Source organism: Providencia sp. PROV048 (assembly GCF_033688165.1).
Taxonomy (GTDB): Bacteria; Pseudomonadota; Gammaproteobacteria; order Enterobacterales; family Enterobacteriaceae; genus Providencia; species Providencia hangzhouensis.
The window spans coordinates 1-89,183 of sequence record NZ_CP096361.1 but is presented as its reverse complement, the minus strand read 5'-3'; the positions used below and the strand labels follow the sequence as shown (position 1 = coordinate 89,183).

Genomic DNA, 89,183 nt, shown 5'->3' with positions numbered 1-89,183 from the left:
ACAACTCCTATAAGTGATATTCTGCTCCTCAAATGATGTTATAAACATCAATATATGGAGTATTTTATGGCACGTAGACCAAGAAGAAATCATTCAAATGATTTTAAAGCTAAGGTAGCACTTGCTGCGATTAAAGCAGAAAAAACACTTGCTGAATTGAGTGCTGAGTTTGATGTTCATCAAAACCAAATTATTGACTGGAAAAATCAATTGATCTCAGCTTCCTCGCAAGCTTTCGATCAATCAAAAGCTCCAACAGAACCACCCATCGATCTAAAAAAACTACATGCAAAAATCGGTGAGCAGGCATTAGAAATTGATTTTTTAGAAGGTGTGTTGAAGAAACTGGGCCGCTTCAACCACAAAAGTTAATCGACGACTCACTTCAGATTTCAGTATCTAAGCAAGCTAAGCTGCTGAAAGTCTCCCGTGGTTGTTATTACTATCGCCCAAAACCTGTGAGTGCATCAGATCTGAAGCTGATGCGATGTATTGATGAATTACATATGCAATATCCTTTTGCAGGCAGTCGTATGATGCGTGATTTGTTGAATCGTCAAGGACATCATATAGGACGACGTCATACACGTACTTTAATGAAGAAAATGGGTATTCAGGCGTTATATTGCAAACCAAATTTAAGCCAGGCTAATCAAGCTCACCGTAAATATCCATATCTGCTCAAAGGATTGGCTATTCAGCGCAGTAATCAAGTGTGGTCTACGGATATAACGTATATCCCTATGGCAAAAGGCTTTGTTTATTTATGTGCTGTGATTGATTGGCATAGCCGCAAGGTACTTGCGCATAGAGTATCGATTAGTATGGAGGTGGATTTTTGTATTTCGGCTTTAAATGAAGCGATTGAAAAATATGGTCGACCTGAAATATTTAATACAGACCAAGGCAGCCAGTTTACCAGTGATGCATTTATTGATGTATTGAAATCAAATGGCATTCAAATCAGTATGGATGGTAAAGGTCGATGGGTAGATAATGTGATGGTTGAACGATTATGGCGGAGCGTTAAATATGAAGAGGTGTATCTCAAAGCTTATAGCAGTGTCACAGATGCGAAAAAGCAATTAAGTGCATATTTTGAGTTTTATAATTTGAAACGACCTCATTCGAGTCTAGACAAAATGACACCAAATGAGTTTTACTATGATCAGCTACCCCAACAAAACAAGGTGGCTTAACTAGAGCGGAATATCACTTATAAATACGCTTTTAGTTGTTCAAACAAGTGGGACCACCTCTCTCGCATTTGCGGGGTTTTTAATGCTGAATAAAAGGAAAACTTGATGGAATTGCCCAATATTATTCAACAATTTATTGGAAACAGCGTTTTAGAGCCAAATAAAATTGGTCAGTCGCCATCGGATGTTTATTCTTTTAATCGAAATAATGAAACTTTTTTTCTTAAGCGATCTAGCACTTTATATACAGAGACCACATACAGTGTCTCTCGCGAAGCGAAAATGTTGAGTTGGCTCTCTGAGAAATTAAAGGTGCCTGAACTCATCATGACTTTTCAGGATGAGCAGTTTGAATTAATGATCACTAAAGCGATCAATGCAAAACCAATTTCAGCGCTTTTTTTAACAGACCAAGAATTGCTTGCTATCTATAAGGAGGCACTCAATCTGTTAAATTCAGTTGCTATTATTGATTGTCCATTTATTTCAAACATTGATCATCGGTTAAAAGAGTCAAAATTTTTTATTGATAACCAACTCCTTGACGATATAGATCAAGATGATTTTGACGCTGAATTATGGGGAGACCATAGAACTTACCTAAGTCTATGGAATGAGTTAACTGAGACTCGTGTTGAAGAAAGATTGGTTTTTTCTCATGGCGATATCACGGATAGTAATATTTTTATAGATAAATTCAATGAAATTTACTTTTTAGATCTTGGCCGTGCTGGGTTAGCTGATGAATTTGTAGATATATCCTTTGTTGAACGTTGCCTAAGAGAGGATGCCTCGGAGGAAACTGCTAAAATATTTTTAAAGCATTTAAAAAATGATAGACCTGACAAAAGGAATTATTTTTTAAAACTTGATGAATTGAATTGATTCTAAGCATTATCTAAAAATACTTAATTGTCTTTTAACGTCGCTAAATTTTAAATAAATAAGTGAAGAGTGTTAGTGGAGCCACTGATTTAAAGTTGGCAGAGTAAAACTTGAAGTGCGACATAAACCACCTAATTAATTTAAAGGGTTTATGGAGTATATAAAATTGTCATACCATCATCTTAACTTTGAAGATCGTACTGCATTAATGCTTGAGTCAAGAAAAGAAGGCTTTTCAGCCAGAAAATTTGCTGAACTCATTAAAAGACATCCTAGTACGATCTATCGTGAGCTTAAAAGAAATAGCATCAATGACGTTTATCAAGCTCGATATGCTTCTGATAACACCTTCGCTAGACGTAGACGTGGTCACAGAAAACTCAAAATCGATTCAATCCTCTGGAAATTTATTGTTGAAGCGATCCGTTGTTTATGGTCTCCTCAGCAAATAGCAAAGCGTTTAAAGACATTTCCTGATTTGGATCAAACAATGAATGTAAGCCATACAACGATTTATTCAACGATACGAGCATTACCAAAGGGTGAGTTGAAAAAAGACTTATTATCCTGTCTACGTCATGAAAATAAAAAGCGAAAAGCTAACGGTGAACCTAAAAAAGATTCTATATTACAGGATATTAAAACTATTCATGAGCGCCCAGCCGAAGTTCAAGAAAGAAAAATACCGGGTCATTGGGAAGCTGATTTAATTAAAGGTAAAGACAATAAAAGTTCGATAGCAACACTTATTGAACGAAATACACGGCTCTGTATCTTGGCAACATTACCTGATGCAAAGGCAGAATCAGTGCGCAAGGCTTTAACTGAAGCTCTGAAATATTTACCTGCAGAACTGCGTAAAACGTTGACCTATGACCGTGGACGTGAGATGTCAGAACATAAAATACTCGAAGAAGATTTAGGCATAGATGTATATTTCTGTGACCCACATTCACCCTGGCAAAAAGGCACATGCGAAAATATGAATGGTTTAATTAGGCAATATTTACCTAAAGGGATTGATTTAAATCAGGCAGATCAGCATTATTTAAATCAAGTTGCCATGTCACTGAATACTCGTCCTAGAAAGGCGTTAGATTGGCTTACACCATTAGAGAAATTTGCTCAGCTTGTTGATTATCATATGGCTTTTGAAACTGTCGCACCTCATGTTTGAATTCGCCCCATATTTTTGCTACAGTGAACCAAATTAAGATCATCTATTTACTAGGCCTCGCATTTGCGGGGTTTTTAATGCTGAATAAAAGGAAAACTTGATGGAATTGCCCAATATTATGCACCCGGTCGCGAAGCTGAGCACCGCATTAGCCGCTGCATTGATGCTGAGCGGGTGCATGCCCGGTGAAATCCGCCCGACGATTGGCCAGCAAATGGAAACTGGCGACCAACGGTTTGGCGATCTGGTTTTCCGCCAGCTCGCACCGAATGTCTGGCAGCACACTTCCTATCTCGACATGCCGGGTTTCGGGGCAGTCGCTTCCAACGGTTTGATCGTCAGGGATGGCGGCCGCGTGCTGGTGGTCGATACCGCCTGGACCGATGACCAGACCGCCCAGATCCTCAACTGGATCAAGCAGGAGATCAACCTGCCGGTCGCGCTGGCGGTGGTGACTCACGCGCATCAGGACAAGATGGGCGGTATGGACGCGCTGCATGCGGCGGGGATTGCGACTTATGCCAATGCGTTGTCGAACCAGCTTGCCCCGCAAGAGGGGATGGTTGCGGCGCAACACAGCCTGACTTTCGCCGCCAATGGCTGGGTCGAACCAGCAACCGCGCCCAACTTTGGCCCGCTCAAGGTATTTTACCCCGGCCCCGGCCACACCAGTGACAATATCACCGTTGGGATCGACGGCACCGACATCGCTTTTGGTGGCTGCCTGATCAAGGACAGCAAGGCCAAGTCGCTCGGCAATCTCGGTGATGCCGACACTGAGCACTACGCCGCGTCAGCGCGCGCGTTTGGTGCGGCGTTCCCCAAGGCCAGCATGATCGTGATGAGCCATTCCGCCCCCGATAGCCGCGCCGCAATCACTCATACGGCCCGCATGGCCGACAAGCTGCGCTGAGCCATGGCTGACCACGTCACCCCCAATCTGCCATCGCGCGATTTCGATGTGACAGAGGCGTTTTATGCGAAGCTGGGCTTTGCGACGAGTTGGAAGGATCGCGGCTGGATGATCCTGCAGCGCGGCGGTTTGCAGCTCGAATTCTTCCCCTATCCTGACCTCGACCCAGCTACGAGCTCGTTCGGCTGTTGCCTGCGGTTGGATGATCTCGATGCCATGGTGGCATTGGTGAACGCGGCGGGAGCCGAGGAAAAAAGCACCGGCTGGCCGCGCTTCAAAGCTCCGCAACTGGAGGCGAGCGGCCTGAGGATCGGCTACCTGATCGATCCCGACTGCACGCTGGTGCGGCTGATCCAGAACCCCGACTGACCGCATGCCCGCGAAAATCAAGATTTGCGGGATCAGCACACCCGAGGCGCTCGATGCGACCATCGCGGCGCGGGCGGACTATGCCGGGTTGGTGTTCTATCCAGCGTCGCCCCGTGCGGTTACGTCGAATGTCGCGGGCGCTTTGACATCGCGCGCAGCTGGCCAGATCGCCATGGTCGGTTTGTTCGTCGATGCGGATGATGCTGTCATCGCCGACGCACTGGTGGCAGCCAAGCTGAACGCGCTGCAGCTGCACGGTTCGGAATCGCCCGAACGCGTGGCCCAGTTGCGCGCGCGGTTTGGCAAGCCGGTGTGGAAGGCGCTGCCCGTCGCCAGCGCCAGCGATGTCGCACGCGCCGCAGCCTATGCCGGGGCGGCGGACTTGATCTTGTTCGACGCCAAGACCCCCAAAGGCGCGCTGCCCGGCGGCATGGGGTTGGCGTTCGACTGGTCGCTGCTGGCCGGATATCGCGGTGCCTTGCCGTGGGGGCTGGCAGGCGGGCTAAATCCGACGAATGTTGCCGAGGCGATTGCGCGCACCGGAGCGCCGCTGGTCGATACCTCCAGCGGCGTCGAAAGCGCGCCGGGCGTCAAGGATACCGACAAGATTACCAATTTCGCCTTTGCGGTGCGCTTGGCCTAAATCGCGTCGATCAATAGGCGTCGTTCAGCGCAAAGATCGGCTTGCGGGTGCGCCACTGCCCTCGGGTGAAGTCGGGAAAATCTAACGTGCGATTGCCCTCAGCAATCGATTGTTCCGACAGAGGCGTGATCGCGCTCCAGGCCAGCGCGTCGTAAATGTCGATTGGCATCGGGGCCTTGGCCTTCAGCGCCTCGACAAAAGCGTGGATCACGAACCAGTCCATCCCGCCATGCCCGGCCCCTGCCGCCAGATCGGCGTAGCGTTTCCATAGCGGGTGATCGTATTTCGCAAACCAGCCCTCGGCAGGCTCCCAGCGGTGCGGCTGTGGGCTCTTGCCCTCCAGATAGATCGACTTGTTGACGTCCATCCACAGCCCCTCGGTGCCTTGCACCCGAAAGCCGAGAGAATAGGGGCGCGGCAGCGAGGTGTCGTGGCACAGCATGATCGTTTCACCATTAGTGCAGCCGATCATGGTGTTGACCACATCACCCAGTGCGAATTTCACCTCGGCGTTGGGATGATCGGCAGAGCCGTTCTTGACGACATAATCATGCAGCCCGCGCGCCTTACAGCCGAAGCCGCCAGCGCCCGCTTCGCCCGGCAACGCGACCTTCAGGGTGCGGGTCTGCGGCGGGTAGCACACGCCGGCATCGGCGCAGCCCTGGTACTTCACGGTCAGGGTGGTCGCGCTCGCGCCGGCCGCGGGCGTGCCGGTGAGGGTGCCGAGCAATTCCTTGCGGTAGGTTTCGACGTCGCCGAAGAATTCGTCGCGGTAGGCCTTGCCCTTCGGCAGCGCCATGGTCGCGCCGGTGAAGGCGGCATCGGCCTTGACCGAGGTGCGGTGCCGGTACAGGTAATAGCCGTCGGCGATCCGCCAGCGCACCTCGATGCGGTCCGGCGCGGTGGCCTGCGCGGACAGGACGAAGACCTCGTCGACCGGCGGCAGTTCGAAGTCCTGGGCGACGGCCGAGGTCGCGGGCAGCGCAAGCAGCAGGGCGAGCCCGGCCAGCCAGCGGCGCAGGCGGATCGTGGATGCGGTCATTGGCTCAGTTTACCGGTCGGCTCTCGGCGGCCAGCCATTGCAGGTATTCGGGCAGGCCGGACGCGGCTTCGACCGCGAGCAGCTCCGGGAGTTCGTAGGGATGCAGTTGGCGCAGGCGTTCCTGCAGGGCGGGGTAGGCCTCGGCACTGGTCTTGACCAGCAGCAGGACCTCGGCCGCGGCCTCGACCTTGCGTTGCCAGCGATAGACCGAACGCAGGCCGGGCAGGAGGTTGACGCAGGCGGCCAGGCGCTCGGCCACCAGCGCGGTGGCGATGCGCTCGGCGCTGTCGGCGTCGGGACAGGTGCAGAAGCAGATCAGGGCGCTCACCGGCATAGGGTAGCGGCTGCCCCGATCCGGCGGGCCTGGCGGACATCCGCGTGCGGCCCTTGAAAGTCGGCGGGCCCGCCCCATCTCGGTGGCATGCCGGGTTCGCCCGGTTCTGTTGTCCGCGGTTTGGCACTCGCTTCGCGCGACTGCTAAAATCGCCGGGTTTTTCCACGTCAATCAACCATTTACCGAGGTTGCCATGTCCAATATCAAGCCGCTGCACGACCGCGTGGTCATCAAGCGCATGGAAGAAGAGAAGCTGTCCGCCGGCGGGATCGTGATCCCGGATTCGGCCACCGAGAAGCCGATCAAGGGCGAAGTCGTCGCCGTCGGCACCGGCAAGGTGCTGGACAACGGCCAGGTCCGCGCGCCGCAGGTCAAGGTCGGCGACAAGGTGCTGTTCGGCAAGTACAGCGGCACCGAAGTGAAGCTGGACGGCGTCGAGCTGCTGGTGGTGAAGGAAGACGACCTGTTCGCGATCCTCGGCTGATCGCGCGTCGCTCCCACACATTTCTCATCCGAATAATTTTTCGAGGTAATTCGCAATGGCTGCCAAGGACATTCGTTTCGGCGAAGACGCGCGCTCCAAGATGGTGCGCGGCGTCAACGTGCTCGCCAACGCCGTGAAGGCGACCCTCGGCCCGAAGGGCCGCAACGTCGTGCTGCAGAAGAGCTACGGCGCGCCGACCATCACCAAGGACGGCGTCTCCGTCGCCAAGGAAATCGAACTGGCTGACGCGTTCGAGAACATGGGCGCGCAGATGGTGAAGGAAGTCGCTTCCAAGACCTCCGACAACGCCGGCGACGGCACCACCACCGCCACCGTGCTGGCGCAGGCGTTCATCCGCGAGGGCATGAAGGCGGTCGCCGCCGGCATGAACCCGATGGACCTGAAGCGCGGCATCGACCAGGCGGTGAAGGCCGCGGTCGGCGAACTGAAGTCGCTGTCCAAGCCGTCGTCGACCAGCAAGGAAATCGCCCAGGTCGGCGCGATCTCCGCGAACTCGGATGCCAACATCGGCGACCTGATCGCGCAGGCGATGGACAAGGTCGGCAAGGAAGGCGTGATCACGGTCGAGGAAGGCAGCGGCCTGGACAACGAACTCGACGTGGTCGAGGGCATGCAGTTCGACCGCGGCTACCTGAGCCCGTACTTCGTCAACAACCAGCAGTCGATGTCGGCCGACCTGGATGATCCCTTCATCCTGCTGTACGACAAGAAGATCTCCAACGTGCGCGACCTGCTGCCCGTCCTCGAGGGCGTGGCCAAGGCCGGCAAGCCGCTGCTGATCGTGGCGGAGGAAGTCGAAGGCGAAGCGCTGGCGACCCTGGTGGTCAACACCATCCGCGGCATCGTCAAGGTCTGCGCGGTGAAGGCCCCGGGCTTCGGCGACCGTCGCAAGGCGATGCTGGAAGACATGGCGATCCTGACCGGCGGCGTGGTGATTTCCGAGGAAGTCGGCCTGTCGCTGGAGAAGGCCACCATCAAGGACCTCGGCCGCGCCAAGAAGATCCAGGTGTCGAAGGAAAACACCACCATCATCGATGGCGCCGGCGAAGGCGCGGGCATCGAGGCGCGCATCAAGCAGATCAAGGCGCAGATCGAGGAGACCTCCTCCGACTACGACCGCGAGAAGCTGCAGGAGCGCGTGGCCAAGCTGGCCGGCGGCGTTGCGGTGATCAAGGTCGGTGCCGCCACCGAAGTCGAGATGAAGGAAAAGAAGGCGCGCGTCGAAGACGCCCTGCACGCGACCCGTGCGGCCGTCGAGGAAGGCATCGTCCCGGGCGGCGGCGTCGCCCTGATCCGTGCCAAGGCGGCGATCGCCGGCATCAAGGGCGTGAACGAAGACCAGAACCACGGCATCCAGATCGCCCTGCGCGCGATGGAAGCCCCGCTGCGCGAGATCGTGACCAATGCCGGCGATGAGCCGTCGGTCATCCTCAACCGCGTGGTCGAAGGTTCGGGTGCGTTCGGCTACAACGCCGCCAACGGCGAGTTCGGCGACATGATCGAGTTCGGCATCCTGGACCCGACCAAGGTCACCCGCACCGCGCTGCAGAACGCCGCGTCGATCGCGGGCCTGATGATCACCACCGAAGCGATGGTGGCCGAGGCCCCGAAGAAGGACGAGCCGGCGATGCCGGCCGGCGGCGGCATGGGCGGCATGGATTTCTAAGCCCCGCGATCCATCAAGCAAGACCACAAAGCCCGGCCTCGTGCCGGGCTTTGTGCGTTCTGGCGTCCGAGGCGGGAGACTTCCTACCCGCCCCGCGGCAATGTCTGACGCGAAGATCAGAAAACGCCGATATGAACGCGTGCTCGCGGGCGCAACCCTGAGCAGCCGTCCCTGCAACGGAGCGCTGCGTGCCGCGCCTGACCGCACCCCGGCGGCAGGCCGAGGTGTGCGCGCCACTGCCGGCCGCCCACGCCGCTGCGCGTTACGCGCGCCACCTGCCCGAGCGCACGCTGCTGTACGCGCTAGTGCAGGCGCACTACCCGGACTTCATCGCGCGTCTTGAGGCCGAAGACCGCCCGCTGCCCGAGTATGTGCGCGAGGAGTTCGAGACCTACCTGCGCTGCGGCGTGCTCGAGCACGGCTTCCTGCGCGTGGTCTGCGAGCACTGTCGTGCCGAGAGGCTGGTGGCGTATTCCTGCAAGAAGCGCGGGCTGTGCCCGAGCTGCGGCGCACGGCGCATGGCCGAGTCGGCGCGGCATCTGGTGGACGAGGTGTTCGGCCCGCGGCCGGTGCGGCAATGGGTGCTGAGTTTCCCGTACCCGTTGCGCTTCCTGTTCGCCAGCAAGCCTGAGGCGATCGGCCCGGTGCTGGGCATCGTGCATCGTGTGATCGCCGGTTGGCTTGCCGATCAGGCCGGCGTGCCGCGGGATACGGCGCAATGCGGCGTGGTGACCCTGATCCAGCGCTTCGGCAGCGCGCTGAATCTCAACATCCACTTCCACATGCTGTGGCTCGACGGCGTGTACGAGGACACCACCGAGCGTCCGCAGCGCAAGCCGCGCCTGCACCGCACCCGTGCGCCCACATCGGCGCAACTGACGGAACTGGCCAACACCATCGCGCATCGCGTGTGCCGGCACCTGTCGCGCCGCGGCTGGCTCGAAGGCGAAGACGAATCCGTGTTCCTGTCCGACAGCGCGGGTAGCGACGACGGCATGGATGGGCTGCGGATGAGTTCGATGACCTACCGCATCGCCACCGGTCGCGACGCTGGCCGCAAGGTCGTCACGCTGCAAACGCTGCCTGGCGACGCCGGTCCGCTGGAGGGCGACGCCGGCAAGGTCGGCGGCTTCTCGCTGCATGCCGGCGTGGCCGCGGAAGCACACGAAAGCCACAAGCTCGAAAAGCTGTGCCGCTACATCACGCGCCCGGCGATCAGCGAGCAGCGGCTATCGATCTCGCCACAGGGCAGGGTGCGTTACCAGCTCAAGACGCCGTGGCGCAATGGCACCACGCATGTCGAATGGGATGCGGTGGACTTCATCGCCAAGCTGGCGGCACTGGTCCCGCCGCCACGCGCGCATCTCACCCGCTTCCACGGCGTATTCGCCCCGAATGCAAACCTGCGCGCGCAGCTGACGCCCTCGGGGCGCGGCAGGCGGCCTGCGGGCGATGCGGCGCCAGTGGACGTCAGCGCCCACGACGAGCCGCGCAGCCCCGAGCAGAAGCGCCGTGCGATGAGCTGGGCGCAACGGCTCAAGCGGGTCTTTTCCATCGACATCACCACCTGCGCCCACTGCGGCGGCGCGGTGCGGATCGTCGCCAGCATCGAAGACCCCAAGGCCATTCGCGCCATCCTCGCCCACTTCGAGAAACACGGCGCGCTGGAGCAAGCGCACTACCGGCCCGCAGCGCGCGCCCCGCCGCCCGCCGCGTGATGAGGCGCCGGCCACACAGCCGGCAGCCAAGCCAGAGTCCGATCCGATGCGGCCACGACCCCGCAGGGCTGCGCTCGGCCCTGTGCCGGGATTCGGTGAGAAATGGCTACGCACTGAGCCGCTGCGTGGCCCCGCGATGTCGAAAACCCACGCATGAACCCCCGATCTGTGCCCGATCTGTGCCCAAAGCGGCGCTTGCGCGGCCGCTTCCTACCCGCCAGACTCGCCAAAAAGGGCGGTTGAACTTCCTATACCCATATCCCACTTTAGGTTTGGCAGCACCTTTTCAATCAGGTGGTTGTTTACACCAATCCAGCTATTGGCCAATTGAATATTGGTTTCGTCTACTTTTTTTGATTTTTTAAACAGCTTGGTAAAACCGAGTGCCAAAACAGGGGGACCATGTAAAAACGTGCTTCCTGTAATGACTGAACCAACTGTGAGTCCTTTACTGACTTTTTGCAATAAGGATGCTTTTTTATGAGCAGTAGACATAAATCTAACCTTGAGTGTAGAGATTTAAAAAAATGTTCCAACTATAAACAACGGAAATTGAAATACAATTGTATATTTGAAGATGTTGACATTTTTTATGGATTTACCCATTTTCTGCAATTTTAATCCACTTTATCATAAGTGAAGCATTGGTATTTGGTGTATAAAGTTCTTAAAAACTTTTATTGAAACATATATCTCATGTTTGAATTCGCCGTTTTATATCACCAATAAATCTAAATTTTGGTTTTTAAAATGAACTTATTTAAAATATCTAAAACTGTTTATTAGCTTAACTTGTGATTTAAGTTTTTATGAATATAAAATTGTTAATTTATAGGACTTACGCACTATTATTTATAGATTCTCTGTGGTAGCAGATGATTTTTATCGAGAATAAAGTCATCAATGAAGTTTTTGATAACTGGTCTAAATAATTTCTTCTGCCAACGATATACATTTTCAAAGATCCGCTCAAACTGGTTCTTTTGTATCTCGACGTAGGCCATCAAGGCTGAAAAAATATGATTCAAAATCAGTTTAGATCGTCTTACTTGAAACTTTTCAATATGACAAACCTGTTTAATCACCCGGTGATATTGCTCTATTTTCCAATGACTTGAATGTAATTCATGAAAACCCTCAAAGGACAATAAATCATCTTCATCTTGATGCACAATATAAAACCTCTGCTGTTCTTTTAACTGAGTCTTAAATAATTGTACAAAGCCAAAATCTTTGAGCCAGACCACTTGACCCTGATGGAAATTTGGCAATAAACGCAGTTGAAACCATTGTCCTTTTTCTGGGGAAACCTTACGGTTACAGTCGATACCAAACATAAATCGAATACCATGTTTTCTTATGGTTTTTAGATTTCCAGTCGATGAATACCAACTATCACCTGTAATAAATTGAATCTTTGCACCCCAACTGAGTACTTCACTTAACATATCCATAAAGTAATCATTCTTGGCTTTACCTTCAGATTTGTCATAAATTCGGAAATTAATTGGAATATTTTGACCATTTTGATCTGTCGCATACAAGGTAATGAGATTAATACCCTTGACGGATCGGTGGTGTTTGCCTGACCAAAAATAGCTAACTAAGTCCATATGCTGACTATATGGTTTATCTAAAACAGTATCATCAATACTGACTATAAGTTTATTATTATCAATATGTTGAATTGCTTCTTGATATAGGTCGTGAGGTGTGTAGTCTTCACGTTCTAGAAAGCGATTTACACTATCATGCGAGATGTTATAAGTCTCGGCAAGTTGTGTGCAGCTAATAGAGTTCGGTTCTGTCATGAGAAAGCCCATATAAATGGGTAATGTACAAGTTGCTGTAGAAGCATGTTTAATTCGTCTGATCACAGATACTTTATAAAGTATTTTAATACTTTTTTGAATCCGTCAATGCGTAAGTCCTAATTTATTAGCTTTACAAGTTTATTTAAATTTCATCGTGCAACATTTTTAACCGATTTTATTATCGATGGTATTTTTTTGTCTGCTTTTCTTTTCCTAGTCTTTTATCTATCTGTCAGCCATATAGTATTTTATTAAATTCTTATGGGAAATGACGAATGTTAAATTATCTTAAGAGCTTTAATAATATCAATACTTATTTGATTTTATCGATAATTCTGCTGTTAATCATAATATCTCTAGATTATTTCTAAACTGAATGAATGTTTATAATGAGTGATTCATATTGCTATTGAAATCGCCTTCTCACTTTGAAAGAAGGCGAGGATGAGGGACTTTTATGTTGAATTATCATTTTAAAAATGCCTTATAAAAGAAGCTTAATGTGTTTTCTTATATAGGTTTAAACATAATTGTTGTATATCTTAAATCCAATTGATCTTAAAATTTTCCTTTATTTTTTGTTATGAGTGCGAGAAAATTGTCAAAAAGGTCAATCAGACTGGGCGTTAATTTGTTTTGCATACTTTTTCCTATATCGAATTAAAGTCATATAACTAACACCATAATCTTTAGCTATTTGAGTGAAAGGGTATGAATCGTCCTTATTTTTAAGGGTATGAATTAACTCTTTTAGTTTTTCTTCTGTAATCGCAGGCGATCTTCCCTTGTATTTACCTTTCTTTTTTTTAGCTAATTTAATTCCCTCTGCTTGATTCTCACTAATAATACCCCTTTCAAGTTCAGCTACAGCGCCTAATACATGGAGTTGAAACTTATCGAACTTGTCATCTGAATTGGGGGTAAAGTTCAGGTTATTTTTGACAATATGAACAGACACTCCTTTTTTATTTAGCTTTTGAACAATGGTTACAAGGTCAATCAAGCTACGTGCCAATCTAAAAACATCATGAGCGTACACAATGTCCCCACTACGGACATAATCGAACATTTCCTGAAGTGCAGGGCGTTTGGCAGTCTTTCCGCTAAAATGATCAATAAAAGTTTTATCTAGCTCAAAGGGTAGATCATGGAGCTGTCTTTCAGGGTTTTGGTCTTTAGTGGATACACGGATATACCCCACTCTTTGAAAGGGTGTGTTTTTAATTTGATCTTCAATATCTAAATTTTCTTTTTCCATAACCAGTATAACAAAATTAGATAACCTCAATGTTATATCACATTAGATTAACAAAACAACCCTATTGTTATAGGGTTTTTAGGGTGTATTATTATATAACAATAGGGTATACCCTATTGTTATATATCTTCAGGTATAAGGAAAAATAACGATGATTAATTTTAATGATCTAAGCGAATCTGAATTATTAAGGATTGCACAGACTGGCATATCAAACCGTATAGGATTGCGTACTTCAGGACATTTGCCTGAAGATGATAGACAGGCTCTTTCAATGGAGCTTCAGGGCTTGTACGAGCAAGATAGAGAACAGTTGATACAATCAATCAAGAAACATAGTGAAGCCTATAAAAGCGAGCAGAGTAATCAGGAATGAAAATTTTTTGCTGAAGCTAATTATAAGTCTAGTCGTGATTTATGGTTGCTTGGGCGTAGTGTTTGTTTCAGAGAACTTATCAGATAACACTGTAGGCATTATTGGATTTTGTGGACTGATATTACTACCTACAGTTTATAAGTTTGTTGGAACATTCTTTAAGGCACAATGAAAGGGTGATCAATGGACAACCAATACAAACTAAGTGACGAAGAACATAGCCTTGTATTTGAGAAAATTAAAGCTGATTTTCTGAATAACTCACTGTCTATAGTCAGCCCTAAAGTCGTCATTACTGGCGGTCAGCCTGCATCGGGTAAAGGCAAGTTGGCAAGAGATTCTATAGATCAGTTCAAAGATAAAGGCGGGAGTGTAATTATTGACCCCGATCAATTAAGAGCCTATCACCCCAAGTATAATGAACTGCAAAAATTGGATGATAAAAAGAGATGGATCCGTAAATTTGAACAACTCCTATAAGTGATATTCTGCTCCTCAAATGATGTTATAAACATCAATATATGGAGTATTTTATGGCACGTAGACCAAGAAGAAATCATTCAAATGATTTTAAAGCTAAGGTAGCACTTGCTGCGATTAAAGCAGAAAAAACACTTGCTGAATTGAGTGCTGAGTTTGATGTTCATCAAAACCAAATTATTGACTGGAAAAATCAATTGATCTCAGCTTCCTCGCAAGCTTTCGATCAATCAAAAGCTCCAACAGAACCACCCATCGATCTAAAAAAACTACATGCAAAAATCGGTGAGCAGGCATTAGAAATTGATTTTTTAGAAGGTGTGTTGAAGAAACTGGGCCGCTTCAACCACAAAAGTTAATCGACGACTCACTTCAGATTTCAGTATCTAAGCAAGCTAAGCTGCTGAAAGTCTCCCGTGGTTGTTATTACTATCGCCCAAAACCTGTGAGTGCATCAGATCTGAAGCTGATGCGATGTATTGATGAATTACATATGCAATATCCTTTTGCAGGCAGTCGTATGATGCGTGATTTGTTGAATCGTCAAGGACATCATATAGGACGACGTCATACACGTACTTTAATGAAGAAAATGGGTATTCAGGCGTTATATTGCAAACCAAATTTAAGCCAGGCTAATCAAGCTCACCGTAAATATCCATATCTGCTCAAAGGATTGGCTATTCAGCGCAGTAATCAAGTGTGGTCTACGGATATAACGTATATCCCTATGGCAAAAGGCTTTGTTTATTTATGTGCTGTGATTGATTGGCATAGCCGCAAGGTACTTGCGCATAGAGTATCGATTAGTATGGAGGTGGATTTTTGTATTTCGGCTTTAAATGAAGCGATTGAAAAATATGGTCGACCTGAAATATTTAATACAGACCAAGGCAGCCAGTTTACCAGTGATGCATTTATTGATGTATTGAAATCAAATGGCATTCAAATCAGTATGGATGGTAAAGGTCGATGGGTAGATAATGTGATGGTTGAACGATTATGGCGGAGCGTTAAATATGAAGAGGTGTATCTCAAAGCTTATAGCAGTGTCACAGATGCGAAAAAGCAATTAAGTGCATATTTTGAGTTTTATAATTTGAAACGACCTCATTCGAGTCTAGACAAAATGACACCAAATGAGTTTTACTATGATCAGCTACCCCAACAAAACAAGGTGGCTTAACTAGAGCGGAATATCACTTATAAATACGCTTTTAGTTGTTCAAACAAGTGGGACCACCTCTTACTATAAAAATCAATGCCTTACCATGATTTCCATCACACTTCCCTAGAGATTCCCATACTTATCTGAACAATAATAACTATCTACTCACTAAGAGTATTGAACTACGATGCGTTACGATCTCATAGTAAGCATGAACGTTCATCCAACCCTTACTTCGGTCTAGTTCTCTGATCAGCATTTATAAGATGAGCTTCCGCTTCTCGCTCATAGCGGACTCAATAGCCAGTTTTGGGTAGAATGATATGTGTTTCACTCAGATGTCTTCATACTGCACGTAAGAAATATTTGAGTCTCTGACATCATAATCTTCTAAGCTGCCTGACTTTTCCTCACCTCTATATAAAGCAACTATCCATCGAGCGTTTTCTTGGATGCATTTATTTATTTCAGCGAAGTATTTACCGTCAACTTCGGCAAGCGAATGGCCTAAGACAATGACCTCATCCACATTTTTAAGCGACGAGAAAAAAACACTCTCTTCTTTAATTATGTCTTCAATTATGTCTTCGCTGGGCTTGAATGTATTTCCGAAGTATTCGTCTATGCTGTCGTACGCCTCTGCTATTCTTGTATCTTGATCCGGTCCTATATATGGATTTAGTGACTTTTCCTCCCTAAAACTGTGACCTAGTATGAGATCGTCATCGTAACTACAATTGCCGTGAATATGTATAATTTGCTCGTCTGGAACGGCATAGATTTGCTGCAAGGTATTTGTATAATTAAATGAAAAATAGAGACTTTCTCTTGGTATGGGGGGGATGTATTGCTCAGAATTGTAAGCATCGGCTATGTTAATCCCTTTAACCCAATCAGCGAATTGCTTCTTCAAGCGAGCTGACAGCATCCGTGTGATTTTATCTACTTCATATTGGTAATCGTGATGGTAGGCATCGCTCCAATCATCGGTATTGTACGAAGCCAAAAACATCTCACTGTTTTGAAGGATAAGCTCATAATCAATTTCACCTAAAGCACTTTCTAACTCGTTCCACTCGTCTCCAGCTGGTATGTATTCTTCTATCGAATCATATAGTTCTTGGTCATTTTTTGCCACATACGACTTAAAGTGCTTGTATCCTGTTGGTAAGCCATGTCGAATGTCAAATCCGTTTCCTATTATGTAAAGCCTCATCGTTTTTCCCATAGTCGAATTGTAAAAAGATATTAATCTGACCTGCTCCCAGTTGACTCCCCCCTTTAAGTAATGCCTTCATCAGATGTAAAACAATCTGCAAATTTCCACAGTTCGCTCAAAGCCAACTGTCAGAATTGATTTTTTTCTGCGAGATAAGTTTGTTTAATAATATCAAATGACGTCAAACTTTATTCATTCTCCCATTCAAGATTCTTCCATTATGACTTAAATAATAATGTATCGTTAAAGGGGTAAATGTAATTCAAATGATATGTAAATTGTAAACTAGGATATACTTATCATTTAGTTATACTTAAATGGTATGTTGAAGGTTCTTAATGTAAGCATAAGATAATTTTTTAGAAAATTTCGCTTGCGAAATTCATTGCATATCAATATTGATATGCAATGAATTTATGATATAATCCCCTCAAGATATGAATTTAGATTCATAGCTTTCAAAGATACATGAAGTTGTGTCTTTTTAGGCGAAACGCCTGACTCATAGGAGTGGATATGAAAATTGATATTAATATAAGTATATTCTTGTCACACCACACCTTTCTCAACATTTCGCATGCGAAATACTAAGGATTCTAATATGGAACTCAAAACAGGAAAAAAACTTGGCAAGCTAATAGTAGTGTGCAGCCAGAAAGGTGGTGTAGTTAAGTCTCAATCTACTAATGAAATATCTTTCAACTTGCAAAAAATGGGGTATTCAGTTCTAGAAATTGATGCGGATTGGACTACAGGGTTAACAGAACGTACCTTTCCGAATGAACTTCCATTGGAAATTGAAAAAGAACCATTAAAGCATGAGTTCACCCCTGGTGAGGCTAATACCTATCAATTGTTTTTTTCTAATACTGACATTAAACCGATAACTCTAGATGATGGACGTGACTTCATAGGCACAACGAGTGAACTTAATGAGGTTAACTATAGACACTCTGATTGTATGTTTGATTTCCGAGATCGTATATTAGAATTGAAGGAAAAATATGATTTTATTTTTATAGACTCAGCCCCTTCATATTCTAATGTAATGGTAGCAAGTCATATGGCTGCTGATTATTTATTAATTCCAACCTTACTAGAAAAACAATCAAGGAATGCTGTAGCTAAACAATTAACTTACATGCAAAAAATAAAGAAAAACTATAATCCATCGTTACAATTTTTGGGAACCTATGTGACTCAAGCTACAGTTGCGAACTATTCAAAACCACTTTTTGATGGTTATTTGGGGGCTGTGGATACTCATAACCTTAATATGCTAGTCGAAATACTTGAAGATAAAGGTTATACCCAAGATTATATCTTAGCTTATATTTCGTTTGCTCAAGCAACAGCAAAAGAAGCTATAGAATTAGGTATGACATTTAAAGAATATGAGCCTAAATCTAAACCAGCAATTCAATATGAAGAATTAGCAAAACGAATTGTGAAACAGGTAGGATAAATTAAATGGCTAAAAAACAATTTTTGAGTCGACTACGTGATCAAAATCGTAAATCGGCAACCGAAGCAATTAACAAAGTTATTGAAACTAAGTCACCTAATGAGGAAATCAGAGATATTGCTGCTCACCAAATTATGACTGATATTGCCCGCCCTGAATTAGAAACGGAAGGGCAAATAATTAGAGTTTCAATAGATGAAGTTTATGCAGAGAGTCAAGTTCGTCCAGAGGAAGATTTTGATGACTCCATAATAGAGGGAATGGCTGATACATTTAACACTGTAGGGATATTAACACCACCGCGTTGTTATCCAAAAGATAGGACTGGTTATAGGATTTGGATGGGTGAAACTCGTTGGCGAACAGCAAAAAAAAGAGGAGATACCTTTATTGATATTTATGTCGGTTCTCCACCCAAAAACGATAAATTTCGAATTATTGGTCAGTTGATAGAAAACCTACAACAATCCGGCCTTAAACCTTTAGCAACAGCAGTAGCATTTAATGAGCTTAAAACAGTTCATGGAATGACTGGAGAAGAAATAGCAAAAACTGTAGGTAAACCTACATCATTTGTGAGTAAACATTTAAAATTAATAAGTGCTCCTGAAAGTGTTACCACATTACTAAAAGATAAAGTAACTTTAGATGTAGACTTAGCATATACACTTACTCAGATAAATGAAATTAACCCCAAAATTGCTGAAAAACTTGTTGAAAAAGCAAGAAAAAATGGTGTTTCTCGTAATGAAGCAAAAGATGAATTAAGTAAAATAAAAAATAGAGATAAAGAAAAAATTTCGCATGCGAAATCAAAACAAGTTTCTCATTCAAAATCTCAAGTTAATACAAATGATGTGTGGCATGTTCAGGTGGAGTTTGATAACAAGATAGGTATTATTCTCACGGATAAAAAGCCTGAAAGTGACGGGGTTGTATGGGTAAAGCTTGAAAATAGCATCAACTCTGTCAATGTTGATAAATTAATAGTAAAAGGGTTAGTACAGATCAAATGATAGGTACGCCATTTTCAACTATGGCCACAGAGTTTCGTGGCCAGATTATTAAAACATGGTTATTGCAAATATCTGGTACAGCAACAGAAAAATCAAAAATATTATGTCAAACAGCTATTGAACTCGGTCTTACTGAAAGGTCTAAATCAATTCCAGGTTCTGCATTAATCCAATGGACAAAAACAACACCGACAAACACGCCACTTTGGGCTGCACAAAGCGCTCTTCTATTATTATTTGCTAATGAATGGAAACCAAGCACACATGTAGAATGGTGCGGAATGGCATCTCTATTACAACGGTTATATAAGAAAAATAGTATAGCTGAGATGTTAAGTTATCTACCTAAACATATAAATAAAGATATTGCAGCAGGCTGGATTACTGCAGCCATAGAGGAAGATGCAAATTTTAGAAGGCATAAAAAAAGAAAATGACTTTTTCGGGACTAGAAAAAATAATTACATCTTCAGGACGTCGTTCAATATCATCATCCTTGCTAGCATATTTACTTGATGCTTTTGATAACGGATTCGATGGTATTGATCTTGATTTGTTCCAATCAAATACTGGTTATGTAAGGACAAATATAACTCAAGTTGCAAACTATCTAAAAGATAAAGGAATCATTTTAATATACTACTATAGAGATCAAGGTGACAAAAATAACCGAGATTATATTGAGGAGAACATTTTTGGACGGTGGGGTAAGCAGCATTATAAATTAACATCTGATGTATTACGTTTGTATAGAAGGAATTAGAAAACCATTTCGCATGCGAAATAGTAGATGTGAATTATAAATTCACATGTTTGTTTTTTAAAATGGAGTAAAGTATACTTATACTGTGTATTTATACAGTATTGGTGCCCTATGCAAATTCCTATTTTCGAGAGTCTAGTTGCCTGTGGTTTTCCCAGTCCCGCTCAAGACTACGTCGAACGTCGTTTATCGCTCGATGCTGAACTTATTCGCTATCCTGAAAGCACCTATTTTCTTCGTGCTTCAGGGGATTCGATGAAGGATGCGGGGATTTTTGACGGTGACTTATTAGTCGTTGAAAGTCACCTTACTGCCAGTCATGGGGAAATTGTAGTCGCCGAATACAATGGTGAATTCACCTGTAAGTACCTGCAAATCACACCGACTAAAGCGCTTATTCCCGCTAACAGCCAATTTCCCTCTATCCCCATCAATGACGATACGGACGTGCAAATTTTCGGTGTCGTTCGTTATGCCGTGCATACCTGTCGGTGAAAGATATGTTTGCGCTCATCGATGTTAATTCCATGTACACCGCCTGTGAATCTGTCTTTAGGCCTGATTTAAAAGGAAAGCCAATTATTTGCCTTTCGAATAACGATGGGTGCGTCATTGCGCGTTCAGCTGAAGCGAAACCTTATATCCGCATGGGAGCGCCTTATTTTGAAATCAAACAGATAATCAAACAAAAGCAAGTAGTTGTATTTTCTTCAAATTATCCACTTACAGTTGGGAAATACTTTAGACATCACATGTTGTAATGTTTCAGGTTGTATAAATTAGACGTCGAGATGAGGGGCGGTTACAATTTTTACTATTGGTTAAGAAATATCTTGAAAAAGTAGATGTATGAACGCGTAACCCCCTGGGGGAAGGCTTAGCAGTGTGAATAACGGATGATTTAGGTGTTAATGTGATTGAACAAAATAGGTCGTTTCCAGATGACTTCGGCTTTGACTATTGTCTTATGTGGATTAGTACGGAGAAATATCCCTCATTTATAAGTAGGCCACACCCTGACAGTGGCGAGGTCATCCTAGTCTGGACTCAACCTGTCAAATTCAAATCACGATGCAATTAGGTCCGACAGGTTGCTCTAACTCACCTCTGCCCCTAAGTGTGTTGTGAGCGTTTAAATACATTTCACCAAAGCACCATTTGACTTACTTTTTGTAATACCAGTAATTTGTCTACACAAACGGGTGACTTAACTTTCAGAATTTAAGACACAAGATGTTGTTCTTGGTATCATAAAAAAAATAAGAAAAAGGACTAAATTGATGACTCAAATTAATAAAATGGCATTCAGCATAGGTAATGATGATATTGATTTATACCTTACGGCAATGAAGGCTAGTGAAATTTTGCAAGTTGCCACAGTTTCTCGAGTAGATGAGGATGCACAAAAGGGGTATCAGCGTCATTTGTCAGAACCACGAGCTAAGCTGATCGCGGAATATTTAGATTCAGGGAATCTAATCCCAGGGGCCGTAATTCTGAGTGCTCAAGAAAACTCAGTTATATCATTCAGTAATTCTGAATTATCGATGGAACTGATTCCTAACTCTTTATTCGTTATTGATGGTCAGCATCGATTATATGGCGCTCATTTGGCAGAGCAAGATATTGAACTACCCGTGTGTATTTTTAAAGGTTTAGAACACACTAACGAAGTTCAATACTTTATAGATATAAACTCTAACCAGAAAGGCGTGCCTAAAACACTTCGTCTTGAGTTGTTAAAGTTTTTGGCTGAAGAGGACTCGCTCGATGCTGTTAGAGCCCGATTATTCGATGAGCTTGGAAATGAGCCTGATTCTCCCCTTTACGGAAAACTCAGTGCAACCTCTAGTTCTAGAGGTAAAATCTCGCATGTTCCATTTCAAGCAGCCTTAGACCCTATATTGAAAGTTCATCCATTATCTAGCTTGGCTTACGATGATAAAAAACGTCTATTATCAAACTATACCTCCGCTGTACAAGGTGTTCTTGAAAGCACATTAGGGAGCAGCGAAAAGCTAACTACAGCAGCATATTTTGAAGCTGTATTTAGCATCTTTGGACAAGTTTGCGGCCTTTCAATGATGTATTCAAAAAGCTACTCTGCCTCCGCACTAAAGGAAGTCTTAGAAGGTTTAAAACCATTCAACTTTGCTATTCATACAGGCACAAACCGTGATGCTATCAAGAAAATGAGTGATGAAATGCAAGAGCTAATTGAAATTCATAGCCACAAACTTGGCTCGGTTCAAGATTTGTTTTAATCATGATCAGTTCTGAAATATCAAAGGAAGTATTAGGCAGGCTTACTTCACTGGGATTCCAAAGAAGTGATAAGCCATCAAGTTATTCGATGGCTAATAGCTTCAAAAAAGCCCTAGTTAGCTCTATTGTCGATATAGATGTTCAAGTGATCAACTCAAGCCGCCTTGAGGTTACCATGCCGAAGAGTGACTATCTAAATGCAATTCTAACGGACTTTCACTTTGGAAAAGTTCGTGTAGAAAACCAAATTAAACACTTAACTGAACAGGTTAATGGTGATCTACAAGCTGCATGGTGTGTTGTTACAACTTATTATGCTTGCTACTTCATGTGCAATGAGATTTCAAGGATTGCAGGAAAATTCATAACCAACCTGACAGAAGAAGATCAAACCCGATTATTAAGTGCAGCTCAAGCAGGTACATCATCGATGTTTAACATTGATGGCCCAAGTAGCTTTGCTGTAATGGCTTCTCAAGGTAATAATTTTAATGAAATTAAACTAGATATCATTAAAACGGGAGCTAGACCTCATCAAGTCGCTTGGACAAATGTAAGTAGCCTAATCAATCCTATAAAAGTATCGGATAAACACAATACAGCATGTCAACTGCTAAAGGATATTGTATCTTCATCTAATGACAGGTGGGCTTTACCTAGCGCAATTAGAAATGAGTGGAACTACAGTGCACCTAGTCTTTATGGAGATTCTGGTACTGATATTGGAAAGAATTTTTTATCCCTTATGAAGCAAGGGTCTTCAGTTAAGTGGGCTTCAAAAATAGGTATTCAACCCCATGAAAATAACCGTGTTGCTGCGTTAGCATATGTATATGATTGCTTAAGTGGTGCGTATCAGTTGATCGATGGGCGCTTAAACAGTTGAAGCAAACCAATATTGGCCATTGAGCGGTTCAGTAGTTTTGAATACCCTATCAGTGAGCACCATCATCAAAGCGAGTGAAATTTCCATACTTTATCTAATTCATGTTTTTCTAAATTAGCTAAAATGCAACTCAGAAATGTCCAGAAGTGAGTTGTGTGGTGTCGAGTGGAGATTGTACGATTAAGCCCCTAAGTAATTAGTCCGTCAGTCTCCCTCGGTAATCAAATTAGTACATCTTAGCGATCAAATTGGTAAAAAATTAGACATGTAGATGAATGCCCACCTTAAAAAATAGACAGCGGGTTGGGCAGGGGGATTTTTCTGGTGTTAGACGCCAGCAACCCATGCGGCAGAATGGTTGCTCACTTACTCGCCTATTTTTAGCGGGAATTCTTAGCCAACTGTACCCGCTTTATGCCGATTTTAGTAACCGGTTTATGGCGGTAGTCGCTCAAATTGTGCCTCAAATTGAGGTTTACAGTATTGACGAATGTTTTTGTAACCTGACAGGCATGGATACGTTGTATTCCTGGCATGAGCTTGGCCATAAATTAAAAGAGGATGTATTCCGGTGTGCTCACTTGCCTGTAGGAGTGGGGATTTCCAGTACCAAAACGCTAGCTAAACTCGCAAATCACGCCGCCAAAACATGGAAAAAAACAGGTGGAGTTGTCGATTTAAGTGCGCCCAGTCGTCAGAAAAAACTCATGGCACTCGTGCCAGTAGGGGATGTTTGGGGAATTGGCCGTAAACTGGCAAAACGCTTAAATCAAAGTGGGATAGAAACTGCCTTGGATTTAAGTCGGCTGCCAACGTCCCAGGCGCGTAGACTGTATTCCGTCGTTTTAGAGCGAACGGTACGAGAGTTGAACGGGGAGTCCTGTCTTCAGCTGGAAGAAATCGCACCCGCCAAGCAACAAATTATTTGCTCTCGTTCGTTTGGCCATAAAGTCATGGACTACGAGTTAGTTCGCCAATCAGTGTGCGCATTTGCCGAACGTGCAGCAGAAAAACTACGTGAAGAAAAACAGTATTGTCGGTTAGTCACATTGTGGGTACAGAGTAGCCACTTTTCCCATCATGACCCGTACTATTATCGACAAGAAACCCAAGCCTTGGTTTATCCTACCCAAGATACGCGCGAGATTATTCAGGCGGCTGTCGCTTTGTTTGACCGACTTTGGCTTCCGAATGTGAAATACAGTAAAAGTGGGATATTGCTCAGTGAGTTTACCCCTTCAGGGCAAGTGCAACTGAATTTGTTTGAAAGTGGCCATAGTTTTCGTAAAAGTGGTGAGTTAATGCGGACAATTGACCGGATTAATCGAGGAAAAGGCGCTATCTGGTTTGCAGGCCAGGGAATACAATCGCAATCCGCTTTATGGAAAATGAAGCAGCAATTTCTATCACCCCGCTGGACAACTCAATTGTCGGATATTCCCATCGTAAAATGCTAATCATCAAGTGATGCTTTTTTAAACAGCTCTGATATTCATTCATTAATCAAACCATTATCCTTGTTATTAACAGGGCTATTTCAAGTTATCCACTGATTTTGTGGATACGCCCATTTTGAGTTTTGGGGCAACGGCTTTATTTTGGCGTTGAGCCAGTATTAAGCCGAACGCCGGATTGACCCCATTTACACACAGTTGGCGCAGGTTCCCCGTACACTCTCGTTCTCGCGCCTGTTTGGGGCGCGCTCACTGGCTCGCCAAATGTGGAAAATGGGGACAACCGGCTTGAAAGGTCAACCGCTGCGCCTTTTACCGTTTTCAACGTGGCGCAAAGGGCAGGGGTGCAGCTCCCTGCGGGACCGCCCCTGGTTCACTGCTTAGCTGCGCTAAGCGTTAATGGCGACTTGCCGTTCGCTTCTCTCGCTGCAAGTCGGGTGCTGCCATTTTCATCACCTGTGTGATTAATCTTTCATCGAGCCCCTCCGCTTGGCCTAAAACATAGCCTCATCTCGTCATACAGCAAGCGTAAAGTGCACTCCACCAAAATTCTTGTCGCTGCGCTTTCCAACAATTTTGTCTCCGCCCTTGCTTCCTTCCTCGTCTCGGCTATGTACGGCCTTTGCAGCGGAGGAACTCGACGAAAGAAATCATTAATACAAAGGAGGATTAAAAAATGTCATCACATCAAAACCTTGCAGCTCCAGAATCTAACGAAAGAAGGGTTAAAACCCCACTGACGCATGAGCAGAAAGCGGATTTATTGCATTACATTGCGCCATTAACACGGTTATTGGAGTTATTCGAGGGGGGTATTTCACCGGAGTTATACGACGAAGAAATCACGCTGCACAGTGATGCGTTCGATTCCAACAGTATTTTTATGAAAGACGGCTATCCGATTGGCTTTAGTGACAATTTAAACAACATGTTCTATCTGCGTCCTGAACTGATTCAGGCTTCTTAGGTACTAAGGGAGTTCATGAGCCTCCCTTAGCAAAGACACATTAAAAACAATAGAGGTATCAATTATGTCTACATTAGAAACTATCATTAACCCGAAACAACGTAAAGCGAAAAAAGGCACAAAATCCGCACAAGCCGACGCAATTTATCAGGCGTTGGACAGCATGGAAGCGCATGTATTGCCGTTATCGGTATTGGTACAGAGTGAACTCAATGTCCGTAAACGCCCAGTCGATGAAAAAGCCTTGTCAGAACTGGCAGACAGTATTCAAGCGGTCGGGGTGTTACAAAACTTGGTGGTTTACCCGATGGACAATGACGTCTACGGGGTTGCAGCGGGTCAACGTCGTTTACTGGCGTTACAACAATTGGTGACAAAAGGGCATTTAGCGTCGAGTTTCCCTGTGCCTGTCAAAGTGGTTTCAGAGTCCGATGCGCTGATTATTTCCCTGACGGAGAACAGCCAACGTGAAGCCATGCATCCAGCCGACCAACTTCATGCGTTTATCGAGCTACAAAAAACAGGAAAAAATGCGTCTGAAATCGGTGACTTATTAGGGTTTAGCACTCACCACGTGAAAAAATGTCTGCGTTTAGCAAACATGGCGCCCGAGCTATTAGCCGAATTGGATGCGGACAATATCACCCTAGACCAGCTGCAAGCGTTAGCCGGAACCCCTGACCATGACCGCCAAGTCATGGTGTGGAACAATGCAATAGGTTGGAAAAAAGAGCCACGTTACTTACGAGAAGCGGTCGAAGAAACCAAAACCCCTGTCGAAAATAATCGATTGGTGAAGTTTGTTGGGTTGGATGCCTACGAGCAAGCAGGGGGAACCCTTGAAATTGACCTCTTTACCGAAGCCGGATTTATTGAAAATGCCCCATTATTAGAAAAATTAGCACTCGATAAACTCACTGTCTGTGCGGAACTGTTAGCGGATATTGAGGGTTGGCAGTTCGGTATTGCACGTTTAGAGCGTCCGAGTTTTTACGGTAATGACGGGGAAACCTTGTCTATTAGTCATGCACCCGAGGCGGTCATTTCCCCTGAATTTGCGGATTTACTGGCTGAATTGCGTGCTCGTGAAACAGATTTACGTCAGCAATCATGGGAAACGAATGATGAAAATGAACAAGCTGACCTTTGCCAAGCCGTGGCAGACTGCGAAAAGCAAATCGAAGACATTAAAGATCGTACCAAAAATCAGGCGTGGACAGCCGATGGAAAAGCAACAAAAGGCGTAGTGGTCTACCTTGACCGTGATGGAGAACCCTGTGTCATCCGTGGCGTCATTGACTTAGCACAGCAAGAGTCACAGTGCAGTGAAGTGGAAAGCGAAACTGAAAGTGTGAGTGAGCAATCAACGACTCTAGTTGAGACGGTTTCTACCTACAGCGCAGCGTTGTGCAAAAGTTTGTCCTCAGAGCGCACCTTAGCGGTTCAAGCGGCATTAACACAGCACCCGAACGTGGCACTGGCGATTTTGGTTCATGATGCGTGCATTCAGGTGTTTGGTTCAGGGTATGCCAAAACCGCGTTTAACATTAAGTTTTCATGTACTCAGGAGGAGTTACTCAAAAATGCCCCGACCGCCCAAGACAGCGAAGCATTGCAATTAATCAATACGCAATTTGAGTCATGGTCAGCCCGTTTCCCCGAAGGGTGGCAATCCGATTTTTCATGGTTGTTGTCATGGGAGCAAGCGGATTTAGTCGCATTACTGGCATTTTGTTCCGCGCAAACCCTAAGTGAAGTGAACCATCATGCTCCGCACGATAACACGTTAGCTAAAGCCTTGCGTCCAATTGAACAGGTGATTGCTTTTGATTTTCGCCAGTGGTGGCAGCCAACCAAAGCCAACTTCTTTGGGCGTATAAGTAAAGACCAAATCAGCGATTGTTTAGCCGAGGCTGGCGCATCAGATAAAGCCCTTGAAGCCGTCAAAATGAAAAAAGGGGATGCCGCTGAGTTAGCTGAAAATACCCTTAAAGAGTCGCATTGGTTGCCGAGCTGTTTTCTCGATGCAAACGCTGACTCTCACCACACCGATAACGCGCAATAATCAACATGGAGACACTGCCCGAAAGGGCAGTGTGAATAATCATGACAACTATTCCAAACCATTTAGCCCTTGTGCCTTTTAATGACCGTCAATATGCCGCTGCAAAAGCCATCCTTTTTGTCGAAGATAAAATGCAAAAAGGGCAATACCAAAAACGATTTCCCTATGCGAGCGCGTTAATTCGCATTTTTACGGGGAATAAAGGGTCAATAACCGCAAAAGATTTGCACTATACATTGGTGTTATCTTTCGATGATAAACGTGAAATGCCGTCAAAAAATCGCTATCTTGCCGCCCTTGATACGTTTATTCAGTCTCGTGGTTATATTTGTCCGTTGCCGTTATGTGATCATCATGTGCGAGATTTTTTTCCTGAGCTGGATTACCGCGACCGTGAACGGCAGGGGCGTAAAATTCAGTCTCAAGTCCAAGTTGTGAGCCGTGCCCGACAAAAAGCCCAAATAAAAGCGCAGCAACAGTATCAAAATCGATTAGCTCAAGCTGAAATTGAGTTAGCCTTTATTACCCCCAGTGAGTTTAAATCGTGGTACAACCGGTTTAATCATGATGGGATTGAAGAGTATGATTTGATTGAATTGCTTGTAAACTGGACGACGCGATTTAACAATTTAAACTTGCGAAAATACCTTGATTTTGCCCCGTTGTGGTCGGCGCTCTTGGATTTCAATGACGATATCGATACCCGATCATACGGTGAGCAATTACTGGATAATTATGCCATTCCCAATAAATTAATCGGTTAAAAGGGTGTTGACGATGAATGAATGGAATGTGGTTTTACTCGAAACTGAAGACAGTTTGGTGCTAATGATGCGCGGTGAGCACACAAAAGAAACGGTCGTTAATTCAGCAATTGCCGCGAATGAAATTTCACAGAGTGACCGCGAAACGTGGTTAGCCTGTGAAGATATCAACGTGGGCTATTACAAGGCGGTGCCTAGAGAAGGGTATGCCACCTATTATTATCCTGTCAGTCAGGACGTTAAAGGGGCGTTTTTAGCAACCAGTCTTGTGCTATTTTAAGGTTGAGAGCCAATTAGTGAGTTGATGATGCAATTAAAAAGCAAACAAACACAATGTGTTCATTGTTATTACAATGGCACCTTTTTATCTGCTGCATAATACTTCGGGTCAGGTGGGTGTTAATGATGCCTTTAATGGCGAGATGACGGATAACAGTACACAGTTGGATGGTATGCGATTAACCTCCCTGAAAACTGTCTATTGTGGGGAGTGTCATCGACCTTTATGAACCGTTGAAGAACGAAAGCAATAAAGGGCTGTTCGGGTAAACCCGAACAGCCCTTTATCTCTCAAAAAACGAGGATAACCCGCTAGTCTTTGCGTTTGAGATCCGTGGGGTTTGTTAAAAAAAATGAGATTTTACTGAGGTTGCGATTGCGTATCGTTATTTTTATTTGTAAAAACAATGAGATGAAGATTTTTGACAAAAATTTAAATCAAAATTCATTTATCAAAAAAATACAATAACCCCTTATGGGTTCCTACGGCAGCTCGACTTCTTCGAGCTGTCGCCTACACTTCAACGCCATTCGTAAAACGAATGGGTTTCCGCAGAGCCGCAAGCGTCTCTGTCCTTCGGATAGCAAGCGAAACCTAACTGCACGGCATTTCGTGCTTCGCACGGCCGTTAAAGACGCCACGCGTTGCGTGTCGGCCGATTGCCTCCTCACCCGACGGTTATTTTCTTACTATCAGCCCATTCGCTAGGGCTATTGATTACGCCCTTAAGCTCAAGAACTTGCAAGGGTTCGCTTCGCCGCGTTGCGCCCCTGCAAAACCTTTCCCTTGAGGGCTTCATCGCCCTTGCCGCGACTGAACTGACAGTAAGATGAATTAACACTTTCAAAGAGAACTACGAGGCCATCGGTAAACGTCAACACCGCCACGCCAAAACCTCCAGAAAGATGAGTTAAAAGCCAAAAACAAGGAGTATCAACATGAATTATCAAATTTTTATTGCGGAAACCCATAAGAAAAATGTGACAGGGCAAACGGATGACGTTTATCACTTCAATTCCATTGCTGAATTCTTCACTTTTCTGAAAAAAACGAAATTCGCGGAAAAAATGAACATGAATTACCAATATGCCTTAACCGATGGAACAAAAAACACCGATTTAACTTACCGCGAAATTGAAAGCGCCAACCACCTTAAACCGTTTAAAAAACAGGTTCGCCAATACCGTTAAAGCGACCTATTGAATAGCGCGAAATCGTAACGCGCTATTCAATATCGAGCCAGTTCGATATTGAACCAACCACTAAATCATAAAAGGAGAAACAGTATGTATCACGCATTAGAGCAGTACGAAACAGACAGTTACCAAGAAACCCAAAGCGCGGAAATGATGTATTGGATAGGACGTGAACAAGCGGCTAAAACTGCCCCGACAGAAATCACCTTAATGCAATTTATGGATGCATTATCCGTTATGCCCCCGTTGGATTGGCAAGGCAATAACAATACTGAGTCCTTTAAATTGCAAGAGATGTTTTTGGGGAACGTGACTGACATTTTTGTCAAAGTGGACGGGCGCTATTTCACGTTTAGGGATGTATCAACGTTATCTCACGCGCAAATTATTTCGCGTGTGCGTTGTGCTGGATTACTAGCGCAACAATGAAAAAAGCAGGCTTGCGCCTGCTTAATCCGTGCCTTGAGCGACTTTAGCGTAGGAACTCAAGGTATTCACCCAATCAAAGGAGTAAATCCGATGAATACAAATATCATGGCATACGCTGCCAACCCTGTAAAGCCCCAAATGCCCGTTGCGTCAAAACGTCGGGTCATGCGTCACGATATCGCGATTAGTGATATTGAGCCTACCTATCGGGCAATGGCGCGACATATCGACAAACAGCTTAAACGCAAACAGCCCGTTCGCATCCCTGCAATGAATAACCATTGTTTGGGGCAACTCTTGCGCTGTTTGGAACTGCGTAAATCGTGGATTTAAGTTAACTCACTGCCCCTTTTCAGGGGCAGTTTTGGAGCGTCGATATGTCACAATTGAGTTTTTTTGATGTAGATTTAAGCCAACCTGTAAAAACCCCCAGTCCTATCATTTCAGGCTCACCCAATAAGATAGACACAAAGACAGACAAAACAGTCGAAAAAGCAACCCTAACAACTAGCACCAAGTCAAAGCGAGATTTTCACACCGAGTTTATTCAATTGTTTAATCAAACGGCACGTTATCACAGTCGCTTAGACGTGTTTCGGGATTTTATTCATGTTGCCGCGATTTCATTAGAAAACAGCGTGAAACAGTGTCCTGAGTTGGAGCAAACTTACTTTAACGTGATTGCGCGTTATGAAAGAGCCGATTTAGATGTGTTCGCCAAATTAATGGCAATTTGTGTTAATGCCTTAGACCAGCAAGCCACCGATTTTTTAGGGGCGGTGTTTATGTCCCTTGAGTTAGGCGAAGGGGCATGGGGGCAATTTTTTACCCCATTTCATATCAGCCAGCTAATGGCAAATCTTATCATCGGTGATTGCAGCACTATAATTGAAAAAAATGGCTATATCAGCGTGTCCGAGCCAACGTGCGGGGCGGGCGGAATGGTGATTGCCTGTGCCAATTCTGTGTTACAACAAGGTTACAACCCACAAATGCAAATGATCGCAGTGTGTACCGATATTGATGAGGTTGCCGCCCGAATGTGCTACGTCCAATTGGCATTATTGGGAATCCCTGCCATTGTGAATATTGGTAACAGTTTAACGCTGGACGTTCGTCAAACGCTATATACCCCGATGTTAATGTTAAATTCATTTCGCTTTAAATCCTTTTTAACAGCCTAATTCACGTTATTTCAAGGGGATTTATTCCCCTTTTTTGCGCATCGGCTTAATCCTGGCATCGAGCCAGGCTCAATCCGACAACGTCAACCCCTGCGCCTTTTTACGCTGACGCGTGGCGCAAAGGACAGGGATGCAAGCTCCCTGCGGGAGCTGCCCCTGATAAACCGCTTAACGTTGTTAAGCTCAAAGGACGCCTTGCGGTTCGATTCTCTCGCCGCAAGTCGGGTTGTGTCATTTTCAGCTACTGTGTTGTTAATCTTTCGCCAAGCCCCTCCGCTCGGGCTTAAACATAGACTCAACTCGTCATCCAGCAAGCGTAAAGTGCACTCCAGCAAAATTCTTGTCGCTGCGCTTTCCAACAATTTTGCTTCCGCCCTTGCTTCCTTCCTCGTTTCGACTATGTACGGCCTTTGCAGCGAAGGAACTCAACGAAAGAAATCATTAACCCAAAGGAGACACTAAAATGACTCAACAACAAAACCTTGCAGCTCAAGAATCTAACGAAAGAAATGGAAAAGACCAAATCGTTATCACGACAATTGAGGTGAAGAATGCTCAAGCTCGTTTAAAATTTTTACCTTCAAAATTAGGGCGGTACTGTATTGCCTTTGAAAATGCAATCTATAACTGGATGACTCGGAACGCCGTAGCCTATAACGGCGGTTATTGGGATTTTTATACGTTGTCGAATGGCGGTTTTTATCTGCAACCGACAAAAGGCTATATGCTCACTTCACCGAATGGATTTATGGACGATGTAAGTGCTCAAGAAGCAGGAATTATTGTCACTTTAATGATGTTAAGTCATTTTTCATTTGTGACCTATGAAAAAGAGCATCACGAAGATTGTGAGCGTATTTCTGCTTATTTTCATCAATTACGGGATTTTATTTTCACATTATCCCCTGAATCACAAACCAAAATATTAAACGCCATTGATTAAGTCTATCACGCGCAAGTCTTAGGCTTGCGCTTAATTGAACACCATCAATCAATAAATCAGAAAAAGGTAAATGAATATGGAACAGCAAACATTATTATCGGTTGGTCAAGTGGTTTACACTAATTTATATAATCTCGGCAAGGGGGTTATTGTTAATATTCATGGCGAGCAAAAACCACAAAGTATAAAGAATATGTATAATGTTATGGTCACAGGGGGCAATGCGGAATTTGATATCGTATTCTTTAATGGGAATAAATCAAATCGTTTACCGGAAAGTATTTTCCACGGCGTACAATGGAAAATTGAAAATGAAACGGTTGAACAAGAAACCATTAAATCATTAATTGAAAAAGCTGAGGCACATGAACAAGCAGAAAAAGCCGAAGAAGAACGAAAGATAAATGAATTTAAACAAGGTGTCGAATTCCAAAAAAACAACACAGAATATTCACACTTAACACAGATAACCTCTAATTCAGATAAGAAAGTCAAAATAGTCGGTAAAAATATCCGTGCTGAGTTAAAAAAACATTTTCCAAAAACAAAATTTTCAGTACGTAAACAGTATTACAGTTCTTATCATGTAAATTGGACAGATGGTCCGACAGTGGAGGAAGTCGAATCTATAATCAATAAATATGAAACATCGCGTTTTGATAGTTATACCGATTATCATTATAGTGAAACATCACCTTTTAACGTAGTTTATGGTGGTGCTGATTATGTTTTTACACATCGGGATTACAGTGATGAAATAATCGCATTGGCTATCAAATCATTGATTGATAAATATGGCGAGTCTTATGAGTTTGATACCGCGCTAATGACGGTTGAAAATTATCATCAAGGAATATTATACAAAATAGGACGAGAACAAATTATTGGGAATGATGGGATAGGTGGAGAAATTGGTCGAGTATTAAGAAAAAACAGTTATTAAAGAAAGCGCGCCTAAAGGCGCGTTTCTCGTTTTAATACTAAACCACATGCATTACTTAATATTAAACGTGATTATAGCGTTAAAAATAGAAAGTAAAAGGAGTAAGTTTAGTTATTTTTTTTAATGTTAAGATAAATGTGATAGACCTCAAGCGCATATTGATTTCTTTTTTGTTCTTGAGCCTCGGATTTTTTTAACCCTGCATTATAAGCCCCCACACCTTTCCAAATATCCCCTTGTATGCGAATAAATTTCGCGAGATAAAATGCACCCGTATAAATATTCATGCATGGGTCTTGCCTTAAATGATTTTCTGTAATGCCATACTGGGCTAATTCATTAAAATTTTGTGAATGAATTTGCATTAATCCAATCGCGTATCGTGTCGATGATGCTTGATTAATTGCATTCGGTTGGAATGAACTTTCACGAAAGGCAACCGCGCGTAATAAATCAGGGTCAATTTGATAATCTTTTCCTGCTTTATCATAGCAATCAAACGAAAATGAAAAAGGTGAGAAAATTAACGCAATGAGAATACAGATCATTCGCATATAAACCCCATAAAATAATAAATACGCTTAACTCAGAATCGCCCATTTTAATTAAAAAATAAAGCACCATTTAAATGCAAGCCAAAAGAAAGGAGGAGCAATAAATACGCTCCTCTGAAAGAAAGACATCACACCCCACGCAAAATTTCATTTTGCAAGAATTTATCATTAAATCAGGGTGTTAATTAAAAATAAAGCGGTGAAAATTTTAAAAATCTTAGTGTTAAGCCCATTACTAGCCCACCAATAGCGTCTATATGTGGGCTAAATAGATGCACTCTGTGTGTATTGCTAATAATATCAAATATATACAATTTTTCACTAAAATTAGTGGGCTAATGGTGGTCTATTGTAATATACTGTTTATATGTCATTTATTTTTCATGATTGTATTTGGTGGGCTATTTGTGGGCTGTGTGTTAATTGACCGTAGCCCACAAATAGAGGCTAGTAAAAACTAAGGAAATAAAAGAATGCCACGTCAACATATATATATGAAGCAAAAAACGTTAGATGGAATTCGTAATATTGTGGATAAACGAAAAAACGATGGTGCTGATGCAAACATTTCCAGTGTTGGCTCTGAATTACTGGATATTGGATTGCGCGTTGTTGAGAACTTAGAAAAAGACAAAGAAGGGGATGATGGTTTATCTTTAGAGGAGCGTTATAAAAAACAATTATTGGAAGAGGTGACTAAATCACGTCAATGTATTCAAATTTTATTCAAAATGATGTTTGATTTAGAAGAAATAAAAAATGATAATCGATATAACTATCGAGAATATATTGAAGATTTTAAAAACAGAACTCAATCAATATTAGATGAGTATTTTCCTGATAGCAATTAAAAAATGGTAATGTAAGAGCGAATATAAGGATAACTTAAAATAGCTTATTTACATTACGTGAATCTAATCAAATAGCGAGTAAAATAGGATATATTTTTATTAAAATAAAAATATATTAATTGATTTAATTATTACTAACATGGTATATTTAGAATAAATAGAATCACCCAATAATCGAGTTACAGCTCGATTATTGGGCTAATCAAATAACCCCACAGTTAAGGACGGTTAAATGACTACCTTCAATAATATTGATCCGCAATGTGGATCTCAAGTGATTTTTGATATCATTTATCAATTTAATGATAAACGTCTCTTTTATATCCGTAATAGCCAACATGATATCACTCATGTCAGTGATGATTTCTGTCAGATGGTTAATATTCCATCAAAATCACCTCTTCTTTTGAAAAACTTTCCCAAATTAAAAAAATTAGAGGCTTTGGAGAAACAAGTGATCACTAACAAAAACAGCAAATCACTTTTTTTCGCCTATAAGCTTAAATCTGAATTTTATTATCTTTTTTATGTTCATATTAAATGTATATCATTTAATGATAAAAACTACACAATAACAACTTTCAGCAAGTTTAGTGATTTCTTTAGCCATGAAACTATTTTTAACACAATTAATATTGCTGATGGTTTTTTTGTTGATGATGGTTTCCCAATTGACAATTATAATAATATTAATCCTGTTTCTTTAACTGTGAATAATGAAACAAAGAAAGAAGAGAGAATATCTTGGCATATTATTTGGCTTTTTTTAACAGGAAAGTCTATTAGATGGATTGCCGAGTTTAGCCATTTAAATAAAAAACAAGTTGAAAACTCATTAAATAAATATTACACCAATTCAGGAGTTTTAAATCAAAAAAATTTGCGAGCAATAGCCAGGAAATATGGATGGTGTAATTATATTGATAAAAATACGGTAGAACTTATTAATTTTCGCTTAAGTGAAGATGGAAAGATTTTAATATAGAAAAAGTTAGATTTAAATATTTTATTTTTAATTATTTATGGTTTTATATGCTTTTTAGGGGTGTTTTTGTGAATATCATCACAATCACCCCCCTTTATTTGGGACAGCTGTCCCAAGACATTGATTTTTATTTGTGTAATATAAATTCAGTCCAAAGGGATGGGTAAGGATATGAATGCAAACAAACATAAAAAGATTAGTGTTGATATTAGTTTAGTAACAGAAGAATGGTTAGTTAAAGCAATTGAATTATCTGGAAGAACTAAAAAAGAAGAAATTAGGATACGTCTTGCTCATAGCTTAAAAAACATTGAAAAAATAGATGATAATTATTGGGAAATAATCTCAGCCTAATTTTTTTTGATTATATAAACTGTTAAATAAAAAGACAGCGGGAAGACTTTGCCATTAAAAATGGATTTGTCGGGCTGGGGCGGTAGCGCATTTAAATTAAATGAATTTTTATCTCGCTTTATTTCTTTGAGATTAACGAAGGAATAAAGCGAGCTAAAAGCTCAGAAGTTATTCGAAACTCTTTAGGAGTTTATTTTGAAAATACTGAAATATCTATTAACAAGGAAAACGTATGAGTCAAATTGCTATTGAATCACCGGTAACAAAAAGAAAAGGTATTTTTGCACGAGCTTGGAATTCACTGAATTCTAAAGTCGCTAAATCGCTGTATAAATATGTTGCTTCACCATTACTCTTATGGATGGCCGCACGTGGCTTCGCACAAGCCGCCGATTTAGCGGCCGCAGGGGCAGAGGATGCAGGCGATACCTTCGGTGAAGGGTCATCGGTGATGTACTACATCATGATCGGTGAAGCGGTGTTGGTATTCTTAGCCTTTATGCGAGCACAAAACCCCGCGTTACTCCTGCTCATTCCTGTTTTCATTGTGGGAACTAAAATCGTCTTTGGTTTAATCGAAGCACCATCAACAGGCGGTTAATGGATTAGGAGTTGGATGATGGAAAACGAACGTGCCCAGCGATTCATTTTCCCTCAGACGTTAACCGAGCAAGGCGGTATTCTTCCATTACCCAATGATGAAACCGCCGTTCTACTAGGCCCCATGTTATGGGGCTTTTATGACGGACATTACATGACTGGCCTTGTGGTTGGTACGTTGCTCTGGTATGCCCTGAGGTACTTCAAAAAAGGGCGGGGAAGTCAGTGGTTACTCAATGCCTGTTATTGGTACTTACCCGCTTACTGCTTTAAAAGCATTTATAAATCTCTCCCTGACTCTGCGTTCAGACTTTATTTAAAATAGGAAGGAGGCTGCCATGAAACTGAGCGCAGCTAAATCCGCCACGAAATACACCTCGTTATTGTTTATTACACTGACCTTTATGTTAGGCCTCAGTTTGACAGGTAATATTTTCGCGTGGCTGAGATTAGATGATTTACTCAATAGTCGACAAGAAACGTATATCCCGATGTTTTTTGATACCCCATTTACCTTAACGCGCTCGCATGCGGATGCGAACTACCTTGAATCCGTCGCACAGTCGTTACTTTTTTTACGCTATAACGTCAGTCCGGAATCAGTGAAAGCAAACCATCAATCGTTATTACGGTATGTAGCCAAAGAGGCGCGACCTGAAATGCAAGATGTGTTGGCGGTCGAAGCCAAAGAAATCATCAATAACAACGTCACCTCGGCATTTTACATGACCAAAATGGAAGTCTATCCCGCTGACGGCATTATTGATATTCAAGGTGAGCTAAAAACGTGGATAGGTAAGCGCGAATCGTTACCTGAACATAAAAAATTACGGTTGCATATCAAGTATGTCAATGGAATTAGTGAAGTGATCAGCTTTGAGGACATTATTGATGAAGAAAAAAAGTAATCCGATAAAGCTTCTCTGTTTAGCGTTAGCATTTTGTGGTTTTGTCTCGACAGTGCGTGCCGAACCAACAGCGCAGTTGCCAACCCAAATTCCGGTGTCTCCGGATTCACAAGTGAAGGTGGCTTTTAGCAACAGTGAACCGAATATGTTGGTTGTGCCAGGTGACAGAATTGTGGCCATCGACAGTGCTCAAGGCATGTTTATCAATGGCAATCAAAAAGGGGCAACAGGTGTTGCGAATGGGGGCGTGGTATTAATGACCGCGCAAACTAAGCCCTTTACGTTTTACGTCAGAACGGCAGGGGGCTTAACGGTGTCGGTTGTGGCTGTTCCGCAAAAGCGTGATGGTCGCGTGTTGCAGTTTATCTCCAATCAACCGGCACAAAGTGCCGTCGCTAAACGTTGGGAGAGGGCTTTACCGTATCCACGTGTCTTGGTTGAAATTCACAAAGCGTTACTGAACCAACAAACGCCGAATGGGTTTATTCCTGCGCCTGTGACGGCTTTACCGTCATTCGCATTACCGTCAGCCTATCGGGTGACAGCAAACAAAATGTGGAATGGGGGAGAGCTACGGGTATACCAACTGGATGTGATGAACACCAGCGCCGTCTCACAACCGCTAAGTGAGCGGTTGTTCAATCAGCACAATGTCCGCTCTGTGGTTATCTATCCCTATAGCGATACTGTGTTGGCGGGTGCCACAGCAACGGTCTGGTTAACCGTTAGTAATGAGGTTGAAAATGGCAAATATTAATGTTCGTGCAAAGCGAAAACAAACGGCTCTGTTTGTGTTATTGGCCTTGGGATTAACGGGGATTGGTGGCGCAGCTTGGTACATGAGCTTACCTTCGAAGCCAAAAGCGGCCGCAAAACAATCGCGGCCTGCCCCCAATATGACAGGCGTCGTGACATCATCCTTTGATAAGAATGTGGGAAAATCGGCGATGGCCGATTTGCAATCCACGGCCTCTCAAATGGATAAGCAAATGAAGCAAGTGAACGCCCGTATTGCGAAACTGGAACAAGAAAACCGTGCGTATCGCGATAAAATTACTGAGCAGGATAAAGAATTAACTGCCTTAGGTGAAGAACTCACGAAAATGGGAAACGATTTCATACACGGTAATAGCAATAACGGTTTGCCACAACCGCAGCAACTGCCCGTAGGAACACTACCCACACCGAATGCACAAGCCAGTCAGCCAATCATTCCGCCGCCAACGGCATTTTATCAAGGGGGGCAATATCCAGTCGGGCAACCACAAATTAATGTGAATCCCGTACTAAAACAAGGTTTATCCTCGATGACGATTGAGTATGAGGATGAGCAGGAAAACACCGATTTACCGGATTTGCCCTACATCCCATCAGGCAGTTTTGCCAAAGCGATGGTGATTGAAGGGGCTGATGCGAATGCGTCTGTGACGGGAAACAGTAATCCCTCTCCAATGCAATTTCGGTTAACGGGTAAACTGATTATGCCGAATAACGAAGAGTATGATTTAAGTGGTTGTGCCGTTACCGCTGGGGTGTATGGCGATATTTCCAGTGAACGCGGATTGGTGCGTACCGACCGACTGTCTTGCAAACTGTTTGGTCATACCATCGATATGCCCTTTAAAGGCCACGTCTCTTTTATGGGGAAAAATGGGATTAAAGGCGAGCCGGTCATCCGAAATGGTGAGTTAGTCGGCTACGCCTTTGGCGGTGGCTTTCTTGAAGCGGTCGGTTCCGGTTTTTCAAAAGTGGGTGATAAAACGGTGGGTATTGGTGCCAGTAGCACAACCACGATGGCCGATGTGGCACGCGGTGGTGTCGGTGGCGGTGTACAGCAATCCGGAAAAATGTTGTCGGAATATTTCATTAAACGTGCTGAGCAATACCATCCGGTTATTCCCATCGGGGCAGGCATTGAAATTACGGTGGTGTTCCAGGAAGGTTTTCAGTTGAAGTTTATTGAACAAATGAAGAAAGCCAAATCGCAAAAACAAGCGGGGAACTCGCTGGAAAACTCCATTAATCAAGGTATCACCGTTTCAAAACAAGCATTAGAGCGGATTTCTTTAGGGGATGCCGTCCCCGCTGAGACTATCCCACAGTAACCGAAGTCCTTTCAGTATTTATTCTTAATTTTCATTGTCATCATTCAGGTACAGCCCAATGCAAAACCGAATTCGTCAGCTAAAAAAGCGGATGCGTTTGAGTTCGTTACTTATGACGCTCATTACGATTTCTCCGGCCGCGTTATTTGTTTCCCATCATGTGAGTTGGGACTCGGTCATCTTTTTAGCGATTTACAGCGGGTTAAGTGTTTGGGTTGTACAAATCCTGAGTGCTGACCATCAACTAAAGTGAGTCATCATGGAAAAGTGGTATTTATTATATTGTAAACGTGACCAGGTTTTACGCGCGATTGAGCACCTTGAGCGTCAAGGGGTGACTGTACATAACCCAACCTACAAAACTGAGAAAATGGTGAGGAATCGCCGTAAGAAAGTGATGGAGCCGTTATTTCCCAATTATTTATTTGTGAAGTTTGATTATGAAGTCATTCACTTTTCGACGATTGGCTCGACACGTGGCGTGAACTACTTTGTCCGCTTTGGTCAGAACCCCGTGGTTGTACCTAATGAAGTGATTGCGACACTGGTTGTACCTGATTTCGTGAAAGAGATGAGTGATAACTTACCGCAAAAAGGGGATGAAGTCGTCATTACGGACGGTATTTTTGTGGGTATTCAAGCGATTTATAACGAACCCGATGGGGAAGCACGTTCGGTATTACTTCTTAAAATCCTCAACAAAGAAGTTCCCAAAGTCGTCGATAACCGCAGCTTTGAAACCATTAAATAACAGGCTAAGGGGGCAGGTAGTAATGGAATCAATGACTTTTCCGATACTTGTGATTGCCATTATATTCTTAGGGTTAGCACTAAATGGGGCTATCCGTGCAGGTGAAGCTAAATTTGGAATACCCCTAAAATCAGTGTAATACCCGAACAATGCGAAGAGAAGGATTAAATTCATTTCAGCCATCGGGTTCGTTTTCTCAAATTATCAACAGGATTAATAATGGATATACAGTTTAAAGATTTTACGATAGATGGGGTTATTATTTCTAATTTAAAAAGTGTTAGGCGTGACCGACGGCTAATGAATGATGAAATGAACCAATGGCTAAATGAAAATAATATAACCGATATCATTAATATCGAATCCTTGGAATATGAGGTCCCTCCAACTATTGGAAGCCTTGGTGGTGTTAAATTTCACGGGTTTAGGCTTTGGTATAAAATCATCAAGTAACGTCTTTCGTTTAAATTCAAATTCCTAGAAACTCACTTGTCTCAAAAAGTACATGATTATCCGTTAATTAACCGTATTTAATTAAATGGTTATGAATAAAAATATTTTTATTCGTCACTGAATAAGCGGCGACACAAATTCATCGTTATTTCTCCACAAAACACTTCTTTTTGTCATTCATTTATAAGGTTCATTTTATGAAAAAATTCCTAATTCTAGGCGCATTAACCTTGCTCGCCGGTTGTACAGCGGGCATGAAAGATTCCTTTGATTGTAATGCCACCGCGCAAGATAGCTGCATGACGATGGAAGAAGCCAATCAAAAGGCAGCACAGCAAAATTTCACGTGGAACCATCCTGCTAATGGGGAGGGCATATCCCAAAAGCGAGTCGAACTGCCGCGGTTAGCACCGTTGGCAACCCCGACTGTGCCAGTTGTGACAACCGCGTCTCCAGCTCAGTCTGTTCGTACTGTGGTGCAGGATAATCGCGCTTCTTCACAAAATGTGGGGGCATTAGGTGCATTCAAGCCTTCATCCGCATCCGTTAAAAAATCCGTGCCATCCAATACACTACCCCCCATTCAACACACGGCACAAGCCTGGGCGAGTTGGAGTGATATTGGTATGGCACCGCCTCAACGATTACCGACCACGACGGCTCGCTTATGGATAGCCCCGTGGATAGATGAACAAGATAACCTGTATCAGCCTGCGGTTGTCTCTTTTGTGGTGAAAGATGGTCAGTGGAGAGTCCAGTAAGATGAACGAAAAACCATCCTTAATCGATAAGCTACTTGCCCCGTTTCTCCCTAAGTCAAAAGACATTGTGTTTGATGACGAGCCCGAACCGGTATCATTGCAAGAAGCGTTATTCAAAAATTTATTTACCGCATGGCGAGAGCCGGATGGAAATAAACGGGCGGCAGAGGCATTGGAGAATATGGATTACCCCTCCTTTTGCAGCCTTTTACCGTATCGCAACTACGATGCCAAATCCGGTCTGTTTATCAATAAAACCACCATTGGTTTTGCGTTAGAGTGCACACCCTTAGTGGGGGCCAATGACAAAATTGTCGATGCACTGGATTATTTTTTGCGTAATAAGCTCCCACGCAAAATCCCCTTAACCTTTATGTTATTGGGCAGTAAGTGCATCAGTGAACAGCTAGGCTATGGTCTGAAAGACTTTGGGTGGCAAGGTGAAGAAGCGGAGAAGTTTAACCATATCACGCGTGCGTTTTACGAGCGCGGTGCCTTGGTGGGGTTAGATAACAAGCTCAATCTGCCGTTATCACTACGCAATTACCGTTTGTTTGTGTGTTATGCCGAAGAGCATAAAAAAGCCGATGCCCTGACGTTACAAAAAGTAAATCAAACCCTCAGTATCGTCATGGAGTCCTTGGCTGGCGCATCCCTGCACTGTGAGCAAATGAACGATAAAGGGTTACTGCAACTGGTACGTGAAATCAGCAACTTTCGGCATGACCAGATTTCATTGCCAAGTAGCAAAGTTGATCCGTATGAATCGCTCAACGACCAATGTGCTGACCGTTCGTTAACGCTAGAAATCCGCCCCGACGCCATTCATCAGTCGTTATCGATGGAAAAAGGTCAAAAAAGCCAAACCCGTATCATGAATTATATGTTGGAGAAAAACCCGACACAGTTTGCCTTGTGGCAAACGGGCGATAACTTGAGTAATTTGCTTGATCCTGCGTCCAGTGTGTCCTGCCCGTTCGCCATTACCATGACCGTGTATGTTGAAGATTTGGTGAAAACCCAAAATGAGGCCAAGCGAAAATTTATTACCAATAACAGTCGGGCTAACTCCAAGTACATCAATTGGGTGCCTGGGGTTAAGCGTAAAGCCGATGAGTGGAAGGGGCTACAGAGTGGGCTGGATACCAATCAAATTGCCCTCGCACGTTTCAGTTACGGTATCACTTTATTTTGCGAAGACGATGATGATAAAGCGTTAAAAGCAGAAATGGCGTTGATGAATACCTACACCACCAATTATTTGAAGCTGTGTCCACCGACCTTTATGCAATTACGCAACTACTTGGCGCTGTTCCCTTTTGTGATGCAAGAAGGGCTGTGGGGGGATATGGTACGTTCTGGCGGCACGCTGAGGGCCAAAACCTTTAATGTCGCCAATTTATTGCCTGTGGTGGCTGATAATCGAATTTGTCAAAAAGGCTTACCTATCCCGTCGTATCGGCATCAACTCTCCTTTCTCGACATTTTTGAGCGGGGTTCAGGTCTCGGTAACGACAACTTTAATGCCGCCGTTTGTGGGACGTCAGGCAGTGGTAAATCGTTCCTCATGCAAGCGCTTATTCGTCAAGTGCTTGATGCAGGCGGTTGGGCGTATGTGTTGGATATGGGGGATTCGTATAAAGAACTGTGTCACAGCCTCGGGGGCGTTTATGTTGATGCCCGTGACCTTAAGTTTAATCCTTTTGCGGGGGTCGTGGACATTAAAGAGGCTGCAGAAAGTATTCGTGACCTGCTCATCGTGTTGGCGAATCCTTCCGGTGATATGGATGACGTGTCCAAATCCATCTTACTTAATGCCGTTCAAGAGGTATGGGAAGGAAAAGGGCCAAATGGACGTAAAGGGAATAAAGTCCTGATTGATGACGTTCATGATTACCTCGAAGCCGAAGTGAAAGCCGCTTATTTTGATCCGCAAAGTACGGTTCAAAATAAGATGCAAGAAATCATTGTGGCATTGAAAAAATACACCACCAAAGGGCTGTACGGGGCGTATTTTAACAGTGACAAACCGGCACTGAATGAGCAGGTGCGTTTTACCGTACTTGAAATGGGTGGACTGCAAAACAAGCCCGACCTGTTAGCGGCGGTCATGTTTTCCATGATGATATTCATCCAACAACGAATGTATTTAACTCCGCGCAGTATCAAAAAACTCGCGGCCATTGATGAAGGTTGGAAACTGCTGGATAACAAGAGCTCCTTTGTCGCCGACTTTATTGAAGGCGGCTATCGAACTGCCCGTAAATACGGTGGCTCTTACATTACCATCTCGCAAGGGATTGACGACTTTGACGGTGATGGCGCCAGCACCGCCGCGAAAGCCGCGTGGAGTAACTCCTCCTTCAAAATTATCTTGCGCCAAAATATGGAAGCGTTCCGTAAATACAATCAGAAGAACCCCGACCAGTTCAATCCTGTTGAACGCACCATTATTGAAGGGTTCCCTGCCGCAGGGGATGCACACTTTAGTGCCTTTATGCTGCGAATTGCGGGGCGCTCCTCATTCCATCGGTTGGTAACCGATCCGATTAGCCGGGCATTGTACTCAACCGATGGGGATGACTTCCAATTTCGTGAAAACCGCATGGCGGAAGGACTGTCACAACAAGCGGCGTTATTGGCACTAGCTCAACGCAAATTCCCACAAGAAATGGAGACCTTATCCCAATGGCAGAGTCAAACACGACATTAGTCGACAAGGCAGTCAAAACGCCTGCACGGGGCATGAACCGTCGCCGCAAACAATGCTTAAAAGCCATGAGCTTTTTTATGGTCATTGCGGTGGTACTGAGTTTCAGTATTTCGGTGTTTGTGGTGCGCTGGCTTGCCCCAGTCACCGTCACTTTCGACATGACAGGCACGGTCAACCAGTATCAGCAACAGATGGCCCTGCAATTTAATGCAGAAAACCCATTGAATGAACAGCAAATCGCGGAAGCCACCCACCGTTTTCAAGTGGCGCTCAGTGACAGTTTATCCGAGTACCAACACACCCATCAGGCCCTGATTTTAGTCACCCCTGCGGTGGTGATGGGCGCAGAAGATATCACTGTCGATATTCAAGCCGCGATCGTCGACAAAATGGCGCAATAAGGAGGGGAAATGAAGCGAATGCGACACGCTACGTTGGCAGTCTTGTTTTGTTTACCTTATCTTGTTACCGCCAAAGATCTCGGTGTCTGGGGGGATGTGTACCCCGTTCAAGAGCAAAGTATGTTGGACTTTATTCAGGGGCGGTTAAAGCAGATGGAGGGTACGGGGGAAATCGCGCAGATGCAGCAGGATTTTAAAGATCGCGTGATTGAAAATACCCTGCGTCCACCGCCTGTGGATTGGCTCAGTACGGATACTGAAGCACACACACTGTGGTACGACCCGACGTTCACGGTTCAAGGGGATTATGCCGATCACAATGGCGTGGTGTTTGCCCGCCAAGGCGACAAAATAAACCCACTCAGTCACGTGGCACTCGGGCAAACCTTGTACTTTTTAGATGCGGATGATCCGCGCCAAATCGCGTGGATGAATGCACAGCAGCCCGCGACCTTGCGTTATAAAGTCATTTTAACCAACGGCAATATCAAGGAGGCCACACAGGCGCTGAATACGCGTGTGTTCTTTGACCAAGGGGGCAGTTTAAGTCGTCAGCTCGGGCTTCAGTATATTCCCGCCGTCGTCACACAAGAGGGCGACAAACTCAAAATCGTCTCAGTAGCAATGCAGGAGGGGCGATGAGTAAATTCATCCGTTGGTTATTGAGTATTTGCGTCCTTGGCTGTGTGAGTGTGACAACGCTAGCCAAAGCCGATGCGATGTGCGAGGGGAATTTTGTCAACCCGATCACCGATATTTGTTGGGATTGCCTGTTTCCAATGACCATTGGTAATGTCCCCGTTTTCCCAGGTGTGGCACCGGATACAGAAAACCCTTCGATGCCGATACAGATTTGCCCGATGGGAATTTTATACCGCATTGGTCTTGCCATTGGCTATTGGGAGCCCTTTGCCCTAACGGATGTGACGCGTTCACCGTATTGCATGGTGAATTTAGGCGGCTTTAACATCAATGTCGGTAAAATGGGCGGGGGCAAAGGTACGCAAAATGACCCTGCCACTCAAGGGGCGTTCTACCATGTGCATTGGTACAAATACCCGCTGACCTATTGGCTCAATATCATTACCTCGGCAGGCTGTTTAGAGCGCGGGGATATGGATATCGCCTATTTGTCGGAGTTAGATCCCTTGTGGAATGACAGTTCGTTGTCGTCGATTATTGCCCCTGAAGCGTTTGTGTTTGCCAATCCTATCGCGCAAGGGGCGTGTGCTGCGGATGCGATTGCCAGTATTGGCAGCAAGCCCTTAAATGCGCTCTTTTGGTGTGCGGGTTCTCAAGGCAGTATGTATCCGTTTACGGGGTATACGGGGAATGAATTTAGCCCACAGGCTTCCTCGGTTCTGCTGTCTGAGCGCATGGCGTTTAAATTACATCGGCAAGGGTTGGTGATGAACAGCGTTGGGAAAAATCAGGAGGTGTGCTACACCTATCCGTCCCCGATTATCCCGAAAGACCGTTATCGCTATCAAATGGTGAATATGTACCCGGATACCGCGCAATGTCATCCTTTTGGTCGGTCCGTGATGCGCTGGCAAACGGGGCATGCCTCACCCAACAGTCGTAAAAACTTCGGTTATCTCATCTGGCGTAAACGTAACTGCGTTTTCCTCTAACACGAGGTCCTCTTCATGAAATCCGTTTTCTTTTTATTCGCAAGCTTGGTGCTTGCGCCAGTTGGTTATGCCTTAACGGATGACCAACAGTTTTTAGAACAGCTACGCGACCAAAGCGCGGCCATGCTCGAACAGTCCTTGCCGACGGATGGTTTTAAACCCCCTGAAATTTCGGCCAAGGATAAAGCCTGGATTGATAGCTTATTAGCCAAACAGCAGCAAGCGCAGCAACAAGTTGCCGATGTGGCTAAAGCTCAAGCAGCTCAGGAAAGTCCGTTTATCTATTTTGTGTCGTTTTCTATTCCTGAAGCGGGACTCAAACAGATGGTGCCGGAGGCCACGCAGCTTGGTATCCCCACCTTGATTAATGGCTTGATTGACAATGACTTTCGCAAAACCGCCACGGCGGTATTTGAATTAACCAAAGATAGCGGGGAGGGGGGCGTACAAATCGACCCGAAAACCTTTACACAATACGGCATTACGCAAGTGCCTGCACTGGTGGTGCGCTGTGAGCAAGGCTTTGATGTGATGTACGGCAATATTCGTTTGGTATCCGCCATTGAACGGATTGCCAGCAGTGGCGATTGTCATCAGGTTGCTCAGGATTGGCTGGTATCGAGGGCACGATAATGAAACGGTTATTGATTGCATTATGTGGCGTGGGGGCTCTGTCACTGGGGTTTGCGGCCAATGATTATAAAGCCGGGTCAGAATTTGCCAGTGGCCTAAAAAACAAAGGCACAGACACGATAAAAAACACCAATCCCGCCAATATCATCCCGAACTATACCGCCAATCCGTCAGAAAGTGGCTATTACGGCGGGGTGACATCAGGCGCAGCCTCGGGGCTGGAAAATGCGGGCATGAAAGCCATGAATGAGACGGATGCGGGGCAAACCACGATGGAGGTGATGAAAAATCGCCCACCGGATAAGTTGGATTTGGATGCCCCGTTCTTAAAAGCGGGCATTGATATGCGAGAAAAGGCGGAGTCGGAAAGCGGGCAAATTACTGTCCCGTGTCAGGATGTGACGCTGGATAAAACTGAAATCACGTCACACCAATGTGAGCGAACGCCCGCCGCCAGTTTAGCCTGTACTCGCACAGCCAAAATCACCTGGGAGGAGGTTGACGGGTGGGAAAACCAAACGATTGTTGTGCCGCCCTCTGATTTTGCTTACCACTGGCATGGTGACCGCTGGTCGTTTTCTTTTAAATCCCCCGTCACGGGCACCATTCAAAGTGCAACCTTAACACTGAACTCGGGATTTTTATTTAATCAGCATGTCATTTTTATGAATACGACGTTTCAAATGTTAAATGCAAGTCGCTATACATTAAATGCACGAAATATGGCGTTGAAAGAGGGAGAAATTATTGCCTCCAATCGGATTTGTGTCGGTAACAATGGCGAGTTGTGCCGGGTGGGTATTCAAGAATTGGTCTATCAAGCTTTTGCGTCGACAAAAACCGCGACCTTAACCTTAAATATGATGGTGACGGTTAACGTTAAAACGCCATCACCGAAAATTGAATGGGTTGAGCACTGTCCGTTTGATAAATCCGAAGAAGTGAAGGTGGAAACCCAATGTACGGAAAAAGGGGGCACGAAAACGGTCACGGTGGGCGGTAAAAAATACGATGTTTATAGCGAGTGTTGGCAGTACACCGATTATTACGCCAAGCAGTCAGCAGACAATGGCAGCTGCGGTGACTACATGAAAAATCCCGCCTGTACCATTGTGAAAACCACTTGCATTGAATCTGTTGGCAGTACGTGTTTGCGTGAGCAAGCGGTGTTTTCCTGTGAAAAAGGGCTGACGGGAGGCGGGAAAATGTGCGGTGTTGAACTGATTTGTGCCAGTGGCGAATGTGACCAAATCAAGAATGACAAAGCGAACAGTTTCCAAAAAGCGGTATCCGCGTTAGCCGCTGTGGCGGCTGCTGGGGAAGATGTGGCAGAGCTCAATGACGTGAATGTCAGGGCCTTTACGGGTCAGCGTTATACCTGTCGTAAAGCCGCAGCAGGGTTTAATAACTGCTGTAAAAGTGGCGGTTGGGGGAGTGATGTGGGGCTGGCGCACTGTGACAGTGAAGAAAAAGCCCTCGGTAAAGCCAAAAATCGTAATCTGACTATTTATGTCGGCTCCTATTGCTCAAATAAAGTCCTCGGGGTGTGTCTTCAGAAGAAAGAAGCCTACTGCGTGTTTGACAGTAAGCTCGCCAAAATCGTGCAAGAGCAAGGGCGTGGCGGGCAGTTACGCATTGGTTTTGGTAGCGCCAAAAACAGTGATTGTCGCGGTATTACCGTCGATGAGTTGCAGGCCATTAACTTTGACCGCTTGAACTTTGCGGATTTCTATTCCGATTTGGAATCAGGCACCGATATTCCGGCTGACCAAGAACTGATTGACCGCGTGAAAAATCAAATCGCCAATGGCCTGCAAGGTCAGGGAGGGCAAGGATGATAAGACGGATTTTAATATTGCTCATCAGTCTGGCGATACCTGGAGCGGGATTGGCCAACAATGAGGAAAGGGTTGAAACACGAACGTATGTGGATGAACCCATCGTCGGTTGGCACTGGTATAACGAGCCGCAACCGGAAGAGGATGAGGAGCCGCCAGAGCCAGAGCAAATTCCGCTTTCGACGTTATCACCGACGGTGCAAAAAAAGGTAATGCAAAAGTTAACGGAAGAAGCGTTAGATGCGGCGATTATGCAGCCGTCTCCACAAAATGCCCTGCGATACATGGCGTATCAGCGCTTTTGGTTGGAGCAGTCCGGTAAATTTGAGCGGTCAGTAAAAAAGGGGTTATTGCTTGACCCTACCCTTGATTACAACTTAGAGCACAGCCATTACAACAGTACCGTGCCACTGCAACTATCCCAGCTACAAGATAAGGAAAAAGCCGCGATTCAATCGTTGTCGTCTCAATACGGTGTGTTTTTCTTTTATCGCGGGCAAGACCCACTGGATAACCAGTTAGCCACCGTAGTTCGGGAATTTGCGCAGTCACACAACATTGCGCTTATTTCCGTATCGATTGATGGCGTTCGCAGTGAAGCCCTGCCAGAGACGCGACCGGATACGGGGCAGGTTGCCAAGATGGGTATCACCCATTTTCCTGCCTTGTTCTTAGTTGACCCAAAAAGTGAACATTACCAACCGCTTGCGTATGGGTTTATGACCCAAGATGCGTTAGCACGCCGCTTTTTAGATGTAGCCACGGATTTTAAGCCTAATTATTAAGGATAAAGACATGACAAAGCCCACGATAAAAGAACGATTAATTGAAAATACCTTGATTTACCTTGGTATGACGTTGATTTTTGCCTCATTGATTTTTTATGGATTGATCCATTACTTAATCGATATACGCCACGGTGTTTTAAGTGAGTCTACAAAGCAAACCCTTCAGATGATACAAGAAACGGGCATGGTGTTTATTTTTGCGTTAGGGGCAGCGACATGTTTAGCGGGCATGTTCTATGCCGTGATTAAAGCCTGGCAGCGCATCAAAGCCCCAACCGTATTTCCGGAGGATGAGGAGAAAACATCGTGAGAATAATGATGCTGGCCATGATGCTATTTTTCAGTGGTTTGGTACAGGCGAGTGTAATGGACGATATTGCGGAACTTGAAGCCCATAAAACAGCCCCTTCAGAACGTGAAACGGTGATTGAAGAAGAAACTCGGACAACTAATATTAATACGGTTGCCGTTAAGCCGTACCGATTACCGAATGGAAAGGTCATCAATTTAAATGATTATACCTTGGTGTTGTTTATGCAAGCTAAGTGCCCGTACTGCCAACAATTTGACCCGCAATTAGCCTTACTGTCAGCGCAAACGGGATTTAAGGTTTTTGCGTACACGCTCGATGGTCAAGGCGATATGGCGTTTCCCAATGCCATTCCTGCCCCCGCTGAGGTGGTGCAGACTTTTTTTGGTGCAGGGATGCAAGTCGTGACACCTTCTGTATTTCTAGTTGAGGTGAACACATTGCGGACATACCCACTGTTACAAGGGCTGACGGATATGCAAGATGTGATGAACCGTATCCACAGTAATTTAATGTTAGCCACACAGTAAAAGTCATGGTGATAGTTGGATAGGATAGGGGTAGTCAAAAGACGCATTTAACCCTGCCCCTATTTTTATCCTTTAAAAATAGAGGTCGTCTGATGAGTGATAATCAAGTAGATACCCAAGCTTAACTGGGGATGGATGATTGACGGCGGGTTTAATGACGCTTATCAATTGTGTTTTGCACTGAGGCTTTGTGGACATCGTCGAGGGTATTATCGCTACTGGCGGCCGTCAATCAACCATGATTTTGCGGTTATTGAGAAGATACTCATTACCGAGTTTGGTTCTCATTCTTCAATGAAATAAAGCTATTTCGTTCGTTATCTCCCTTTAATCTCACGTTTAAATTTAATGCCGACACGCAATGACTTTGCGGGTAATGGCACTCAATAAGGTTTACCCACAATGAATGATTTAATTAACCCTATTCCTTGCTGGAATAAGGCGATAAACCCTGCCTTATTTTCGTGTTGGCCTATTTATCTTCAATTCGGAGGCCTCAATGCGTAAAGGACTCATTGCTGTCATATGTTCGGCATTACTCAGCCAAACGGTGGCAGTTGCCAATGTGAACAGCGACATGAACAACTTCTTCAATAAGTTGGGCTTTGAAGGTAATGCCACCGACGCCCGCGCCTGGGAGGGGCAAGCCGCAGGCTATGCCACAGGCGGTAATTTATTCCTGCGTAGCCAAGTGAAGCAGTTGCAAATTGCGTCATTCACACCGCCATCCATCAATGCAGGGTGTGGGGGAATTGATGCGTACCTTGGGTCATTTTCTTATATGAACAGTGAGCAGCTACAGCAATTTATTAAACAGATGATGACCAATGGTGCAGGGTATTTATTTGATTTGGCGTTGCAAACCACCGTACCTGAACTGAAATCGGCAAAAGACTTTGTGCAAAAAATGGCGTCAGATATCAATAGTATGAATATTTCATCGTGTCAGGCCGCGCAAGGCATTATTGGCGGGCTGTGGCCCACCAATAGCGTGGCTTCGCAAAAAATCTGTCAAGACATTGGTGGAGAAACCAACTTGTTTTCAGACTGGGCGGCTTCCCGTCAAGGGTGTACGGTCGGCGGTCAGATGAATAACGCCTTTAATAAAGCCCCTGAGAACATGAAAGACCAAATCATGCAGAATAAAAACTTGATGTGGGAAATCTTAGCCAAAAGTCAGTTTTTATCCGGTGATAACGAGTTAAAAGAGTTGGTCATGAACCTGACAGGCACACTCATTTTTGATGCCAAGGGGAATGTCAAAAGCACCATTCCCAAAGTGAACCGGCAAGAACTCATTAAAACCTTAATGGAAGGCGGCACCATGACCATTGAAGGGTGCGTCTCTACTGTGGATTGTTTGGAGCTAAAAAGTAAGCAAATCACCATCAGCAGTAAAAATGGACTTATCTCGATGACCAAAACCATGATTGAAGGCATTCAAGGCAAGTTGCGCAGCGATGAGGGGTTAAGTGCCAAAGAAAAAGGCTTCATTCAAAGTACCTCTATCCCGATTTTGAAGTACTTGGTTGACCCGATGCAATTGAATATCCAAGCTAATTTATTACCCGCCCTGGCTGATTATATTGCGTATGACATTTTACTTCAGTACCTGCAGGAGTTGATTGACCAAGCAAAAGGGGCAATGGGAAGCCGAAATTACATGGAAGAAGCGGTGAAACCGCTACGGGAAAATATTGCCGAAGCCTCTCGCCAATTGGAATCCCTGCAACAAATGGTCAACACCAAGGCCAATGTCTTGATTGAACTGGAGCGACAAATGAGTTACTTACGCCAACAAACCTCCAGTCAGCTGCAAGAACGTTTTATGCAAAACACCCGCTTCAATATCGTCAATCCTGAAACACAAAAATAAAGGAGCCGTAATATGGCCGTGATAGATACCGTCTATGTGCTCGGCGGCGGTGAATACATGATGCAAGTATTCAACGGTGTCGCTGCATTGATAGGCTCTGATACATGGGACTCCATGTTCCGCATTGTATTATCGATTTCTGCGGTATCCGTATTTATATCGTTCATGAAAGCGCATGACCCGAAGGAGTTGATTAAATTTACCGCGATGATTGTGTTGGTCTCCAGTGTGTTGTTAGTCCCGAAACGGACAGTGCAAATTATTGACCGCACCAACCCGACAGGCGTCTACTTAGTCGACAATGTCCCGTTAGGGTTAGCGGCCCCCGCTAAATTTATTACCTCGATTGGCACGGGATTGACTGAGTTGTATGACACGATATTCCATACCCCTGACTCATTAACGTACAGTAAAACCGGCATGTTATTTGGGGCAAACCTGGTTGGTAATCTCAGTGATGCTATGATGGTTGATGGTGATTTGGCGGAATTGATGGGTCTTTACACCAAAAACTGTGTCATCGGGGATATTTTAATTAACCACAAATATTCATTCCAAGAGCTGATGAGTAGCCGTGACCCTTACACGCTCATTTTCCAAAAACCAAGCCCTTTACGTGGCATTATTGTGCCCTACGGTAACACTGCCGCGGTGGGTGGGAACGGGGTTGCTCAAAGTGGTTTCTGGACGTGTGCAGATATTGCGAAACATGTCTTAATGCCGAAACTCAATATTGATACACAAACGGGCGGAAAAACCTGGAATTACATGGTGAAACAAATCTTTGGCGGCCGTCCTGATGCCAATGTGTTGTACAGTAATATGATGGGGGATAGTTATAATTTTTATTACCAAGGGGCAGAAACCGCCAGTCAGTTAATGCGAAATTCGGTGGTGATGAATGCGCTGAAAAATGGCATCAGCGCCTACAGCGCACAAAGTGGCGATACCGCCAGTTTAGTGAACTTAGCCTCCACGTCGTCATACAATAAAATGCGATTAAGTTGGGCGACGTCATCCCAAGTGGCGGTTTCTTTTGTGCCGATATTGAATACCATTTTGTTATCCTTAGTGATTGCGTTATTTCCCATTTTTATCTTATTGGCGGTCATTCATTCACTTTCGGTGAAAATGTTATTCAACTACATCATGTCCATCATTTACCTGCAATCCTGGCCGCCGATGTTTGCCATTTTAAATTATGCGACCAGTTTTTACTTACAGGGAAAAACTAACGGCTTAGATTTTAATCTGGCGAATCAAGCCAGTATCCAACAAATGCACAGTGATATCGGGTTAATTGCCGGTTGGTTATCCATATCGATACCCTTTATTGCAGTTGCAATAGTGAAAGGATTAGGTCCTGCAATCGCGCAAGCGGGGAACTATTTAGGCACCGCCATCAACAGTTCGGCGACAGCCACTTCCTCACAAGCGGCGGACGGAACCTGGTCATTTAATAATATGCAAACGGGGAATGTAGCAGGCAATAAATGGGATACCAATGCCAGCTTCCGTGATGGTCAGATGACACGGCAACTGGCCAGTGGGGCAAGCAGCACGGTAACCAGTAGTGGCCAAGAAGTGATGGATATCAGTGGCGCGATGTCGAGATTACCGGTATCCATTAAAGGCAGTGAGGCAGTGGTGAGTTCGTTACAACAAAGTGCGAAGTTCGCTAAAACTCAAGCCGCGCAGTCGCTGAGTGCGTTCCAAAGTTCAGTGAATTCCGCATGGAATCAAGCGTCACAATTTACTAAGCAATTTGGTAACAGTGCAACAGCATCAACCTCTACAGATTCGGGATTGAGTGGCAATCAGGCCGAAGGCTTTAAGAAAGTGATTAACGCCACAGAAACGCGAGCAAAAAATGACAACATTAGCAATGAAGAGGCATTTGCCAAGCTCTTGAGTGAGAGCTTTGATGCGTCTAAAACCATGGGGGCAAAAGCGGAAGGCGGGATATCACTCCCAGTTATTGGGGGAGCTCAAGCATATACCGATGGTAATACCCGAGATACGGACAGTAAGCAAAGCAGCGTACAAGAGCGAAGTTCAAGGCATCAAGATACACGCAGTGAATCTGGTTCACAAACGAACCGCGACTTTACTGAAGGCTTAGATATGCTCAATAGCAGCAAAATCTCGGAAGGAACCAATCGACACGATAATGAGGCGAATTCAGAGATTAATCAAATTGTTGCAACACTGAATGTAGCGAAAAACCAATATGAGCAATACTCAAATAGCTTAACGGAAAGTAAGGAGTTAAGTGATATGGCGAGCTTCGCTCAAAATAACAGTGCGCAGATTGACAGTAATTTAGATCAAGAGTTTGCCAGCTACGTCAGGCAAAAAGCACCAAGTCAAGCAGATGAATTACTCAGTAATACCAGTGATATCCGTGTGGCAAAAGAAAGGGATGCTTTGGCTCAATCGTTTGTCAAAGAGCGGTTACTACCAAAACTGGAGAGTGAATACTCTCAAAATCGTGGAAATATCGAAGCTAAAGGTGCAGCTGCTTCAGGTGGAAATCTACCCTCATCGAGTGATTTAATTGCTGAACATGAATCCAATGACAAACGGATTAAATCGATGAGTGAAGGAGCAGAAATAAAACATGATACAGCTCAAAATGTACTCGCAAAAGAGGCGTCAACAAAAGGAAATATTGCTAATATTAAAAATGATATAGAGAAAGGAAAAAAAGAAATTGACCTACGAAAAAATGAGCTTGAAATTAATCATCAAGTAGAGATAAAAAAACAAGAAACAAAGTTTAAAGAGGAGCAAGATCATAAGAAAAAAGCTGGTTTAATAGTGGATGATCGGCCGATAGAAAAGAAACCAGGCTCTAATGGAATAATGGATCCTGAGGATTTTTACAAAAAAAATAGTGATTGAGTCTGCATTTTAGGTTAAATAGTAGTTATTAGATTAAATTAAGGAATTAAAATGGTAAAAAGAATCAGTGTTTTTATTTTGATTTTTGTTTCATTCTTTTCTTATTCAAAAGTAAGTGTTATAGGATTAATAATAAATCAAGATACTAAAAAAATAGTGGCTGAAAAATACACTATAAAAAATGACAAGTCTCAATGGAGATGGGATTTGCTTCCAATGGAAGTGAAAGTTGATCATATCAAAAAAGCAGACGTTTCATTTGATGGCGATATTTTAAAAGGTGTGTGGCTTACATTACCTAAAGATAATTTTAATTATTTCAATGAAATACTAAAAAACAAATATGCATTGAAAGAAGAAAATACACCATTTTTAGGTGATAAGTATGCTATTTTTGAAAAAGAAAATGTTATTATTTGGATTCAGGCAAAACATATGTCTTTTGATATGAATGTTGTATATATGGATAAAGTATTTAAAGAAAAACTAGAAAAAGATATTAATGAAATAAAACAAGAAAGCAGAGAACGACTCATTGAACAACTATAATCCTAACGCACTTCGTTTGTTAACAGTCTATTCCCCTTAATAATAAATTTTTCAGGGGAATAGACTGTCTCGTCTCAAGAGGTTTCCAATGGCTGATGAAATTGATGTCTCTCAAGCTGAGAGCGATTTTTTGCTGTCTCTAAGATTGAGTCAACGTGCTCAATATCAGGGGCAGAGTGCAAAAGTTTGCGTCGAGTGCGGTGATAATATCCCGCTGGCTCGTCGAATCGCCTTACCTGGTGTTCAGCACTGCGTGGGTTGTGTCGAGCGCCAAGAGTTGTTCCGTTCCAGATAATGATTTTTCACATTCATACCCCGAATTTTTCCAAATATCTATTGAGGTTACAATGAAAAATATAATCCGTAATAAAGCGGTGTTCGCTTTATCGTTACTATTTTTGTCAAATATCACCTATTCATCAGAAGAAAAGAATAAACTTGATGAAGTTATGCTTTATTTTACATTATCTCAATGCAGTGAGTACGTGATTGGTACTCAACATCCCGATAAAACGCTTGATGACAATATAACAACTTATTTGGATTATCTTAGAATAGACAAAAAGGATATTTCGTTTCTCTCACAAGAAATCATTAAATTTAAAGACACCTTACCCACATTAGACCCTGTGTTATTTAAAGATAATGAAAATAGAGATAAAGAAGTTTCATTTTGTGCAATAGCCTCAGCGCATTATATTGAACAGTTAAAGAATAAATTGGGATTAACAAAATAAGTGACCTTCCTTCTCCGACTTTAAATCCTATTTTTTTCCTTATTAATTTAGAGTGATTTCATTATGAGTTCAACCAAGCATATTACGCAGGGTGGACAAGTCTTTAGCTATATGCTCGGCATGTTCATGCAAGTCAATAAGCGAATATCTTTTTGGCTTATTCTATTTTTCTTGATGATCTTCCCGATTATTTTTTATTTTAAAGTGCCACTGCAAGAAATTAAAAATGGCGGATTATATTGGTGGTTATATTTAACCGCAGGCGGTGAAAAAGCCTTATATCGCGTGGCACCCATTTATGAAGTGGATTTTGATGGCCAACTTTATCGGTTTACCTCAGATGCGATATTAAAAGACGATTATATGATCTATGCCGGAAATATCGTGCTACAAGAATTGGGATTATCCTTATTATGGGCATGTATTGTCGTCATTGTGCTGTTTTTTGTCATCTACCGAGTATTTCATGGCTTAGGTAAGCGCCAAGCGAATGATGATGTGATTGGTGGGCGTACACTCACGGAAGATATTAAGCATGTTCGCAATATGCTGCATGCACGACGCGAAGCGTCGCCTATTACTTTTGATGGGTTACCCCTGAAGCTTAACAGTGAAGTGCAAAACATGCTAATGCACGGTACGCCCGGTTCAGGAAAATCAAATACCCTCAATAAATTACTTATCCAGCTTCGCAAACGCGGCGATATGGTGATTGTTTATGATAAAGGGTGTTCCTTAATCAAACAGCATTACAATGAGAACATTGATAAGCTACTGAACCCATTGGATAAACGGTGTGAAAATTGGGATTTGTGGAGTGAATGCGTCACTATCCCTGATTTTGACAGCGCGTCCAATACGCTTATTCCCCAAAGCACTTCAGAAGATCCGTTTTGGACAGGGTCGGCGCGTACCATTTTTACGACTGTCGCGGCTAAACTCGGTAAGGATGATAAGCGAAGCTATAACAAATTATTGCGTACCTTATTGGCCATTGATCTTAAGACGTTGCGTGCGTATGTCGCAGGAACGGAAGCCAGTAACTTGATGGAAGAGAAGGTGGAAAAGACTGCCATTTCAATTCGGGGTGTCTTGACTATCTATGTTAAAGCGCTGCGCTACCTACAAGGGATTGAGCGTAATGGTAAACCGCCATTTGCGATCCGTGAATGGATGAAAACCGTCAACGAGAAAAAAGACCGTCACGGTTGGTTGTGGATCACCAGTAATGAACGTGAACATGAGTCTCTAAAACCGTTAATTTCCATGTGGTTATCGCAAGCGGCGAATACGTTACTGGAAATGGGTGATAACCGCGAGCGCCGAGTGTGGTTTATCTATGACGAATTGATTTCCTTGCACCAGTTACCGAATTTGCCCCTTATTTTGTCACAAGGCCGTAAATTTGGCGGGTGTTTTATTCTTGGTTTTCAAAATAAGGCGCAACTGAATGTGACTTATGGGAATGAAAATGCCGATGCGATGATGGATTTGCTTAATACGCGTTTCTTCTTTCGTTCTCCCGATGAAAGTATCGCCAATTGGGTACGAGGTCAGCTCGGGCAAACCCGTAAAAAAGTGGCCAGTGAGCAATATAGCTTTGGTCCTGAAACGGTACGAGACGGTGTCTCATTCAGTAAGCAGCAAGAGGATGTGGATTTAGTCAACTACTCCGATGTGCAAAAATTGCCGGATTTAACGTGTTATATCACCTTGCCTGGGGAATACCCGGTCATTAAACACGCCATGAAATATGAAAAGCTGAAAGTTGTCGCGGAAGAATTTATCCCCCGACAAGTCAATGACAGCTTAGATCAAGAGATAGAAGCTGAAATTGACGAGCGGTTAAGCATGGGGGCTCTTCCTGACGTGGTTAATCAGGCCATTGATAGCTTAATTAGCGGGAAACCGATTGAAACACCCATTGATACAGCACAAAACAATACCGCTCCGGAAGTGGCTCAGACTCAACCACAGCCTATCGTTGAGCTTGAATCGAAGTCAGTCACACAAAACTCCACGCCGATAACAACGGAAACCGCAGCATCCGATAATCCACCTGAAACCCAAGGCGGTCAAGAGGTCATCATTGATAACGTCAAAGTGAACACCGAAACAGGGGAGATTCTTGGACGCGTTATTGATGAGGAACAAAACCCACAAGACCTGTATGACAGTTACACGCGTATGCGGCAGGACGAAAAGGAAATTTTTAACCGACCCAAACCTTCCCAAGAAAAGCCAAAACACATAAATGATGATCATGATGAACCGGAGATGTGGTGATGCTGACTGTTGCACCGATTGCCAATAATGCGGCAAATTATTATACCCATGAAGACAATTATTATTTCCTCGGTAACCTTGAAGCTCGCTGGATGGGGGAAGGCGCTAAATCGCTCGGGTTAGAGGGGGAAGTCACCAAAGACCAATTAGGGGAAATCCTGGAAGGGCGTTTACCCAATGGCCAAAGTCTTGAGCGGATGGAAAACGGTAAAAATGTGCACCGTGAAGGGCAAGATTTAACCTTTTCAGCCCCGAAAAGTGTCTCTGTATTAGGCCTTGTGCTGGGTGATAAGCGGATGATTGACGCACATAATCATGCGGTCGAGGTCGCCCTGAAAGAGGTGGAGAGCCTCGCGTCAACGCGAGTGATGGTTGACGGCAAAACCTCACTTGAAATGACCAAAAATCTGGTTGTTGCGGCATTTAACCATGATACGTCTCGCGAGCACGACCCCTTAGTCCATACCCATGCGCTTGTGATGAACATGACCGAACACAATGGCGAGTGGCGTACCTTATCCAGTGATACACAACAAAAAAGCGGCTTCAGTGAAGCGGTTTATGCCTTACAAGTGTCATTAGGGCAAATCTACCGCCATGCTTTACGTGAGCGCGTAGAAAGCTTTGGTATGCAAACCCATGAAACAGGGAAGAATGGATTATGGGAGATTGTGGGGGTGCCGGTTGTGCCTTTTTCGCAGCGACATTACCAAATCATGGATGCCGTCGGGCATGAAGCTTCACTCAAATCTCGTGATGTGGCCGCCCTCGATACCCGTCAGGCGAAAACAACCCCTGAAAAAAGCGAATTGCTAACTGACTGGTTTGACCGCTTGGATAAAAATGGCTTTGGCCCTGAAGAACGCAAAGCGTTTTACGCTGAAGCCGAGCAGCGTCTTGCCAAAGGCCAGATGGGTGATACCTCTCGGGATATACAGCCCGATATTACCCGCGCTGTCACTGATGCGATTGCGTTACTCAGCGACAAGCAACTCAGCATGACTTACAGCCAAGTGTTGGCTAAAACGCTTGGGGGATTGGAAGCCCGTGCGGGCATGATAGCGCAGGTGCGTGAAGCGATTGATGTGGCGATTGAACAGCGTCAACTTATTCCACTGGATGAGAAAAAAGGGCTGTTTACCTCGTCCATTCATTTAATGGGCGAGCTGAAGCTGCAACAAATCGCCACCGACATGAAGCAACATAACCGTACCGTCATTTTTCAGGCGCGGACAGAAACCCTCAGCCCCGTGATGGAAAAAGTGGCGGATACGTTACCCAGTATTGCGATTATTGCCAGTCAAGGGCTTGGTAAAGCGCAGCGAGACGGGGTATTAGACGGTGTCACGATGGCACAATCACAAGGGCGTGATGTGGCAGTGATGACCCTTGATGCGACCAGTGCTAAAGCCTTTACCAATGATAATCGTTTTGCTTATGTGCCGAAAATGACTTTGGGTGATGGTCAACCACTTAAACCCAACAGTACCTTAGTGGTGGCTAATGCCGAAAAACTGTCATTAAAATCGGCCTTATCTCTACTGGAAAGTGCTCAATCTGCCAATGTGCAGGTGCTCATGATGGACAGTGGCGGACGCAAAGGCACGGGAAACGTGTTGGCCACCTTACAAGATGCGGGAGTGCCGCGTTTTCAAGGCGAAGCTTCATCTGTCTTGACGGTGAAAACCGCGCATATACCCGATAAAAATCATCGTTATGCGGCACTGGCGGCGGATTATGCACAGCTGCACAGCGACATGAAACCCGTGGTTGCGCAGGTCAGTGGCGTTCGGGAGCAAAAAATCGTGACCGATGCCATTCGCCAAACGCTCACCGAGCGCGGGATGCTCAGTGAAAAAACGGTGACGGTGACCCAACTCAAACCCGTGTGGCTCGATAGCCATTCGCGCAAGCAAATCGACAGTTACCATGAAGGCATGGTCATGGAGCGTTGGAATGCGGACAAAAAAGAGGTTGAACGTTACACCATTGACCGCGTCACCCCTGAAACCCGTTCCGTTACCTTGCTTGACAGTCAGGGGCAAAAACAGGTGATGAAACCGCAGCAGTTTGATGGTCAGTGGAGTGCGTATCTGCGCCAAACGATGGACATCAAACAAGGTGAGCAGTTAACGATATTGGCGAAGCAAAATAAGCTCTCCGCACGTGACAGGGTCACGGTATCGGGATTTATGCCAAACGCCATTATGGTTAATTTCAATGGAAAAACGCACCGTATTGATGTACGGGACGGTGTCAAAGCCGATTATGGTTATGTTACCGCGCCAGGGCAACAAGCTAACGATACGGGTACAGTGTTATTGGCCGCCTCTGCGCGTGATACACAGCCGACCTTACTCAATACTGCTGCACGCAGTGGGGAACATATTACCGTGTATACGCCACTGGATAAGATGGAAACTGAGCGTCGTTTATCGCGTTCGCCAGTCTATCAGCAAGCGCGACAGTTAGCGGGGGTTGAAGGATTAGACAGCAAAGCCATTGAACAAGTGGCCGATAAAGCCACGGAAGCGTTATTGTCTAAGCCCGAAAAAGCCCTGCAACAAGGCATGACATTAGCGCAAGAGAGTCAGGTTTTTTTCTCGCGCCTCGATGCGATTGCCAAAGCGTTACCATTACACAACTCGCTCGACAGTCAATCGCTGGGGAAAGCCTTTGACCGCTTAGTCGCTCAAAAAGCCATTATCCCCGTGACCAGTGGTAAAGGGGCAGCCCAACAACACTACGTGACGGCCAGTACGTGGGAGATGGAAAAACAAATCCTGACCACCATTTTAGCCGGTAAAGGGACGCAAACCCCACTGATGGAGTCTGTCCCCGATGCCGTATTGGCGGGGTTAACGGAGGGGCAAAAGGCAGCCACCACTTTGATTTTAACCACCCGTGACCAATTTGTTGGTATACAAGGCTATGCCGGGGTGGGGAAAACGACCCAGCTGAAGGCTGTTCTCAAGGCACTGGAAACACTCCCTGAGGCACAGCGACCGGAAGTGATAGGTCTTGCGCCTACGCACAGAGCCGTGGGGGAAATGGCGGCAGTGGGAGTGAAATCGCAAACCTTGCATGCCTTTTTGATGGATGCGAACCAACGTCAACAGCAAGGGGAGGTACTGGATTTTAAAAACACCCTCTTTTTAGTCGACGAAGGTTCGATGGTCGGTAACAAAATTATGACTGAAGTGTTAGACGTGATTGGGCGCGGTGGCGGGCGAGCGCCAATTTCAGGGGATAGGGCACAGCTATTGTCGGTGGATAGTGGTACACCGTTTTCCCTCGCGCAAGACCGTTCAGCGCTGACGACTGCGGTTGTGAACGAAATTGTGCGACAAAATCCCGAGCTTCGCCCTGCCATTGAAGCCATCATAGCCGGTAATATTCAAACTGCGATGGATGCGATGAATCGCGTGACGCCCGAGGTGGTTCCACGTCGAGCGGGGGCGGAATTACCCGAACAGTCGGTGATAAATTCAGGCGACAAGGTCATCACACATATTCTCGATGACTATCGCGGGCGAACGGCTGAAGCCCAAAAAGAGACACTGATTGTGGTGCAAACCAACCGCGATAAAGATGAGCTTAATCGCGGTATTCATCAAATCTTAGCTGAGCAAGGACAATTACAAGGGGGAAAAGACGTGCCGGTATTGGTGCGTGAAAGTACGCGCACAGAATCCTTGCTATCAACAGCCGGGATGGCGGTACATGCGGGTAAAATTGCCCTCATTCAAGAGCAGTACTATCGGATTGAGGTAACTCAAAAGGGAGTCAGTGACGGGATTGTGACCCTGGTTGATGAACAAGGTAAAGGGCATTTACTTTCGGCCTTTGAAAGTAGCTTGCGAGATATTGGTATTTACCGCCAAGAAACCCGTCATATCGCCGCAGGGGAAAAAATCAACTTTACTCGCACGGATAAAGAGCGCGGACGCGTGATGAACAGTGACTGGACGGTCAGTGAAGTCAGTGGTAACGGGCAAATCACCATTACTAAGGGCGATGAGTCACGCGTGCTTAGCCCGAATAGCGAATTGACAGACCAACATCTGGATTACGGTTATGCGGGCACGGCACACAAAGCGCAAGGGGCAAGTAGCTTGTATGTGATTGTCCTTGGGGGGGTTGAGTCAGGACGACGTATGCTGGCCACCTTACGTGATGCGTATGTGGCTTTATCTCGTACTAAAGCGCACGTGCAAACCTACAGTGATGATTTGGATAAATGGACAAAAGCCATTGAAAACCCCGGAAACCGGAAGACCGCGCATGATGTGTTGCTGGCTGAGCAAGACCGTGCCGCCAAAGTCGGTAATCAACTGTTTGACCATGCGAAACCCCTTAATGATACGGCGATTGGTCGCGCTTTAAGTCGGCAAATGGGGCTCGGTGAATCCCATGAAGGGAAGTTTGTTTATCCGTCCACCAAGCACCCCGAGCCACATGTGGCGTGGCCCGCATTTAATGAACACGGTAAAGCCCAAGGTACGGTGTTACAAGCGATTGAACTTGAAGAGGATAAATTGAAGGGGCTTCGTGCTGAAGTGCGCTTACTGGGAAGCGAGCAGGCACAATTTATTGTCGTCAAACCCAGTCAAAACGGGCACACCGTGATTGTGAACAGTCTAGAATCCGCTTTTGAGACGATGGCACAGCAACCCGAACAGGGTGTGGTGGTGCAACTCAATCCGGATGAACGTTTACACACGGCCATGATTGAAAAAATCACGCAAGGGGAAGTGGATAACGCCTATTCCAACCCGAATACCGCGCAAACCGATAAAGCAGACAGTGACCCGAAAAACCTGCAAACCCCCGAGGAGCAGGCGATTGATAAAGCCTTAAAAGAGGCTGAAGCTGCCCTGCGTCAGCAAGCGAACAGCGAGCCTAAAGTGCCAGAACTGAGCGAGGACGAACTGAGGCAGGTGATGGCGCAAGAGCGTGATAGCTTACTTAAAGGGGAACATGACTTAATGGAGGCGAAAGAGCGAGTCATTGAAAAGGCCGTTCAGTTTGAGCGTGAACATCAGCAACAACAACGAGACGTTTTGCGTCAACAAGAGCGTGAAATGGTGATGGAAAAATCCCGTGACCGTGAGTTTGGTGATTAACACCCTGTTATTTTAGTTTTAACCCGCATTGTCGGCGATTTCCGCCAGTTTCGTTTAGTTTTCTCTCGCGTCGAACCTCAAGTTTTATCACAAATTTTGTGAATAAATCGCGTCTTTATCGTGAAGACGTTGCTTGAATGCGCATAGAGTGCTAAATTAGCCGACAATTGATGTGAATTTTGTGGTCGCCACGCCGAAAGGTGGCAAGAGATGGGATGTAACACACAAACATGTGCTGTGAACCCAAATAGAAAACCCCTGTAATCTTCTTCTATCTTGGCGGACCGAGGAAAGATTATCAGGGGTCATCAGAGTAATTCCGCTAGGGGTAATGTTGAACTCCTAGCGGGGAGTATAGAATTATGTGCAAAAAAATTCAACTCCTTCCGTACAACATAAGTGCGGAGAGACATGTCTAATGGGATCTCAATTCCTGCAATCCCTTGTTCCGTCGGTAAAATTCATCGGCATTATGCGCCAAAATTTTTAGGGCAATTACCGAAATTAGTGCCTGTGCGTCGCTTTGCAGCCGCATTAAAGCGTCACGATTGGAACCGCAACCCCCATATTTACCAACTGCGATATAGCCGAAAGCAGCGGATATCGGTGCGTTCAGAGCGTCGAGAAACCTTTGATGCATTAGCGATGGCCATGATCGCCTATGCGGATTACAACCCTGAAAGTGATGCGTTGTTCGAAGTAATGTGCTCCGTGGAGAAGTTGGCGGAGTTATGTGGACAGCTGTATCGCTATGACAGTGGTCGTAAAAGTTACGACCCGATACTGCATGCCTTGCGCGACTGGGAACAAGCCAACCTGATTGTCATTGACCGCGATTTTGATGTCGAGGCGAAGCAATACAAAGCGATGCGTATTTGGATACGCCCTGAATTTTTCCATGGACTCGGATTTTCCGCATTAGAGCTGCGGGAAGTGGTCGCCAGCTTTAGCCGTTGGATGGAAAAAAAGGGATTAAAAGAGAGCTACCAAAAACGCTACGCCCAACATGTCTTGCGACTTGCGCGTGCGAATGTGGCGTCACTGGACACTAAGCACAAACTTCGCAACCTGCTCAACAAGCTCAAAACCCTTGTGGTTGGGAAAGATGAAGCCCTGAAACAAGAGAAAAAACATTTAGCCAAAGCGCTGAAGGAAAAGAAAGCCTTAGCCCAAAGTACGCGTGCGCCTGAAAGTCAAGAGCATGCCGCCTGGCGTCGCTTTGAAGCCTGGAAGGTGACGCAGCCTATTGCGGCCGTCATGGCCTTTGAGCGGAAAATGAAAGCCTTGTATCCGAGTGTTCAAGGGCAGGCCATTTACCTGCATTATCTGGAACACCTACCCGACGCCTAATTCCCCCCCCCTAAATTTACCGCCTTGACTGGCGGTGGTTTCGTTCGCCCCAAATCTGGATAGCCTGTTTTTTGAACAGGAAATTCGTTGTTCTAATCTCTCCATTCATCTCAACGATGACACCTCGACTATTTTCGTTGGATATTTACCCCATTAACTTCGAATGGGTTTATTCTCTGCAATTAACTTCGAATCAGTTTGGGGTTTTAAAGTTAAATTCGTTTTTAGGTTCTGAACTAAACGTCCTTTTTAATAAAAGGAGTTGCGGCTCTGCTTTTTCAAGCCGCACACTCTAAAGAGATAAACCCAATAAAGCCTTCGCTTACAAGCCATAAATGGCTGTCGCTCAGATTACGGTGTCAATATCGTGCCATTGCCCCCGTAAAGCTGGCCTTTGGCCACCTTAACGCGCAGCTACAGCCGTTCATCGAGGCTACGCCTCTTGCCCGTCTCACTGCGTTTTTCAAAGGGTCAAATACGCAAAATGACGGTGTTAGTTTCAATCGGCTCAACCAGGACAGGGGGTAGATTGGGGGATTAAACAGCACGTAACCGCTCACGCGGGTCTCGACGGCCCTAACCACTATTCGTTCTTTGTGACTATTTCTGCCGTCTACAGCCCTACGGGCGGGTGATTTCGGTTAAATTTCATGATAATCTGCGATTAATGCATTGATGATAAACACGATTTTGGTGTGAGGTTGGAATGGAACGCAAAACACTGACGTTAAAACGTCCGGCGATAGAAAAAGACTCGGAAAGTACTGAACCGGTTATTCAACGTCGCCGTAAACAGGTGGTGGTTAACACACAGCGTAAACCCCATAAACCCGCCAAAACAGCGCCAACTCAATCGACTAAAAAAGTAACCCCTGCGAAAAAACAGAAAGCGGTTGTCATCCCGTTAGAAAAGAAAGTCATTCCTCCAACGCCACCAAAACAACATCTGCCGTTAGAGGAGGCGATTGCCAATATTTCAGCCTATTGGCCACAACTCTTTCCCGATGGACAACTTCGACCCATGGCAGTGGGGACACGAGAGGCCTTATTTGCGGACAAAAAAGTCCGTGAACTGCCTATTTCATATAAAAAATTGAAACGCAGCCTGGCGGCCATTAGTCACAGTGTCAAATACCGCACGACGATTATGCCTGGTGCAGTACGTTATGATAAAGACGGCCAACCTAACGGGGCTGTCACGGAATCGGATGTGGCCGATACGTTAAAACGCATACAAAGACTCGCTAAACAACAATCACGACACACATGACAAAAGTAATAAATCCCCCGATTTCTGTTGAAGAAAAAAATCATTGGTTAGGTAAATTAGCCTTTTCCGCTTTAGTCGCGCTCAAGCTGGCGCAGTGGGATGGAAAAGCTGCCCGAAACGCCCAGTCCGAAAATCTTTTTCTGCTTCGCTGGCTACAAACGGCCCTGAAACAAAAACGGTTTCATCGTTGTGTCGTTCATGATTTTGAATGGCTCATTCACCTTGGCCAACAATGGCTAATGACCTCAAAATTAAAATCACGGTTAGAATATCTGTGGCGTTCGTGTTGTTGTGATATTACCAGGCAAAGTGATTTGTTTCGTTTAACCTACGCGACCGAGCTGCTTAAAGATTTGGGCTGGGACAGTGTGGTACTCAGTGAAGACCGCTGGCAAAAACTGATTGCGAAAAAGCCGATAGTCACTGCAATTCCCACCTTCTATGTTACTGCCTCTGCTTTAACCACTGGATTCAGTGATGAAGGAAAACAGATAGACTCGGTGGCGTTTTGGGTGCTGGGTGATAAAAAACAATTTAGCGAAGTCTTCAAACAACACCATCTTTGCGGTCAGTTCGATGAAAATTTGCCACACTATACGTTGTTGTTCTTACTGTAGGGTATGGATTTGCAGAGTTTTTCTCAAAAATACACTTAACGCACAGTTTGTGTATAGTTAGGCTTTAGTCCCTATGAGACTCAGTTGTTCGAAATTTAAGCTAAAAAAGGATATACTCCATGAGAAAAATCAACATAAGCTTAAACGACTGTTTTGGTGAAAAAATCAAAATGATTAGAGAGCGAGAAAAAAATTTTTCTCCAGATATTAATTGGTTTTCTAAAATGGATATTGAACGTTTAGATACATATATGACAAAATTTCAATTCAATTCATTTGAAGAAATTCCTCAAGATATGTCTAATTTTTCATACCCACCTTTTGAGGAAATTAATTTCGAATTACCATCGCTACTCAAGCCTGAACATATAGCTAAACTTCCTCTTCAACATCAGAAAAAACCAATAATAATAGAAGTAGACGGGCTTCTTTTTTTAAAAAACCTTGGGAAAGGTGCTTTTTGTATAGACCCTCGCCGTTGGCACAGAATTAAAACTTACATAGCCCAAGGGAATGTAACTTATCCTGAAGGGTTAAATGATGAGTTTGGTGTTTTTGATGGCCGTCACAGAACTCTTCTATTGATGCAATTATATAAGCGCAGATTTGTGCCTGTTGTCGTAGATGAAAAACAGTCTAAAGAATTTATAGCGGCTGCAAAACGATTGAAAGCGCTAAAATTCTAAATTTTGATAGATATGATGTTAGGATTTCCGAGTTTTTAGTTCCACTAATTGGGGCCCGCTTGGAAAACAGAAAATATCCTACGTTAAGGTTATGTTATATACAAATTGATATCAACTCTAGTTCCAACAAGTTTAAAAACTACAGTGGTAAAGAAAAATGCGTTCCCATTTTTAAGAGGCTAAAAGATGTCAGTAATAAGAGCAATAACAATACAGAATTTTAGAAGCATAAAAGAGTTTAAGTGGCATCCAAAACCTGGGCTTAACTGTATAATTGGCCCAGGTGACACGGGAAAATCCACAATTCTAGATGCTATAGACTTAGCGCTCGGAGCGAGACGAAGTTATAATTTTACTGATGCTGATTTTCATGGTCTAAATACTCAAGAGCCTATCGTGATAACAGTCACTATCGGTTGCCTAGATGGTGAGCTCATGAATATTGATAAATACGGCTTTTTTCTTCGTGGTTTTAACCACACATCACTTGAAATACACGATGAACCACAACCGGGTGATGAAACAGTTCTTACCATTAAACTAATAGTTGATCAGGATTTATACCCAGACTGGCGCTTGTACTCAGAAAGAGCAGAAAGTGAAGGTTTAGAGAAGCGTCTGCAATGGAAGCATAAAGAGTTACTAAGCCCAGCTAGACTTGGAACTACTACATATCAACACCTCGCTTGGGGTAACAGCTCTATCCTCAATAAACTCTCAGAAGATACCCTCGATGTTTCAGCAACACTTGCAGAATTAGGAAGACAAACTAGACAACACTTCGCAGATCAGCAAGTTGATGGTGTTAATGATGTTCTATTAAAAGTACAAAAAATCGCAAATGGATTGGGAGTACCAGTCGGTAAACTTAAAGCGCTATTAGATGTCAATGGAGTATCCCTTTCAAACGGCGCTATAAGCCTTCACAATGATGACAATACCCCTTTACGTCAACTAGGCACTGGCTCATCTAGATTGCTTATTAGTGGGTTACAAAAGGCTGCAAGCAAATCAAACATTATTTTAGTTGATGAAGCAGAATATGGGCTAGAACCATATAGAATAACTCGTTTGCTAAATGAGTTAGGTTCCAAAGATACACAGCCAACTCAGCAGGTGTTCATTACTACACATTCACCATATGTTCTCCGAGAGCTACAGGCTCAACAATTAAATGTATTAAGAAAAGTATCTTTAGCTACTCAAGTTTTTGGTAATACCCAAGAATCTCATAAACTTCATAGCCTTGAAGGAAACGATGAGCAACAATCGACTTTGCGTGCTTGCGCTGAATCATTCTTCAGTAAAGCTGTAATCGTTTGTGAAGGTAAAACAGAAATTGGATATGTTCGAGGAATTGATCTTCACAATCAAAGCACGAATTACCGTAGTATTAACGCATGTGGTGTCCATTGTGCCGATGGCGGTGGAGATAGCATGTTCGTAAGAGCGGAAATTTTTGCTCAATTAGGTTATCCCACCGCCATATTTAAAGACTCAGACAAAGCTCAGGAACATGTAGGACCTTCTCAACTGGCTGCGAGTAAAGGCATCGCTATCTATGAGTGGGGTAATAATTCTGCAACTGAAGATGTGCTTTTTATGGCTTGTCCGGCTCAGGTGATTCCTCAATTACTGGCTATTGCAATTCAGCGAAAAGGCCAAGCAGCAATCGAAGACCATATTATTGCTCACTCACAAAACCAAATAACGCTTGATGTTTGTCTAAATCACTTTCAAGAGAGTTATCGAGCGATTTTAGCCAAAGCTGCAAAAAAAAAGTCATGGTTCAAAGATATCGAACCAGCAGAAACGTTTGCACGGAATGTGATTGCTCCCAATTATGCTCAATTTTCAGAAGCTCTCACAACTACGACTAACCAACTGTTTCGATGGGCTCTAGAGCAAGGTGATTGATAATGAGCATAGAAGCAATTTTCGATAATGATGTTGGCTCTATAGTGGCTCCGGCAGGGTGCGGTAAAACCCAGTTGATCACTGATACTCTGGTGATAAAACCAAACAAGCCATATCTTGTCTTAACTCATACGACGGCAGGTGTAGCCGCTCTAAAACTAAGGTTGAAAAAATTATCTGTCCCAACAAAGAACTTCTTTGTTACAACAATAGATGGTTGGGCTTTGAAATTAGCAAAAAACTTTCCTGTTTCATGTCCTATACAAACCTCTCCTGAAAATCCAAAGGCATTCTATCCAGAGTTAAGAAGAAGTGTTCTTGCGTTACTCCAAAATGGGAACGTAAACGACATTCTAAGAGCATCATATTCACGACTACTTGTTGATGAGTACCAAGACTGTAACTTGGTGCAACATCAGGTAGTAACAGAGCTATCGTCATTAATTCCGACGACAGTTTTCGGCGATCCGATGCAGTGTATATTTAACTTCGCAGGAAGGATGCCTGACTGGAACACAGAGGTTCAAGCAAGGTTTCCTCAAATACATGAATTAACAGTACCATGGAGGTGGAATAATGCTGGTTCCCATGGTCTTGGACAGTGGGTACTCGATTGCCGAAATATATTGATCCAAGGTAATAAAATAGATCTTTCGACATGCCCTGGTTATGTTCACCACAAGCCATTGTCCGGTGTTGCAAGCACTGACTTACAAGCTCAACAAGCTGCTCAATATGATATTTTTAATAGAGCTCAAAATGAATCTTTGCTCGTAATCGGTGATTCAATAAATGCAAGATCTAGGCATAAATATGCTCAAAGTAGTAGGAATATTGATGTCGTTGAGCCAGTGCAACTCGACGATGTAGCTAATGCTGCTCGCTCTTTTGATAGTGCGCAAGGCATAGATTTGGTTGATGCCATTCTTACCTACTCGGGTGAGATGATGACCAATGTGCAAAGGCCACAGACCCTACAAAGATTACGCACTATTCAAGCAGGGAGAAGTCGAATACCTATCACTTCACTGGAGACTGCTCTCCTCAATGTTCTCCAGAATAGCTCTCGCAATAATATTCTGACGGCTTTGCTGCAATTAGAGTCTAAACAAGGAGCTAAAGTTTATCGCAAGGCTGCATTTTCAGCGCTGAAAGACACTATTTCACTTTCAAGCTCTATGCCTGACCAGACCATATTGGACGCCGCTTCATCAATTCGTGAGCAACTCAGGCTACATGGCGATCGACGAATATCTCGCCGCGCAATTGGATCGACACTGCTACTGAAAGGGCTAGAGTGTGATCATTCACTAATTCTTAACGCTGATAACATGAATGCACAACATCTATACGTTGCTTTATCAAGAGGGGCAAAATCAACAACTGTTTTTTCTCAAAGCAACCTGATTGGCCCATAACCATTTAATGGGGTGTTTTGACTTAAAGAACGGTTTGTCTGATTGATTCTTAAAACGCTTTTAAAAACATAGCGTTATAATGGTTTGTTAAAATTAAAAACTTAATATTCAACATACTAATCAACTGAATATTAAGCTTATTTTTAATTTCTTTATTTCATAAATTCAATGCTATTAATTTCATCCTCTGTTAAAGGTAGAAATTCTTCCATGCTGTCGGCTACACTGTGTGCATAAGCACTAATATCCTCTTCATCGACTTCACCTAAGCTATTCCTCATGCTCTCTGCAAACTCTTCGATATTATTGATAATATTAGCATGCAAGCTCGGATCTGCTTTAATAGCGGGGTTCAGTGATGAGGGGAAACAGGTTAACTCAGTAGAGTTTTGGGTGCTTGGGGAGAGAAAACAATTTAGTGAAGTAATCAAACAGCACCATCTTTGTGGTCAGTTCGATGAAAATTTGCCACACTATACGTTGTTGCTATCACGTTAGGATGTATCATATCTACAGCGTCATACACTTTAGGTAATAAACGCTCACGTTTGCGATTGGCTAAAAAATCGTAATAGCGGATCATCTTAAAATGCCGTGGTGGGTATAGAATGGGATTCCTGCGTAGAACCCATTCTGATTTATTTATAGCATAGAATAATGTAGAATTTATTGTGTTGTATTCGAAGGTTTTTTACATCCTAGTTCTATAAGTGCATCAGTAATAAATGGAAATGCTGGTTGTTGCCATGGATTAATATAATTTGGTTTTAGGCTTGTTACTTCAAATTTTGTTTTATTTTTATTGTCATAAACCCATCTCTTTGTCGTATTTATTTCTTCATACTTATCAATCTGATATTTGATGTTATCAAGAATATCTTTTAATGAGATGGATGGACAGTTCCCTGTTCCTTTTGTTACGTACTGCTGCGCCGCTTCCAAAAATCCCAAACAGTGAGAGTATTCGTTGCTTGAACCTTTTTGGGCTCCATTATTACAAATTTTGACCAAATCTTGAATTGATGGTGCTGCATAATAGGTGGCTTTTGGTGTATCTATGTACTTGCTGATGTCACCGAATAGTTGAGAGTCAATAATTGATGTGTTTTTACTTAATACTATTGAAGGAAAAAAAAACATCGAAAATAAAATATAACTAATTGATATGTTAGGTTTAAGCATAATTTTATTTATCCCAATAAGTGAGATGGTGTTAGAAAAACTCTTTCTTAACTGAAGGTATACAATGTTAATCTAAAAATGCACAGTATAACATGGAGTTGGATTTTTACCGTACATGGCTAGGAATCTATGGTCACTCCTTTTTTGCAACACAGATTTTGAAGATATTGTTGGCTTGCATGAATCTATACGGCGTCTGAATCCGCACCTAATGAACCTTGTAAAATTGAGCTGCATTGGCTCCTGAGGGCCAATGGAACGAAAACGTACGCTAATTAGTGTACGTTTTCCGAATGGTTGGCAGTTATCGCAGCTACCCTGTCACTGCCCCCTGAATTGTTTGTCACTTAGACATTAATGAGTGTCAATTTTGTTTAATCCCATGCCCGTTTGGTGAATAGGGTTAACATTTTTCGTGATTTGACTGACATGATGACCTGGACGAAAAGGAATGTGATTTTTTATTTATAGTCAATGTGTCCACTAATTCATTGAAATCGTGCGATTAAATACATCTAGATAGAGTGTGAAAATGCAAATTAGACTTCACTCGAACATTGAGAGTCGAAAAACGGACAGAAAATCGATTCTGCGTTATGAGGGGTTTGAAGCCTAACCGTACGAGATCGTACGCTAAGTTTATTTTTTTAGCGGGTTTGGCGAGTAAAGAAAACGAGGGTTTTGTTTACTCTTTTCATTGATGGCAGTATCCATCAGTTTCAGACACTTCCGACGTTAATAAACTCGGTAATCAAAGTAAATCTATTCGACAACATAACGGCTTTATAGACTTAAAATCATATAGTTACTTCCTTAACGTACGTTTCCGCACGGTTAGGCTTCAAACCCCGATTAAGGTCCCATCAATGAGAAATATGCATAAAAAAAACATCAAATTAATGGTGTCGGATTTTTCGGCGGTTCCGGCGTGGAACCCCAATCACTAACCGTATGACAAAGACACCCAATCCCTCAATTACCTTTGAAGAAAAAAATCGTTGGCTGGGTAAATTTACGTTTGCGGCTTTAGTAGCGCTCAAGATGGCGCAATGGGATGGAAAAGCTGCCTGAAACGCCCAGCCTGAAAATCTTTTTCTTCTTCCTTAGTTTTGTTATCTTAGCGTATTCTTACCTTACTTAACTTTTTCATGAGGTTTGTATGCGCTATCTTCTAATTTTTCAGATTTATGATCGTAGTTGTGATATTTACCATGAAGAAATTTTTGAAAGTTTTGAGCCTTTTATGTCATTGCATGTCGGTGATCATGTCAACCCTAATAGCCTTCCCAAATTAGCTTCATTGGCTGAGACGATTATTCATCCTTTAGGCGGTAAATTTAAGCTCCAAGTTTCTGAGATTGAACATATGTTCCATTCTACTAATGATCTCGACAAAGGTGGTTTTGTAGAACATTCTGTTGGAGGGCATACGACTCTAATTACGTTGCAAAAATCGACAGAGGAGTGAAGCACTAAGCAGGGTAAATAAGTAGGGGTTCGCTTGGGAAACGGAAATTATCCTACGTTAAGCTGGTGATGGACAGCACATCAAAGGTACAGATGAACTACTTCTGTCAGCAATATTCAGGATATTTTTGGTTTGCGAAATGGATGGAGCGACTGGCTCAGGGGATTGCTGATGGTGTTATCGAGGTTCCGAAAGACCGCTAAAATAGTAGACCGGAAATTCCGGCGCGGCGTAGAACCCCATAACCATAGTCGAACTACAGTAACTTCCTATACACGAGTGCTTCATGCCCCGTTAAGTAGATTAATATTGGCTAAAAATATCTTGGTGAGAACCCGTTCTCGCTAACTTTAATTCTTGACCAGTAATTTTATAAATTAGTAGCCAATCGCCTTCAATATGAGCATCTCTATATCCTCGCCAATTACCTGTTAAAGGGTGGTCTACATAGTCCGCAGGGATCTGTTCTTCCTTTATTAGTAACTCAATTAATACTTTTAGCTTGTTTAAATCCTTCCCTCTTTTTTTTTGTCGCTTAACATCCGCCTTAAAAGCACTAGAACGAATAGGAGTTAGCATCAGATCCCCAAATCATCGAAAAGTGCATTGGTTGAAGAAAATGCTTTTCCATTCCCTTTTTCTAATTCTTCAATTGCCTCTTTAGTCACAACATTTGGTGTTTTGATATCAAATGGTAGTTTTCCTTCATCGGCAACACGAATCATAACCATACGGATAAGATCAGATGTATTTAAGCCCATCTTTGCAAGTGCAGATACAGCTCGTTCTTTGACATCTTGAGAAATTCTAGCTTTAACAGTCGTATCAGAAATCATATTATTATCCTCATGTGTTATCACTCTTTTATTGTGTGCCTGATGTGCCCACAAATCAAGCTTTTTTGAAGTTTATGTTTACTATGGGCTCTTTTAGGGGGGCTAGCCCACTTCATCGAAAAGCCCAAATTTTGCTCGTAACACATTGATATCATAACTATGGATAAGTCATTTATTTCGCTGCTTTCATCGATTTTGATACCTTTGAAATCGTATGTCTTGAACAACCTATCAGGTTTTCTATCTGACTATAGCTTTTCCCTTCCATCAGCAAGCCTTTAATATTTTGGTGTAATATTTTATTGATCGGGCGACCTTTATATTTTCCTTCTTGTTTGGCTTTTTGCACTCCTTGGGCTTGGCGACGGCGTCTATCCTCATAATCCTTTCTCGCAATTGCAGCCAGCATGTCTAACATCATACCGTTAAGAGCCGCGAGCATTCGTTCTGTAAACGCATCAGTGCTACTCATAAATTGATAACTGGTTGGAAGATCTAAAGACACAATCTTTAGCCCTTTATGTCCAATGAGATATTTTAATTTTTCCCAGTCATCCGTATTCAAGCGGCTAATTCTATCCACTTGTTCAACTAAGATAATATCACCTGCCATGGCCACATTGAGCAAGCGGAAGAGTTCTGGTCGGTGAAGTTGAGCACCCGACTCATTCTCCTCAAACCAGCAGGCAATTTGCAGCCCCATTCCTTCCACAAACCTAAGTAGTTCTTTTTTTGCTCTAGACGCATCTTGCTCATGCGTTGATGCGCGAAGATACCCATAAATTCGTATATTTGTCTTCATCGGTGCACTATACATTGGTGTTGTTATAGTAGTGCATTATACATCTATTTTTTATACTTATTACACTAGAGTTTACCTAGTGTAGTTAAGGTAGACTTAAATTGCACTTTTATATCGATTACGCGCGCGTCCATTATATGATGTTGTTTATTTTTAGAGGATATAACATAACCACAATGAAAGAGATTAAATCAGGCCGTATTCAAATTTTGACAGAACAGGAGATTCATGAGCTCTATTCTCGTCCAATATTTAATCAAATTGAGCGTGAAGAATATTTTTCATTAGATCCGAGTATAAAAAAAATCCTCACTAAAATGGGAAAAATTGAAACGAAAATATATTTAATTCTTCTGATTGGTTATTTTCGCGCGAAGCCTGTTGTCGCTCAATTTAAACTACGAGAGGTTAAACAAGATGTCGACTATATTTATGCGACACATTTTCCAAATAGAAAGCCGAAATACCCCTTTATTGCTAAAAGTACTCGAGCAACATTGATCGCTAAAATGCATGAAATACTGGGTTTTTCGCGGTTATTAAGACAAGATAAACAAGCCTTGATAGAGCGTTTGGGTGATGTCGCAACAATCTGTACATACCCCAAATATATTTTTGATGAATGCCTCGCTTTTTTAGGTCAAAACAGAATTGGATTAGTGGGTTATTCCACTTTGCAAAATATGATCACCACGGTTTTAGCTAATGAGAGGCATCGTACCGAGTTGATCCTTTCAAATAGCGTGCCACCAATAATACATAAAAAATTAAAGAAGATACTGCATACAAAAGGGGTTTTAAATAGTCTATCTGGCCAACAAGGCGCAGCTAAAGATTTTACACCGACAGAGCTCGCAAGTGAAATTGAAACGCATAATGCCATAAAAAGTGTTTATCCCGACGTAAAACGTCTTGTTGGTGAATTGGGATTATCATTAGGTAATTTAAGCTATTATGCATCGATTATTCAACATCAATCGATTTATAAAATTCGTCGATTTCCCGAATGGCAAGGCATGTTATATCTGGTTTGTTATCTATTTTTTCGCTACCAAGAAACTAATGATAAATTGGTAACAGCTTTTTTATATGTGACGAGAAAGCAAAGGGAAGCTGCGAGTGCTTTAGCTAAGTTACGCATTGCAGAAGAACTGGAAATTATTCGTGAAAAGTTAATGCATGCGGGTAATATTTTACACCTCTTTGTTGATGAAAACGTCAGTGACAATACGCAATTTGGTGATATTCGCCAAAATGCATTTGCAATGATGTCTAAAGATGAAATTCAGTTAATAAGTCAACATCTTAATAAGAATAGTTTTGATAAAACCCATTATGAGTGGCTATACATTGATACACAATACAGAAAAATTGCGAATACAATGAGGTCACTCTTTCTCGCGATTGATATCGAGTGCGAACCAGGATTACAACTACTATCTTCCCAATTATTAACAGCAAAATCAGAACTTCAAAAAGATAAGCACATTTCTACCGTCGATCAGCGGTTACTGTTAAAAAACGATAAACCTTTTATCCTGATAGATGAACAGGTTAATACTCAACGATTTGAATACTATTTATACCAAAAAGTGGCTCGGATGATTGAGAGTAACAATATTTACATCAATGAAAGCGCCAGCAACAAGCGTTTAGACGATGATCTGATTTCAGCCACCGAGTGGAAAAAAAGCCATGTCATCATTCAAAAAACAGGATTAACTCGGCTCAATACACCGATACAACAAACGCTTTCGGAATTAACGCAAAAACTGAGAGACCAAATGGAGCGAATTGGTCGCAATATCCATGATGGAGCCAATGATTTCGTGACACTTCAACCGCGTTCAAATCAGTTAACATGGAAACTGGCGAATAAACGCTGGAAAGATGACATTGATAATCCCATATATAACCAGCTCCAACATATGGGGATCATTGAAATTATGGACTATGTTCATCAAAAAACGGGTTACTTAGATGCATTTAAAAATATCGCATCAAAAAAGAAAAACACTAAGGCCAAAGAGGGCGATTTACTCGCTTGCATATTTGGAAATGGCTCAAACTATGGTGTTCATCATATGTCATCAATATCAGATAGAGCCATCGGTGTGCTTAGAGCCGTCAATGATGGTTATATTAGGCCTGAAACAACGAGTGAAGCTAATGATATGATAGCTGATGCTTTAGCAAAACTCCCCATTTTCAAATATTATACGATTAACGAAAGTGCCCCATTTGGTAGTATTGATGGCCAAAAACATGGTTGCCGAATCAATACATTTAAAGCCCGTTTTTCTGCTAAATATTTCCGAAAAGGGAAAGGCGTATCAGCACTCACATTAGTTTCAAATCATGTACCAATAAATACGAAAGTGATTTCAGCCAATGAATATGAGGCTCACCACGCATTCGATTTACTCTATAATAATACCAGCCATATTCAGCCCAAAACATTAGCAACAGACACGCATGGCGTTAACAATGTAAACTTTGCTATCCTTGATCTCTTTGGGTATCAGTTTGCCCCGCGATATGCAAAATTTAAACACGTTTTTAATGAATTGTTTGAGATCGAGTATGATGAAATCCTTTCCCTGAAACTTAAAAAATCGCTCAACTTATCACTCATTCAAGAAGAGTGGGAAAATATTCAATGGATAATTTGTTCATTAAGCCGTAAAACGACGACACAAAGCACGGTGATTACTAAGCTTTCTAACAGTAAGAAAAACAATCGCACCTTAGCGGCTCTTCGTGAATATGACCGAATAATTAAGTGTTTATACGTTCTCGATTATGTTGATGACAAAATGCTCAGGCAGTTTGTCCAACAAGCACTTAATCGGGGTGAGGCTTACCATCAATTACGGCGTGCAATTGCGTCAATTAATGGTAATCAATTCAGAGGTGGCGATGATTACCAGATAGAACAATGGAATGATTGTGCTCGTATCATTGCTAACTGCATTATTTATTATAATTCTGCATTATTATCCAGTTTGATTGAAAAATTTGCGCGTGAAAATAATCAAGAAGCGGTGAATATGATAGCTGAGTTATCACCTGTCGCATGGCAGCATATACAGCTGGCCGGTAATTACACCTTTGGCCTTAAAAAAGATAATATTGTACTGGAAAGATTACTGGAGAATTTAGATCCTCTTATTTCAGAAGAGTCGTTAAGCTTAGCGGCATAGTCTATTAATATTATTAAACTATATATCGGCTGTAGTCCTTGATATCAAAGGGCTACAAGCAAACTTTGGACTTTTCGATGAAATGGGCACACAACCCCATATAGGAATTAAACCTGAATATTTGGCTATGTTATACCGAACCACTGGTGATTTAGATGGATTGAAACTCCCAAAAAGAAATCGTCATGGAAAAGTAAAAATGAGTGAAGTTTTATTGTTTAAAAAGGAGTTTGAAAATAAAAATGAAGGAGGGTAAATCTCTAGTATTGCTTTATTTTAAATTTTTGGAACGTAAAAAAGTGTGGGGTATTTACACGATGTAAATACCCCATTTATAACACAGTCATCTCGTAGAATATTTATGCCGCACTTCGGTACTCAAATGGCGTCATGTCATTGAGTGAATCGTGCGGCCGTTCGTTGTTGTATAGCTCAATCCAGTCTTCGGTTATTTGCTTCACTTCGTTCAGGTTGTTGAAAATGTAGCAATTGAGTACATCATCGCGATAAGTTCGGTTAAATCGTTCAATGTATGCGTTTTGATATGGGCAACCGGGTTTAATGTAATCAATCATAATGTCATGTGCTTTTGCCCAATTTACAAACACTTCCGAGGTGAATTCGCTGCCATTATCAACCCGAATTTTCTCAGGGTAACCGTGCCACTCAGCAAGTTGGTCAAGATAGCGTATGACACGCAATGACGGCATGCTGGTCGCAATATCAATACCTAAAACTTCGCGATTAAAGTCATCAATAACGTTAAATGTGCGGAACCTGACTTTGTTGTGCAAGCTGTCACTCATAAAGTCCATTGACCAAGATTTTCCCAATGCATTCGGTGCAGCTAACGGCTCTGGGTTACGGTTGGGCAGTCGCTTTTTGCCTTTGCGTCGTAGGTTCAGTTTTAGCTCCTTATAAACGCGATAAACACGTTTGTGGTTCCAACTGTGGCCTAGCTTTCGAAGGCGTTTAAAGCACTTCGGGAACCCCCACCGATAATGCTTGTCGATTAAAGCATTCAAGGCATCAATGATTTCGTCATCATCGGTCAGCTTTGGCTCGTAATAGTAAGCGGTACGACTGATACCAACCACATGACAGCACTTCACTACGCTTGCGTTATACTGCACCTGTAACTCGTGTGCCCAGACTTTCCGTTCTGCCACAGGCGCTAGAGCTTTTTTATGATGTCTTCTTGCATCTGTGACTTGAGACTCAACTCAGCATACATCTGCTTACGTCGACGGTTCTCTTCTTCAAGCTCTTTCAAGCGGCGCACATCAGACGCTTCCATACCGCCGTATTTTTCGCGCCATTTATAAAACGTTGAATTACTGATGCCGTACTTACGACAAATATCTTTCACCGGCATACCCGCTTCGGCTTCTTTTAAAATCGCCACAATCTGGCTTTCAGTCATGCGTTTGCTCATCGTAAAACTCCTTTGGCGCGTGAATCACCTTGTGTCTGAAGTCGTGCGTATTGGACAAGTGGCCAACGAACATACCTCGACGTCAAAAAGCGGACAAGCGTCGTCATTTTGAGTATCCTAGCCACTTAAGATGTGACGTGTGAAAGGCGGATTGATGAAACCCAAACAGACCCCGACAGCCCATGATGCCGCTTTCAAAGGCTTTATGACGCAAGTTGACAGTGCTAAGGACTTTTTTGAGATACATTTGCCGGAGCACATCAAAGCGCTGTGTGATTTTAGTACCTTGTCACTGACCAATTCTTCGTTTATTGATAAGCAATTACGCTCCCGCTTATCGGATGTGCTTTACTCGGTACAAACCACTGAAGGTGAAGGGTATATCTACCTGTTGGTCGAGCATCAATCGACGCCGGATAAGCTGATGGCGTGGCGATTGATGCATTATGCGTTTTTAGCCATGAATCAACACCTTCAGCAAGGGAATAAAACGCTGCCGTTGGTGGTTCCGGTGCTGTTTTATCACGGTGGCCGCTCACCCTATCCGTATTCCCAGTTGTGGACCGATTGTTTTCCGTTACCCGATATCGCCAATACGTTGTATACCCAACCGTTCCCGTTGGTCGATGTGACGGTGATTGATGATAATGAGCTGGTGAATCATCGCAAAGTGGCCGTGATGGAGCTGGCGATGAAGCACAAATATTTGCGGGATGAATTTGACCGAGTTATCCCGTTATTGGCACAAGCATTGAATCAACAGTATAATAGTGATAACGACATCATCACTATCCTCAATTACCTGTTCATTGCGCTGGATTCGCCGAACTTTGAACATATTGTCCAGCAATTGAGTGAACAGGCAGATAAGCATCAGGAGGTCATTGTGAACATTGCACAACGCTTACAAGATAAAGGCGAAAAAATCGGCTGGGAAAAAGGCCGTGAAGAAGGCCGTGAAGAAGGGATGCGTGAAGCGCAGATTATGATGGCGCGTAATCTCTTGAAAAATGGTGTCAGCCTTGAACTGATTATTGAAAGTACCGGTTTAAGCCGTGAAGATCTGATTTCCTTGCAGTGATATTTTTCTGTTCGCAGTATCTTATGTGCTGCGAACCCCCTCACCAATAACAGAAAATGAAATAAATTGTCTTTATGATTTCTGTTTGTCATTTAACTGAATACGGCACACTTGAGAACGACTATAGCCAGTCGCTTCCGCGGTTTCTCGAATACTGAGTCCTTTGATTTTTCGATAATAAATTACCTTATCATGGCGTTCTCTATCGGGTTGCTTCCCTTTGTATTTACCTAATGATTGTGCACGTTCAATACCTTGTTTTTGGCGTTCCCGGCGGCTAATCCAATCTTTGTGGGACATGGCGGCCATTAGATCAATTAACATGGTGTTAATGGCCGAAAGGACGGCTTGAGTGATAGGATCATTCTGTGTCAGATCTTGATTATTTAGAGCTTGCCAAGATGTCGGAATATCTAAACTCACAATGCGTAACTCATGGTGCTCAATTTGTTTTTTCAGTTTTAACCAATCTGCGTTATTTAATCGGGTCAGTCGGTCAATTTGTTCAACGAGCAAAATATCACCCTGTTGACTGTCACTGAGTAAACGAGAGAGTTCGGGGCGTTCTAATTTTGTTCCGCTGATGTGTTCGCGATAATAATTCGCAATTCGTCCACCTCGTTCTTCAACAAAATCATTGAGCATCTTTTTTGCTCTATCTGCATATTGATCTTCAGAGGAGGCTCGAAGGTAAGCACGGATGAACATTTTTTCACCTATCTATCGCATTTAAGTTATCCCATAAAAAGTATCGCATATAGGTTATTGCATTGATAGTGATTTGATGCATTTTAGGTTATCGCTCTGGGGTATACCCTAAAGCTATAGATTGAATTGACTTGATTTTATAAAATGGGTCAACTAAAATTTTTGTGTTAATAATTAACACAAAGGTAATTTTATGGCTCGTACAACAAGTGTAACAATCGGAGCTCAACTGGATGAGTTTGTTAATCAACTCATTTCGTCTGGAAGATATGGCTCAACAAGTGAAGTCGTTCGCTCTGCTCTACGTTTACTTGAGGTCCAAGAAAAACAAACAGCAGCATTGAAGATGTTAATTGATGCCGGTGAGCAAAGTGGTGAGTCGTCGTTAACGCTCCAAGATATCGCTAAGAAAGTGAAGAATGCTCATAATGTATAAACTTTCCAATTTAGCGGCTAAAGACTTTGAAGGGATATTCGAGTATACCCTCGTGAATTTTGGTGTTAGGAAAGCGGATGAATACACCAAAAATTTACACGATGTATTAGAAGTGATTAGCAGCAATCCATTGATAGGAATCGAGTGTACAGAAATTGCAGTTGGGGTTAGGCGTCATAACCACTCTAAGCATGCAATTTTTTACCGATATAGAACCGATGATATTTTTGTTATCCGAATTCTTCATCAACAAATGGAGCCGTTAAAGCACTTTTATTTTGACGAGTTTGAAAAGTAAGTTGACAAATATTTTAATAGAATTATCTTCATGCTGAAGATTAAAGTACCCTTTCTAGTTTTATCAGAAAGATAACCTAAAAAAGGTACTTATATGAATATTTAGCTATTATTTATTAATACAGCATTACATTTTATCATCTTTAGCCATGCTGTCTTTAGCCATGCTGTCTTTAGCCATGCTGTCTTTAGCCATGCTGTCTTTAGCCATGCTGTCTTTAGCCATGCTGTCTTTAGCCATGCTGTCTTTAGCCATGCTGTCTTTAGCCATGCTGTCTTTAGCCATGCTGTCTTTAGCCATGCTGTCTTTAGCCATGCTGTCTTTAGCCATGCTGTCTTTAGCCATGCTGTCTTTAGCCATGCTGTCTTTAGCCATGCCGTCTTTAGCCATGCTGTCCTTAGCCATGCTGTCCTTAGCCATGCTGTCCTTAGCCATGCTGTCCTTAGCCATGCTGTCCTTAGCCATGCTGTCCTTAGCCATGCTGTCCTTAGCCATGCTGTCTGCATAAGAAGCTGCAGCTGTCATACATAACGCACTAGTTAAGATTACTAATATTAATTTTTTCATAACAAATTTACTCTCTATCAGTTTATTTATATTAATACTACCATTATAACTATGGGTCATTGATTAAAAAATGATTACAAATTTGTCATAAAGCGAGGAGTAAGAAATATGGGCTTGTTGCAAATAATAAATTTGCGCATTTTTAACTCAGCGCTAAGAAAGTGAAGAACGCTCATAATGTATAAACTTTCCAATTTAGCGGCTAAAGACTTTGAAGGGATATTCGAGGGGCTTGTTGCAAAAATTACCTAAGTGGAACAAATCCGAGTTCATTTAGCAAAAGCTGACATAGTAGCTATTGATATGAGAATATTGAATTCTCAAAATCAAGCAAAATTATAAGAACATATAAATACTTTATCAACCCAAGAAAAAAATTAAATTGTATTAATGAGGTGATATATGGCTGGTATGTATTACTTGGGTAGTGGTTTGTCTGTAGGCTTAGGAACTCCGTCCTTAACAATATTATCGGATGAGTTAAAAAAAGAGCTGCAATCACATGCATATATTATCGATAAGATATTTGATTCCTTCGATTATGATCTAACTGTCGATTTCACATCTTTATCTACAGAAGAATATAAAATTTGCCATATGGCTTTATGTAATATAGTTAACTCTATTAAACGTCAAAATGACCGTGAAAAAATATGGATTGTTAGTCTTTGGAATGAAGAGTTACATAAAAAAATGCAATTATCACCTTTATATAAAGTAGCTGACTAGTGGGTATGTGACGATTTTAAATCGTTAAAATTGTAGTTTAACAATTGCCAATCAATCGTCCGTTTTTGTGACAACCCTAACTGATACTAGGTATCGGAAAAATCAGTGGTTCAGGCGTGGAACCCCAAAAAATCCTGATCCTCAATAATCCCGTTATCCTCGACCGTTGCTTAACGCTATTAACGCCTCCCCAATCCCAGTAAACGAATTGATTTATCGCTTTTTTCTAAAGAATGCATTTCCTCTGTGAGTGACACTTCTCTAGCGTGTCACTTTTTGCCCTCCGCCAAATTCCAATTCTACGCCATTTTACGTGATTTTTTCTTTTAGCCAGCCGATTGCTTTACCTATACTCTTTTTTCATCGTAGCAGGCCTTCTGTGCGGTCGATTTTTTTCGGGGGTGTGGAGGATTTTAGTCATTTTGCGTTTTACCGCTAGAGTGTGCAATTTACTACTTTTGCTGCATATTGGGGTGTTTGAACTTCATTATCACTAGATGTGGGGTTTTCGGCATCCTTTTGATACGCAAGGCAGGAATGAGAATTGCGTTTTACCCGCTATTGACGGCAAATGTGCAATTGGTAGGGGAATTTACGACGTGAGGGTGTGGTTAAAAAAATAGCGAATCACTCTGACCGATCACCAGAGGAAAATTTAGGGCTGAAAAATAGGGGTTGCCCTGAGTGCGAAAATTTGATTTAGTATAAGGGCATGAGCTCTACGGCCATCGCACTGATTTTTATTTTAAACCTCCCTTACTTTATTTTTTGAAGGTATAGGCTGGCGTAGACGGTTCCTGATTACCTTCATTAAAAATAAGGTATATAGTATGAATACAACTCAATTTCTGACGCCCATTAATCCCGTTAAAATGGCGATGACGTCATCGATGCTTTCCTCTTTTGAGGTCTTACACTCTTTTGTCTATGACGTGATTAAACCTCTTTTTCCTAAGCAGCCCTATTTATCGCGGACGATCCGCGATGCACTCAGTTTATCAATAGGCTATAAGTCCTACTCGGATTTAGTGGACAGTGCACGGCGAAACACCGCAACGTCAAACGATACAGAAGGAAATGTATTTGACTTCAAAAAACATGAAGATGCGGTGTGGCTCTCTGTATGTCATCTTGCTGAAAAATTATGGACACATAAAAAACATGAAGTCTTTACGGAACTTGATGATTTGCATTCGATCTTGACGCATGATTTTTTTGCTTTTGTTATTCTAGAAGGTAAATCCACGGAGCTATCGTTAAGCCTTAAAAATAATGAAATTATCGGGGCTGGACGGATCGAAAATTTGTACGAAATGAATAGTATCAGGTTATTTAACCAGCATACATTACAGTTATATCATCACTTTATCGAATGGGGTTATCAGCCTTATTTAGATCCGATAACCTTTCAAGTATTAAATAATACATTTATGCTTACCCTAGATATGCAATTGGCAGATGATATCGCTAAATTTAAAAAGGCTGAAACTCTAGATACAGAATCTAAAAATGCACTCGCATTGCATATTAATGCACAGATGGATAAGGTGTTTATTCGAAATAACTTCTTTTATGATCAGCAAAGTTTTACGCCATTTTCCATCAAAACGCATTTTTATGATATTGATGGCGATGCGATGTTTATCTCTGACTTGTATCAAGTCGATAAACCATTTAAAAATTAAAATAACTATTTAATATTACTGCATGGAACATCGCCTATAGCCCTTGATATCAAAGGGCTATGAGCTAAACTTGGACTTTTCGATGAAATGGGAGCGAAACCCCTTTAAGCAAGTTTCGAAAGTATTAAAAAAAATTAATGGCAGAATGATAGAAAAAATAAAGATAGTTAATTACAGGAGAATTAAATGGCTTACGAAATATATGCTGAGTGTCCTTGTTGTGAAGTGACAGCCGATAGCATCAATGAAATCGAAGAAGTTTTTGGGTTTCGTATAGTTCAAAATGGAGAAAAAATTCCTCAATCCTACTGCAAGATATGTCGCGGATTACGCTGCTCACCCGATAATAAAAAATGTCAAAAAATTTAGTATAACATCCCTATTGAGCTTGTAACAAAAAGCCCGCAAATGCGGGTTTTTTGTTACAAAATACTTCGATGCCGTAATTAAGTTTCAATAAGGGGTATTTTGATTTAAACAACGGTTTGTCCGACTACACCTTGTAAGCTCATATAATCCAATGGGTTAAGACTAGATATTGATTTCATATTGCGATGTACATCTTATTTGGGTTCCACGCCGGAATCACCGTAAATTCCGATACCATTAATTTGGTGTTTTTTTATACAACAGGAATGACAATAGTATAACAAAATTGCCTAGGTGATGAATTGTCAGATTCGTATGTAGACAAAGCAAGATCTAAATTTGGGTAATGCTTTGCTGCTAGTTCAATTTTATCAATTAGATAATCATCACTATCACTTATATGCCCATTATACAACGCTTGCTTAAAATTTTCGCCTTCGTGTATTTTTATACTATATTTTGTTTCTATTTCTTTGATTTTACTGAAAATACTCATTTTAAACCCCTTTCTTTTTAAAATACCTAAATGATGATTATACCAATTCAATGTATTGGCATACGTTTATGCTCATTATAAATTCAATTTTTACTTTCTTTAAATAGACTGTTTAATTGCTCGACTTATAGTACCTCTGCTACAGCCTAAAACTTTTTGAACTTGGCTCCATGAGTGGCCGCTATCGAGTAAACGGTTGATTGCATCATATCGATTTTGATTTACCTGACGACCTTTATATTTTCCTTCTTTTTTAGCTTTTTCTATTCCCTGTTTTTGTCTTTCACGACGTTGCTCATAATCACGTCGTGCAACTGCGGCTAACATATCAAGTAACATATCGTTAATAGCGGCAAACATTCGACTATCAAAATCATTCATATTTGCAGATAGCCAAGTTGTCGGTACATTAATAGCCATGACACGGATATCTTTTTGGTGGATCATTTTTTTCAATTTATTCCAATCATCCATAGTTAACCTAGAGAGCCGGTCAACATCTTCAATTAATAAAATATCTTGAGTTTGACAATCCTTAAGAAGCCGAAACAACTCTGGGCGATCTAAACGTGAACCTGATTCATTTTCAATGTAGTAATTACAAATTGACAGCCTTCGTTCTTTAGCGAATGCTTCCATTGAGTTTTGAGCTCGAGTTGCATCTTGTTCTGATGTTGATGCTCGAAGGTAAGCTCTAACAAAGCGATTTTGTACTGCTGAGGTCATTATAGAGAACCAGTTCTATTTAAGTGGTAATTAATAGGTTAAACAGTACCAGAATTGGATGGTGTTGAAAAGGTATACCTAAATTACACCAATGAGTTATTGCATATCTGAGATGTATTATGAAATACACTTTCTCTAGAGAGGTGAAAAACACCTAATATTACTAGGTGGCAGGTTTGTGCTGTGTGTTGCATCCACCGGTTGAACTCACAGCCAGGAGCGGACGTTGCTTACATTTTTCCGTGTTAACATACAGGTTGCAGTTCATTTTAAATGAGACGCTCAGGTTTTTATTAATCCATGCCTTACAATAAATCTCAAAAATTTAATTTCCATTATGAATATTAATTAGTCATGAAACTGATAAGCCCTGCCTCGAAAACTATTTATTGGGGAGGATTTTAATATACCCCATTTATTTTGCATTTCATGAAATAAGTCAATTTCTTGCTCAGTAACATTTCTCTTCTCACGATAAACCAGCGCGAAGTCTTTTTTATATACTCTAGCCATAAAGCTTCTATAGTTTGTGTTCCACATCACTGGAGGTTCTGAAATATTATCAAACACAGCCACTACAATATCTCTGTTCATTGATGTCTTCTGTTGATAATAAATAGCGTAGGCTTGGGCAATCAAACGTCTTTCCTCCTCATATTCTACTTTACTCATTTTTTTACATACTGCCTTTGGGAAAATAACAACGGCAAAAATGGAATTACGAGTATAAGATGAGTCATCCTCTCCCAATAAAATAGCCCGACTACTAATAGCCCGCCCTAAAGTTTCTTTGAACTTAGCAATAATACTTTTGGAAAGTTCTCTACGACTTAACCGATCAAAATCACATAGAACCTCCAATACTTTTTGGTTTGCTTCGAACTTAGTTAAACCTGTACAGATAACTTCTCCTCTTACAAATTGATCAGAGATATACTCAATTAAATCATCAAAAATAAGTGAAACCCGATCTTCCTGCTTTCCATTTAAGTAATCACTAGCCTTGTTAAGCTCATTAAACCTCTCAATTTTAAACCCTTCTTCCTTAAAGTATAAACCTGCATCCCTACTTATGGATGGGCTTAGGATATATGTCGCTAACAAATCAAGTTCTATCAACTTATCATAGTTGGTAAAAAATCCTTCTCGTGCTGCGCGTTCTTTTTCCTCTAGGTATCCTACGAATTCATTTACGGTACTTAGCTCTTGTGTTAGAGCTTCAATGGTTGAGCTATCAAAAACGTGTATATAGTTACCATGACGATCTCTACAGTTAGTGATGATACCATCATGAATACCATTACCTAGATAAAGCGGATATTGGCAGCCGTTAGCGATGGCAACACGATAGACATTTAGTTGATTGATGCTTTCGCTATTTATAAACGGAAATTTATCACTCGACAAACATTGTTCAGTAAAATAAATTCGGTCATAATGTGTGCGAATCCAACTTTCTGCCCCTTCAATCTGCTTTACTGAATTATCAACTGCTCTTCTTTTCCAACGCTTCCAAGCTACAGAAGTACCATCCTCTTCAGGAATATTTTTTTCTCTATCTTCAGTGTATTTAACTTCTTTATCCGAAAAAATAATGACTGTATTATTGTAATAAACCAGAAGATCGCAGATTTCCTTCCCTTTTCCATTTTGCTTGATACCTTCATTACTATATAAACTGGTCCAAGACCAGAGCTTTAGAAAAGTTTTATCACAAATAGCCGCTAATTTTCTTTCAGTTTCAGTAAAGCCTATGTTTTTCTTTGGGGAAATAGACTTTTTATTTATTTTATCTGTGCTCATTGTTTCCCTTGTAACTATTTTAGCAATAAAGCACCTCTTATAATACAGAGATGGATCCGTAAATTTGA

The 89,183-nt window shown here is 43.1% G+C and carries 89 protein-coding genes and 7 pseudogenes; 76 read left to right on the top strand and 20 right to left on the bottom strand.

Annotated features, from left to right (window positions below; all coding sequences use genetic code 11):
• Positions 1–66: 66 nt before the first annotated feature.
• The 6 genes from M1F26_RS19965 to M1F26_RS19940 all read left to right on the top strand — a co-directional run bounded on the left by M1F26_RS19965 (position 67) and on the right by M1F26_RS19940 (position 5,186).
• Positions 67–1,199, top strand: a protein-coding gene (locus tag M1F26_RS19965) for an IS3-like element ISAba14 family transposase (protein WP_223155595.1) whose coding sequence is annotated in 2 segments (ribosomal slippage) — positions 67–319 and positions 319–1,199 — 1,134 coding nt in all. Because the reading frame shifts where the segments join, the coding sequence is not laid out codon by codon here.
• Between the two features lie 105 nt (positions 1,200–1,304).
• A complete protein-coding gene (locus M1F26_RS19960; protein WP_014386410.1) occupies positions 1,305–2,084 on the top strand; it encodes an APH(3')-VI family aminoglycoside O-phosphotransferase in 780 nt (259 codons plus the stop codon).
• Positions 2,085–2,292: 208 nt separating this feature from the next.
• Entirely contained in the window at positions 2,293–3,261 is a 969-nt protein-coding gene (locus M1F26_RS19955) for an IS30 family transposase (protein WP_005804963.1), read from the top strand.
• A 100-nt stretch (positions 3,262–3,361) separates the two neighbouring features.
• Positions 3,362–4,174: a subclass B1 metallo-beta-lactamase NDM-1 gene (locus M1F26_RS19950; protein ID WP_004201164.1), complete on the top strand. Its 813-nt coding sequence runs from the start codon at positions 3,362–3,364 to the stop codon at positions 4,172–4,174.
• A gap of 3 nt (positions 4,175–4,177) precedes the next feature.
• Positions 4,178–4,543, top strand: coding sequence for a bleomycin binding protein Ble-MBL (gene ble, locus M1F26_RS19945; RefSeq protein WP_004201167.1), 366 nt, complete (start codon positions 4,178–4,180; stop codon positions 4,541–4,543).
• Between the two features lie 4 nt (positions 4,544–4,547).
• The gene (locus M1F26_RS19940) at positions 4,548–5,186 is read left to right on the top strand and encodes a phosphoribosylanthranilate isomerase (protein ID WP_004201168.1); all 639 of its coding nucleotides are present in this window, start codon (positions 4,548–4,550) and stop codon (positions 5,184–5,186) included.
• Positions 5,187–5,196: 10 nt separating this feature from the next.
• Here M1F26_RS19940 and M1F26_RS19935 read toward each other — a convergent pair.
• The 3 genes and pseudogenes from M1F26_RS19935 to cutA all read right to left on the bottom strand — a co-directional run.
• A pseudogene (locus M1F26_RS19935) lies at positions 5,197–5,763 on the bottom strand (twin-arginine translocation (TAT) pathway signal sequence domain protein); the annotation flags it as partial.
• A gap of 90 nt (positions 5,764–5,853) precedes the next feature.
• Positions 5,854–6,228: pseudogene (locus M1F26_RS19930) on the bottom strand (protein-disulfide reductase DsbD domain-containing protein); the annotation flags it as partial.
• A gap of 4 nt (positions 6,229–6,232) precedes the next feature.
• Positions 6,233–6,562, bottom strand: coding sequence for a divalent-cation tolerance protein CutA (cutA, locus tag M1F26_RS19925; protein WP_004201171.1), 330 nt, complete (start codon positions 6,560–6,562; stop codon positions 6,233–6,235).
• A gap of 193 nt (positions 6,563–6,755) precedes the next feature.
• Between cutA and groES the strand changes: the two genes are divergently transcribed.
• The 3 genes from groES to M1F26_RS19910 all read left to right on the top strand — a co-directional run bounded on the left by groES (position 6,756) and on the right by M1F26_RS19910 (position 10,451).
• Positions 6,756–7,046: a co-chaperone GroES gene (groES, locus tag M1F26_RS19920; protein ID WP_004201172.1), complete on the top strand. Its 291-nt coding sequence runs from the start codon at positions 6,756–6,758 to the stop codon at positions 7,044–7,046.
• 55 nt (positions 7,047–7,101) lie between these two features.
• Positions 7,102–8,733 (top strand): chaperonin GroEL, encoded by a 1,632-nt coding sequence (gene groL / locus M1F26_RS19915; protein WP_065995563.1) that lies wholly within the window; start codon positions 7,102–7,104, stop codon positions 8,731–8,733.
• Between the two features lie 224 nt (positions 8,734–8,957).
• Positions 8,958–10,451 (top strand): IS91 family transposase, encoded by a 1,494-nt coding sequence (locus M1F26_RS19910; RefSeq protein ID WP_043907034.1) that lies wholly within the window; start codon positions 8,958–8,960, stop codon positions 10,449–10,451.
• Positions 10,452–10,700: 249 nt separating this feature from the next.
• Here the strand turns inward: M1F26_RS19910 and M1F26_RS19905 are convergent.
• The 3 genes and pseudogenes from M1F26_RS19905 to M1F26_RS19895 form a co-directional block, all read right to left on the bottom strand.
• Positions 10,701–10,946: pseudogene (locus M1F26_RS19905) on the bottom strand (hypothetical protein); the annotation flags it as partial.
• A gap of 353 nt (positions 10,947–11,299) precedes the next feature.
• Positions 11,300–12,328 carry a transposase gene (locus M1F26_RS19900; protein ID WP_080564174.1) on the bottom strand — a complete coding sequence of 343 codons (1,029 nt, stop codon included), beginning with the start codon at positions 12,326–12,328 and terminating at the stop codon, positions 11,300–11,302.
• A 547-nt stretch (positions 12,329–12,875) separates the two neighbouring features.
• The gene (locus M1F26_RS19895) at positions 12,876–13,523 is read right to left on the bottom strand and encodes a recombinase family protein (RefSeq protein ID WP_004993315.1); all 648 of its coding nucleotides are present in this window, start codon (positions 13,521–13,523) and stop codon (positions 12,876–12,878) included.
• Positions 13,524–13,674: 151 nt separating this feature from the next.
• Here M1F26_RS19895 and M1F26_RS19890 point away from each other — a divergent pair, with 151 nt between their 5' ends.
• The 3 genes from M1F26_RS19890 to M1F26_RS19880 all read left to right on the top strand — a co-directional run bounded on the left by M1F26_RS19890 (position 13,675) and on the right by M1F26_RS19880 (position 15,565).
• The gene (locus tag M1F26_RS19890; RefSeq protein WP_015056389.1) at positions 13,675–13,899 is read left to right on the top strand and encodes a hypothetical protein; all 225 of its coding nucleotides are present in this window, start codon (positions 13,675–13,677) and stop codon (positions 13,897–13,899) included.
• Positions 13,900–14,082: 183 nt separating this feature from the next.
• On the top strand, positions 14,083–14,379 hold the full coding sequence (locus M1F26_RS19885; protein ID WP_318837678.1) for a zeta toxin family protein: 297 nt from the start codon (positions 14,083–14,085) through the stop codon (positions 14,377–14,379).
• A gap of 53 nt (positions 14,380–14,432) precedes the next feature.
• Positions 14,433–15,565, top strand: a protein-coding gene (locus M1F26_RS19880; protein ID WP_223155595.1) for an IS3-like element ISAba14 family transposase whose coding sequence is annotated in 2 segments (ribosomal slippage) — positions 14,433–14,685 and positions 14,685–15,565 — 1,134 coding nt in all. Because the reading frame shifts where the segments join, the coding sequence is not laid out codon by codon here.
• Positions 15,566–15,881: 316 nt separating this feature from the next.
• Here M1F26_RS19880 and M1F26_RS19875 read toward each other — a convergent pair.
• A complete protein-coding gene (locus tag M1F26_RS19875) occupies positions 15,882–16,763 on the bottom strand; it encodes a bacteriophage abortive infection AbiH family protein (RefSeq protein WP_140172787.1) in 882 nt (293 codons plus the stop codon).
• Positions 16,764–17,367: 604 nt separating this feature from the next.
• Here M1F26_RS19875 and M1F26_RS19870 point away from each other — a divergent pair.
• The 19 genes and pseudogenes from M1F26_RS19870 to M1F26_RS19780 all read left to right on the top strand — a co-directional run bounded on the left by M1F26_RS19870 (position 17,368) and on the right by M1F26_RS19780 (position 33,386).
• Complete coding sequence (locus M1F26_RS19870) at positions 17,368–18,231, top strand: ParA family protein (protein ID WP_071548932.1); 864 nt, start codon at positions 17,368–17,370, stop codon at positions 18,229–18,231.
• Positions 18,232–18,236: 5 nt separating this feature from the next.
• On the top strand, positions 18,237–19,247 hold the full coding sequence (locus M1F26_RS19865; RefSeq protein WP_140172786.1) for a ParB/RepB/Spo0J family partition protein: 1,011 nt from the start codon (positions 18,237–18,239) through the stop codon (positions 19,245–19,247).
• Complete coding sequence (locus M1F26_RS19860) at positions 19,244–19,684, top strand: hypothetical protein (protein WP_140172785.1); 441 nt, start codon at positions 19,244–19,246, stop codon at positions 19,682–19,684. The genes M1F26_RS19865 and M1F26_RS19860 overlap by 4 nt, the downstream gene beginning before the upstream one ends.
• Positions 19,681–20,010 carry a hypothetical protein gene (locus M1F26_RS19855; RefSeq protein WP_071548935.1) on the top strand — a complete coding sequence of 110 codons (330 nt, stop codon included), beginning with the start codon at positions 19,681–19,683 and terminating at the stop codon, positions 20,008–20,010. The genes M1F26_RS19860 and M1F26_RS19855 overlap by 4 nt, the downstream gene beginning before the upstream one ends.
• Before the next feature lie 111 nt (positions 20,011–20,121).
• Entirely contained in the window at positions 20,122–20,505 is a 384-nt protein-coding gene (gene umuD, locus M1F26_RS19850) for a translesion error-prone DNA polymerase V autoproteolytic subunit (protein WP_140172784.1), read from the top strand.
• A 5-nt stretch (positions 20,506–20,510) separates the two neighbouring features.
• A pseudogene (locus M1F26_RS19845) lies at positions 20,511–20,735 on the top strand (SOS mutagenesis and repair protein); the annotation flags it as partial.
• Between the two features lie 555 nt (positions 20,736–21,290).
• Positions 21,291–22,274 (top strand): DGQHR domain-containing protein, encoded by a 984-nt coding sequence (locus M1F26_RS19840; RefSeq protein ID WP_071979582.1) that lies wholly within the window; start codon positions 21,291–21,293, stop codon positions 22,272–22,274.
• Positions 22,275–22,276: 2 nt separating this feature from the next.
• Complete coding sequence (locus tag M1F26_RS19835; protein WP_140172782.1) at positions 22,277–23,161, top strand: hypothetical protein; 885 nt, start codon at positions 22,277–22,279, stop codon at positions 23,159–23,161.
• Between the two features lie 275 nt (positions 23,162–23,436).
• The gene (gene umuC / locus M1F26_RS19830) at positions 23,437–24,618 is read left to right on the top strand and encodes a translesion error-prone DNA polymerase V subunit UmuC (protein ID WP_140172781.1); all 1,182 of its coding nucleotides are present in this window, start codon (positions 23,437–23,439) and stop codon (positions 24,616–24,618) included.
• Positions 24,619–25,291: 673 nt separating this feature from the next.
• Positions 25,292–25,582 carry a hypothetical protein gene (locus M1F26_RS19825; protein WP_140172779.1) on the top strand — a complete coding sequence of 97 codons (291 nt, stop codon included), beginning with the start codon at positions 25,292–25,294 and terminating at the stop codon, positions 25,580–25,582.
• 64 nt (positions 25,583–25,646) lie between these two features.
• Positions 25,647–27,647 (top strand): ParB/RepB/Spo0J family partition protein, encoded by a 2,001-nt coding sequence (locus M1F26_RS19820; protein WP_140172778.1) that lies wholly within the window; start codon positions 25,647–25,649, stop codon positions 27,645–27,647.
• Between the two features lie 41 nt (positions 27,648–27,688).
• Positions 27,689–28,411 carry a plasmid SOS inhibition protein A gene (locus M1F26_RS19815; RefSeq protein ID WP_140172777.1) on the top strand — a complete coding sequence of 241 codons (723 nt, stop codon included), beginning with the start codon at positions 27,689–27,691 and terminating at the stop codon, positions 28,409–28,411.
• A gap of 13 nt (positions 28,412–28,424) precedes the next feature.
• Complete coding sequence (locus M1F26_RS19810) at positions 28,425–28,691, top strand: hypothetical protein (protein ID WP_140172776.1); 267 nt, start codon at positions 28,425–28,427, stop codon at positions 28,689–28,691.
• 938 nt (positions 28,692–29,629) lie between these two features.
• Positions 29,630–29,881: a hypothetical protein gene (locus M1F26_RS19805; protein WP_140172775.1), complete on the top strand. Its 252-nt coding sequence runs from the start codon at positions 29,630–29,632 to the stop codon at positions 29,879–29,881.
• 96 nt (positions 29,882–29,977) lie between these two features.
• The gene (locus tag M1F26_RS19800) at positions 29,978–30,316 is read left to right on the top strand and encodes a hypothetical protein (protein WP_140172774.1); all 339 of its coding nucleotides are present in this window, start codon (positions 29,978–29,980) and stop codon (positions 30,314–30,316) included.
• Between the two features lie 90 nt (positions 30,317–30,406).
• On the top strand, positions 30,407–30,649 hold the full coding sequence (locus tag M1F26_RS19795) for a hypothetical protein (RefSeq protein ID WP_140172773.1): 243 nt from the start codon (positions 30,407–30,409) through the stop codon (positions 30,647–30,649).
• A 44-nt stretch (positions 30,650–30,693) separates the two neighbouring features.
• Positions 30,694–31,500 carry an N-6 DNA methylase gene (locus M1F26_RS19790; protein ID WP_257468653.1) on the top strand — a complete coding sequence of 269 codons (807 nt, stop codon included), beginning with the start codon at positions 30,694–30,696 and terminating at the stop codon, positions 31,498–31,500.
• Positions 31,501–31,963: 463 nt separating this feature from the next.
• Positions 31,964–32,443, top strand: a complete 480-nt coding sequence (locus M1F26_RS19785) for an antirestriction protein (RefSeq protein WP_140172772.1) — start codon at positions 31,964–31,966, stop codon at positions 32,441–32,443.
• Between the two features lie 76 nt (positions 32,444–32,519).
• Complete coding sequence (locus M1F26_RS19780) at positions 32,520–33,386, top strand: LPD29 domain-containing protein (RefSeq protein WP_140172771.1); 867 nt, start codon at positions 32,520–32,522, stop codon at positions 33,384–33,386.
• Between the two features lie 107 nt (positions 33,387–33,493).
• On the opposite strand, the gene M1F26_RS19775 is transcribed toward M1F26_RS19780, so the two are convergent.
• Positions 33,494–33,940: a transglycosylase SLT domain-containing protein gene (locus tag M1F26_RS19775; protein WP_140172770.1), complete on the bottom strand. Its 447-nt coding sequence runs from the start codon at positions 33,938–33,940 to the stop codon at positions 33,494–33,496.
• Between the two features lie 473 nt (positions 33,941–34,413).
• On the opposite strand from M1F26_RS19775, the gene M1F26_RS19770 reads away from it, so the two are divergent.
• From M1F26_RS19770 to M1F26_RS19605, 34 genes are all read left to right on the top strand, one after another.
• The gene (locus M1F26_RS19770; protein WP_140172769.1) at positions 34,414–34,791 is read left to right on the top strand and encodes a relaxosome protein TraM; all 378 of its coding nucleotides are present in this window, start codon (positions 34,414–34,416) and stop codon (positions 34,789–34,791) included.
• A 232-nt stretch (positions 34,792–35,023) separates the two neighbouring features.
• Entirely contained in the window at positions 35,024–35,776 is a 753-nt protein-coding gene (locus M1F26_RS19765; protein ID WP_140172768.1) for a hypothetical protein, read from the top strand.
• Positions 35,777–35,947: 171 nt separating this feature from the next.
• Positions 35,948–36,130 (top strand): TraY domain-containing protein, encoded by a 183-nt coding sequence (locus M1F26_RS19760; protein WP_180359551.1) that lies wholly within the window; start codon positions 35,948–35,950, stop codon positions 36,128–36,130.
• 232 nt (positions 36,131–36,362) lie between these two features.
• Complete coding sequence (locus M1F26_RS19755) at positions 36,363–36,731, top strand: type IV conjugative transfer system pilin TraA (protein WP_140172766.1); 369 nt, start codon at positions 36,363–36,365, stop codon at positions 36,729–36,731.
• Positions 36,732–36,746: 15 nt separating this feature from the next.
• On the top strand, positions 36,747–37,055 hold the full coding sequence (gene traL / locus M1F26_RS19750; protein WP_272516075.1) for a type IV conjugative transfer system protein TraL: 309 nt from the start codon (positions 36,747–36,749) through the stop codon (positions 37,053–37,055).
• Positions 37,056–37,068: 13 nt separating this feature from the next.
• On the top strand, positions 37,069–37,638 hold the full coding sequence (gene traE, locus M1F26_RS19745) for a type IV conjugative transfer system protein TraE (protein WP_140172764.1): 570 nt from the start codon (positions 37,069–37,071) through the stop codon (positions 37,636–37,638).
• Positions 37,622–38,395, top strand: coding sequence for a type-F conjugative transfer system secretin TraK (locus tag M1F26_RS19740; RefSeq protein ID WP_109913044.1), 774 nt, complete (start codon positions 37,622–37,624; stop codon positions 38,393–38,395). The genes traE and M1F26_RS19740 overlap by 17 nt, the downstream gene beginning before the upstream one ends.
• Entirely contained in the window at positions 38,382–39,743 is a 1,362-nt protein-coding gene (locus M1F26_RS19735; RefSeq protein ID WP_140172763.1) for a TrbI/VirB10 family protein, read from the top strand. Before M1F26_RS19740 ends, M1F26_RS19735 begins: the two co-directional genes overlap by 14 nt.
• A gap of 58 nt (positions 39,744–39,801) precedes the next feature.
• The gene (locus M1F26_RS19730) at positions 39,802–39,996 is read left to right on the top strand and encodes a hypothetical protein (protein ID WP_140172762.1); all 195 of its coding nucleotides are present in this window, start codon (positions 39,802–39,804) and stop codon (positions 39,994–39,996) included.
• Between the two features lie 6 nt (positions 39,997–40,002).
• On the top strand, positions 40,003–40,494 hold the full coding sequence (gene rfaH / locus M1F26_RS19725) for a transcription/translation regulatory transformer protein RfaH (protein ID WP_140172761.1): 492 nt from the start codon (positions 40,003–40,005) through the stop codon (positions 40,492–40,494).
• Between the two features lie 219 nt (positions 40,495–40,713).
• Positions 40,714–40,947 carry a hypothetical protein gene (locus M1F26_RS19720; protein WP_140172760.1) on the top strand — a complete coding sequence of 78 codons (234 nt, stop codon included), beginning with the start codon at positions 40,714–40,716 and terminating at the stop codon, positions 40,945–40,947.
• A 197-nt stretch (positions 40,948–41,144) separates the two neighbouring features.
• The gene (traV, locus tag M1F26_RS19715) at positions 41,145–41,708 is read left to right on the top strand and encodes a type IV conjugative transfer system lipoprotein TraV (RefSeq protein ID WP_140172759.1); all 564 of its coding nucleotides are present in this window, start codon (positions 41,145–41,147) and stop codon (positions 41,706–41,708) included.
• Between the two features lies 1 nt (position 41,709).
• A complete protein-coding gene (gene traC, locus M1F26_RS19710) occupies positions 41,710–44,421 on the top strand; it encodes a type IV secretion system protein TraC (RefSeq protein ID WP_140172758.1) in 2,712 nt (903 codons plus the stop codon).
• Positions 44,397–44,822 carry a type-F conjugative transfer system protein TrbI gene (trbI, locus tag M1F26_RS19705; RefSeq protein WP_140172757.1) on the top strand — a complete coding sequence of 142 codons (426 nt, stop codon included), beginning with the start codon at positions 44,397–44,399 and terminating at the stop codon, positions 44,820–44,822. The genes traC and trbI overlap by 25 nt, the downstream gene beginning before the upstream one ends.
• 18 nt (positions 44,823–44,840) lie before the next feature.
• Complete coding sequence (gene traW, locus M1F26_RS19700) at positions 44,841–45,464, top strand: type-F conjugative transfer system protein TraW (protein WP_220693753.1); 624 nt, start codon at positions 44,841–44,843, stop codon at positions 45,462–45,464.
• Positions 45,461–46,456, top strand: a complete 996-nt coding sequence (gene traU, locus M1F26_RS19695) for a conjugal transfer pilus assembly protein TraU (protein ID WP_140172756.1) — start codon at positions 45,461–45,463, stop codon at positions 46,454–46,456. Before traW ends, traU begins: the two co-directional genes overlap by 4 nt.
• A 15-nt stretch (positions 46,457–46,471) precedes the next feature.
• A complete protein-coding gene (trbC, locus tag M1F26_RS19690) occupies positions 46,472–47,089 on the top strand; it encodes a type-F conjugative transfer system pilin assembly protein TrbC (protein ID WP_220693746.1) in 618 nt (205 codons plus the stop codon).
• Positions 47,089–48,927 (top strand): conjugal transfer protein TraN, encoded by a 1,839-nt coding sequence (locus M1F26_RS19685; RefSeq protein ID WP_140172754.1) that lies wholly within the window; start codon positions 47,089–47,091, stop codon positions 48,925–48,927. Before trbC ends, M1F26_RS19685 begins: the two co-directional genes overlap by 1 nt.
• Entirely contained in the window at positions 48,924–49,712 is a 789-nt protein-coding gene (gene traF, locus M1F26_RS19680) for a type-F conjugative transfer system pilin assembly protein TraF (protein WP_140172753.1), read from the top strand. Before M1F26_RS19685 ends, traF begins: the two co-directional genes overlap by 4 nt.
• A gap of 10 nt (positions 49,713–49,722) precedes the next feature.
• Complete coding sequence (locus M1F26_RS19675; protein ID WP_071548969.1) at positions 49,723–50,025, top strand: hypothetical protein; 303 nt, start codon at positions 49,723–49,725, stop codon at positions 50,023–50,025.
• A 5-nt stretch (positions 50,026–50,030) separates the two neighbouring features.
• Positions 50,031–50,555: a type-F conjugative transfer system pilin assembly thiol-disulfide isomerase TrbB gene (gene trbB / locus M1F26_RS19670; protein WP_257468655.1), complete on the top strand. Its 525-nt coding sequence runs from the start codon at positions 50,031–50,033 to the stop codon at positions 50,553–50,555.
• A gap of 499 nt (positions 50,556–51,054) precedes the next feature.
• Complete coding sequence (gene traH / locus M1F26_RS19665; protein ID WP_140172752.1) at positions 51,055–52,431, top strand: conjugal transfer pilus assembly protein TraH; 1,377 nt, start codon at positions 51,055–51,057, stop codon at positions 52,429–52,431.
• A 12-nt stretch (positions 52,432–52,443) separates the two neighbouring features.
• Positions 52,444–55,335: a conjugal transfer mating-pair stabilization protein TraG gene (gene traG / locus M1F26_RS19660; RefSeq protein ID WP_220693749.1), complete on the top strand. Its 2,892-nt coding sequence runs from the start codon at positions 52,444–52,446 to the stop codon at positions 55,333–55,335.
• A 51-nt stretch (positions 55,336–55,386) separates the two neighbouring features.
• Complete coding sequence (locus M1F26_RS19655) at positions 55,387–55,884, top strand: hypothetical protein (RefSeq protein WP_140172750.1); 498 nt, start codon at positions 55,387–55,389, stop codon at positions 55,882–55,884.
• 88 nt (positions 55,885–55,972) lie between these two features.
• Positions 55,973–56,179 (top strand): TraR/DksA C4-type zinc finger protein, encoded by a 207-nt coding sequence (locus tag M1F26_RS19650; protein ID WP_071548975.1) that lies wholly within the window; start codon positions 55,973–55,975, stop codon positions 56,177–56,179.
• Positions 56,180–56,231: 52 nt separating this feature from the next.
• On the top strand, positions 56,232–56,621 hold the full coding sequence (locus tag M1F26_RS19645) for a hypothetical protein (RefSeq protein WP_140172749.1): 390 nt from the start codon (positions 56,232–56,234) through the stop codon (positions 56,619–56,621).
• A 63-nt stretch (positions 56,622–56,684) separates the two neighbouring features.
• Complete coding sequence (traD, locus tag M1F26_RS19640; protein ID WP_272688252.1) at positions 56,685–58,907, top strand: type IV conjugative transfer system coupling protein TraD; 2,223 nt, start codon at positions 56,685–56,687, stop codon at positions 58,905–58,907.
• On the top strand, positions 58,907–64,033 hold the full coding sequence (traI, locus tag M1F26_RS19635) for a conjugative transfer relaxase/helicase TraI (RefSeq protein ID WP_272688253.1): 5,127 nt from the start codon (positions 58,907–58,909) through the stop codon (positions 64,031–64,033). Before traD ends, traI begins: the two co-directional genes overlap by 1 nt.
• A gap of 411 nt (positions 64,034–64,444) precedes the next feature.
• On the top strand, positions 64,445–65,383 hold the full coding sequence (locus M1F26_RS19630) for a RepA family replication protein (RefSeq protein ID WP_140172940.1): 939 nt from the start codon (positions 64,445–64,447) through the stop codon (positions 65,381–65,383).
• 706 nt (positions 65,384–66,089) lie between these two features.
• Positions 66,090–66,653, top strand: a complete 564-nt coding sequence (locus M1F26_RS19625; RefSeq protein WP_257468674.1) for a ProQ/FINO family protein — start codon at positions 66,090–66,092, stop codon at positions 66,651–66,653.
• Entirely contained in the window at positions 66,650–67,270 is a 621-nt protein-coding gene (locus tag M1F26_RS19620) for a DUF2913 family protein (RefSeq protein WP_140172935.1), read from the top strand. The genes M1F26_RS19625 and M1F26_RS19620 overlap by 4 nt, the downstream gene beginning before the upstream one ends.
• Before the next feature lie 119 nt (positions 67,271–67,389).
• A complete protein-coding gene (locus tag M1F26_RS19615) occupies positions 67,390–67,956 on the top strand; it encodes a hypothetical protein (RefSeq protein ID WP_238789268.1) in 567 nt (188 codons plus the stop codon).
• A 186-nt stretch (positions 67,957–68,142) separates the two neighbouring features.
• Positions 68,143–69,873: an ATP-dependent nuclease gene (locus M1F26_RS19610; protein WP_140172934.1), complete on the top strand. Its 1,731-nt coding sequence runs from the start codon at positions 68,143–68,145 to the stop codon at positions 69,871–69,873.
• 2 nt (positions 69,874–69,875) lie between these two features.
• The gene (locus tag M1F26_RS19605; protein ID WP_094962749.1) at positions 69,876–71,291 is read left to right on the top strand and encodes a UvrD-helicase domain-containing protein; all 1,416 of its coding nucleotides are present in this window, start codon (positions 69,876–69,878) and stop codon (positions 71,289–71,291) included.
• 152 nt (positions 71,292–71,443) lie between these two features.
• Here the strand turns inward: M1F26_RS19605 and M1F26_RS19600 are convergent, their stop codons facing one another.
• The 3 genes from M1F26_RS19600 to M1F26_RS19590 all read right to left on the bottom strand — a co-directional run bounded on the left by M1F26_RS19600 (position 71,444) and on the right by M1F26_RS19590 (position 72,473).
• Positions 71,444–71,722 (bottom strand): hypothetical protein, encoded by a 279-nt coding sequence (locus tag M1F26_RS19600; RefSeq protein ID WP_180359560.1) that lies wholly within the window; start codon positions 71,720–71,722, stop codon positions 71,444–71,446.
• Positions 71,719–71,874 carry a hypothetical protein gene (locus M1F26_RS19595; protein ID WP_164529214.1) on the bottom strand — a complete coding sequence of 52 codons (156 nt, stop codon included), beginning with the start codon at positions 71,872–71,874 and terminating at the stop codon, positions 71,719–71,721. The genes M1F26_RS19600 and M1F26_RS19595 overlap by 4 nt, the downstream gene beginning before the upstream one ends.
• Positions 71,875–71,957: 83 nt before the next feature.
• Positions 71,958–72,473 (bottom strand): hypothetical protein, encoded by a 516-nt coding sequence (locus M1F26_RS19590; protein WP_125894902.1) that lies wholly within the window; start codon positions 72,471–72,473, stop codon positions 71,958–71,960.
• Positions 72,474–73,632: 1,159 nt separating this feature from the next.
• Here M1F26_RS19590 and M1F26_RS19585 point away from each other — a divergent pair.
• The gene (locus tag M1F26_RS19585) at positions 73,633–73,941 is read left to right on the top strand and encodes a hypothetical protein (RefSeq protein WP_140172933.1); all 309 of its coding nucleotides are present in this window, start codon (positions 73,633–73,635) and stop codon (positions 73,939–73,941) included.
• A gap of 59 nt (positions 73,942–74,000) precedes the next feature.
• Positions 74,001–74,144, top strand: a pseudogene (locus tag M1F26_RS19580) (arylsulfatase regulator); the annotation flags it as partial.
• Between the two features lie 100 nt (positions 74,145–74,244).
• Here the strand turns inward: M1F26_RS19580 and M1F26_RS19575 are convergent.
• The 3 genes from M1F26_RS19575 to M1F26_RS19565 form a co-directional block, all read right to left on the bottom strand.
• Positions 74,245–74,520: a type II toxin-antitoxin system YafQ family toxin gene (locus M1F26_RS19575; RefSeq protein WP_140172931.1), complete on the bottom strand. Its 276-nt coding sequence runs from the start codon at positions 74,518–74,520 to the stop codon at positions 74,245–74,247.
• On the bottom strand, positions 74,520–74,777 hold the full coding sequence (locus tag M1F26_RS19570) for a type II toxin-antitoxin system RelB/DinJ family antitoxin (RefSeq protein ID WP_140172930.1): 258 nt from the start codon (positions 74,775–74,777) through the stop codon (positions 74,520–74,522). Before M1F26_RS19570 ends, M1F26_RS19575 begins: the two co-directional genes overlap by 1 nt.
• A 172-nt stretch (positions 74,778–74,949) precedes the next feature.
• The gene (locus tag M1F26_RS19565; RefSeq protein ID WP_316928192.1) at positions 74,950–75,579 is read right to left on the bottom strand and encodes a recombinase family protein; all 630 of its coding nucleotides are present in this window, start codon (positions 75,577–75,579) and stop codon (positions 74,950–74,952) included.
• A gap of 176 nt (positions 75,580–75,755) precedes the next feature.
• On the opposite strand from M1F26_RS19565, the gene M1F26_RS19560 reads away from it, so the two are divergent.
• Together M1F26_RS19560 and M1F26_RS19555 are read left to right on the top strand one after the other, a co-directional pair.
• The gene (locus M1F26_RS19560) at positions 75,756–78,782 is read left to right on the top strand and encodes a Tn3 family transposase (protein WP_042849110.1); all 3,027 of its coding nucleotides are present in this window, start codon (positions 75,756–75,758) and stop codon (positions 78,780–78,782) included.
• Positions 78,783–78,864: 82 nt separating this feature from the next.
• Positions 78,865–79,038, top strand: coding sequence for a hypothetical protein (locus tag M1F26_RS19555; RefSeq protein ID WP_180359558.1), 174 nt, complete (start codon positions 78,865–78,867; stop codon positions 79,036–79,038).
• Positions 79,039–79,141: 103 nt separating this feature from the next.
• Here the strand turns inward: M1F26_RS19555 and M1F26_RS19550 are convergent.
• A protein-coding gene (locus M1F26_RS19550; protein WP_404932935.1) for an IS3 family transposase occupies positions 79,142–80,217 on the bottom strand; the annotation gives its coding sequence in 2 pieces (ribosomal slippage) (positions 79,142–79,968 and positions 79,968–80,217; 1,077 coding nt in all).
• Positions 80,218–80,371: 154 nt separating this feature from the next.
• On the opposite strand from M1F26_RS19550, the gene M1F26_RS19545 reads away from it, so the two are divergent.
• Positions 80,372–81,298 (top strand): Rpn family recombination-promoting nuclease/putative transposase, encoded by a 927-nt coding sequence (locus tag M1F26_RS19545; protein ID WP_125894908.1) that lies wholly within the window; start codon positions 80,372–80,374, stop codon positions 81,296–81,298.
• A 72-nt stretch (positions 81,299–81,370) separates the two neighbouring features.
• Here the strand turns inward: M1F26_RS19545 and M1F26_RS19540 are convergent, their stop codons facing one another.
• Positions 81,371–82,006 (bottom strand): recombinase family protein, encoded by a 636-nt coding sequence (locus M1F26_RS19540; protein ID WP_125894910.1) that lies wholly within the window; start codon positions 82,004–82,006, stop codon positions 81,371–81,373.
• 193 nt (positions 82,007–82,199) lie between these two features.
• Between M1F26_RS19540 and M1F26_RS19535 the strand changes: the two genes are divergently transcribed.
• From M1F26_RS19535 to M1F26_RS20055, 3 genes and pseudogenes are all read left to right on the top strand, one after another.
• Positions 82,200–82,442: a type II toxin-antitoxin system ParD family antitoxin gene (locus tag M1F26_RS19535; protein WP_071548927.1), complete on the top strand. Its 243-nt coding sequence runs from the start codon at positions 82,200–82,202 to the stop codon at positions 82,440–82,442.
• A complete protein-coding gene (locus M1F26_RS19530; RefSeq protein ID WP_140172927.1) occupies positions 82,435–82,740 on the top strand; it encodes a type II toxin-antitoxin system RelE/ParE family toxin in 306 nt (101 codons plus the stop codon). Before M1F26_RS19535 ends, M1F26_RS19530 begins: the two co-directional genes overlap by 8 nt.
• A 114-nt stretch (positions 82,741–82,854) precedes the next feature.
• Positions 82,855–82,938, top strand: a pseudogene (locus M1F26_RS20055) (pentapeptide repeat-containing protein); the annotation flags it as partial.
• Here M1F26_RS20055 and M1F26_RS19525 read toward each other — a convergent pair.
• Positions 82,936–83,265, bottom strand: a pseudogene (locus tag M1F26_RS19525) (pentapeptide MXKDX repeat protein); the annotation flags it as partial. The pseudogenes M1F26_RS20055 and M1F26_RS19525 sit on opposite strands and share 3 nt — an antisense overlap.
• Positions 83,266–83,559: 294 nt before the next feature.
• Here M1F26_RS19525 and M1F26_RS20050 point away from each other — a divergent pair.
• The 3 genes from M1F26_RS20050 to M1F26_RS19515 all read left to right on the top strand — a co-directional run bounded on the left by M1F26_RS20050 (position 83,560) and on the right by M1F26_RS19515 (position 85,721).
• Positions 83,560–83,649 carry a hypothetical protein gene (locus M1F26_RS20050; protein WP_375547323.1) on the top strand — a complete coding sequence of 30 codons (90 nt, stop codon included), beginning with the start codon at positions 83,560–83,562 and terminating at the stop codon, positions 83,647–83,649.
• 60 nt (positions 83,650–83,709) lie between these two features.
• Positions 83,710–84,036, top strand: a complete 327-nt coding sequence (locus M1F26_RS19520) for a hypothetical protein (RefSeq protein ID WP_140172926.1) — start codon at positions 83,710–83,712, stop codon at positions 84,034–84,036.
• A gap of 830 nt (positions 84,037–84,866) precedes the next feature.
• On the top strand, positions 84,867–85,721 hold the full coding sequence (locus M1F26_RS19515; protein WP_140172925.1) for a hypothetical protein: 855 nt from the start codon (positions 84,867–84,869) through the stop codon (positions 85,719–85,721).
• Between the two features lie 622 nt (positions 85,722–86,343).
• Here M1F26_RS19515 and M1F26_RS19510 read toward each other — a convergent pair.
• The 3 genes from M1F26_RS19510 to M1F26_RS19500 form a co-directional block, all read right to left on the bottom strand.
• Entirely contained in the window at positions 86,344–86,586 is a 243-nt protein-coding gene (locus tag M1F26_RS19510) for a hypothetical protein (protein WP_140172923.1), read from the bottom strand.
• Positions 86,587–86,685: 99 nt separating this feature from the next.
• A complete protein-coding gene (locus M1F26_RS19505; RefSeq protein WP_220693744.1) occupies positions 86,686–87,312 on the bottom strand; it encodes a recombinase family protein in 627 nt (208 codons plus the stop codon).
• Positions 87,313–87,660: 348 nt separating this feature from the next.
• A complete protein-coding gene (locus M1F26_RS19500; protein ID WP_140172788.1) occupies positions 87,661–89,115 on the bottom strand; it encodes a hypothetical protein in 1,455 nt (484 codons plus the stop codon).
• Positions 89,116–89,183: the final 68 nt, after the last annotated feature.

Coding starts and splice junctions, on each gene's coding strand:
- M1F26_RS19960 (WP_014386410.1), top strand. CDS start 1,305: ATGGAATTGCCCAATATTATTCAACAATTTATTGGAAACAGCGTTTTA.
- M1F26_RS19955 (WP_005804963.1), top strand. CDS start 2,293: ATGCTTGAGTCAAGAAAAGAAGGCTTTTCAGCCAGAAAATTTGCTGAA.
- M1F26_RS19950 (WP_004201164.1), top strand. CDS start 3,362: ATGGAATTGCCCAATATTATGCACCCGGTCGCGAAGCTGAGCACCGCA.
- ble (WP_004201167.1), top strand. CDS start 4,178: ATGGCTGACCACGTCACCCCCAATCTGCCATCGCGCGATTTCGATGTG.
- M1F26_RS19940 (WP_004201168.1), top strand. CDS start 4,548: ATGCCCGCGAAAATCAAGATTTGCGGGATCAGCACACCCGAGGCGCTC.
- cutA (WP_004201171.1), bottom strand. CDS start 6,562: ATGCCGGTGAGCGCCCTGATCTGCTTCTGCACCTGTCCCGACGCCGAC.
- groES (WP_004201172.1), top strand. CDS start 6,756: ATGTCCAATATCAAGCCGCTGCACGACCGCGTGGTCATCAAGCGCATG.
- groL (WP_065995563.1), top strand. CDS start 7,102: ATGGCTGCCAAGGACATTCGTTTCGGCGAAGACGCGCGCTCCAAGATG.
- M1F26_RS19895 (WP_004993315.1), bottom strand. CDS start 13,523: ATGGAAAAAGAAAATTTAGATATTGAAGATCAAATTAAAAACACACCC.
- M1F26_RS19890 (WP_015056389.1), top strand. CDS start 13,675: ATGATTAATTTTAATGATCTAAGCGAATCTGAATTATTAAGGATTGCA.
- M1F26_RS19885 (WP_318837678.1), top strand. CDS start 14,083: ATGGACAACCAATACAAACTAAGTGACGAAGAACATAGCCTTGTATTT.
- M1F26_RS19875 (WP_140172787.1), bottom strand. CDS start 16,763: ATGAGGCTTTACATAATAGGAAACGGATTTGACATTCGACATGGCTTA.
- M1F26_RS19870 (WP_071548932.1), top strand. CDS start 17,368: ATGGAACTCAAAACAGGAAAAAAACTTGGCAAGCTAATAGTAGTGTGC.
- M1F26_RS19865 (WP_140172786.1), top strand. CDS start 18,237: ATGGCTAAAAAACAATTTTTGAGTCGACTACGTGATCAAAATCGTAAA.
- M1F26_RS19860 (WP_140172785.1), top strand. CDS start 19,244: ATGATAGGTACGCCATTTTCAACTATGGCCACAGAGTTTCGTGGCCAG.
- M1F26_RS19855 (WP_071548935.1), top strand. CDS start 19,681: ATGACTTTTTCGGGACTAGAAAAAATAATTACATCTTCAGGACGTCGT.
- umuD (WP_140172784.1), top strand. CDS start 20,122: ATGCAAATTCCTATTTTCGAGAGTCTAGTTGCCTGTGGTTTTCCCAGT.
- M1F26_RS19840 (WP_071979582.1), top strand. CDS start 21,291: ATGACTCAAATTAATAAAATGGCATTCAGCATAGGTAATGATGATATT.
- M1F26_RS19835 (WP_140172782.1), top strand. CDS start 22,277: ATGATCAGTTCTGAAATATCAAAGGAAGTATTAGGCAGGCTTACTTCA.
- umuC (WP_140172781.1), top strand. CDS start 23,437: ATGCCCACCTTAAAAAATAGACAGCGGGTTGGGCAGGGGGATTTTTCT.
- M1F26_RS19825 (WP_140172779.1), top strand. CDS start 25,292: ATGTCATCACATCAAAACCTTGCAGCTCCAGAATCTAACGAAAGAAGG.
- M1F26_RS19820 (WP_140172778.1), top strand. CDS start 25,647: ATGTCTACATTAGAAACTATCATTAACCCGAAACAACGTAAAGCGAAA.
- M1F26_RS19815 (WP_140172777.1), top strand. CDS start 27,689: ATGACAACTATTCCAAACCATTTAGCCCTTGTGCCTTTTAATGACCGT.
- M1F26_RS19810 (WP_140172776.1), top strand. CDS start 28,425: ATGAATGAATGGAATGTGGTTTTACTCGAAACTGAAGACAGTTTGGTG.
- M1F26_RS19805 (WP_140172775.1), top strand. CDS start 29,630: ATGAATTATCAAATTTTTATTGCGGAAACCCATAAGAAAAATGTGACA.
- M1F26_RS19800 (WP_140172774.1), top strand. CDS start 29,978: ATGTATCACGCATTAGAGCAGTACGAAACAGACAGTTACCAAGAAACC.
- M1F26_RS19795 (WP_140172773.1), top strand. CDS start 30,407: ATGAATACAAATATCATGGCATACGCTGCCAACCCTGTAAAGCCCCAA.
- M1F26_RS19790 (WP_257468653.1), top strand. CDS start 30,694: ATGTCACAATTGAGTTTTTTTGATGTAGATTTAAGCCAACCTGTAAAA.
- M1F26_RS19785 (WP_140172772.1), top strand. CDS start 31,964: ATGACTCAACAACAAAACCTTGCAGCTCAAGAATCTAACGAAAGAAAT.
- M1F26_RS19780 (WP_140172771.1), top strand. CDS start 32,520: ATGGAACAGCAAACATTATTATCGGTTGGTCAAGTGGTTTACACTAAT.
- M1F26_RS19775 (WP_140172770.1), bottom strand. CDS start 33,940: ATGCGAATGATCTGTATTCTCATTGCGTTAATTTTCTCACCTTTTTCA.
- M1F26_RS19770 (WP_140172769.1), top strand. CDS start 34,414: ATGCCACGTCAACATATATATATGAAGCAAAAAACGTTAGATGGAATT.
- M1F26_RS19765 (WP_140172768.1), top strand. CDS start 35,024: ATGACTACCTTCAATAATATTGATCCGCAATGTGGATCTCAAGTGATT.
- M1F26_RS19760 (WP_180359551.1), top strand. CDS start 35,948: ATGAATGCAAACAAACATAAAAAGATTAGTGTTGATATTAGTTTAGTA.
- M1F26_RS19755 (WP_140172766.1), top strand. CDS start 36,363: ATGAGTCAAATTGCTATTGAATCACCGGTAACAAAAAGAAAAGGTATT.
- traL (WP_272516075.1), top strand. CDS start 36,747: ATGATGGAAAACGAACGTGCCCAGCGATTCATTTTCCCTCAGACGTTA.
- traE (WP_140172764.1), top strand. CDS start 37,069: ATGAAACTGAGCGCAGCTAAATCCGCCACGAAATACACCTCGTTATTG.
- M1F26_RS19740 (WP_109913044.1), top strand. CDS start 37,622: ATGAAGAAAAAAAGTAATCCGATAAAGCTTCTCTGTTTAGCGTTAGCA.
- M1F26_RS19735 (WP_140172763.1), top strand. CDS start 38,382: ATGGCAAATATTAATGTTCGTGCAAAGCGAAAACAAACGGCTCTGTTT.
- M1F26_RS19730 (WP_140172762.1), top strand. CDS start 39,802: ATGCAAAACCGAATTCGTCAGCTAAAAAAGCGGATGCGTTTGAGTTCG.
- rfaH (WP_140172761.1), top strand. CDS start 40,003: ATGGAAAAGTGGTATTTATTATATTGTAAACGTGACCAGGTTTTACGC.
- M1F26_RS19720 (WP_140172760.1), top strand. CDS start 40,714: ATGGATATACAGTTTAAAGATTTTACGATAGATGGGGTTATTATTTCT.
- traV (WP_140172759.1), top strand. CDS start 41,145: ATGAAAAAATTCCTAATTCTAGGCGCATTAACCTTGCTCGCCGGTTGT.
- traC (WP_140172758.1), top strand. CDS start 41,710: ATGAACGAAAAACCATCCTTAATCGATAAGCTACTTGCCCCGTTTCTC.
- trbI (WP_140172757.1), top strand. CDS start 44,397: ATGGCAGAGTCAAACACGACATTAGTCGACAAGGCAGTCAAAACGCCT.
- traW (WP_220693753.1), top strand. CDS start 44,841: ATGCGACACGCTACGTTGGCAGTCTTGTTTTGTTTACCTTATCTTGTT.
- traU (WP_140172756.1), top strand. CDS start 45,461: ATGAGTAAATTCATCCGTTGGTTATTGAGTATTTGCGTCCTTGGCTGT.
- trbC (WP_220693746.1), top strand. CDS start 46,472: ATGAAATCCGTTTTCTTTTTATTCGCAAGCTTGGTGCTTGCGCCAGTT.
- M1F26_RS19685 (WP_140172754.1), top strand. CDS start 47,089: ATGAAACGGTTATTGATTGCATTATGTGGCGTGGGGGCTCTGTCACTG.
- traF (WP_140172753.1), top strand. CDS start 48,924: ATGATAAGACGGATTTTAATATTGCTCATCAGTCTGGCGATACCTGGA.
- M1F26_RS19675 (WP_071548969.1), top strand. CDS start 49,723: ATGACAAAGCCCACGATAAAAGAACGATTAATTGAAAATACCTTGATT.
- trbB (WP_257468655.1), top strand. CDS start 50,031: ATGATGCTGGCCATGATGCTATTTTTCAGTGGTTTGGTACAGGCGAGT.
- traH (WP_140172752.1), top strand. CDS start 51,055: ATGCGTAAAGGACTCATTGCTGTCATATGTTCGGCATTACTCAGCCAA.
- traG (WP_220693749.1), top strand. CDS start 52,444: ATGGCCGTGATAGATACCGTCTATGTGCTCGGCGGCGGTGAATACATG.
- M1F26_RS19655 (WP_140172750.1), top strand. CDS start 55,387: ATGGTAAAAAGAATCAGTGTTTTTATTTTGATTTTTGTTTCATTCTTT.
- M1F26_RS19650 (WP_071548975.1), top strand. CDS start 55,973: ATGGCTGATGAAATTGATGTCTCTCAAGCTGAGAGCGATTTTTTGCTG.
- M1F26_RS19645 (WP_140172749.1), top strand. CDS start 56,232: ATGAAAAATATAATCCGTAATAAAGCGGTGTTCGCTTTATCGTTACTA.
- traD (WP_272688252.1), top strand. CDS start 56,685: ATGAGTTCAACCAAGCATATTACGCAGGGTGGACAAGTCTTTAGCTAT.
- traI (WP_272688253.1), top strand. CDS start 58,907: ATGCTGACTGTTGCACCGATTGCCAATAATGCGGCAAATTATTATACC.
- M1F26_RS19630 (WP_140172940.1), top strand. CDS start 64,445: ATGTCTAATGGGATCTCAATTCCTGCAATCCCTTGTTCCGTCGGTAAA.
- M1F26_RS19625 (WP_257468674.1), top strand. CDS start 66,090: ATGGAACGCAAAACACTGACGTTAAAACGTCCGGCGATAGAAAAAGAC.
- M1F26_RS19620 (WP_140172935.1), top strand. CDS start 66,650: ATGACAAAAGTAATAAATCCCCCGATTTCTGTTGAAGAAAAAAATCAT.
- M1F26_RS19615 (WP_238789268.1), top strand. CDS start 67,390: ATGAGAAAAATCAACATAAGCTTAAACGACTGTTTTGGTGAAAAAATC.
- M1F26_RS19610 (WP_140172934.1), top strand. CDS start 68,143: ATGTCAGTAATAAGAGCAATAACAATACAGAATTTTAGAAGCATAAAA.
- M1F26_RS19605 (WP_094962749.1), top strand. CDS start 69,876: ATGAGCATAGAAGCAATTTTCGATAATGATGTTGGCTCTATAGTGGCT.
- M1F26_RS19595 (WP_164529214.1), bottom strand. CDS start 71,874: ATGATCCGCTATTACGATTTTTTAGCCAATCGCAAACGTGAGCGTTTA.
- M1F26_RS19590 (WP_125894902.1), bottom strand. CDS start 72,473: ATGCTTAAACCTAACATATCAATTAGTTATATTTTATTTTCGATGTTT.
- M1F26_RS19585 (WP_140172933.1), top strand. CDS start 73,633: ATGCGCTATCTTCTAATTTTTCAGATTTATGATCGTAGTTGTGATATT.
- M1F26_RS19575 (WP_140172931.1), bottom strand. CDS start 74,520: ATGCTAACTCCTATTCGTTCTAGTGCTTTTAAGGCGGATGTTAAGCGA.
- M1F26_RS19570 (WP_140172930.1), bottom strand. CDS start 74,777: ATGATTTCTGATACGACTGTTAAAGCTAGAATTTCTCAAGATGTCAAA.
- M1F26_RS19565 (WP_316928192.1), bottom strand. CDS start 75,579: ATGAAGACAAATATACGAATTTATGGGTATCTTCGCGCATCAACGCAT.
- M1F26_RS19560 (WP_042849110.1), top strand. CDS start 75,756: ATGAAAGAGATTAAATCAGGCCGTATTCAAATTTTGACAGAACAGGAG.
- M1F26_RS19555 (WP_180359558.1), top strand. CDS start 78,865: ATGGGCACACAACCCCATATAGGAATTAAACCTGAATATTTGGCTATG.
- M1F26_RS19545 (WP_125894908.1), top strand. CDS start 80,372: ATGAAACCCAAACAGACCCCGACAGCCCATGATGCCGCTTTCAAAGGC.
- M1F26_RS19540 (WP_125894910.1), bottom strand. CDS start 82,006: ATGTTCATCCGTGCTTACCTTCGAGCCTCCTCTGAAGATCAATATGCA.
- M1F26_RS19535 (WP_071548927.1), top strand. CDS start 82,200: ATGGCTCGTACAACAAGTGTAACAATCGGAGCTCAACTGGATGAGTTT.
- M1F26_RS19530 (WP_140172927.1), top strand. CDS start 82,435: ATGTATAAACTTTCCAATTTAGCGGCTAAAGACTTTGAAGGGATATTC.
- M1F26_RS19520 (WP_140172926.1), top strand. CDS start 83,710: ATGGCTGGTATGTATTACTTGGGTAGTGGTTTGTCTGTAGGCTTAGGA.
- M1F26_RS19515 (WP_140172925.1), top strand. CDS start 84,867: ATGAATACAACTCAATTTCTGACGCCCATTAATCCCGTTAAAATGGCG.
- M1F26_RS19510 (WP_140172923.1), bottom strand. CDS start 86,586: ATGAGTATTTTCAGTAAAATCAAAGAAATAGAAACAAAATATAGTATA.
- M1F26_RS19505 (WP_220693744.1), bottom strand. CDS start 87,312: ATGACCTCAGCAGTACAAAATCGCTTTGTTAGAGCTTACCTTCGAGCA.
- M1F26_RS19500 (WP_140172788.1), bottom strand. CDS start 89,115: ATGAGCACAGATAAAATAAATAAAAAGTCTATTTCCCCAAAGAAAAAC.